The sequence below is a fragment of the Burkholderia mycopellens genome (assembly GCF_964265025.1).
Classification (GTDB): Bacteria; Pseudomonadota; Gammaproteobacteria; order Burkholderiales; family Burkholderiaceae; genus Burkholderia.
Genome location: NZ_OZ183802.1, coordinates 1,020,352 through 1,129,924 on the forward strand (window position 1 = coordinate 1,020,352; position 109,573 = coordinate 1,129,924).

A 109,573-nucleotide genomic window follows, 5' to 3' on the forward strand; every position below is an offset into this window, starting at 1 on the left:
CAAGAACATCAGCCTCGCGCCGAACGGCGGCGCGCTCGCCGGTGTGCTCGGCGACAGCGTCACGCAGTCGGCGGTGCGCGCGCTCGTCGCGCGCTTCCAGCAGCAGGCCGGCACGCTCGTCGACGGCCTCTTTCCCGAATACCGCGGCAAGCTGCGCGTCGCGCCGACGAGCCTGCGGCTGATGCAGGTCGAGACGCGCCAGACGTCGTGGCGCAAGGACGACAGCCGGCTGCACGTCGACGCGTTCCCGTCGCGGCCGAACTACGGCGAGCGCATCCTGCGCGTGTTCACGAACGTGAACCCGGCCGGCGTGCCGCGCGTGTGGCGCGTCGGCGAGCCGTTCGAGGATGTCGCGAAGCGCTTCCTGCCGCACATCAAGCCGCAGTTGCCGGGCGCTGCGTGGCTGCTGAACCTGCTGCACGTGACGAAGTCGCCGCGCAGCGCGTACGACCACCTGATGCTGAACCTGCATGACAGCATGAAGGCCGATCTCGACTACCAGAAAACCTGCCCGCAGCAGACGATGCCGTTCCCGCCGGGCAGCGTGTGGATATGTTTCTCCGATCAGACTTCGCACGCTGTGATGTCCGGCCAGTTCATGCTCGAACAGACCTTCTTCCTGCCGGTCGACGCGATGGTCCGCCGCGAATGCGCGCCGCTCGGCATTCTCGAACGCCTGAAGGGCAGGGCGCTGGTTTGAGCGCGCATCTTCTCCGAAGCAAGACAAGGGCTGTTACATGCTGAGGGCGATCTATCGCGCGTTGTGGTGGCTCGTCGCACCGATCGCCGTCATCCGGCTTTGCGTGCGCTCGCGCAAGGAGCGCGGCTATCGCGAGCACATCGGCGAACGGTTCGGTTACGTGGCGGGCCGCTCGCGCGACGACCGTGCGCCGCTGATCTGGGTGCATGCGGTATCGGTCGGCGAGACGCGCGCGGCGCAGCCGCTGATCGACGCGCTGATGCACGCACGCCCCGATGCGCGCATCCTGCTCACGCACATGACGCCGAGCGGCCGCGCGACCGGCGAACAGATCTTCGGCGATCGCGTGCTGCGCTGCTACCTGCCGTACGACATGCCCGGCGCGGTACGGCGCTTCCTGCGCGCGTGGCGGCCGACGCTCGGCCTCGTGATGGAAACCGAGGTGTGGCCCACGCTGATCGACGAGTGCCGCCGAGCGGACGTGCCGCTGGTGCTGACCAATGCGCGCATGTCCGCGCGTTCTTTCCGGCGGGCATCGAAGTTCGGCGCGGCGACGCACGACGTGTTCGGCGGCTTCTCGCGCGTGCTCGCGCAGAGCCCGGCCGACGCGGAGCGGCTGACGTCGCTCGGCGCGCGCAACGTGACCGTGCTCGGCAACCTCAAGTTCGACATGGCGACGCCGCCCGAACTCGCGGCGCGCGGCCATGCGTGGCGCGACGCGATTGGCGCGCGGCCCGTGTGGGTTGCCGCGAGCACGCGCGAGAACGAAGAAGCACTGGTGCTCGACGCATTCGCGGCGATGCGCACGCCCGGTGCGCTGCTGGTGCTCGTGCCGCGTCATCCGCAGCGCTTCGCGGAGGTCGAGGCGCTCGTCGAGCGCAGCGGGCTCAAGTGCGTGCGGCGCTCCGTCTGGGCGGCCGACAAGGTGGCGCTCGCGTCCGGCAGGCCGGCTGCCGAGCCGCTGTCGGACGACGTGACGGTGCTGCTCGGCGATTCGATGGGCGAGCTCGGCGCGTATTACGCGGCGGCCGACATCGCGTTCATCGGCGGCAGCCTGCTGCCGCTCGGCGGTCAGAACCTGATCGAAGCGTGCGCGGTCGGCGTGCCGGTGCTGATCGGGAAGCACGTGTTCAACTTCACGCAGGCGACCGCCGACGCGGTCGCCGCCGGTGCGGCGCTGCAGGTCGAGGATCCGCTCGATCTCGCGCACGTGCTCGATGCGCTGTTCGCCGACAAGGCGCGGCGCATCGCGATGGGCGCGGCCGGCGCGGCGTTCGCGTCGCGCCACCGCGGCGCGACCGCACGCACGGTCGACGTGCTCGCGGCACTGCTGCCGCCCGCCGAGCGTGGCGGGCGCGCGCTGCAGGACGCGCAGGACACGTCCGACGAATAGGCGAAGGCGGCGCAATGCCGCCGGGGGCACGCGTGGCGGCACCGTATGGCGCCGCCGCGCTGCTCAGACCGTCAGCAGACCTTTCTTCTCGATGAACGCGATGACGTCCGCGACGCCTTCGAGCGCTTTCAGGTTCGTCATCACGTAAGGCCGCTCGCCGCGCATCTTCTTCGTGTCGGACGCCATCACGTCGAGGTTCGCGCCGACCAGCGGCGCGAGATCCGTCTTGTTGATCACGAGAAGGTCGGACTTCGTGATGCCGGGGCCGCCCTTGCGCGGAATCTTCTCGCCGCCCGCGACATCGATCACGTAGATCGTCAGGTCCGACAGCTCGGGGCTGAAGGTCGCCGCGAGATTGTCGCCGCCCGATTCGATGAACACGATGTCGGCATCGGGAAAGCGCGACAGCATTCGGTCGACGGCCTCGAGATTGATCGACGCATCCTCGCGGATCGCCGTGTGCGGGCAGCCGCCCGTCTCGACGCCCATGATGCGTTCCTCGGGCAGCGCGCCCGCGACCGTCAGCAGCCGCTGGTCTTCCTTCGTATAGATGTCGTTGGTGATCGCGACGAGGTCGTACTGGTCTCGCATTGCCTTGCACAGCATTTCGAGCAGCGTGGTCTTGCCGGAGCCGACGGGGCCGCCGATGCCGACGCGCAGCGGCGGCAGTTTCTTCGTGCGGCGGGCGGGGGAGGGGGCAGGTACGTTCATGGCGTGGGGCGTCGTGGTTCAGGAGCGGAACAACCGCGAATACTGGGTTTCGTGCCGCGCGGACAGGATGCCGAGCTGCGGCGCGAAGGTGTTGACGGCGTCGGGCGGCGTCGCGAGCGCGCGGCGCACGGCCGCGTCGATCGCGCCGCGCAGCGCGACGATGATGCGTTGCCCGGCGAGCTGGCCGAGCGGTACGGCCTTCAGCGCGGCGGACGTCTGGTTCTCGACCCAGCCGAATGCGTACGCGGCGAGCACCGCTTCGGCGCTCGCGTCGTGCGCGGCGGCTGCGTATGCGAATGCAGTGGGCAGTGCGATTGGCGTCATCGCGGCGAGCGTCACGCGGCGCGCGGCATCGCCCCATTCGAGCGACGCGCAGAGCTGCGCGAGCGACCAGCCCATCTGTTCGGTCTCGCGGCGCAGTTCGGACGATTCGCGGCTCGCGATGAACCACGCATTCTCGGCGACGAGCGCCGCCGCGTCGTGCGCGTGCCAGCGCGCGAGCTGGTGCGCGAGGAACGGCAGCTCGCCGTGCGCGAGCACGTCGGTCAGGCCGCTCGCGATCCAGTCGCGCGCGGTATCCGCGTCGTGGATCAGGTTTGCGTCGAGCGCCGCTTCGAGCCCCTGCGAATAGCTGAACGCGCCGATCGGCAGCGCCGGCGACGCAAGGTGCAGCAGCGCGACGAGTTCAGTGGTGGTCATGGCCGTGGCCGTGCGCGCAACCGGGACCATGTTGATGGTCGTGGTCGTGGTCGTGGTCGTGGTCGTGCGAGTGCGAGTGCGAGTGCGAGTGCGAGTGCGAATGGCCGTGGTGCTCGCCGAACACTTGCTGCGCGAGCGCGTAATCCTCGGCGAACGTCGCATCGTGCCCGTGCTTGTGGCCGCCGCCGTACGCGCCGGCTTCCGGCTGGAACGGTGCGAGGGTCTCCTCGACCTGCGAGCCGAGCCGGCGCAGCATGTCCGCGAGCACCGGGTCGGCTTCGAGTTTCAGGTAACCGTCGCCGATCTCGACCGGCGTGTGACGGTTGCCGAGGTGGTACGCGGCGCGCATCAGCGTGAGCGGATCGGCCGCGCGCACGCGCAGCACGGCTTCGGGCGCCGCGGCAATGCGCACGAGCGCGCCATCGTCGGCGACGAGCACGTCGCCGTCGCGCAGGATCGTGCCGCGCGGCAGCAGGACCGCAACGTCCTCGCCGGTGTCGAGCGTCGCCGCGAGGCGGCTCTTGCAGCGGGCGTCGTAAGCGAGCGTGAGCGTCGGCGCGCGCGCGACGAGCGACGCGGCGAGTTTCACGTTCGGGGCAATGCGTTTGTCGAGGGTGCGCATGAAACGAAAAACCGGATATCAGAACAGGAAATAACGCTGCGCCATCGGCAGTACCGTGGCCGGCTCGCAGGTGAGCAACTGGCCGTCGGCGATCACGTCGTAGGTTTCGGGGTCGACGCTGATCGTCGGGCGCCACGCGTTGTGGATCATGTCGGCCTTCGTCACGTTGCGGCAGTTGCGCACCGGCACGATCCGCTTCGCGAGGCCGTAGCGTTCCGCGATGCCCGCATCGGCGGCCATCTGCGACACGAAGGTCAGCGACGTGCGCGCGAGCGCACCGCCGCGGGTGGCGAACATCTCGCGATAGTGGACCGGCTGCGGCGTGGGAATCGACGCGTTCGGGTCGCCCATCTGCGCCATCGCGATCATCCCGCCCTTCAGGATCATCGACGGCTTGATCCCGAAGAACGCTGGTTCCCACAGCACGAGGTCGGCCCACTTGCCGGGCTCGATCGAGCCGACTTCGTGCGCGATGCCGTGCGTGAGCGCCGGGTTGATCGTGTACTTCGCGACGTAGCGCTTCGCGCGGAAGTTGTCGTTGCGTGCGTTGTCTTCCGGCAGCGCGCCGCGCTGCACCTTCATCTTGTGCGCGGTCTGCCAGGTGCGGATGATCACCTCGCCGACGCGGCCCATTGCCTGCGAATCGGACGACAGCATCGACAGCGCGCCGAGATCGTGCAGGATGTCCTCGGCCGCGATCGTCTCGCGGCGGATCCGCGATTCGGCGAACGCGAGATCCTCGGCGATCGACGGATCGAGGTGATGGCACACCATCAGCATGTCGAGATGCTCGTCGAGCGTGTTGATCGTGTACGGGCGCGTCGGGTTGGTCGACGACGGCAGCACGTTCGCCTCGCCGCACACCTTCAGGATGTCGGGCGCATGGCCGCCGCCCGCGCCTTCGGTGTGGTACGTGTGGATCGTGCGGCCCTTGAACGCGGCGACCGTCGATTCGACGAAGCCGCCTTCGTTGAGCGTGTCGGTGTGGATCGCGACCTGCGTGTCGGTGTCGTCGGCGACGGAAAGACAGTTGTCGATCGCGGCGGGTGTCGTGCCCCAGTCCTCGTGCAGCTTCAGCCCGATCGCGCCGGCCGCGATCTGTTCGACGAGCGGTTGCGGCAGGCTCGCGTTGCCCTTGCCGAGAAAGCCGAGGTTGATCGGCCAGCCGTCGGCGGCCTGCAGCATCCGCTCCATGTGCCACGGGCCCGGCGTGCAGGTCGTCGCGTTGGTGCCGGTGGCGGGCCCGGTGCCGCCGCCGAGCATCGTCGTGACACCCGATGCGAGCGCCTCGTCGATCTGCTGCGGGCTGATGAAGTGGATGTGCGTGTCGATGCCGCCGGCCGTCACGATCAGCCCTTCGCCGGCGATCACTTCGGTCGCGGCGCCGATCGCGATCGTCACGCCCGGTTGAATGTCCGGATTGCCGGCCTTGCCGATCGCGGCGATGCGGCCGTGCTTGATCGCGATGTCGGCCTTCACGATGCCCCAGTGATCGAGGATCACCGCGTTCGTGATGATCGTGTCGGGCACGTCGGCGGCCACACGCTGCGACTGGCCCATCCCGTCGCGGATCACTTTCCCGCCGCCGAATTTCACTTCCTCGCCGTAGGTCGTGAAGTCGCGTTCGATCTCGATCAGCAGTTCGGTATCGGCGAGCCGGACGCGGTCGCCCGTCGTCGGCCCGAACATTTCCGCGTACGCGCGGCGGCTCAAGCGTAGTGTCATGTCGTGCTGTTCCTGAAGAGAAGCGCGGGAGCGGCTCAGAGCGGCCCCATCACCTTGCCCTGAAAACCGTAGACGGCGCGATCGCCCGCGAGCGCAACCAGCTCGACGGTGCGCGTCTGGCCCGGCTCGAAGCGCACCGCGGTGCCGGCCGCGATGTTCAGGCGAAAGCCGCGCGCGGCCGTGCGATCGAACGACAGCGCGTCGTTGACTTCGAAGAAGTGGTAGTGCGAGCCGACCTGCACCGGGCGGTCGCCGGTGTTCGCGACGACGAGCGTCAGCGTTTCGCGGCCCGCGTTCAGTTCGTGCTCGCCGTCGTCGGTGAGGATTTCGCCGGGGATCATGCGGGGTGCCTCACGGAATCGGATGGTGGACGGTCACGAGCTTCGTGCCGTCGGGGAAGGTCGCCTCGACCTGGATGTCGGGAATCATCTCCGGCACGCCGTCCATCACGTCGTCGCGCGTGAGTAGCGTTGTGCCGTAATGCATGACCTCGGCGACTGTCTTGCCGTCGCGCGCGGCTTCCATCAGCGCGGCGGTGATGAAGGCGACCGCCTCCGGATAGTTGAGCTTCAGGCCGCGTGCGCGACGGCGCTCCGCCAGCAGCGCCGCCGTGAAGATCAGCAGCTTGTCCTTCTCTCGGGGAGTCAGTTTCATGAAGGCAAACGTTCAGGAAAACGTAATTGTTATCGGAGCGTGCGCAACGGGGCGAACGCGCGGGTCATCGTAGCACCGCGCTGTTTTGCGTGCGTCGTGTATCGGTTATGTAAGGAGCAAGGCGCGTGCCATGTGCATGGAACGCAGTGCGATGCGCGTTCGTGGTGCGCGATGCATGAACAACGTGCGGTGCTCGCCGCGACGCTGCGCCGAAATGGTGCGTGGCGCGATCGCGCTCAGGTTTGCCAGAGGCGCAGCGGTCGTGCGTCGACGCCGTGTACGACAGGGCGCAGATGCAGCCAGCAGTCGGTGAAGTAGCGTTGCAGCGCTTCCATCGACGTCGACAGCGCGCGCACCAGCACGACGCCCGGCGTCACGCAGGTCGCGCCTGCGCGCAGCGTGGCGTCGAACGGCATCCGCGCGGCGAGCGATTCGGCGAGCGCGGCGTCGCACGCGGCGCCGGCGGCCCACAGCGTGCCGTATGCCGGAAAGCCGGCGAGACCCTGCAGCGCGCCCCGCAGCGGGTCGTGTGCATCGAGCAGTGCGCGTTCGGTCCATAGCGGCCGGCCGCCGGCATCGACGAGTGCCGAAGTCGACGCGATGCGACCCGCCGACCAGGTTTCGCCGGCCGCCTGCCGGCCGAGCTGCGACGCGTCCCAGCCGATCGCACTGGCGCCCGCGCCGAGCTTGACCGTGAAGTCGAGCGACGCGTGCGCCGCGTCGAAGAACAGGTTGTTCTGCGGCAGCCAGTCGAGTTTTGCGTGTTCGCCGACCGTGATGCCGATGCGCTGTGTCGCGTCCAGCCCGTTCGACTTGTACCACTTGGTCGCGCCGGGCGTCGTCAGCACCGCGTGCGCGCCGTCGCCGAGCGCGATGTCGATGTCGAGCCGGTCGCCGCCCGCGACGCCGCCCGGCGGGTGGACGATCACCGCATGGCAGATCGCGTCGCCTTCCGGGTACAGCGGTCGCTGCACGCGCAGCGGGCCGTCGTGCAGCCGGTGCGCGAGTGTCGTGCGCGCGCTGTGCCGCTCGAAGCCGAGTTCGAGGCGGCCGCGCCACGACTTGGCGACGGCAGGGCGGGACAGCGAGGCGTGGGAATCGGAGGCGGACATCGGCGGCGAGCGGGGAAACGACGGAAACGGGCGCGAATAACGTGGATGCTACCGGAACAATAATGCAGATGCCGCGTTCGTTGAAAGCGCCGCGTGCGGTCGCACCGCAAAGCGGCCGCCCGTGCCCGCTGCCGTGCCGTGCGTCACACTGCGACCAGTTCGCGCACGCCGTTCGTTTCCATGTCGCGCCCGTCGCCGCCCGCGACGATCTCGCCGCGGCTCATCACCCAGTAGCGGTCCGCGATCGAGCGCGCGAAATCGTAATACTGCTCGACGAGCAGCACCGTCAGGTTCGATTCGTCGACGAGCTGGCGCAGCGTGCGGCCGATGTCCTGGATGATCGACGGCTGGATGCCCTCGGTCGGCTCGTCGAGGATCAGCAGCTGCGGCTCGCTCATCAGCGCACGGCCGATCGCGAGCTGCTGCTGCTGGCCGCCCGACAGGTCGCCGCCGCGCCGTGCGCGCATGTCCTTGAGTACCGGGAACAGGTCGTAGATGCGGTCGGGCACCTTCGACGGCGCCTTGCGGCTCGCCGCGCCGACGAGCAGGTTTTCCTCGACGGTCAGCCGCGGAAAGATGTCGCGGCCCTGCGGCACGTACGCGAGCCCGGCCGCGACGCGCGCATACGGCGGCAACGCGCCGAGCGCCGTGCCGCGCCACGACACGCTGCCGTTCTTCGCGGCGACGACGCCCATCACGCAGCGCAGCAGCGTGCTCTTGCCGACGCCGTTGCGGCCGAGCAGCACGGTGAGCTTGCCGTCGTCGGCGGCGAGGTTCACGTTGCGCAGGATATGGCTGCCGCCGTAGTACTGGTTCAGTGCTTCGATCTTCAGCATCGCATCATCGTCCGAGATAAGACTCGATCACCGCGTCGTCGCGCTTGACCTGGTCGAGCGTGCCCTGTGCGAGCACCGCGCCTTCGGCCATCACCGTCACGCGGCCCGTGTCGCCCGCGAGCGCCGCGACGAATTCCATGTCGTGCTCGACGACCATCATCGAGCAGGTGCCGCGCAGCGTGTTCAGCAGCTCGGCGAGCTCCATCGTCTCGTGGTCGGTCATCCCGGCCGCCGGCTCGTCGAGCAGCAGCAGCGCGGGGCGCTGCATCAGCAGCATGCCGATCTCGAGCCGCTGCTTCTGCCCGTGCGACAGTTCGCCGGCCGCGCGGAATGCGTGGCTTTCGAGGCCGATCAGTGCGAGCGTCTCCTCGATCTTCGCCTGCGCGGATCGGTCGAGCCGGGCCCGCAGCGACGCGAGCCAGCCCTTGTCGGTCTGCATCGCGAGCTCGAGGTTCTCCCACACCGGATGCTGCTCGAACACGGTCGGCTTCTGGAACTTGCGGCCGATGCCCGCGCGCGCGATCTCGGGCTCGTTCATCCGCGCGAGGTCGAGCGTCTGGCCGAGAAACACCTTGCCCGCGTCGGGGCGCGTCTTGCCGGTGATGACGTCCATCATCGTCGTCTTGCCGGCGCCGTTCGGGCCGATCACGCAGCGCAGCTCGCCTGCGTCGATCGCGAGCGACAGCTTCTTCAGCGCACGGAAGCCGTCGAAGCTCACCTCGATGTCCTCGAGGTAGAGGATCGTGCCGTGCGACGTGTCGATGCCGGGCGGCACCACGCGCCCCATCGATGCGGTGCCGCTGACGGCCAGCAGTTCGTCCTCGGGCGGCGGCGTGAATTGGTAGAGGGCCGTTCCGTTCATGCGCGTTTCCCCTTCGCGAGCACGGTTTCGACGAGGCCCATGATCCCGCGCGGCAGCAGCAGAGGCACGAGCACGAAGATCAGGCCGAGGAAGAACAGCCAGTATTCGGCGAAGTACGCGGTAAACAGGCTCTTCGCGCCGTTCACCGCGAACGCGCCGACGATCGGCCCGATCAGCGTGCCGCGCCCGCCCACCGCGACCCAGATCGCCATCTCGATCGAGTTGCCCGGCGACATCTCGCCGGGGTTGATGATGCCGACCTGCGGCACATACAGCGCGCCCGCGATGCCGCACAGCACGGCCGACACGGTCCACACGAACAGCTTGTACGCGAGCGGGCTGTAGCCGAGGAACATCAGCCGCGTCTCGCCGTCGCGCACCGCGGTGACGACGCGCCCGAGCTTGCTCGTGACGATCGCACGCGCGGCGACGAACGCGAGCACCAGCGTCGCGAACGTCAGCAGCAACAGCACCGTGCGCGTGCCGGGCGACGTGATCGCGAAGCCCGCGATGCGCTTGAAGTCGGTAAAGCCGTTGTTGCCGCCGAAGCCCGTCTCGTTGCGATAGAACAGCAGCATCGCGGCGAACGTCATGGCCTGCGTGATGATCGACAGGTACACGCCCTTCACGCGCGAGCGGAACGTGAAGAAGCCGAACACCCAGGCGAGCACGGCCGGCACGAGCACGACCAGCAGCAGCGCCCATGCGAGATGCTGCGTGCCGTCCCAGTACCACGGCAACTGGTGCCAGTCGAGGAACACCATGAAGTCGGGCAGGTCGCTGCCGTACTTGCCGTCGCGGCCGATCTCGCGCATCAGGTACATGCCGATCGCATAGCCGCCGAGCGCGAAGAACAGCCCGTGGCCGAGGCTCAGGATCCCGCAGTAGCCCCACACGAGATCGAGTGCGAGCGCGGCGATCGCGTAGCACATCAGCTTGCCGGTGAGCGTCATCGCGTACGCGGACAGATGGAACGCGCTCGACTCCGGCGCGACGAGCGCGGCGAGCGGCACGCCGATGCCGATTGCGATGCACAGCGCGATCAGCGCGAGCCACGCGCGCCGCGACAGCAGCGCGGGGCGGGGCGGCAAGCCGAGCGCGAAACCGTCGGCCGCGCGTGCGGCGGCAGCCGGCGTCGACGGATCAGCGGCCGGGTTCGACAGCGAGTGGGTGAATGAAGTCACGTCAAGCCTCCGCGCTGCGGCCCTTCAGGGCGAACATGCCCTGAGGACGTTTCTGGATGAACAGCACGATCATCACGAGCACCGCGATCTTCGCGAGCACGGCGCCCCAGAACGGCTCGATCGCCTTGCTCGCGAGGCCGAGCCCGAAGCCGCCGAGCACGGTGCCGGCGATCTGCCCGACACCGCCGAGCACGACCGCCATGAACGAATCGATGATGTAGTTCTGGCCGAGGTCGGGGCCCACATTGCCGATCTGCGACAGCGCGCAGCCGCCGAGGCCCGCGATGCCCGCGCCGAACGCGAACGCGTACATGTCGACGCGCGCGGTCTTCACGCCGACGCACGCGGCCATCCGGCGGTTCTGCGTGACGGCACGCACGAACAGGCCGAGCCGCGTCTTCGTCAGCACGGCCCACGCGACGAACACCACCGCGAGTGCGAACGCGAGGATCGCGAGCCGGTTGTACGGCAGGATCAGGTTCTGCATCACGGTCACGCCGCCGCTCATCCACGACGGGTTCACGACCTGCACGTTCTGCGCGCCGAACAGCATCCGCGTCGCCTGGATCAGGATCAGGCTCACGCCGAAGGTTGCGAGCAGTGTCTCGAGCGGGCGGCCGTACAGGTGCCGCAGCACGAGCCGTTCGAGCACGATGCCGACGAGCGCGGCCGCCGCGAACGACGCCGGCACCGCGACGAGCGGATACCAGTCGAACGCGCCGGGCGCGTAGCGCTGGATCAGCGTCTGCACGACATAGGTTGCGTACGCACCGATCATCAGGAATTCGCCGTGCGCCATGTTGATCACGCCGATCAGCCCGTACGTGATCGCGAGGCCGAGCGCGGCGAGCAGCAACACGCTGCCGAGCGACAGGCCGGCGAACAGGGTGCCGACGATCTCGCCGCGGCGCTGCAGCGTGTGCAGTGCATCGAGCCCTTGCTGCGCGGCGTCGCGCACGCGCGCGTCGGGCTCCGCATAGCTGCCGTCCGCGTTCTTCGCGACGAGCGGGCGGAGTTGTTCGATCATGTCGAGGTCGCGGCGCGCGGCCACCACCTGCACGGCTTCGAGGCGTTTCGCCGGATCGGCGTCGTGCAGCGCGGCGATCGCCCACAGGGCGTCGAGGCGGCGCTTCAGCGCGGGATCGGTTTCCTTTGCGCGCGCGCGATCGATCATCGGCTTGAGCGCCGGGTCGGGCGACTTCAGCAGCGCGTCGATCGCGTCGCGCCGCGCGGCGACGTCGGGCGACGCGAGCGCGAGGCCCGACAATGCGCCCGCGATCTTCGTGCGCAGCAGGTTGTTCAGCATCACGGGCTGCGCGTCTGCTGCCGGCGTCGCGGCTTGCGTGAGCGCATCGTGCGCGGTGTCGCCGGCCTGGATCAGCAGGCGGCCGTCGCCGGTCGCGAGCGCGTCGCCGGTCGACAGCGCGTTGAGCAGCGCGACGGCGCGCGGATCGGAGTCGGCGGCGAGCCGTTCGATCGCGGCCGTCTTCGCGTCGAAATCGTCGCCGGCGAGCGCGGCGGTATCGGTAGCCGTCAGCGCGAACGCGGCGCGTGGCAGCCCGCCCGCGAGGGCGGCGCACGCGACGATTGCGACGGCGGCTCGGCGAAAGCGTGTAGGCATCGGGAAGTCCTGTCGGGCGTGGGGAAGCGGATGCCGGCGGCGATGCGCGGGCGCGGGCCGTTCATCATGGCAAGCGCGACCGGTGCTTCGATATCGGCATCGGTGTGCGAGCGGCACGTCGCGCGTGAAGCGCGACGCGCCATGCTGCATCAGGCCAGCGCCGCGCGCTGCCGGCGCAGGAACGCCGGGATCGAGCTGACGACGTCAGGCTTGCCCTGGTTGCCCGCGATGAACGGGCTCCACGGCTGCGCGCGCACCGCGGTCTTGGTTTTCCACACGACGTTGAACTGCCCGTCGCCGCGGATCTCGCCGATCATCACCGGCTTGTGCAGGTGATGATTGCCGTCCATCGTGAGCGTGAAGCCCGACGGCGCGGCGACGGTCTGGCCGATCATCGCGACGCGCACCTTGTCGACGTCGGTGCTCTTCGCCTTCTCGACGGCCTGCTTCCACATGTGGATACCGACGTAGGTCGCTTCCATCGGGTCATTGGTTACGCGCTTCGCGCCGCCCGGCAGGTTGTTCGCCTTCACCCACGCGGCGAACTGGTCCTTGAACTTCGTGTTGGTCGGGTTCTTCACCGACATGAAGTAATTCCACGCGGCGAGGTGGCCGACGAGCGGCTTCGTGTCGATCCCGCGCAGCTCTTCCTCGCCCACCGAGAACGCGACGACCGGCACGTCGGTCGCCTTGATCCCCTGGTTGCCGAGCTCCTTGTAGAACGGTACGTTCGAGTCGCCGTTGATCGTCGAGATCACGGTCGTCTTGCCGCCTTGCGAGAAGGTCTTGATGTTCGCGACGATGGTCTGGTAGTCGCTGTGGCCGAACGGCGTGTAGACCTCCTGAATATCGGCGTCCTTCACGCCCTTCGATTTCAGGAACGCGCGCAGGATCTTGTTGGTCGTGCGCGGATACACGTAGTCCGTGCCGAGCAGGAAGAAGCGCTTCGCGCCGCCGCCTTCCGCGCTCATCAGGTACTCGACGGCCGGGATCGCCTGCTGGTTGGGCGCCGCGCCCGTGTAGAACACGTTGCGCGACATTTCCTCGCCTTCGTACTGCACCGGGTAGTAGAGGAGGCCGTTCAGCTCCTCGAACACCGGCAGCACCGACTTGCGCGACACCGACGTCCAGCAACCGAACACGCACGCGACCTTGTCCTGCGTGAGCAGCTGGCGCGCCTTCTCGGCGAACAGCGGCCAGTTCGACGCGGGATCGACCACCACGGGCTCGAGCTTGCGGCCCATCACGCCGCCGCTCTTGTTGATGTCGGCGATCGTCATCAGCGCGGTGTCCTTCAGCGACGTCTCCGAGATCGCCATCGTGCCCGACAGCGAATGCAGGATGCCGACCTTGATCGGGCCGGTGCCGGCATCGGCCGCGTGTACGAACGGGCTCTTGCCCGCGAGCGCGAGTGCGCCGGCCATCGAACCGAACTTCAACAGACTGCGACGTTTCATCGGGTTCCCCTTGACGTGTTGGATATGCGTGCGCCGTGAAGGCGTCGGCCAAGGAGTAACGCAAGGCATGTGCCAGTCGTGCGGATGCACGTCCGGCGTGCCTGCGCGGGGCGTTGCGTGGCGTCGGGACGGTGCGCATGACGCGTCGTGCAGCATGCCCGGTCCGTCGCGGTGCAGGTTCACGGGCGCAAATGGTGCACGGTCGGGGTTCCCCGTTCCGATGCCTGCGCCTGCACGTCGTGCGGGAACGGCCGTGCACCATGACTTCGCGCCACGAGCGACGATGCCGAAGCAAACCGGAGCGGGAAAGAGAAACGGGCGCGCCATGCGCGCCCGTTCGGCGGATCAGTGTGACCGTCGGCAGGGCGCCGGCCGGTGCGGCGGCGCGTGATGCGCCGCCGGCGGGATCAGTAACGCGGCACGGACGGATCGACGTCGCGCGACCACGCGTCGATCCCGCCTTGCAGGTTGTACAGCTTCGTGAAGCCGCGCGATTCGAGGAACATGGCGACCTGCGCGCTGCGCATCCCGTGATGGCACACGCAGACGATTTCCGCCTCGTCGTCGAGCTCTTCGCTGCGCGCGGGAATCTGCTGCATCGGGATCGACACGCTGCCGGCGATGTGCGCGGTCGCGATTTCCCACGGTTCGCGCACGTCGAGCACGACCGGCGCGGGGCGCGCCTTGTCGCCGAGCCATTCCGCGAGCATCGCGGCCGTCAGGATCTGCATGGTGGCTCCGTCGCTCAGAACTTGAAGCGCGACGGCTCGATCGCGTTGACGAGGTGGTCGATGTACGTTTCGAACACGTCCGCGACGCGGTACTGCTTGTCGTCGATGCGCGTGATGATCTGCGCCTTCATCACCGGACGGCCGCCGACGAAGGCCGCGAGGCGGCCGCCGACCTTCAGTTGTTCGAGCATTTCCTGCGGCACGGCGGGCAGGCCGCCCGCGACGCAGATCACGTCATACGGCGCCTTGCCGGCCCAGCCGCGCGAACCGTCGCCGAGCACGACTTCCGCGTTGGTCACGCCGTCGTTGCGCAGGTTGTCTTCCGCGAACTTCGCGTTGGTCGGATCGATCTCGACGGCCGTCACGTGCTGCGCGCGATGCGCGAACAGCGCAGCCAGGTAGCCCGAGCCGGCGCCGATGATGAGCACGTTCTCGTGCTTCTTGACCGTCAGCTCCTGCAGCACGCGCGCTTCGACGCGCGGGAACAGCATCTTGCTGCCGCCCGGCAGCGGGAGTTCGAGGTCGGCGAACGCGAGATCGCGGTATTCGGCCGGCACATAGTTTTCACGCTTGACGATCGACAGCAGGCCCAGGACGTCGAGATCCAGCACGTCCCACGGCCGGATCTGTTGTTCGATCATGTTGAAACGCGCGTTTTCGATATTCATGGTGTGGTCACGCAGCCAGGTCGGCCATCAGCGGGGATAGAGAAACTTCGTGATTGTACCAAACGGGGCGGCCGGGGAGCCTTCAGGCGGCCTGCAACAGACCTTTACCCCTTGCTCTTCTTGATCTGCGCTTCGAACGCGAGGTCGAGCTTGCTCGCCTTGCGCGGCTTTTGGGGGCCGAATTGGTCGACGAACTTGACGAACTCGTCGAGCGGCAGCGGCTCGCAGCGCTTCTCGGAGGTGCCGCCGGAGCGGTCGACGAGATAGAACAGGCCGCCCGCCGTCGCGACGGCCGCGAATTGCGGGTTGCCGGAGCGGGTCTTCAGGCGTTCGACCGCGTGGGTCGCTTTGGTGGTGCGCATCGTGCGGATTCTGGCGGGGCGTAAGCCCCACACTGTATCAAACCGGCCGCCCGCGTGCGGCCGGCCGGGGCCGTCGAATTCAGACCGTGCGCGAATAGCGCTGCTGCGTCTGCGCCTGGCCGAGATACGCGTCGAATGCCATCGCGATGTTGCGTACGACCATCCGGCCGGCCGGATGGATCGTCAGGCGGTCGGCCGCGATCGTCAGCAGCCCGTCGCGCTCGAACGGGCGCAATGCGTCGAGTTCGCGCGCGAAATGATCGGCGAAGCGGATGCCGTGCGCGGCCTCGACGTGCGAGAACGGCAGGTCGAGGTTGCACATCAGTTGCGTGATCACGTCGCGGCGCAGCCGGTCGTCGGGCGTGAGCCGTACGCCGCGCGCGATCGGCAGCCGGCCCGCGTCGAGCGCGGCGCCGTACGCGGGCAGGTCTTTCGCGTTCTGCGCGTAGACGTCGCCGACCTTGCCGATCGACGACACGCCGAACCCGACGAGGTCGGTATCCGCACGCGTGCTGTAGCCCTGGAAATTGCGCTGCAGCGTGCCGTTGCGCTGCGCGCGCACGAGCTCGTCGGACGGCCGCGCGAAGTGGTCCATCCCGATGTACACGTAGCCGGCCGACGTCAGCATGTCGATCGCGAGGCCGAGCAGCGCGATGCGCGTTTCCGGCGGTGGCAGCGTCGCGTCGTCGATCTGACGCTGCATCTTGAACAGGTGCGGCATGTGCGCGTAGCCGAACACCGACAGGCGGTCGGGCGCGAGTTCGATGATCGTTTCCAGCGTGCGTGCGAACACGGAGACGGTCTGGTGCGGTAGCCCGTAGATCAGGTCGACGCTCACCGAATGAAAGCCCGTCGTGCGCGCGGTGGAGAGCAGGTCGGCCGTCATCGCCAGCGGCTGGATGCGGTTGATCGCCTGCTGCACGACCGGATCGAAATCCTGCACCCCAAGGCTCAGCCGGTTGAAGCCGATGTTGCGCAGGTGGACGAGCGTCGCGGGCGTGACCGTGCGCGGGTCGATCTCGATCGAGAATTCGGCGTCGGCGTCCGGCGCGAGCGCGAAGTGCTCACGGGTGGCCGCCATCAGCTCGGCCGTTTCGTCGTCCGACAGGAAGGTCGGCGTGCCTCCTCCCCAGTGCAGCTGCGTGACCGGGCGCGCGGGATCGAACAGCGCGGCCTGCAGCGCCATCTCGCGCTTGAGCTGGTCGAGATACGGGCGCGCGCGGCGGCGGTTGTTGGTCGCGATCTTGTTGCAGCCGCAGTAGAAGCACGCGGTGTTGCAGAACGGGATGTGGAAGTACAGCGACAACTCGCTCGACGACGCGCCGGGGTCGCTGGCCGCGCGGACATAGTCGGCCGGGTCGAAATCGTCGCGGAACTGCAGCGCGGTGGGGTACGACGTATAGCGCGGCCCGTTCGCGCCGTACTTCGCGAGCAAATCGGGACGGAACATTGTGTCGGCAGAACCGGAACGCATGGTGGTCTCGCGCTTTTTAGATGCTTTCGAGTATATAAACGCGCGATTGGACTGCATTGTGTAATAACGTCGCAGCCGGCGATGGCACAATGCGGGGTGGGGCTGCCGGCACCGCGTCCGGTTGCCGCACCGTTTTTTGTTGTTCGTTCGAGAGAGCCGAGTGTCCGTCGAAATGCCTGTCCGCCCGGCGCCTGCCGATGTCCCGCCGCCGCATGCGTGCCGCGAGGGTTGCGGCGCGTGCTGCATCGCGCCGTCGATTTCCAGCCCGATACCGGGCATGCCCGACGGCAAGCCGGCCGGCGTGCGCTGCGTGCAGCTCGGCGACGACCTGCGCTGCCGGATCTTCGGCCGCCCCGAGCGGCCCGCGTGCTGTTCCGGGTTGCAGCCGGCCGCGGACATGTGCGGCGCGTCGCGCGACGACGCGCTCGCGTGGCTTACGCGTCTCGAGGCCGCGACGCGGCCGTCGCCACCAGGAGAGTGTTCAGCATGACCGCACCTTGCGCGCCCGGCCGGCGCCGTTTTCTCGCCGCAACCGTCGGCGCCATCGGCGTGACGCTCTCGCTCGCCGCGTGCGCGTCGACGTTCCCGTTCATCCCCGATCACTACACGTTCTCGCGCGGCGACGTGCAGAAAGCCGTCGCGCGCAAGTTCCCTTACCAGAAGACGGTCGCGCAGGTCGTCGACGTGTCGCTCGCGAACCCGGCCGTCAACCTGCTGCCCGACCAGAACCGCGTGGCCGTGCAACTCGACGCGCATTTCGCGAGCCCGTTCCTGCGTGCGCCCGTCAGCGGCAAGTTTACGGTGTCGGGCCAGCTGGCTTACGACGCGCCGAGCCGCTCGGTCGTGCTGAAGTCGCCGGCCGTCGACAGCCTCGCGCTCGACGGCGACGCGCAGATGTACGCGCAACAGGTCGGCGCGGCCGCCGGCCTGCTTGCGACGCAGTTGCTGACCAACTATCCGATCTACACGTTCAAGCCCGAACAACTGCAATTTGCCGGGGTGAACTACGAACCCGGTACAATTACGATTCTTACAAACGGCATACGCGTGGCGATCGTCGAAAAATGACGACGAACCGCGCTCGGCCGTAGGGGGTCGCGCGCGAGTGAGTGGCCCATTCATTCGACCATTTCGGAGTTGGGCCACGGATGGACTGGATCCTGATCTGCAAGGCTTTGATCCTCGGCGTCGTCGAGGGGCTGACAGAATTCCTGCCGGTGTCGAGCACCGGCCACCTGATCGTCGCGGGCAGCTTCCTGAATTTCAACGATTCACACGCGAAGACGTTCGACGTCGTGATCCAGTTCGGTGCGATCCTCGCGGTCTGCTGGGAATACCGGCAGCGGATCGCGTCCATCGTGTCCGGGCTGCCGAGCCGGCCCGACGCGCGGCGCTTCACGCTGAACGTCGTGATCGCGACGATTCCCGCGATCGCGCTCGGCCTCCTGTTCGAGAAGAAGATCAAGGCCGTGCTGTTCTCGCCGGTGCCTGTCGCGTTCGCGCTCGTCGTGGGCGGCGCGATCATCCTGTGGGCCGAGGCGCGGCAGCGCGAGCGCAGCGAACCGCCGCGCGTGGTGTCGGTCGATGCGCTGACGCCGCTCGATGCGCTGAAGGTCGGCATCGCGCAGTGTTTTGCGCTGATTCCCGGCATGTCGCGCTCGGGTTCGACGATCATCGGCGGGATGCTGTTCGGCCTCGACCGGCGCGTGGCCACCGAATTCTCGTTCTTCCTCGCGATCCCGATCATCTTCGGCGCGACGCTCTATGAAACCGTCAAGGACTGGCAGGCGTTCACCGTCGATTCGCTCGGCCTGTTCGCGCTTGGCCTCGTCGCGGCGTTCGTCAGCGCGTTCGTGTGCGTGCGCTGGTTGCTGCGCTATGTCGCGACGCACGATTTCACGGTGTTCGCGTGGTACCGGATCGGGTTCGGGCTGTTCGTGCTGCTGGTCGGGTACAGCGGCTGGCTGAACTGGGCGTGACGCGGGCGCCGGTGTCCGGCGCGCTTTCATAAGCAAACGGCCCGATCGGCAGATGCCGGTCGGGCCGTTTTGTCGTCCGGGGCGGTGCGACGTGCGCCGCCTCGGCGGAAGGGTTCAGCCTGCGCGCTTGCGGAACACCAGGTCCCACACGCCGTGGCCGAGCCGCAGCCCGCGCCGTTCGAACTTCGTCACCGGGCGGTAGTCGGGGCGCGGCGCATAGTCGGCAGCCGTGTTTTCGAGCGTCGGCTCCGCGCCGAGCACGTCGAGCATCTGTTCCGCGTAGTTCTGCCAGTCGGTCGCGCAGTGAATGTACGCGCCGGGTTTCAGGCGCGACGCGAGATGCGCGATGAGCGGCGGCTGGATCAGCCGGCGCTTGTGGTGGCGCGCCTTGTGCCACGGATCGGGGAAGAAGATGTGCACGCCGTCGAGGCTTTCCGGTGCGAGCATGTGCTCGAGCACCTCCACCGCGTCGTGCTGGATGATGCGGATGTTCGTCAGATTCTGCTCGCCGATCAGCTTCAGCAGCGCGCCGACGCCCGGCTCGTGCACCTCGACGCCGAGGAAGTCGTCGCCCGGGCGGTTCGCGGCGATTTCCGCGGTCGATGCGCCCATCCCGAAGCCGATCTCGAGGATGCGCGGCGCGCTGCGGCCGAACACCGCGTTCCAGTCGGGCAACGCCGGCGCGTACGGCACCACGAAGCGCGGGCCGAGTTCGTCGAGCGCACGGCGCTGGCCGGTCGACACGCGGCCGGCGCGCGTCACGAAGCTGCGGATGCGGCGGTGGTGCAGCGGATTGACTGCGTCGGTGCCTTCGGCGGCTTCGTCGGGAATGGCGTCGTCGTGCGGCGGCAGGCCGGCTTCGTTCGGATCGTCGTGCATCATCGGTGACAGAGAAAAGCTTTGTTGCGGGCGAGGGCCCGTTGCGCGCGGCAGTGCGCCGGGGGAACCGGCATATGGTACAAAAAAGCCGCCTTCGACGAGGCGGCTCATGCGCAGGCTGCGATGCAGCCGGAAAGTGGAGCGGGCGATGGGAATCGAACCCACGTCATCAGCTTGGGAAGCTGAGGTAATGGCCATTATACGACGCCCGCAGAACGCGCAATTCTACAGGGGTTGGGGTGGGGATGGCAAGGGGGAGGTTTCGGGCGGTGGCAGCGAGACTGGCATGGTTTGATGATGGGGCGCTGACCATTGATCAGATTCGCGATCTGGCTACGGCAGTTCGCGAAGATTTCGGCGGCAGGGGGATGCGGATAAAAACGCGGTCCGTCAACGCAATTTTCCCGATTGGTTGAATCCGCAAACCAGGGGCCATTCCACCCGAGCCAGAGGCAAGCGCGCTTGCAGACGAGTCAGTGTCGAAAATAGACGAGTCGGCGTCGGAAGCATACAAGCCCCAGCAACGCTTCCGAACTAACGTGACGGATCACTTACCCGATCGTTTGGAGCTGACATGTCCGATTTCATCACCGTTTTGCGCGAAACCTGCCCGACGCCGGTCCTGGATGCGACCAAGTGGAAGCGCATCGGCGGCGATCCGCACACCGTGAACCTCAACGCCTACGTCTCGAAGGACGGCAGCAAGATCATGGGCACCTGGATCTGCACACCGGGCAAGTTCGAGGTGAACTACGAGAAATGGGAGTACTGCCATTTCCTCGATGGCTACTGCATCATCACGCCGGAAGGCGAGGATGCGGTGCACCTGAAGGCCGGCGACGTATTCGTGATCGAGCCCGGCATGAAAGGGACGTGGGAAGTGGTGGAAACGGTGCGCAAGTACTTCGTTTTTGCCTGAGCGGGTTGATCGGTTCGGCCTGCGCAACAGGCGCCGGTCGTTCCGGCGCATTGAACCGCACCTTCGGCCGATACCAACGAATAGGGATTGCTGCCGGGATGACCCGCGAGGAATTTCGGCTCAATGGCACTCGTTCCGGTTCGGAAGCAACGCGTCGAGCGCGGTCGCATGCTCGGCCGGGTCGGCCATCCCGCCGATCGCGCCCTCGATCGACAGCATCGTGACGCGGCGTTGCTTGGGGCCTGCCGTCAGGCCCGTCTCGCGACCATTCATGCTCCAGTGCCGGGCGTGCTGTTCGACGAACCGCGCGTCGCAGGCAGTGATCGCATCCGTACGCCGATGCGAGGCGGCGCGATTCGGACGCTGCCGGTCGGATGGCAGGACGGTCGCGAGCCTGCGTGACTTCGCGCATGCGCCTATGATGCAGCGATCCGGCAGTCGCACCGGCCGCCATGCGAGCATGACCCGCGCACACCGAACGTTTCCCGGAACCCCGCCCATGCGTATCACCGCGATCCACGAACAAGCGATTCCCGTGTCCCGCTATGCCGATCCGGCGATCCCGTCCGGCGGGCTGACGACGAGTGTCGTCGCGGTCGTCACCGACGTCGTGCGCGATGGCCGCCCGGTGACGGGCTATGGCTACGCGTCGATCGGCCGTTTCGCGCAGGGCGGCCTGATCCGCGAACGGTTCGCGCCGCGCCTGCTGGCCGCCGCCGACACGCTCGCCGACGAAGCCGGCACGAACCTCGATCCGTTCCGCGCATGGCGCGCGATGATGGCCGGCGAGAAGCCCGGCGGACATGGCGAACGATGCGTCGCGGTTGGCACGCTCGACATGGCGATCTGGGATGCCGCCGCGAAAATCGCCGGCCTGCCGCTCCATCGCTTTCTCGCCGACCGGCTTGAACGCACGGCCGCACCACGCGTGCGCGTGTACGCGGGCGGCGGCTACCGCTATCCGCATGACGACCTCGCGCGTCTGTCGGACGAGATACGCCGCATCGCCGATCTTGGCTACACGCACGCGAAGATCAAGATCGGAGGCGCGGATCCTGATCAGGACCGCAGGCGCATCGAAGCGGCTGCCGCGCAACTGGCGGACAGTTCGCATCTCGCGGTCGACGCGATGAACACCTACGATGCGACGACCGTCGAAGTTGCCGCCGCGATGCTCGCGCCGTTCGATCTCTGGTGGTTCGAGGACATTTGCGATCCGCTCGACCTGCCGCTCCAGGCAGATCTCGCCACGCGCTACGCAGCGCCGATCGCGGCCGGCGAAGCGCTGTTCTCGCTCGCGGAAGCCAAGCTGCTCGACCGCTACGGCGGCCTGCGTCCCGAGCGCGACGTGCTCGTGTTCGATCCGGTACATTGCTATGGACTGCCGGGCTATCTGCAGATCGTGGATCACTTCGCATCGCGCGGCTGGCGGCGCGACGCATTCTGGCCGCACGGCGGCCACCTGTTCTCGCTGCACGTCGTCGCGGCGCTCGGGCTCGGCGGCGCGGAAGTCAGTCCGTTCGCGTTTCATCCATTCAGCGGACTGGCCGATGGCGCAAGCGTCGACGCCGGATACACACGGGTACCGCAAGCACCGGGCATCGGCTTCGAACTGCATGCCGGCGCGCACGACCTGTTTCGCACGTTATCGAGCCGCTGATGCCTGAAGCGCGTCGATCGTGAAACGCACCGCGAAGCCGAGCATCATCGCCGCGACGAAGAAATCGAGCACGCGCCATGCGAGCGTCCGGGTGAACCATGCACGGCACGCACGTGCGCCATAGGCGAGCATCAGGAACCACACGAGCGAAGCCGCCATCGCACCGAACGCAAACGGTGCCCGTGCGGCCGGCACGTGACTCACGATCATCGTGCCGAGCAGCAGCACGGTGTCGATCCACACATACGGGTTGAGCAATGAGACGGCGGCGGTCGCGAGCACCGTGCGCGAGAGCGTGGGCTCATTGCCCGTGTGTGGGCCATCGACGTGCTCGGGTCGCCGCCGCCAGATCGCCGAGCGCAGCGCGACCAGGCCATAGCCGGCGAGATATGCGATGCCGGCCCACAGCGCGGCCGACACCACGCCGGGATGTCGCGACAGCAGCGATGACAACCCATGCGCGCCGAGCGCGATCAGTAACGCGTCGCTGCCTGCGCAGACGAGGGTAATGGAAAGCAGGTGGGGGCTCGAGATCGAGCGTTTGATGACGAACGCGTCCTTGGGGCCGACCGACGTGAACAGTGCGGCGCCAAGCAGCAGGCCTTCGACGAAGGCAGAGGTGTCGAGCACGAGCGGGCCGACAACCTCTTAAGCTGAACCGGTGATGGTTACGATGCGAGCAACGTTAAGGGGCGCCGGGGGAGGTTGTCAATGCCCCCGGTGCCCGCGTGCCGGCAACCGGCGGTGATCACGGTCAGTGCGTCGCCGCCTCGCCGAGGTTGAGCGCGACGAGCGCACAAACGGTCAGCGCGATGCCGGCGAGCTTCAGCGACGACACCGATTCATCGAAGCAGACGATCCCGATCACGGCTGTGGCCGCGGTGCTGGCGGCGGCCCAACTCGCGTACGCGAGTCCCATTTCGAGCCGCTTCGTCGCGAGTGCCATCAGCCAGACCGCGCATGCGTAACAGACGACAGTGAGCGCGGAGGGGAGCGGGCGGGAAAAGCCGGCCGAATATTTCAGGCCGACGGAGCCAAGTACTTCGGCGAGGACACTGACGCCCAGCAGAAGCCAGGCAGACTGGAACGGGGACACGAACGGCCTCCTTCCCCCGTCGCTTATACCGAGCGGCGAGGAGGAGCGGAGGTGTCAGCGGTACCCAGGATGAACGGAGCTTAGTACGCGCGGCTTCGCAGCACAAGGCACAACGCACGCGGCGCTCCGGTCACGCGCGGCCGGCCTGCCCGGCCGCCCACTCCGGCCGCTGCCCGAGCGTGTCGAACAGCCGGACGATCTCCGCCTTCACCTTCTGCACCGCGTTGCTGACGAGCGCCGTATCGTGCCAGCACAGCGACAGGTCGCGCGCGAACAGCCGGTGCGCGACCGTCGACAGCTTGAGCTTGCGCTCCTCGATCTCGATGTGCGCGGCCGTCCACGGCAGGATCGTCACGCCGAGCTGCGCCATCACGGCCGCGAACAGCAGCCCGGTCGAGCTTGCCTCGAAGCTGATTTCGTACGACAGCCCGGCCTCGCGCATCGCCCAGTCGACGCGGTTGCGGATCGTATTCGGCGCGCTCGGCAGCACGAGCGGCATCTGCGCGATCGCGTCGAGCGGCACGGGATCGTCCGGCACCTGGAACCCGGGCCACGTGATCAGGTACAGCGTTTCCGTCAGCAGCCGGTGGATCGCGATGCCGCGCGTGTCGACTGCATCGACGACGATCGCGAGATCGAGCCGCGCGCGTTCGAGCAGCGTGTCGAGATCGGCGCTCGGCGCCTCGATCAGTTCTAGCATGATGCCCGGGTAGCGGTCGCGCACCGCGCGGGCGAGCGGAATGGCCAGCACGCGCGCGGTGCTCGACGGCATGCCGACCGTCACGCGGCCCTGCGGCGTGTCGGCATCGCGGCGCAGCAGCTCGCGCGTGCCGTCGGCCTGGCGCAGCAGTTCGAGTGCGTGCTGGTACAGCGTGCGGCCGGCGGCGGTCGGCGCGACGCCGCGCACGCTGCGTTCGAGCAGCTGCATCCCGAGATCCTGTTCGAGATTGCGCATCTGCTGGCTGACCGCCGGCTGCGCGACATGCAGCGCCTCGCTCGCATGCGTGACGTTGCCGCATTCGACGACCTTCACGAAATAGCGCAACTGCCTCAAGTCCATCGCCGCCCCTCCCGATTCGAGTCATAAGCGAATCCGATCGAGCAAGATGAATATCATATTTTTCCGCGATCGATGGTGTTTCTATACTCGTCTCACACAAGAGCCAGCGTGCCGGCCATTCCGGACCGGACGCGGCAAAAGCGCCGGCCCCGCCGGCAAGGAGACGAAGATGTTCAAGGCGATCGACGCGCCGGCGGCCGGCGCGAAGCCGCGGCGCACGCCGCTCACGCGCGAGCAGGTCAAGGGCTTCTGGGCCGTGTATGCGGGCTGGGTGCTCGACGGCGTGGATTCGGTGATCTACGCGCTGGTGCTGATTCCCGCGTTGACCGAGCTGCTGCCGGCGTCCGGCATCGCGGCGACGCCCGCGAATCTCGGGATGTACGGCTCGATCCTGTTCGCGCTGTTCCTGATCGGCTGGGGGCTGTCGTTCATCTGGGGGCCGCTCGCCGACCGCTTCGGCCGCGTCCGCACGCTCGCCGCGAGCATCCTGATCTACTCGGTGTTCACCGGCGCGGCCGCGTTCGTGCACGACGTGTGGGCGCTGGCCGCGTGCCGGCTGATCGCCGGGATCGGCGTCGGCGGCGAATGGGCGCTCGCGGGCACCTACGTCGCCGAGAGCTGGCCGGAGGACCGCCGCAAAATGGGCGCCGGCTACCTGCAGACGGGCTACTACTTCGGCTTCTTCATCGCGGCGTGCCTGAACTACACGATCGGCGCGACCTACGGCTGGCGCGCGATGTTCCTGTGCGGCCTCGCGCCGGCGCTGCTCGCGGTGTTCACCGTGATGCGCGTGAAGGAGCCCGGCCAGTGGCGCCGGCATGACGCACGCGACGGCGACGTGGCCGACGCACGGCGCGCACATCCGCTGCGCGAGATCTTCGCGCCGGCCTTCCTGCGCCGCACGCTGACGAGCGCGAGCCTCGTCGGCGTCGCGATCGTCGGGCTGTGGGCCGGCTCCGTCTACGAGGCGAGCGCGGTCAGCACGCTGGCGGCGCGCGCGGGCATCGACCACATCGGCGCGATGCGGCTCGCATCGATCGGTGCGGCGATCCTGTCGTGCGCGACGATCGCCGGCTGCCTGGTGGCGCCGTGGCTGTCCGAACGGCTCGGCCGGCGCACTGCGCTCGGCGTGTATTTCGCGGGCATGGCCGCATCGATCGTGTTCGCGTTCGGCTGGGCGTTCTACCAGCCGAACGGGCTTGCGGCATTCATGGTGTCGCTCGTGTTCCTCGGCTTCTTCGGCGGCAATTTCGCGATCTTCTCGCTATGGCTGCCCGAGCAGTACCCGACGCGCGTGCGTGCCACCGCGTTCGCGTTCAACGCGTCGGTCGGCCGCTTCATCGGCGCGGGCGTGAACTTCCTGCTCGGCGCCGCGATTCACGGTTACGAATCGCTCGGCGTGCCGGTCGCATGGACCGCGGCCGTGTTCGGGCTCGGCATCCTGATCCTGCCGTTCGCGGTCGAAACGCGCCACCAGACGCTGCCCGAATGAGCGGCACGCCGCGAACGCCCGGCAACCAGCCACACCCAGTCATCAATATCAGGAGTCCGGAATGCAGGCATTACAAGGAATCAGGGTCGTCGATCTGAGCCGCGCGCTGTCGGGGCCGTTCTGCTCGATGGTGCTCGCCGATCTCGGCGCCGACGTGATCAAGGTCGAATCGGGGCCGCACGGCGACATGAGCCGCGCATGGGGGCCGTTCGATCGCGGCGTGAGCACGTACTACCTGTCCTGCAACCGCAACAAGCGCGGCATCTGCGTGGATTTCCGGCAGCCGGCAGGACTCGACGTCGTGCGGCGGCTGATCGCGCAGGCCGACGTCGTGATCGAGAATTTCAAGGCCGGCACGATGGACGCGATGGGGCTCGGCTATTCGGCGCTGAGTGCGCGCGACCCGCGGCTCGTGATGGGCAGCGTCACCGCGTTCGGCCCGCGCGGCCCGTTGCGCGACTGGCCGGGTTTCGACCAGATCGCGCAGGGCTATGCGGGGTTGATGAGCCTCACCGGTTTTCCCGACGGCGAGCCGACCCGCACGGGCACCGCGATCGGCGATCTCAGCTCGGGGATGTGGGTCGCGACCGGCGTGATGGCCGCGCTGTACGAGCGCGAGCGCACGGGGCGCGGCCAGCATGTCGGCACGTCGCTGCTCGAAAGCCTGGTTTCGCTGCTGAGCGTGCACGGGCAACGCTACCTGAGCCTTGGCGATGTGCCGCGCCGCACCGGCAATGCGCACGCGGTGATCGCGCCGTACGGCGTATTCGAGACGGCAGACGGGCCGCTCAATCTCGCGCCGATCACGACCGACATGTGGCTGCGGCTGTGCCAGTTGCTGGATCTGCCCGAGCTGCCGAACGATCCGCGCTTCGCGACCAACGACGCGCGCGTCGCGCACCGCGACGAACTGAAAGCGTTGCTCGAAAGCCGGTTGCGCACGCGTGGCAAGCGCGAATGGACGCGGCGTTTCGTCGACGCCGGGCTGCCGGCCGGGCCGATCAACACGCTCGATGAAGTATTCGACGATCCGCAGCTCGCGCATTGCGGGCTGGTCGAGCCGGTTGCGCATCCGACGCTCGGCACGCTGCGCCAGGTCGTCACGCCGCTCGGCGGGATGGGGGACGCCGTGCCGGCGCCGCGCACGCGCCATGCGCCGCCGCTGCTGGGTGAGCATACGATCGACGTGCTGCGCGAAGCGGGCTATGGCGACGACGCGATCGACGCGCTGCTGGCCGAGCGCGCGATCTTCCAGGCGGAAGCAGTGACGGAGGCCGTGCAATGAGCGACACGACGAAACACGACAGCGCGTCGCGCGTGACGGTCGACATGGCTGGCGAGCGGATCGCGCGGGTGCGGTTCGCGAATCCGGCGCGACGGCATGCGCTCGACGCGCCATTGCTCGATGCGCTCGTCGCGCGCCTCGACGCGCTGGCCGGACACCGTCCGCCACCCGTCGTGATCCTGTCGAACGACGGCAGCGGCGACGTGTGGAGCGCGGGGCACGACCTGCGCGAACTGGCCGACGATCGCGATCCGCTCGCGTACGGCAAGCCGCTCGAACGGGCGCTGCGGCGCGTGCGAACCTATCCGGGCGCGGTGATCGCGGCGGTGTCGGGCTCGGCGTGGGGCGGGGCGGTCGATCTCGTGATGAGCTGCGACCTGGTGGTCGCGGCGCGCGACGCGCGTTTCGCGATGACGCCCGCCAACATCGGTCTGCCGTATTCGACGAGCGGCCTGCTGCGCTTCTACGACAATCTGCCGATCCACGTGCTGAAGGAGATGTTCTTCTGCGCGCAGCCGCTCGATGCGGAGCGCGCCGCGCATCACGGGCTCGTGAACCGGCTGGTTGACGCGGGCGGGGTCGACGATGCGGCGCTCGACGTCGCACGTACGATTGCCGCGAAGGCGCCGCTCGCGGTGCACGCGGTGAAGGAGCAGTTGCGCGTGCTGCAGGACGCGCGGCCATTGCCGACCGACGCGTTCGAACGGATTGCCGAGCTGCGCCGGCAAGCGTGCGAAGGCGCGGATTTCGACGAAGGGCTGCGCGCGTTCGAGGAGCGGCGCGCGCCGGTGTTTCGCGGCGTCTAGGCGATGGGTTGCACGAGCCGGGCGAACCGGCGGCGAGAAGTGCGCGGACGTGCTCGCGTCGCCGCGCGGGTATCGGAAGCTTGGTTCGCCGTCGCCGTCGCCGTCGCCTTCGCCTTCGCGAGCGCGTCGCCGCGTCTCACATGCCGAGCGCGTGCACGCCGACGAGCAGCAGTGCGCCGACAGCGATCAGCAGCAGCGCGTGAACGCGCGTATACATCACGCACAGCGTCGACGCGACCGCGATCGCGCGCGCGGCCCAGCCGCCGTCGAGCGCCTGCAGCAGCACCCACACCGACGCGAGGATCATGCCGGCCGCGACCGGGCGCAGGCCGGCCTCGAGCGCGATCTGCCAGCGCGCGCCCTGGTGCCGCCGCCACAGATGCGCGACGCCGTAGATCAGGAACGCGGTCGGGCCGAACAGCGCGAGCGTCGCGATCACCGCCCCCCAGAAGCCGGCCACCTGCCAGCCGATCAGCGTCGCCAGCAGCGAGCCGGGGCCCGGCGCCATCCGCGCGATCGCGAAATCGTTCACGAATTGCGTGGCGGTCATCCAGTGATGCACGTCGACGACCTGCCGCTGGACGTCGGCGATGATTGCCTGCCCGCCGCCGATCGTCGCGATCGACAGCGGCGCGAACACACCGAGCAGCGCGGCGTAGCGTTGCGAGTCGCTCATGGCGAGTCGCTCTCGGCCGGCGTCGCGGCCGCGCGGCGATATTCGAGTGCGACGCTCAGCGTGCCGCCGGCCAGCACGGTCCACACGAGCGGCCAGTGCAGTACCGCAACCGACACGAAGGTGAGCGCCATCACCGCGAACGGCAGCGCGCGGCGCGGCAACCGGCGCACGGCGGTGATCGCCATCGAGATCGACAGCCCGATCGCCGCGGCCGCTGCGCCGGCGAGTGCGACATGCGTGAGCGCAAAGCGCGTGAGGGTCGAGAACGCGATGCCGAACAGCACGATCAGCACGGCCGGCGGCGCGATGATGCCGGTGAAGCCGGCCACCGCGCCGCGCCATCCGGCGAGCCGGTAGCCGATCCAGATCGCGAGGTTCTTCACGTTGACGCCCGGCAGCGCCTGCGACAGCGCGAGGCCGTTGAGGAACGCTTCCTCGTCGAGCCAGCGCCGCTCGTACACGAAGTCGCGCATCATCCGCCCGCTGAGCCCGCCGCCGAAGCTGGTCAGGCCGATCTGCGAGAACGCGATGAACAGCGCGAGGACGCCGGGCGGCGGTGCGTCTGCTGGCGGTGCAGGTGAGGTGGCGGCGGAGGGCGGGGGCATCGGGTGGGCGGCGCGTGGCGGTTGGGCGGTCGCCCATGTTAGCAAGCGGCCCCTGTCAGCACGCTGACAGGGGCGCGGCGGCGACGCGATGAAAGGGCGTGGCCGAGTCGACGGGCGCGTTCCGGCACATCCGGCACATCCGCAAATCCCTCATGGGCGCACCCCGTCACCGCTACGCGCGCACGACCGTCACCCCTGCCGCCTCGATCGGCTTCGTCAACGCGGCGTCGGTTTCCTTTTCCACCACCACGGTATGCGCCAGCGTGATTTCGCCGATCACGAACTGCGACGCCGCGCGCAGCTTCGACTGCGACGCGAGCACGACCGTCTCGGCCGCGCGTTCGGCCAGCGCGCGCTTGATCGCCGCTTCCTCGAAATCGCCGGTGCTGAGCCCTGCGACCGGATGCACGCCCGTGACGCCCATGAAGTACAGGTCCGCATGGATGCGCGCAATGCCTTCCATCGCCGCCGCGCCGACGGCGACGATCGAATGCTTGTAAAGCCGCCCGCCGATCAGGATCACGTCGATCGACGGATGCGCGGCGAGCGCCACCGCGACACTCGGGCTGTGCGTGACGATGGTCGCGCGCAGGTCGGTCGGCAACTGGCTGACGAGCAGTGCGGAGGTCGTGCCGCCGTCGACGATCGCCACCTGCCCGGGCGCGATCATTTCCGCGGCCCGCCGTGCGATGCGCCGCTTTTCGGCCGGCTCGAGCGCCTCGCGCTGCGCGAACGGCGCAACGGCCGGCGACGCCGGCAGCGCGCCGCCATGCACGCGCTGCAGCAGGCCTTCGGCCGCGAGCTCGCGCAGGTCGCGGCGGACCGTGTCTTCGGACACGCCGAATTGCGCGCTCAGCTCGACCGCCAGCACCTGGCCGTCGCGCGCGAGTGCGTCGAGGATCGCTTTCTTGCGTTGTGTCGTCAGCATCGTGATTGCACGAATTTTCTTGAAATTGCATGAATATGCACGTTACCATGGGCGCCGTCTTTTGTCGAACGGGAGGCTGGGATGGCTGCAACGCGGGACCGTGTCCGCATCGTCGATACGACGGTACTGTCCGATGACTGGTATGTGCTGAAGAAGGTGACGTTCGATTTCCTGCGCCGCGACGGAACGTGGCAGCGCCTGAGCCGCGAGACCTACGATCGCGGCAATGGCGCGACGATCCTGCTGCGCAAGGCCGGGACGGGAGATGTGCTGCTGACGCGGCAGTTCCGGATGCCGGCGTTCGTCAGCGGGCACGACGGCATGCTGATCGAGGCCGCTGCCGGCCTGCTCGACGACGCGACGCCCGAAGCGCACATCCGCGCCGAGGCCGAGGAGGAAACCGGCTTTCGCGTGCGCGGCGTGCGCAAGGTGTTCGAGGCGTTCATGAGCCCGGGCTCGGTGACGGAGAAGCTGCATTTCTTCGTCGGCGAATACGATGCGTCGCTGCGCACCGGCGACGGCGGCGGCGTCGCGGAAGAGGGCGAGGATCTCGAAGTCGTCGAGATGCCGCTGCAGGCGGCGCTGGACGCGGTCGAGCGCGGCGAGATCGTCGATGCGAAGACGATCATGCTGCTCCAGTACGTCGCGCTGCGGGAAACCGCCGGCGTGCGCCCGGCATGACGCCGCTGCTCGTGCTGGTCGCCGGCCCCTATCGCAGCGGCACGGACGGCGACCCCGCGCGCATCGCCGCGAACCTGCGCCGGCTGGAGGAGGCGGCGCTCGCCGTGTATCGCCGCGGGCACGTGCCGATGATCGGCGAGTGGGTGTCGCTGCCGCTCGCCGTCGCGGCCGGGTCGCGACAGGTCGGCGACGCGATCAGCGAGGCGTTCCTGTACCCGGCCGCGCACCGGCTGCTGTGCCGCTGCGACGCGGTGCTGCGTATCGACGGCGCGTCGCGCGGGGCGGACGCGGATGTCGCCCTCGCGCGGCAGCTTGGCAAGGCTGTCTATTTCGCGGTCGACGACATTCCGGTCGCACCGGACGATTCGGATAGCTGAGCAGGCGGGGGGGCGCCCGGTCGCGGCACCTCAGGCTGCATCCTGCATCGCCCGGCCGCCTGTATCGCCCACGGCCGGGCGAGCATCGCGTCGTGCCGTTGCATCGTGCACGCCGCGCTGCACGCGATCCGGCGTATGATCGCGACGCCACCCGCGCACCGCTCGACACTACCGCCGCCGCATCATGCCGTTTTCCGATTCCGCTGACTCCACTGCTGCTGCCGCTGCCGCGCAACTGCCCGACGATCTCGTCGCCTCCGCCGTTGCCGCGCTCGCGCGCGCCGACGCGTTGCTCGTGACGGCCGGCGCCGGTATCGGCGTCGATTCCGGGCTACCCGATTTTCGCGGCACGGACGGGTTCTGGCGCGCGTATCCGGCGCTGCGCCACGAGCGTTTCGAATTCCACGAGATCGCATCGCCGCACGCGTTCCGTGCGCGCGCGCCGCTCGCGTGGGGCTTCTACGGGCACCGTCTCGCGCTCTACCGCGCGACGGTGCCGCATGAGGGCTTCGCGATCCTGCGCCGCTGGATCGACGCGATGCCGAACGGCGGCTTCGTCCTGACGAGCAACGTCGACGGCCAGTTCCAGAAAGCCGGCTTCGATCCGGCGCGGATCGTCGAGATCCACGGCTCGATCCACGCGATGCAGTGCCTGCGCCCCTGTTCGGACGACACGTGGGGCGCGGCGCCGTTCGTGCCGGACGTCGACGAAGCCACCTGCCGCCTCGTCGGCGACATGCCGCGCTGTCCGCACTGCGGCGGTCTCGCGCGGCCGAACATCCTGATGTTCGGCGACACCGGCTGGCTCGGTGCGCGCTACGACGCGCAGGAGCGCGCGCTGGAAGACTGGATCGCGCAAGCCGGGCGGGTCGCGGTGGTCGAGATCGGCGCGGGCACCGCGATTCCGACCGTCCGCCTGTTGAGCGAACGGCTCGGCGCCGACGTGATCCGCATCAACGCGCGCGAAGCGCATGCGCGCCGTGCGGACGTGATCGGCTTGAAGGGCGGCGCGCGGGCGACGCTGAGCGCACTCGACGCAGCCTGGCAACGCGCGTGAGCCTGCGGACGGGCGAGGCGACCTGAGCGAGCGGGCATCCCGCCAGCGGTCGCCGTTGCGGGGTCGCGGCGAATCCGCATACAGTTCAGCGTATGCCGCCCGCGCCCGCGCCCGCGCAGTAAGCGTCCGGGATCGGACATCGCCCGGGCAACCGGGGGCCGGCGGCTGACTCCAGCCGCCTCATCGACCGGGAGCGCCCTTGTTCTATTCGATCGTCGCGATCTTCGTCGGCGCCGGGCTCGGCGCGTTGCTGCGCTGGTTCCTGAGCCTCGCGCTCAACGCATTCTTTCCCGCCGTGCCGCTCGGCACGCTTGCCGCGAACCTGATCGGCGGCTACGTGATCGGCATCGCCGCCGTCGTGTTCACGACCCGCGTCGGGCTGCCGCCCGAGTGGCGGCTGTTCGTGATCACGGGCTTTCTCGGCGGCCTCACGACGTTCTCGACCTATTCGGTCGAAGTGATGACGCATGCGGTGCAGGGCGAATTCGGATGGGCGTTTGCGGTGGCTGCCCTACACTTGACTGGATCGTTCGCGCTGACGGCGCTCGGCATGTGGACCGCGCGCGTATGGCTCGCGGCGGCCTGAGCGTGCCGCCATCGGAGGGTGCGATGGACAAGATCTTCCTGCGCTTCTATGTGCACGAGAAGGATCGGCTGCACTGGAATCCGCTGTGGGAATGGCTGCTGGAGGAGGCGAACCGGATGGGCGTCGCGGGCGGTTCCGCGTTTCGCGCGATGGCCGGGTTCGGCCAGCATCGCGTGCTGCACGAGGATCGCTTCTTCGAACTGCAGGGATCGCTCGCGATCGAGATCGAATTCATCGTCACCGAGGACGAGGCGCAGCGCTTGCTCGACCGCCTGTCGCACGAGAAAGTGCGCGTGTGCTACGCGATGATGCCGGCGCGCTTCGGCGTGATCGACACGCTCGGCGCACCGCCGGCGCAAGAGCCGGCGGCGTAGGGGGGCGGCGTCAGATGCCGAATATCGTCAGCGACACGGCGGCGCGCGTGACGATCATCAGCAGCACCTGCACGATCACGAACAGCAGGATCGGCGACAGGTCGATGCCGCCGAGGTTCGGGATGATGCGGCGCAGCGGGTTCAGGAACGGCGCGGTGAGCTGGAAGAGGATCGGCATCGCCGGCGAGCGCGGGTTGAGCCACGACAGCAGCGCCATCAGGATCGTCATCCAGATCACGAGATTGAGCGCCCATTTCACGACGGTGAGCAGCGCGACCACGACGAGCGTCGCGATCACCGACGCCGGGTCGAAGCCGGCCATCACGACCATCAGCACGACATAGACGAGCGCGGTGAGCAGCGCGGCGACGACGCTGGCCCAGTCGATGCCGCGTACGCCCGCGATCACGCGGCGCAGCGGCAGCACGAGCCAGTTGGTCGCCTGCAGCACGGCTTGCGTGACGGGGTTGTACGGTGGCACGCGGACGGCCTGCATCCAGACGCGCAGGATCAGCGCGGCGCCGAACAGCGTGAAGACGGTATTGAGCAGAAAACGGGCGATCTCGCCGAACATCGTTGGCATCCTTTTTATACAGTCAGTAGCGTGCGGCCGCCAACGCCGGATGGCGGCGCATCGGCCGACACCTTATCACGCCTCGTCTCGCGACGGGGAGGGGGGCGCGGCGGTGCGCGCGAGCGACGTTTCGACGGCTTCGGCGAGCGCCGCCAGCGACGCCGGCGGCGTGGCCCGCTGCGCCGCGAGCGTGACCGCGCGGCGCGTCAGCAGCGCGTACAGCGTCGCGTGATCGCCGCCGCGCGCTTCAAGCAGTGCCAACTGGCGTTCGACGATACCCGTATCGCCGCGCGACACCGGGCCGGAGAGCGCGTTCGCGAGCCCCTTGTCGCGTGCGGTCTCGATCGTGCCGGCCAGCATCGGCAGCAGCGCGCGCAGCGCGGCGTCCTCGTCGAAACCGAGGCCGCGCCACAGCTCGACCGCTTCCGCCAGCCCGCACAGCGCGAAGCTCGCCGCGTAGTGCGCGGCCGCGTGATAGAGCATCCGGCCGCCGGCCGGAATCGACAGCGGATGGCAGCCGAGTGCGGCAGCAAGTCGCATCAGCGTCGCGTGCAACGCGCCGTCGGCTTCGATCGTGACCGAGCAGCCGTCGATGCGGGCGAGGTCGGCGTCGGCGCCGCCGAACAGATAGAGCGGATGGAAGCCGCCGGTAGCCGCGCCTTGCTGCTTCGCCGGATCGAGCAGTGCGACCGCCGATGCGCCGCTGCAGTGAACGACGGCCTGCCGCACCGCGCGCGAAGCATCGAAGTGCAGCGCCGCGGCCGTCGACGCGAGATGGTCGTCGGGCACCGTCAGGAAGATCAGGTCCGCGGCGTCGGCGACCTGCTGCGGCGTGTCGACCGCCTGGCAGCCGTCGATGCGCGCGGCGAGCGCCGCGGCGGACGCGGGCGTGCGGCTCGCGATCGCGACGACCGGAAAGCCGGCCTGCGCGAAGCGCTGCGCGACGCAGCGCGCGAGACGGCCGGCGCCGATGAAGCCGAGGCGGGGTGTGTCGGGGAGGGACATGGCAGCGGGCGTAAGCGAAAACGAAGCAACCGCCAGTATCGCAGGAATGACGGCGGGGCCGCGCAACGGCTGGTTCCGTGCCAGCAAGTGCCTGGCTGACCGGTACGCGGCGCGATATCGAGCGTGTATCGGCGCCGGGCGTCGCGGTCGATTCACGATCCTGGAATCCGACCCCGGAATATGTCGCACCCGTTTCCGGCTTGAAATGTCGGCATCTTGTCTCGAATTTGTAATCGTTCATTACGGTTGCGCGCCTGCCGCGTGCGCCGTATCCGGTAAGACTGACCGGCCATGATGTTGCGACCCGACTCGTCGGACGGAATCGCGCGGCCCGCAAGGATCGCCGCTTGCGCTGCAAGCCACGCCGCGCGGCGGCGCCGGCCGCGCGCAATTGCAATTTGCAACAAATGCACGACACGTGAGGGGCGGGTTTTCGCTACATTGCTTCCATGCGACGTGCATGCCCGCCGTTGCCGACAGGGGCGCATAAAATACCGCTCCAGCAGGAGAATCGAAGTGAAAAAGCTCATTCCGTTCATCGCCGCCGCCGCGCTGGGCCTGGGTGCCGCAAGCGCTGCGCAAGCTCACGTGTCGATCGGGGTCGGCATCGGTATCCCGGTCGCGCCCGCGTACCCCGTCTATGCACCGCCGCCGCCCGTGTACTACGCGCCGCCGCCTCCGCCGGTCTATTACGCACCGGCGCCGGCCTACTACGCGCCGCCGCCCGCCGTGGTCGTCGGTGGCTACTATGGCCGTCCGTACTGGCGTCATGGTTACGGCGGCTGGGGCCATCACGGCTACTGGCGTCGCTGATTCGTGCCGCGCGGCCAGGCCGCGCGTGGCAAAACGGCGCAACGTCCCGAGTGGGGCGCTGCGCCGTTTTTCTTTTGGGGCCGCCGCCTGACATCGTCGCGCGGCCCATGCAGGTCGGTCTCGATTACACCGCGTGCACGATCAGGTCGCGGTAGCCGCCGACGATCACGCTGTACGAGAAATACGCGAACAGCAGCGCCGATGCGATGTGACACGCGCGCATCAGCCCGGCGCCCGCGCGCTTGCGGCCCTGGCTCGCGAGCGTACACATGAAGAGCGTCCATGCGAGGCCGCCGAGAAAAAAGCCCGACAGGAACACCGACGCGGTGGCAGGCGTGGTCGCGCCGGCTTTCGCGATCAGCGCGCCGCCGACCGCCGCGAACCACAGGATCGCGCTCGGCGACGACATCGCGAGCAACATTCCGCGCAGGAAACTGCGCCGTGCGCTGGCGCGCGGCTGCGGCGTGTCGTCGGCATCGTCGCCGGTCGCCTTGGCCGGCGTGAGCGCTTTGCGTGCCATCTTCCACGTGAGGAACAGCAGTACCGCACCGCCGCCGATCCACACGATCCAGCGCACCGGTTCGAACTGCAGCAGCACGGCCATCCCCGCGAGTGCGAGCGCCGCGTAGACGAGATCGCCGACGCACGAGCCGAGGCCGAGCCAGAAGCCCGGCCGGAAGCCGTGCGACAGCGTCAGCGACAGCATCGCGACGTTCACGAGGCCGATGTCGAGACACAGCGACAGCGACAGAAAGAAACCGTCGGACAGCATGGAGGCGGGCGGAAAGGTCATCTGCGTTGTTCTTGTGGCGATTTGTGGCAGTGGCACGCCATGGGCCGGCAGGCGCCGGCCGCATGGCCTCAGAGACCGATCTCCTGCCAGAGCCGGTCGACGCGCGCCTTCACGGCCGCATCCATCTCGATCGGGCGGCCCCATTCGCGGCTGGTCTCGCCGGGCCACTTGTTGGTCGCGTCGAGCCCCATCTTCGAACCGAGGCCGGCAACTGGCGACGCGAAGTCGAGATAGTCGATCGGCGTGCTGTCGACCATCACGGTGTCGCGCACGGGGTCGACGCGCGTCGTGATCGCCCAGATCACTTCCTTCCAGTCGCGGATGTTCACGTCCTCGTCGACGACCACGATGAACTTCGTATACATGAACTGCCGCAGGAAGCTCCACACGCCGAACATCACGCGCTTCGCGTGGCCCGCGTAGCTCTTCTTCATCTGGACGATGGCCATCCGGTAGCTGCAGCCTTCGGGCGGCAGGTAGAAGTCGGTGATCTCGGTGAACTGCTTCTGCAGCAGCGGCACGAACACCTCGTTGAGCGCGACGCCGAGCACCGCGGGTTCGTCGGGCGGCTTGCCCGTGTAGGTCGAGTGGTAGATCGCGTCGCGCCGCATCGTGATGCGCTCGACGGTGAACACCGGGAACCACTCCTGCTCGTTGTAATAGCCGGTGTGGTCGCCGTACGGGCCTTCGAGCGCATGCTCGTACGCGGCCGCAGCATTGCCGGCCGGGCGCGGCGGTGCGCCGGCCGGAGCGGGGGCGGGCGCGCCTTCCTGCGGATAAATGAAGCCTTCGAGCACGATCTCCGCGCGCGCCGGCACCTGCAGCGTGTCGACGCCGGGCGTCAGGCACTTCGCGAGCTCCGTGCGGCTGCCCCGCAGCAGGCCGGCGAACTGGTACTCGGACAGCGAATCGGGCACCGGCGTCACCGCGCCGAGCGTCGTGGCCGGATCGGCGCCGAGCACGACCGCGACCGGATAAGGCTTGCCGGGGTTTTGCAGCGCGAATTCGCGGAAGTCGAGTGCGCCGCCGCGATGCGCGAGCCAGCGCATGATCAGCTTGTTGCGGCCGATCAGCTGCTGGCGGTAGATCCCGAGGTTCTGCCGCGACTTGTTCGGCCCGCGCGTGACCGTCAGGCCCCACGTGACGAGCGGCCCCGCGTCGCCGGGCCAGCAGGTCTGGATCGGCAGCCTGTTAAGGTCGACGTCGGCGCCTTCCCAGACGATCTCCTGGCACGGCGGCGACGACACCGACTTTGGCGCCATGTCCCACACGGCCTTCGCGAGCGACAGCAGCTTGCCGGCGTCCTTCAGGCTCTTCGGCGGATCGGGTTCCTTCAATGCGGACAGCAGGCGCCCGAGATCGCGCAGCGAATCGAGCGCGGCGTCGTCGCCCGCATCGACGCCCATCCCGAGCGCGACGCGGCGCGGCGTGCCGAACAGGTTGCCGAGCACCGGGAAGTCGTAGCCGGTCGGCGCGTTGAACAGCAGCGCAGGGCCGCCGGCGCGCAGCACGCGGTCGCACAGCTCGGTCATTTCGAGCACGGGCGACACGGGCTGCGTGACGCGCCGCAGTTCGCCGAGCGCCTCGAGGCGCTGGATGAAATCGCGTAAGTCTTTGTATTTCATGAAGAAGGTCCGGGCCACCCGCAAGGCGGGCAGCGATGGGCGGGCGCAGCGGCCGGCTGCGACCCCGAATCGACCGACGATTTTACCCGCGCGGCCGCCTGCCCGCCCGACGGAGAAAAAAGTCGACCGCGCGCAAACCCCCTACGGCACGGGGATTGCGATCTTGAGAGTGCTGGTAAATTACTTTTTGTTATGATTTCAATGTTTTATAGTGTTGACGATCTATAAAACCCTGCTAGAATCCGCTCACATTGGCTGCAGGGTAAAAGGCTTCGAGCCGCCAATCACCGATCTTTGACGCAGCGCGTCACCGTCCGCCGAATCCTGCACGGCGTATCCGACGGCTTTAGTCGTAGTCTCAGCCAGCGCCACCAGACGCTGGTTTTTTGCGTGGGTGCCACCGCGTATGCCCGCCTCGCCCAGTGTGCGAAGGTGCCGGCCCTCTTACACCGTGGCCTCGAACGGTACTTATACCGTTTCCCCGATGCCTGCACGCCCCAACCAAAGCGTGCAGCGTCGTGATTCCGCGGCGCGTTACCTGTCTCGCCTTCGAGCTGAGCGAGCCGCACGAGTCATGTTCATGGGAGATGATCTGAATGAACGCTTGGTTATCGTGGCGTCCTAGTGAGCAGCATGCGCAATTCGTGCGCAGCATGCTGCGTCGCGGGACGCGTGTCAGTCACCATCTATTCAGCGTTGTCGGCTGTCTCGCTGTCGCAGTTGCGCTCGCACTGTGGCTGCTGCCAACCGTCCGCGGCACGCTCGCCGCGAAGCTGATGCCGGTCGTATCCGCGGCCGTGCAAGCCGGTCCGGCCCGCCTGCTGACCGGCCATCCGCTGCCGAACTTCGCGCCCGCCGGCGCGCAGCCGCAGCAGGAAGACAGCCCCGAAACGGACGCGCTTGCGGTCGGCCTCGACGTCGCACCGGAGGCCACCGCGCAGCAGGGCGATGCGTCCGATCCGGCCCGCAACGGCCCGTCGCCCGTCGCGCTCGCCAAACTGATTCCGACCCAGCGCGTGGCGGCCGATGCGCGTGACGACCGTGCGCTCGCATCGAATCGCGAGCAGGCGCTCGTCGCGACCTACCTGTCGCGCCGCTACCGCGTCGCACAGGAGCCGCTCGGCCAACTCGTCAAGGCTGCGTTCCAGACCGGCCGTGACGTCGGCCTCGATCCGCTGCTGCTGCTGTCCGTGATGGCGATCGAGTCGGGCTTCAACCCGTACGCCGAAAGCGGCGTCGGCGCGAAGGGCCTGATGCAGGTCATGTCGAAGGTCCATTCCGACAAGTTCGAGTATTTCGGCGGCACCGATACCGCACTGCAGCCGCTCGCGAACCTCCAGGTCGGCGCTCTCGTCCTGAAGGACTGCATCGCACGTGGCGGCTCGCTTGCGAACGGCCTGCGCTTGTACAACGGCTCGACGAACCCCGACGACACCGCTTACGGCGCGAAGGTGATGGCCGAGCGCGGCCGCCTGCGCGACGTGGCGCACGGCCGCAGCGTGCCGGTCAACGCGCCGCAGGCGCCGGCGAAGCCGATCGTCACGGCTGCTGCGATGACGGCAGCCGCGGGCGGCGCAAAGCGCGTGCATGCGACGCTCGAAACGTCGCCGAAATCGACGGCATCGAAGGACGCCACGTCGCAGGACGATGCGAGCGTCGATACCGCGAAGCAGTCGCACGGCGACCATTCGGAGCTTGGCGCGTAACGTGCGGCGGTAACGTACCGCACGGCTGCAGCCGGCAGGCAATGAAAAAGGCACCCGATCCGGGTGCCTTTTCGTTTTTGCCGTGCGCGGAATGGCCGCCGCACCGGCCGCGTGTCAGTGCTGCCCGAACAGTGTCGCGAGTCGGCCGACCGCCTCCTCGAGCCGGGAGTAGGCCGTCGCATAGGACAGGCGGATATAGTCACGCGGTGCATGGACGCCGAAGTCCATGCCGGGCACCAGCACGACCCCCGCGTCGTGCAGCATCGCCGACGTAAGCGCGGCGCTGTCGCCGGCCGCCGGGTGGGCGACGCCGCCGCAGCGCGCATACACGTAGAACGCGCCGTCCGGCATCACGGGCACCGTGAAGCCGAGCCGTTCGAGCGCCGGTGCGATGAAGTCGCGGCGGCGCTTGAATTCGAGCCGGCGCGCTTCGTAGATGTCGAGCGCGGCCGGCTCGAAGCACGCGAGCGCCGCGTGCTGCGCGAGCGCGGACGGGCAGATGAACAGGTTCTGCGCCAGCTTTTCGAACGTGCCGACCAGTGCGGGCGGCACGACCAGCCAGCCGAGCCGCCAGCCCGTCATGCTGAAATACTTGGAGAAGCTGTTCACGGTGACGACGTCGTCGCCGAACGACAGCGCCGACACGGGCGCCGCGTCGTAGCTGAGCCCCTGGTAGATCTCGTCGACGATCGTGAAGCCGCCGCGTGCGCGCACGGCCTCGACGATCCGCTTCAGCTCGTCGGGTTCGAGCGACGTGCCGGTCGGGTTCGACGGCGACGCGAGCAGCACGCCGCGGGTGCGATCGCCCCAGCGCGTGCGGACGTCGTCCTCGGTGAGCTGGAAGCGCGCGTCGGGGCCGCTCGGCACGAGCACCGCGCGGCCTTCGGCCGCCGCGACGAAGTGCCGGTTGCACGGATACGACGGGTCGGGCATCAGCACCTCGTCGTCACGCCCGACGAGCGCGAGGCACGCGAGCAGCAGCGCCGCCGATGCGCCGGCTGTCACGACGATCCGTTCCGGACTGATCGTGAGGCCGTAGGCGCGCGCGTAGTGCGCGGCGATCGCCTCGCGCAGCGGTGCAATGCCGAGCGCGCTCGTATATTGCGTGACGCCGCGGCGCAGCGCGGCCGCGGCCGCTTCGACGACCGGCTCCGGCGCAGTGAAATCCGGCTCGCCGATGCCCATGTGGATAACGTCGCGCCCGGACGACTCGAGACGCTGTGCCTCCTTCATCAGTTCCATCACGTAGAAGGGCTGGATCGCATCGACGCGTGCGGCGAGTCTGACGAGCGAATCGGTGGCGGTATTCATCGGGCGGGCAGGGCGAGGGGGCGAGGCAAAAGAAAAAACGGGCGCATGCGCGCCCGTTCCGGATCGACGGTATCAGCCGTTGCGGCGCGCCTGCGTTTCGGCGGGACGCAGCTTCGCGGCGAGCTTGTCGAGCACGCCGTTCACGTACTTGTAGCCGTCGGAGCCGCCGAACGTCTTCGCGAGTTCGACAGCTTCGTTGATGATCACGCGGTACGGCGTTTCGACGTGGTGCGTGAGCTCGAACGTCGCGATCAGCAGCACGGCGCGTTCGACCGGCGACAACTGGTCGATCGGACGGTCGAGCGACGGCGTCAGTGCTTCGACGAGCGTGGCGTGCTCGCGGATCACGCCGTGCAGGATCGCGTCGAGCAGCTCCTTGTCAGCCTTGTCGTAACCGAGCGCGCCGCGCAGTTGCGCGTCGATCTCGCCGGAGGACGCGTTCGACAGTAGCCACTGGTACAGCCCCTGCGTCGCCAGCTCGCGCGATTGTCGGCGGGCGCTCTTCTTCATGCGCGCTCCTCTTCGTCGTCTTCGTCTTCCTCTTCGTCCTCGTCGTCATCGCCGAGCTGGTCGAGGGCCATCGTCAGGTTGGCCATCTCGACGGCGACGCGTGCGGCGTCACGACCCTTTTCGGTCATGCGCGCGACGGCCTGCTCGTCGTTTTCGGTCGTCAGGACCGCGTTCGCGATCGGCAGGTTGAAGTCGAGGCCGATGCGGGTGATGCCCGCGCCGCTTTCGTTCGACACGAGTTCGAAGTGGTAGGTCTCGCCGCGGATCACCGCGCCGAGTGCGATCAGCGCGTCGAACTGGCCGCTTTCCGCGAGCTTCTGCAGCGCAAGCGGGATTTCCAGCGCGCCGGGCACCGACACGAGCAGCACGTCTTCACCGGTGACGCCGAGGCGTTCCAGTTCCTCGACGCACGCGTCGGCGAGGCCGTTGCACACCGGCTCGTTGAAGCGCGATTGCACGATGCCGATACGCAGGCCGTCGCCTTCGAGATTCGGTTGGTATTGTCCGATTTCCATGATCTTGTCCGTGGTGTGGATGAACGGTTATAGGGCGAAAGCGCCGTGGCGGGTTACGCGTGGGACGCCGGGCAGGACTTGGCTTCGGCGCCGGGCATCGGGATGAAGCCCGTGACTTCCAGGCCGTAGCCGGACATGCTGCCCAGCTTGCGCGGATTCGACAGCACCTGCATCTTGCCGACGCCGACATCGCGCAGGATCTGCGCGCCGATGCCGAACGTCTTGAAATCAACTGGCCGGCGCTTGAGCGCAGCGGCCTTTTCTTCCTCGTCGAACGCCTTGAAGACGTCGATCAGGTGTTCCTTCGTGTCGCCGCAGTTGAGCAGCACCATCACGCCGAGGTCGCGCTCCGCGATCTCGCGCATCGCGGCGTCGAGCGTCCACGAGTGCGTCGACACGCCCGTTTCGAGCAGGTCGAGCACCGACAGCGGCTCGTGCACGCGCACCGGCGTATCGACGTCGGGCGACGGCGCACCGCGCACCAGCGCGATGTGCGGCGAGCCGCTCGGCTGGTCGCGGTACAGCACCGCGCGGAACGTGCCGTGCGCGGTCTGCATCGTGCGCTCGGCGATCCGCTCGATGATCGATTCGGTGCGGCTGCGGTACTGGATCAGGTCGGCGATCGTGCCGATCTTCAGGTTGTGTTCCTGCGCGAACTCGATCAGGTCGGGCAGGCGCGCCATCGTGCCGTCGTCCTTGATGATCTCGCAGATCACCGCGGCCGGCGTGAGGCCCGCGAGCGCGGTGAAGTCGCAACCGGCCTCGGTGTGGCCGGCACGCACGAGCACGCCGCCCGGCTGCGCCATGATCGGGAACACGTGACCCGGCTGCACGATGTGCTCGGGGCGTACGTCGTGCGCGACGGCCGTGGCGATCGTGTGCGCACGGTCGGCAGCCGAGATGCCGGTCGTCACGCCTTCTGCCGCTTCGATGCTGACCGTGAAGGCGGTGCCGTACTGCGTGCCGTTGCGGTAGGTCATCAGCGGCAGGTGCAACTGCTTGCAGCGTTCCTGCGTCAACGTCAGGCAAACCAGGCCGCGGCCGTACTTGGCCATGAAGTTGATCGCTTCCGGCGTGACGAATTCGGCGGCGATCACGAGGTCGCCCTCGTTTTCGCGGTCTTCTTCGTCGACCAGGATCACCATCCGGCCGGCTTTCAGCTCGGCGATGATGTCGAGCGTGGAGGCGAGCGTCATAAGGGGGCGAGAAAGAGGAAAGTGCGTATTTTACGCCAGCCGGACGGCGTTTCGGCTGGCATGGGTCGCGCGCCGCCGGCAAGCGCTCCGGAAAGCGCTTCGGCTGGCTTGCGCGGCAGGCCTGGTGCCGCCACCGTGCGTTGCCTGCACGCGGGTGCCGGCGGCGGCGGGCCGGGCATTGCCCGGCCGCGCGTCAGGCGTGCTGGTCGCGCCCGCCCAGGTAGTCGAGCTTGCCGAGCTCGACGCCGCTGTGGCGCAGGATGTCGTACGCGGTCGTCACATGGAAGAAGAAATTGGGCAGCACGAAATTCAGCAGGTACGACTGGCCGCTGAACTCGATCGGGCCGACACGCATCTTCAGCACGATTTGGCGCGCCTCGCTGCCATCGATCTGCGCGGCGTCGAAGCTTTTCAGGTAGTCGATCGTCTTCTGGATGCGTGCGTGCAGTTCGTCGAAAGTCTGCTCGACGTCCGGGAAGCTCGGGATCTCGACATCGGCGAGGCGCGCGGCGCAGCCCTTGGCCGTGTCCGTCGCGATGTAGACCTGGCGGACGAGCGGCAGCATGTCCGGGTACAGGCGGGCGCCGACGAACACCGACGGATCGATCTGCTTTTCGGCCGCGTGCGCCTGAGCCTTGCCGAGGATGTGCTGCAGGTTGGTCAGGCCACGGATCAGCACGGGCAGGGAAGCCTGATACATCGAGATGGACATGGGGACAACTCCTTGAAGAAGAGGGTGGCCGGTTCGCGGCGCGCGTGCGTTGCGGCGTTGAATCCGCTGTCGACGCATCTTAGCGCGGCGGCGTGACCCGTGCGCGTCGTTGGCCATTCGGTCAGGTGTTGGCTGAGCGAATGGCCGGTGGATCTGACACAGTCGTCCCGATTGCACCGGAATACCGCCCCTCGCGGGCATCGCGCATCGGTCCGCAAAAAGTCGTATCATGAAACACGAAACACGAAATATGAAGCAACGGAGACCCCATGATCGAACTCGACCGCGCCGCATCGGCCGTCCTTGCCCGGCTGGCGTCCTTCGGCCAGGAAAACGATGCGCGGATGGACGACCGCAGCCGCAAGATGCTTAACCTCGAGCTGGCCACGGCCGAACTGCTGTACCTGCTCGTCACCGGCGCACGGCGCAGGCGCGTGCTCGAGATCGGCACGTCCAACGGCTACAGCGCGATCTGGCTCGCCCATGCGCTGCGCGAAACGGACGGGCAGCCGCTCGTCACCGTCGAGTACTCGGCCGACAAGGCCGAGCAGGCGAGGGCCAACCTGCGCGCGGCAGCGCTGCAGGATTGGGCGCAGGTGATCGAAGGCGATGCGACGCAAGTCTGCGCGGCCGTGGCGGGCCCGTTCGACTGCGTGTTCTTCGACGCCGACCGCGTGAGCGCGCCGCGGCAGCTCGCGCACCTGTTGCCGAAGCTGACGGCCGACGCGCTGCTCGTCGCGGACAACGCGCTGTCCCATCCGGACGAAATCGCCGGCTATCTCGCCGCGGTCGATGCATCTCGGCAGTTCGACACGACGATCGTGCCGGTCGGCAAGGGGCTCCACATCGCACGTCGCCGGCGGTTCGCGTGACGCGCGCCATACTCGAGCGCACGACGCTGGGGCGCGACGCGTACGGGGCGATCCGCGAGATGCTGGTCGACGACGGGCGCTTCGCGGCGGGCGAGAAGATCAGCATCGAGGCGCTGTCGCGTGATCTCGGCATCAGCCGGTCGCCCGTGTGGGCAGCGGTCTCGCGCCTGGAAGCGGAGGGGCTGCTGCAGGTCGTGCCGCGGCAGGGCGTGTTCGTCATCGCATTCGACCGCGCGCGGATCGTGGCCATCTTCGAGGCGCGGGAAGCGCTCGAAGGGATGGCCGCGCGCCTGGCGGCGCAGCGTATGACGCCTGACGATCATGCGGCGCTGAATGAAGCGTTGACTCGGCAGGCGAATGCGGTCGACACGCGCGACGGCCACGCATACCGGATCGCCAATCTCGATTTCCACCACGGGCTGCTCGCTGCTGCGCGCAACACGACGATCGAGACGTCGCTCAGGGCGCTGTATGCGCAGGTGCAGACGATGTGTTCGGGCGGCGCGAGTCCGATGGACGACTGGGCGCGACTGGGCGGGAATGTCGCCGAACACCGGCGGGTGTTCGACATGATCGCGAAGCGCGATGTGGAAGGTGCCGAGCGCGCGGCACGCGAGCATGTGCGGCAGTTGCTCGGGACGATTCTGGCGCGCGCGGGAGGGGACGAGGCAGACGCGTGATCGCTTGCGGGCGACGGCGCGAAGGATGGAGAAAAGCGGCGGCCGTCAGCATGCCGGCCGCCGCTTCGGAGACCGCCCGCGCGATCAGTCCTGGTGCACGCTCCGCGACGTCGACAGCATTCGCTCGACGTAGCGCGCAATTATGTCGACTTCGAGATTGACCTTGTCGACTCGATGCAGCCGACGGCCGCGACAATGCCGGTAAACGTCGTGACGATCCCGCTCAGTGAGTGCCGTCGGGCGGCATGAAGCGCGCGAGGATCCGCAGATCGTCGCCGACCCGCTCGAACCCGTGGAACGACAGCCGCGTACGCGCCTCGAGGTTCGCCGGCGCGGCGAGGTCGAACATGCCGGCCGCATCGGCGCCCAGCAGGCTCGGCGCGAGGTAGACGAGCAATTCGTCGACGCACTGCTCGCGCAGCAGCGAGCCGTTCAGCTTGTGGCCGGCCTCGACGTGCAGCTCGTTGACACCGCGCGCGCCGAGCGCCGCCAGCATCGCGGGCAGGTCGACCTTGCCTTGCGCATTCGCGATCGGCACGATTTCCGCGCCACGCGCCTTCAGCACGTTCGCGCGCATTTCGCCGGCGGCGTCGAGCCGGCCGCAGAAGATCAGCAGCGGCGCGCCTTCGAGCAGCCGTGCGTCGAGCGGCAGGTCGAGGCGGCTGTCCACCAGGATGCGCTGCGGCTGGCGCGGCGTGTCGATGCCGCGCACGGTCAGCAGCGGATTGTCTTCGCGTACGGTGCCGATGCCGGTCAGTATCGCGCAGGCGCGTGCACGCCACGCGTGCCCGTCGAGGCGCGCGGCCTCGCCGGTGATCCACTGGCTTTCGCCGGACGGCAGCGCGGTGCGGCCGTCGAGCGACGCGGCGGTCTTCATTCGCACCCACGGGCGGCCGCGCGTCATCCGCGACACGAAGCCGATGTTCAGTTCGCCCGCTTCATGCGCGAGCAGCCCGCAGCGCACGTCGATGCCCGCATCGCGCAGCATGCCGAGGCCGCGCCCCGACACCTGCGGGTTCGGGTCTTCCATCGCGGCGACGACCTTCGCGACGCGCGCGTCGATCAGCGCATTCGCGCACGGCGGCGTGCGGCCGAAATGGCTGCACGGTTCGAGCGTCACGTAGACGGTCGAGCCCGCGACGTCATAGCCGCGCGAGCGCGCGTCCTTCAGCGCCTGCACTTCCGCGTGATCCTGGCCGGCCGGCTGCGTGAAGCCTTCGCCGATCACGTCGCCGTCCTTGACGATCACGCAACCGACACGCGGGTTCGGTGCCGTCGTATACATGCCGCGCGCGGCGAGCGCGAGCGCACGCTGCATGTGGGCGAAATCGATATCGGAAAACATGCGCGCGGACCCGGGTCAGGCGGCGAGTGCCGCGAATGCGCGGCGCGCGGCCGCGAGCGTCGCGTCGATCACCGCGTCGTCGTGCGTGCTCGACACGAAGCCGGCCTCGTACGCGGACGGCGCGAAGTACACGCCTTCGTCGAGCATCAGGTGGAAGAAGCGGTTGAAGCGCTCGGTGTCGCTCTTCGTGACTTCCGCGAAGCTGGTCGGCACTCGCTCCGCGAAGTAGAGGCCGAACATCGCGCCGATCGAGTCGGCCGCGAACGGCACGCCGGCCGCGCGCGCTTCGGCCGCGAGGCCGTCGGCGAGGCGCTTGGTCTGCGCGGTGAGCGCGTCGTAGAAGCCGGGCGCCTGGATCAGTTGCAGCGTCTTCAGACCCGCGGCGACCGCGATCGGGTTGCCCGACAGCGTGCCGGCCTGGTAGACGCCGCCGAGCGGCGCGAGGTGGGCCATGATGTCGCGGCGGCCGCCGAACGCGGCAGCCGGCATCCCGCCGCCGATCACCTTGCCGAGGCAGGTGAGGTCGGCCGTGATCCCGTAGTAAGCCTGCGCGCCGCCGAGCGCGACGCGGAACCCGCACATCACTTCGTCGAAGATCAGCACGGCGCCGTGCTTCGTGCACAGCGCGCGCAGCGCGTTCAGGAATTCGGGCGTGCCGCGCACGAGGTTCATGTTGCCCGCGACCGGCTCGACGATCACGGCGGCGATCTCGTCGCCGAACGCGCCGAACGCTTCTTCGAGCGCGGCGACGTTGTTGTATTCGAGGACGGTCGTGTGCTTCGCGATGTCGGCGGGCACGCCGGCCGACGTCGGGTTGCCGAACGTCAGCAGGCCCGAGCCGGCCTTCACGAGCAGGCTGTCCGCGTGGCCGTGGTAGCAGCCCTCGAACTTGACGATGCGGCTGCGGCCCGTGAAGCCGCGCGCGAGACGCAGCGCGCTCATCGTGGCCTCGGTGCCGCTCGACACCATCCGCACCTGCTCGATCGACGGCACGAGCTTGCAGATTTCCTCGGCGATCTCGATCTCGGCCTCGGTCGGCGCACCGAACGAGAAGCCGTCGGCGAGCACGTTCTGCACGGCCGACAGAACTTCCGGATGGACGTGGCCGACGATCATCGGGCCCCACGAGCCGATGTAGTCGATGTACTGCTTGCCGTCGGCGTCCCAGAAATACGGGCCTTGCGCGCGCGCGACGAAACGCGGCGTGCCGCCGACCGAACGGAATGCGCGCACCGGCGAGTTGACGCCGCCGGGAATGGTCTTCTGGGCGCGTTCGAAGAGGATCTGATTATTGGACATGGGCGAAACCTGCGAGAGAAGGGCGCGGGGGCCTGTGCACGGGCCGCGGCGCCTGGGCGGAACGATCGTCTGATTGTACCGGAGACGCGTGCGGCGGGCCCGTTGGGCGGTCTGCGGCCTTTCGGCGCGTGAAGGATCGCGCAGTCCGGGACGGAACACGGCGTGATTTGGCCCCGTTATCGACCCGGCAACGGTGGCGGCTTGCGCTTGCCGGTCAGCTCGGCCCAGCGCTTCTCGAGCGGGCCTTCGACCATCGGCTTGATCACCGTGCCGGAGCTCTGCGCATCCCAGGTCTGCACCGAGTACGGATGGACGCGCAGCGCGTCGCGCGCGATCACCACGTCCTGGTGCGCATCGACCAGCCAGTCGTACACGAAGTCGATGCACAGCCGGTAGCCGCGCTTCGTCGACGGATCGGGCACCTCGTACGGCGCGCGCGTCACGTAGCCGGAGCCGAACACGCCCTTGGGCGTCTTCGCGACGCGATGCAGGAACACGCGGTCGCCCGGCAGGATGCCGCGCGCGAAGCCGCAGCCCCACACGTCATGTACGGCCTCGCCGGCTTTCACGCGCGCGGCGACGTCGGGCAGCTCGGGCCATGGCCATTTCTTGGGGCTCCAGATCAACAGGAAAGCGGTCATCAGGTCGGTCGTGCGTCGAATTGGTCAGACAAGAGAAGCGGGCAGCAGCAAGCTTAATCGAATCCGCGCGCGATCCCGCGATCCCCGCGACGGGCACCGCGCCGGTGTTTCCGGGCCCGTTACCGCACGCGGCCGCCAGCGCGCAAAAAAGTTGCGCGTACAATCATGGGCCTGGGCGCGCCGTTCGCGGTGCGGCTTGCCGTCTTCACCGCCACGCGCGCCCCGATGCGCGCGGGCTCCAATCCGGATACCCATGTCTCACGTCATCCGACGCCGGCCCGATGCCCGGCTGATCCTGTTGCTCGGCGCGCTTGCCGCCTGCGGGCCGATCGCTACCGACATGTACCTGCCGAGCCTGCCGTCGATCGCCGACGGCTTCTCCGCCAGCCCTGGCGCCGCGCAGCGCACGCTGACGAGCTTCATGGCCGGTTTCTCGGTCGGCATGCTGCTGTACGGCCCGCTGTCCGACACGTGGGGCCGGCGCCCCGTGCTGCTCGGCGGCATCGCGCTGTTCACGCTTGCGAGCATCGGCTGCTTCGTGTCGACTTCGATCGACATGCTGATCCTCGTGCGCTTCCTGCAGGCGCTCGGCGCCGGCGCGGCGTCGGTGCTGTCGCGTGCGATCGCGCGTGATGCGCACGAGCCGACCGACGCGGCGAAGGTGCTGTCGATGGTCGCGATCGTCACCGCGGTCGGGCCGTTGCTCGCGCCGCTGATCGGCGGGCAGATCCTGCGCTTCTCCGGTTGGCGCGGCGTGTTCGTCGTGCTGGCGGTGTTCGGCGCGGTGTGCGCGGCGACCGCGTACCTGCGCGTGCCCGAAACCTGGCCGAAGGAGCGGCGCAAGAGCGCGGCCGTGCTCGCGTCGTTTGCGTCGTACGGGCGCATCCTGTCCGATCCCGTCGCCTGGGGGCACATGCTGTGCGGCGGGATGGCGTTCGCGTCGATGTTCTCGTACATCACCGCCACACCATTCGTGTACATCGAGTATTTCCACGTGTCGCCGCAGCACTACGGGCTGCTGTTCGGCCTGAACGTCGTCGGGATCATGATCGGCAACTTCGCGAACACGCGGCTCGTCGGCCGCATCGGTTCGCTGCGCATCATCGCGGCCGCGTCGCTCGTGAGCTGCATCGCGTCGCTCGCGGTCGCGCTCGTCGCGCTGACCGGGTGGGGCGGGCTGTGGTCGATCGTCGTGTGCCTGTTCTTCGTGGTCGGCGTGGTCGGGATCCTGTCCGCGAACTGCACGACCGACCTCATGCATCGCTATCCGCACAACGCGGGCGCGTCGGCGGCCGTGTTCGGTGCGATGCAGCTCGCGCTCGGCGCGCTTGCGAGCGTCGCGATCGGCGCACTCGCGGACGGCACGCCGTTCGCGATGGGCGTGACGATCGGCGTCACGGGCGTGCTGTGTTTCGCCGGCCGATACCTCGTGTTGCGCTGGCACGGGCGGCCCGTCAAAGCGGGCGCGTGAACCGCGGCCTGACGGCAGAATGAAAAACGCCACCGCGCGCTGCGCCGGTGGCGTTTTTGTTTCGAGCGGCGGAAAGCGGCTGCCGCCGAGCCGTGTCAGTCGCGCGCGACGTCCTTCGCAGCCGGCGATGCGCCGTGGCTCAGCCAGTCGAGCACGTCGGCGGTATCGTCGTCGCTCGCGCGTGCTTTCGCCTGCGCGACGGCCTCGGGCAGTTCGCCGTTCGTCGACGCACGGCGGATCGCGACGCCGACCGCGAGGATGTCGATCATCAGCAGGTGCAGGATCCGCGAGATCATCGACAGCTGCGATTCGCGCATCTCGATGTGGTCGGTTTCGAGCGCGACGGTCGCGCGCTTCGCGAGCGGGGTGTTGCTCGACGTGATCGCGATCACCTTCGCGCCGGCCTGCATCGCGACGTCGAGCACGCGGAGCAGCTCGGGCGCGCGCCCCGACTTCGACACCGCGACGATCACGTCGCCCTTGCCGAGCAGCGCGGCCGACGCGGCCTGCATGTACAGGTCGCCGTACGCGATCGTCGGGATCCCGAAGCGGAAGAACTTGTAATGCGCGTCCTGCGCGACGATGTTCGAGTTGCCGAGCCCGTAGAACTCGATGCGCCGTGCGCCGTTCAGGATCTCGATCGCGTTCTCGACGTGCTCGAAGTTCAGGTGCTCGCGCAACTGCAGGATCGCGGACACCGTGTTGTCGAGCACCTTCGCGCCGAAGTCGGTGGCCGTGTCGCCGAGATGCACCTGGCTGTGGCTCATCGGGATCGTGCCGGTGAGGCCGGTGGCGAGTTTCAGCTTGAAGTCGGACAGCCCCTGGCAGCCGAGCGAGCGGCAGAAGCGGATCACCGTCGGCTGGCTCACGTCGGCCTTGCGCGCGATGTCGACGATCGGATCGTTGATGATCGAGCGCGGATGGTTCAGCGCGAGATCGGCGACGCGCCGCTCGGCCGGCGTCAGCGCATCGCGCATCTGGCGGATTCGCTCGAACACGGCCGACGACGCGCCGCCCGAGCGGTTCGACAACTGCTCGGCGAGGATCGCCGACACGCCGAGGAACGCCGGGTATTCGGCGGTGATCAGGTAGGTCGGGATGTTCTCGAGATAGTGCGTGAAACGGCCCTTCGCCTCGAAGCGTGCGCGGAACGACGAGCGCGTGAACAGTTCGCCGAGCTTCAGCGCGACACCGCCGCCGATGTACACGCCGCCGAGCGCGCCGAGCGTCAGCGCGACGCTGCCCGCGAACGCGCCGAGAATCCCGCAGAAGCATTCGACCGTCTCGAGCGCGAGTGCGTCGCCCGCATGCGCGCGTTCGACGATCTCGACCGTGTCGACGGTCGCGGCGACGCGCTTCTTGTCGCGCGCGGCGAGCGCGCGATAGATGATCTCCATGCCGGGGCCCGCGCACACGCGTTCGAACGACACGTGCGGAAACTTCTTGCGCGCGTACTGCAGCACCAGGTCCTCGCGCTCGTCCTGCGGCGCGAACGACGCGTGGCCGCCCTCGCTGCCGAGTGCGATCCAGCGGTCGTCGGCCGGAATCAGCCCCGACACGCCGAGCCCGGTGCCGGGCCCGAGCAGCCCGATCACGCTGTTCTGGCGGCGCGTGCCGCCGCCGACCTGCACGCGCTGCGCGTCGGTCAGGCCCGGCAGCGCCATGGCCAGCGCGGTGAAATCGTTGACGACGAGCAGGGTGTCGAAGCCGAGCGCACGGCGCGTCGCCTCGATCGAGAAGCTCCAGTCGTGGTTGGTCATCGTGACCTGGTCGCCGTCGACCGGATTGGCGATCGCGATCGCCGCGTGGTTCACGCGGCTGATCTTCACGTCCTTCAGGTACTTGCGGATCGCGTCGGTGATCGTCGGATAGTCGGCGCCGGGATACACGCGGATCTGCGTGATCTCGCCCGGGCCGGTTTCCAGCGCGAAGCGCGCGTTGGTGCCGCCGACGTCCGCGAGCAGGCGCGGGCCGTCGGCATGCTGACCTGCGACGACCGCCTTACTTTGCGCACCAGTAGACATCGAGCTGGGTCCCCTTGTCGTTGGCCAGTTGGGAAATCGCGTTCTTCTGCAGCGACGCGGCCGCGGCGTCGAGCACCGCGCGCTTGCGTTCGCCCGCGATCAGCAGGAACAGCCGGTCGACGCGCTTGAGCGCATCGAGCGAAAAGCTCACGCGCGCGTGCGGCGCGGCGCCCGGATGCACGGCGACGAAACGCTCGGGCGTCGTGATCGCGTGATCCCATTCGGGCGCATCGGCGAAGATCGACGCGGTATGGCCGTCCTCGCCCATGCCGAGTACCGCGACGCTCGGCACGCGGTAGTCGGCGTTCGCGTTCAGCGCGGCGACGTGCGCGTCGAGCGCGGCGCGCGTGTCGACGAGCGGCAGGAAGCGGGCGGGGGCGGCTGCATGCTGCAGCAGCGTGTCGCGCACGAGGTGCGCGTTGCTGGCTGCGTCGTCCTCCGGCACCCAGCGGTCGTCGACCAGCGTCACGTCGACGCCGGCCCAGTCGAGCGCCGCGTGCGACAGCGTTTGCAGGAACGGGCGCGGGCTCGTGCCGCCGGACACCGCGAGCGTCGGGCGCGCGGGGCCGGCGAGCGCGGCGCGCAGCGCATCGCCGACGGCGCGCGCGAGCGCTTCGCTTTGCGCTTCCTGGGTGTCGAAAGCGTGGATCTCGATCACATCTCCTCCGGACTGCTTTGTCTGTTCAAATCGTACGAATCGTGGGGCGCGTTGCCGCGTACGGTGGCGTGCGCGGCAACGGCTTGCATCAGTTTTCTTCTTCGAGCCAGCAGGTGTCGTGCTGCGCGAGCATCGCGCTCGCGGCGGCCGGCCCCCAGGTGCCCGCCGCGTACGGCTTCGGCGGCTTCAGCGAGCGCGCCCATTCGTTCAGGATCGGCTCGACCCAGCGCCATGCGGCTTCCTGTTCGTCGCGCCGCACGAACAGCGCGAGCCGGCCGTTGATCACGTCGAGCAGCAGGCGTTGGTACGCCTCCATCTGCCCTTCCTTGAAGAACCGGTCGAACGCGAGGTCGAGGTGCACGCTCGCGAGGTTCATCCCTTCGCCGGGCTGCTTCGCGAGGCAGTACAGGCGGATCGTCTCGTTCGGCTGCAGCCGGATCACGAGGCGGTTCGAGCCGGGACGCAGCGCGGTGGGGCCGAGTGCCGAATGCGGCACCGGGCGGAAATTGACGACGATCTCCGCGACGCGGTCGGCAAGCCGCTTGCCGGTGCGCAGGAAGAACGGCACGCCGGCCCAGCGCCAGTTCTCGATCTCGACCTTCAGCGCGACGAAGGTTTCGGTCTGGCTGTCGGGCTTCACGCCCGGCTCGGTCGCATAGGCCGGCACCTGCGCGCCCTTGATCACGCCCGCATGATACTGGCCGCGCACGGCAACCTTGCCGATGTCGCGCGGATCGACCGGCTTCAGCGCGCGCAGTACGCGCAGCTTCTCGTCGCGCACCGAATCCGAATCCATCGAATGCGGCGGCTCCATCGCGACGATCGACAGCAACTGCAGCAGGTGGTTCTGCACCATGTCGCGCAGCGCGCCGGTATTGTCGTAGAAATCGCCGCGCGCCTCGACGCCGAGCTCCTCGGCGATCGTGATCTGGATGCTCTCGACCCATTCGCGGCGCCACAGCGGCTCGAACAGCGCATTGCCGAAGCGCAGCGCGAGCAGGTTCTGCACGGGTTCCTTGCCGAGGTAGTGGTCGATCCGGTAGATCTGGCCTTCCGCGAAGATCTCGCCGACCGCGTCGTTGATCGCGTTCGACGACTTCAGGTCGTAGCCGAGCGGCTTCTCGAGCACGATGCGCGAGCCTTCGCTCAGGCCGACCGACGCGAGCGCGTTGCAGATCGGCACGAACAGCGACGGGCCCGTCGCCAGATAGAACACGCGGATGCCGGGCAGCGATGCGATCGCGTCGCGCAGCACGGCGTAGTCTTCCGCGCGGCCGAGGTCGAGCTTGACGTACTCGATGCGCTGGAGAAAGGACTTCCACGCGGCTTCGTCGAAGGCCTTGCCGGCCGCCTTGACCGCATGCGGTTTCACATGCGTGTCGACCCACTCGAGATAACCCGCCTGATCCGATTCGTGCCGCGCCACGGCGACGATCCGGCCGCTCTCCGCCAGCATGTTCGCACGATGCGCCTCGAACAGCGCGGGCAGGATCTTGCGCATCGACAGATCGCCGGTGCCGCCGAAAAGTACGAAGGTAAAGCTGGAATCGGTATGCATGTGTCTCCGCCGGTTTTGGGGTGCTGGGAAGCGATCCGTAGTGCGATAAAAATATTTTTGACACTGAATTGTAGTTTAACTACAATCCGCCGCAAGGGGTAGCACCTGGGTGAAGAAAAAAAGAAGTGCGGTCGACGAACTGCGCGAGCTTCGCCTTCGGGAACGCCATGTGCCGAATGTTATCGGACATTGACGGCGCGCATCGTCAGCGCGACGTCTACCCCGGGCTCGCGCCGCATCATCGCGGCGGGCCAGAAACACAAAGAGGAGACACGCCGTTGAATCTCGATTCACGCTTTCTGTAAGAGCCCGGCCGGTCATCGGCCCCGTACGCTGCATGCGTCCCGCGGCTCGATTTCCCCGTCGTTATCAAGAAGCCGGTTCCCCGTCAGGGAACCTCACGAGTTGATTCAGTCTGGAGGAGATAAGTAATGAAAGTTCGCTCGATCATGGGCGCGCTCTGCGCCGCAGGCCTGATGGCTGGCGCCGTGGCGGCGCAGGCAGCCGAGAATGTGACGGTGCTGCACTGGTGGACCTCGGGCGGCGAGTCGAAGGCCGTCGGCGTGCTGAAGGACGACTTGCAGAAGCAGGGCTATGTGTGGAAGGACTTCGCGGTCGCGGGCGGCGCCGGCGCCGCGGCAATGACCGCACTGAAGACCAAGGTGATCAGCGGCGACGCACCGTCGGCCGCGCAGATCAAGGGTCCGCTGATCCAGGACTGGGCCGACCAGGGCGTGCTCGTCAACATCGATTCCGCTGCCGGCGACTGGAAGCAGAACCTGCCGCCGGAAATCGACAAGATCATCAAGTACAAGGGCCATACCGTCGCGGCGCCGTTCTCGGTGCACCGCGTGAACTGGCTGTACATCAACAAGGCCGCGCTCGACAAGGTCGGCGCGAAGGTGCCGACCACCTGGCCTGAATTCTTCGCGGTGGCCGACAAGCTGAAGGCCGCGGGCATCCAGCCGGTCGCGATGGGCGGCCAGCCGTGGCAGGACCTGACGCTGTGGGAAGACGTCGTGCTGTCGCAGGGCCCGGCGTTCTACAAGAAGGCGCTGGTCGACCTCGACCAGGCGACGCTGACGTCGCCGCAGATGCTGTCCGTGTTCGACACGGTGCGCAAGATCCAGGGTTACTTCGATACCGGCCGTAACGGCCGCGACTGGAACCTCGCGACCGCGATGGTGATCAACGGCAAGGCCGGCATGCAGTTCATGGGCGACTGGGCGAAGGGCGAGTTCGAGAACGCCGGCAAGAAGGCGGGCAAGGACTACATCTGCGCGGCGGTGCCGGGCACGGCGAATTCGTACACGTTCAACGTCGATTCGTTTGTGTTCTTCCAGCAGAAGGGTGAGAAGGCGGCGACGCCGGGCCAGCTCGCGCTCGCGAAGACGATCATGACGCCGGACTTCCAGGAGCAGTTCAGCCTGCTGAAGGGGTCGGTGCCGGTACGTCTCGGCGTGAAGATGGACAAGTTCGACGACTGCGCGAAGAAGTCGTATGCCGACGAGCAGACCGCGATCAAGTCGGGCGGGTTCGTGCCGTCGCTCGCGCACGGGATGGCGCAGAGCGATGCGACCGCCGGCGCGATCACGGACGTCGTGACGAAGTTCATGAACTCGCAGCAGGATTCGAAGAGCGCGGTCGCCGCGCTCGCGAAGGCCGCGAAGGTCAAGTAACGCGCGGCAGGCGCCCGGCCGGACACGCTTCATCGGCCGGGCGTTTTCGCATGTGCAGCAAACGGGCTCGCCCGCGGGCTCGTGCCGTACCCGGCGCCGGCCCGGCCTGCGTCGCCCTCGTTCCAGGAGTCGAATCAAGTGGCTGCCCCTCTTAGCGGAAACGGATCCGGCGCTGCCGCCGCACGGCGTACGTCGCCGATGTCGGCGTTCGCCGATCGCTGGATCCCGAAGCTCGTGCTTGCGCCGAGCGTCGCGATCGCCGTGGTGTTCATCTACGGCTTCATCCTGATTACCGGCTATCTGTCGCTGACCAATTCGCGACTGTTGCCGAACTACGAATTCGACGGCTTCGGCCGTTACACGGACCTGTTCCAGAACGACGTGTGGTGGACCTCCGCCGCGAACCTCGGCTGGTTCGGGATTCCGTTCATCGCGATCTGCGTCGCGCTCGGGCTGTTCCTCGCGATCCTGCTCGACCAGCGGATCCGCAACGAAGGCGCACTGCGCGCGGTCTTCCTGTATCCGATGGCGCTGTCGTTCATCGTGACCGGCACCGCGTGGCAGTGGATCCTGAACCCGGGCCTCGGCCTCGAGAAGGTGATGCACGACTGGGGCTGGACGAGCTTCTCGTTCGGCTGGCTCGACGATCCGGACAAGGCGATCTTCTGCGTGGTGATCGCGGCCGTGTGGCAGTCGACCGGCTTCGTGATGGCGCTGTTCCTGGCAGGGCTGCGCGGCGTCGACGCGGAGATCTTCAAGGCCGCGCAGGTCGACGGCGCGACGCTGCCGACCATCTACCGCAAGATCGTGATCCCGAGCATGCGCCCGGTGTTCTTCTCGGTGCTGCTGATCCTCTGCCACATCACGATCAAGACCTTCGACCTCGTCGTCGCGCTGACGGCAGGCGGCCCGGGCACGTCGTCGTCGCTGCCGGCCATGTTCATGTACACGTTTTCGTTCAACCGCGGCCAGCTCGGGCTCGGCGCGGCGTCGTCGGTGATGATGCTCGCGACCGTGGTCGCGGTGCTGGTGCCGCTGATGTATATGGAATCGAGGAGCACCCGCAATGCAGCCTAAGATGACGATCAGCCGGGCAGTGATCTACGCGGCGCTGATCCTGTTCGCGCTGTATTTCCTGTTCCCGATCTACGTGATGCTGTCGACGTCGTTCAAGGATCTCGACCAGCTGCGCACCGGCAACCTGCTGACGCCGCCCACCACGTGGACCGTCGACCCGTGGGTGAAGGCCTGGAGCGGGGCGTGCACCGGCGTGCGCTGCGACGGCATGAAGCCGTTCTTCCTGAACTCGCTGCAGATGGTGATCCCGGCCGTGCTGATCTCGTCGCTGATCGGTGCGTTCAACGGCTACGTGCTCACGCACTGGCGCTTTCGCGGCGCGGACGCGCTGTTCACGATGATGCTGGTCGGCTGCTTTATCCCGTTCCAGGTGATCCTGCTGCCGATGGCGCGCCTGCAGGGGATGCTCGGCCTCGCCAATACGATTCCGGGCCTCGTGTTCGTGCACGTCGTGTACGGCATCGCGTTCACGACGATGTTCTTCCGCAACTTCTACGTGAGCGTGCCGGCCGAACTGGTGAAGGCCGCGCGCATCGACGGCGCGGGCTTCTTCACGATCTTCACGAAGATCCTGCTGCCGGTGTCGCTGCCGATCTTCATGGTGTGCCTGATCTGGCAGTTCACGCAGATCTGGAACGACTTCCTGTTCGGGATCGTGTTCTCCGGCGTCGATTCGATGCCGATCACGGTTGCGCTGAACAACCTCGTCAACACGTCGACGGGCGTGAAGGAATACAACGTCGACATGGCCGGCGCGATCATCGCCGCGCTGCCGACGCTGCTCGTCTACATCGTCGCCGGCCGCTACTTCGTGCGCGGGCTGACGGCGGGCGCGGTGAAGGGGTAAGCGCGGCTTCATCCGATACGACGAACCGGCCGCGCTTCGCGCGCGGCGCATCGAAACGAACCCGACGCGGCGCCGGAGTGCGCCGCGCGAGACGAGACAGAGGATTCACAGCATGGCAAGCCTTTCCATCCGTGACGTGTACAAGACCTACCCGAACGGGGTGCCGGTCCTGAAGGGTGTCGACATCGAGATCGAGGACGGACAGTTCCTGATCCTGGTCGGCGGGTCGGGCTGCGGGAAGTCGACGCTGCTCAACATGATTGCCGGGCTCGAAACCGTGACGAGCGGCGAGATCTGCATCGACGGCAAGGTCGTCAACGACCTGTCGCCGAAGGATCGCGACATCGCGATGGTGTTCCAGTCGTACGCGCTGTATCCGTCGATGACGGTGCGCGAGAACATCTCGTTCGGCCTGAACATCCGCAAGGTGCCGAAGAGCGAACAGCAGCAGATCGTCGACCGCGTGTCGCAGATGCTGCAGATCCAGCACCTGCTCGACCGCAAGCCGGGCCAGCTGTCGGGCGGCCAGCGCCAGCGTGTCGCGATGGGCCGTGCGCTCGCGCGCGATCCGTCGCTGTTCCTGTTCGACGAGCCGCTGTCGAACCTCGACGCGAAGCTGCGCATCGAGATGCGCGCGGAAATCAAGCTGCTGCACCAGCGCCTCGGCACGACGATCGTCTACGTGACGCACGACCAGATCGAGGCAATGACGCTCGGCGACCGGATCGCGGTGATGAAGGACGGTGTCGTCCAGCAGTTCGGCGCGCCGCAGGACATCTACGATTCGCCGTCGAACCTGTTCGTCGCGGGCTTCATCGGCGCGCCGCCGATGAACTTCATCAACGGCAAGCTGGTCGAGCAGGGCAGCGGGATCGCGCTCGAAGTCGACACGGGCGTCAAGCGCGGTGCGCTGAACCTGCCGTTCGATGCGGCGAAGCTGAAGTCGCACGTCGGCCGCGAGGTGATCCTCGGCCTGCGTCCGGAGCGCATCACCGACGTGCGCCACGCGCACAACGGCGACGCGTCGCACCTGCAGCCGTTCGACGTGCGCGTCGACGTGACCGAGCCGACCGGGCCGGACACGCACGTGTTCGCGCAGGTGAACGGCAAGCGCATCGTGAGCCGCGTGCATCCGGCCGCGAACCCGCAGCCCGAACAGACGCTGTCGCTGCTGTTCGACGTGTCGAAGGCGGTGCTGTTCGATCCGGCGTCGGAAGAGCGGATCGCGTGACGGTGCGCGCGCGCTGAATGAAGCAAGGAGGGGCCGTCTTCGGACGGCCCCTTTGTTTTTGGTTCAACGCGGAATTCCGGGGAACGCGGCGCGGATCTTGAGGAAGAAATACTCCTCGTCGCGATAGCCGTAGGCCCTGCGCTTGATGACCTTGATGGTGTTGTTGATGCCTTCGACAACGCTGGTATTGAGCGGATGGCGGCAGCGGGTCACGATTCCGTGCCAGTAGCCCTGCAAGCGCTCGGCGAACTTTTGCAGGGCGGCAATCCCGCTTTGCTGGGCCTGTTCGAACCATTGCCCCCAAGCCTTGTCCGCCCAGGCTGGCTTTCGGTAGAACCAGAGCCGTTTGAGCTCGTCGCGTAGCACGTAGACGCATAACAGCGACTGATTGGCGGCCAGCAACTCCCTCAACTGCACTGCCTGTTCTGGCTTCAGATTGTGCCGGTTGCGCAGTAACAGCCAGCGGCTGGACTTCAGAACCTTCCGGGCCGGCTTGTCATGTCGAAGTTGATTGGCCTGATCCACACGTACCCGGTCGATCACTTCGCGGCCGTACTTGGCCACGACGTGGTACAGGTCAAAGACGATTTCCGCTTGCGGGCAGTGCTCCTTGATCTCCAGCTCATAGGCCGTGGTCATGTCGATGGCGACCGCTTCGATGCGCTCGGCAACGCCTTCGGGCAACTGTTCGAAGAAGGCTCGAGCCGTTTCGCGCGAGCGTCCAGGTCCCACCCAGAGCACTTGTCGGCCGATCGGATCGACTACCACCGTGGCGTAGCGGTGGCCTTTATGCAGCGCAAACTCGTCCATCGCCAGATAGCGGATCGTCGACCAGTCCGGCTCGGCCACGCGCGCCCGTAGGCACATCTTGTCGATCGCTTTGACCGTGTGCCAGCCCAGATCGTAGAAGGCCGCCACCGCCTGCACGCTGGCAGCCTGTAGCAGCTTCTCGCACGCCTTGGCGAAGCGCTCCGTCACTCGTTGGTAGCGGCCCAGCCATGCAAGCTTCTCCAGTCGCGGGCCACCGCAGCGTTCACACCAGACCCGGCGACGAGGCACATACAACACCACCCGGTATTCGAACAGCGGCAGATCACGCACTCGGCGAACCGTCGTCTCGTGGATCTGCTGGCAGCGTGCACCGCATTGCTCGCAGTACATGACCTTGCTGACCGGCTTCAGATACAGCGATAGCGTGCGGCCTTCGCCTTCCGGCCATTCCACACGCTCCAACCGATAACCCGTCCAGCAACCCAGTGCCTGAAGCGCCTTGCGATCGAGCAATTCTTCCTCCTGACCTCCTTAAAGTCAGGCGTCAGGTTACGCAATCGCTCTCAAACCCTCCACGATTTTCCGCGATGAATCTTGTTTTTGCGCTGCGCTGTCGCTGGGTTGGCCGTCAGTGCGGCAGCCGCACGTCGAACTTGAATGTCGCGAGCCGTGCGACGAGGATGAAGCCGGTCGCGAGCAGCACGCTGTACACCGAGTCGAACTGCAGCCACGCGAGCAGCAGGTAGAACCAGCAGCCGACGAACGCGCAGGTCGCGTACGGCCGCGAATCGCGCAGGATCAGCGGGATGTCGTTGCACAGCACGTCGCGGACGATCCCGCCGACCACGCCCGTGATCACGCCCATCATCACCGCGATGAAGCGCGGCATCTCGGCATCGAGCGCGATCGCCGTACCCGAAATGCTGAAGATCCCGAGCCCGATCGCATCGGCGACGAGCAGCAACCGTTCGGCCGACAGCCGCGACAACATTCGCAGCACGAACGGCGCGAACAGCGCGAGCACGAAGATCGCGATCACGTAGTCGTCGTGCACGACCCAGTAGAACGGCCGGCGCTCGAGCAGGATGTCGCGCAGCGTGCCGCCGCCGAACGCGGTGGCGAGCGCGACGACGAACGTGCCGACCGAGTCGAGGCGGTTCTTGCGCGCCTCGATGAAGCCCGAGATCGCGAAGGCCAGCGTGGCGATCGCCTCCAGTATCGCGATCGCGAGCGTCAGCCTAGGATGCGGCACGCGGCCCCCGGTCGCCAGGCGCCGCGAACGGCTGCAGCAGCACCAGCACCGCGCCCGCGCCGCCGTCGTGGCCGCGCGCCTCGCAGAATGCGATCACTTCTTCCTTCTGCACGAGCCACGCGCGCACCTTGCCTTTCAGCACGGGTTCCTTGCCGATCGAGCCGAGCCCCTTGCCGTGGATCACGCGCAGGCAGCGCAGCCCTTTCTTGCCGGCTTCGCGGATGAATTCGGCGAGCGCATCGCGCGCCTCGTCGCGCCGCATCCCGTGCAGGTCGATCTGGGCCTGCACGATCCAGGCGCCGCTGCGCAGCTTGCGCACGACGTCGCGGCTGATGCCGGGACGGTGGTAGTACAGCGAATCGTCGCTGTCGAGCAGCGTCTCGGGATCGAATTCGTCGGACAGCGTCGCGTTCAGCACGGCTTCCTCGTCGCGCTGCGTCTGCTTCGGCACCGGGTCGGGCGGCGTGCGGCCGGCCGCCGCGCGCGGCGGCGCCTTCAGCGGCTGGATCGCGCCGATCTCGTTGCGGAACAGGTTCGCGTCGGCTTCCGCCTTGCGCTCGGCCTTGGCCGTTTCGATGCGCTCGCGGTCGCGGCGATCGGCTGCGCCTTGCAGCGACTTGCGCAGCGCGCCGAGGCCGGCGAGCCCCTGGCCGCGCAACGCGGCGGGATCGGGCGCGGGCACCGGTGCAGCGGGCGCGGGGTTTGCGGGACGGGCGGCGATCTGCCGCTTCGCGGGATCGCTCGGATGGGGCTGGTTCTTCGCCATGATTCGGTACGCAGGGCAGGCGCGTTCGGGCGCGCGGGCAAAAAAAAGCCGCTGCACGGCGGCAGCGGCTTGTCCGGCCAGACCCGCTTCGCGGCAGCGGACGCCATTGTAGCGCCCGGCGCGACAGGTCTCGCGGCTTACTTCTTGTCGTGCAGGCTTTCGAGGTAGCGCTGCGCGTCGAGCGCGGCCATGCAGCCCGTGCCGGCGCTGGTGATCGCCTGGCGATACACGTTGTCCTGCACGTCGCCCGCGGCGAACACGCCCGCGACGCTCGTCGACGTCGCGTTGCCGTGCAGGCCGCTCTTCGTCAGGATGTAGCCGTCCTTCATCTCGAGCTGGCCCTGGAACAGGTCGGTGTTCGGCTTGTGGCCGATCGCGACGAACACGCCCTGCACGTTGAGGTCTTCCGTCGCGCCGGTCTTCACGTTCTTGATGCGCAGGCCGGTGACGCCCGAATCCTCGCCGGTCACTTCGTCGAGCACGTGATCCCACTTGATCACGACGGCGCCTTCCTTTTCCTTCTCCAGCAGGCGGTCGATCAGGATCGGTTCCGCGCGGAACTTGTCGCGGCGGTGGATCACCGTGACCTTCTTCGCGATCCCCGTCAGGTAGAGCGCTTCCTCGACGGCCGTGTTGCCGCCGCCGATCACCGCGACTTCCTGGCCGCGATAGAAGAAGCCGTCGCAGGTCGCGCAGGCCGAGACGCCCTTGCCCATGAACGCTTCCTCGGACGGCAGGCCGAGATACTGCGCGGACGCGCCGGTCGCGATGATCAGCGAATCGCACGTGTATTCGCCCGAGTCGCCGATCAGGCGGATCGGCTTTTCGTGCAGCTTCGCGGTGTGGATGTGGTCGAACACGATTTCGGTGTTGAAGCGCTCGGCGTGCTCGAGGAAGCGCGCCATCAGCTCCGGACCCTGCACGCCTTTCGCGTCTGCCGGCCAGTTTTCGACGTCGGTCGTGGTCATCAGCTGGCCGCCCTGCGCGATGCCGGTGATCAGTACCGGGGACAGGTTGGCGCGTGCCGCGTAGACGGCAGCCGTGTAGCCGGCGGGGCCGGAACCGAGAATCAGGACTTTGGCGTGTTTGGGCGTGGACATGTGCGAATCCGTAAAAGGCGGCCGCGGCGGGCGGGGTAGGGCTCGCCGTACGATCCGGGTTGACCGGGATGCCGTCATAGATGGGTATCAGACGCGCATTATAAAGGCCCCGTTGCTGCGTTGCCGAACGAGAGTTTCAATCGACGCGATAGTGTCGCGCGGCGCAACGGCCGCGCACGCGGGGCGGGCGGGGCGCGCGGCGGCGCGTTGTCGCACGGGGGCTGCGGGGCGGGACGCCGGCTCGACGCGGCGCGGCAGCGGTGCCCGGCGGGGAGCCGGATCGGCGCAAAAGGGCCGCTGCGGCGCACTTGCGCCGGGCCGGCCGTACCCCGGCCCCGTTATGTAACCGTCATTTACACTTGGCGGCCCGGTGCAGCGTTTACAATAAGCGGGATCGAACGACAGGCGGGCGCACGGCCCGTCCTCTTTATACGGATTCATGGCAAAAGCTCCTTATTCCGCCCAGGCACAGGCGTTGCCGCACCGGATGTCGAAGCTCCTCACGGAGATCCGCTGGATTCTCCAGGTCGCGCTCTGCGCATTTCTGGTGATGGCCCTGCTGAGCTACAGCCGGCGCGATCCGAGCTGGACGCACGCGGCCCAGGTGGACCACATCACGAACTGGGCCGGCCGCGTCGGCGCCTGGACGGCCGACATCATCCTGCTGCTGTTCGGCCTGTCGGCCTACTGGCTGATCGTGCCGCTCGCGCGACGCATTGCCGTCAACTATCGCCGCATCACGCGCCACGAGGCGGTCTCGGAGGAATCCGAGCGGCCGATCGGCTGGCTCACCGAAATCCTTGCGTTCATGCTCGTCGTGCTGGCGTGCGACGGCATCGAGGCGCTGCGCATGTGGTCGCTGAAGGTGCAGTTGCCGCGTGCGCCCGGCGGCGTCGTCGGCGAGGCCGTGGCGGGCGCGATGTCGCATGCGTTCGGCTTCACGGGCGGCACGCTGCTGCTGCTGATCGCGCTGGCGATCGGCCTGTCGCTGTATTTCCGCTTCTCGTGGCTGTCGGTGGCCGAGCGTGTCGGCGGCGCGATCCTGTCCGCCGTCAACGTCGCGAAGCTGCGCCGCGAGGCCGAGCGCGACCGCAAGCTCGGCGAGGCCGCGGCGGTGCGCCGCGAAGGCAAGGTCGAAGAGGAGCGCGTGCGCATCGAGGATCACGAGCCGGTGACCATCGTGCCGCCGGTCGTGACGCCCGTGAAGTCCGAGCGCGTCGAGCGCGAGCGCCAGGTGCCGCTCTTCACCGACCTGCCGGGCGATTCGACGCTGCCGGCGGTGTCGCTGCTCGATCCCGCGCCGAAGGCCCAGGAGGCGATCTCCGCGGACACGCTGGAATTCACGTCGCGCCTGATCGAGAAGAAGCTGAAGGACTTCGGCGTCGAGGCGAGCGTCGTCGCCGCGTATCCGGGCCCGGTCGTCACGCGCTACGAGATCGAGCCGGCCACCGGCGTGAAGGGCAGCCAGATCGTCAACCTCGCGAAGGATCTCGCGCGCTCGCTGTCGCTCGTGTCGATCCGCGTCGTCGAGACGATTCCCGGCAAGAACTACATGGCGCTCGAGCTGCCGAACCAGCGCCGCCAGACGGTGCACCTGTCCGAGATCATCGGTTCCGAGGTGTACGCGGCCGCATCGTCGGCGCTGACGCTGAGCCTCGGCAAGGACATCGGCGGCAAGCCGGTGTGCGCGGATCTCGCGAAGATGCCGCACCTGCTGGTCGCCGGCACGACTGGTTCCGGCAAGTCGGTCGGGATCAACGCGATGATCCTGTCGCTGCTGTACAAGGCGACGGCTGACCAGGTGCGCCTGATCCTGATCGATCCGAAGATGCTCGAAATGAGCGTCTACGAAGGCATTCCGCACCTGCTGTGCCCGGTCGTCACCGACATGCGCCAGGCCGGTCACGCGCTGAACTGGACGGTCGCGGAAATGGAGCGCCGCTACAAGCTGATGAGCAAGCTCGGCGTGCGCAACCTCGCGGGCTACAACAACAAGATCGACGAGGCCGCGAAGCGCGAGGAGAAGCTGCCGAATCCGTTCAGCCTGACGCCGGAGGATCCGGAGCCGCTCGGCCGCCTGCCGAACATCGTCGTGGTGATCGACGAATTGGCCGACCTGATGATGGTCGTCGGCAAGAAGGTCGAGGAACTGATTGCACGGATCGCGCAGAAGGCGCGCGCGGCCGGCATCCACCTGATCCTCGCGACGCAGCGTCCGTCGGTCGACGTGATCACGGGCCTCATCAAGGCCAACGTGCCGACCCGGATCGCGTTCCAGGTGTCGTCGAAGATCGACTCGCGCACGATCCTCGACCAGATGGGCGCCGAATCGCTGCTCGGGATGGGCGACATGCTGTACCTGCCGCCGGGCTCCGGGCTGCCGGTGCGCGTGCACGGCGCGTTCGTCGGCGACGATGAAGTCCATCGCGTCGTCGAGAAGCTCAAGGAGCACGGCGAGCCGAACTACGTCGAGGGCCTGCTCGAAGGCGGCACCGCCGACGGCGACGAGGGCTCGGCCGGCGCGGGAACCGGCGAAGGCGGCGGCGAGTCTGATCCGCTGTACGACCAGGCGGTCGAGATCGTCATCAAGAACCGCCGCGCGTCGATCTCGCTCGTGCAGCGCCATCTGCGCATCGGCTACAACCGCGCGGCGCGCCTGCTCGAGCAGATGGAGCAGTCGGGGCTCGTGTCGGCGATGTCGTCGAGCGGCAACCGCGAAATTCTTGTGCCGGCGCGCGACGCGGAATGAGTCCGCGGCGTTCGCAGCGCCGGCCACCCAGGGAGAAAACCGCAATATGCAGCAACATTCGTTCGCAATGTCCCTTCGTTCGACGCGGCGCTGGCTCGGCGCGGCGCTTGCCGGCGCATCGCTGATGCTCGCGGCGACGCACGCGTTCGCGGGCGGCACCGAGCAACTGAAGGCGTTCGTGTCGCAGGTGCGTTCGGCGAAGGGCGACTTCACGCAGCAGATCGTCAAGGCCCCGGCCAAGGGGGCCAGCGCCGCGCAAGCCGTGCCGAAGCCCACCGACAATTCCAGCGGCACGTTCGTGTTCGCGCGCCCGGGCAAGTTCATCTGGACGTACCAGAAGCCTTACCAGCAGGTGCTGCAGGCCGACGGCGAGAAGCTCTACGTGTACGACCGCGACCTGAACCAGGTCACCGAGCGCAAGCTGAACGGCGCGCTGGGCGCGAGCCCGGCCGCGATCCTGTTCGGCAGCAACGATCTCGACAAGAACTACACGCTGCGCGATGCCGGCGAGAAGGGCGGCATCGAGTGGCTCGAGATGCTGCCGAAGGCGCAGGACACGCAGTTCCAGCGGATCGGCATCGGCTTCAAGAACGGCACGCTCGCCGCGATGGAACTGCACGACGTGTTCGGCAACGTCACGCTGCTGACGTTTACGAACATTCAGACGAATCCGCCGCTGAAGGGCGATACGTTCAAGTTCGTCGTGCCGAAGGGCGCCGACGTGATTACCGGCTGACCGGCGCCGCGCGCTGCTGTTTCCCCGACGGGCCTGCCGGTGACGGCAGGCCCGTGTTGTTTCCGGGGTTTGCGGGCACGGGCGCCCGGTGCGGCGGTGCTTTCGCGCGGCTGTCATAATGGCGGGTCCGGCGGCCGGTTCGGCCGCCATTGTTAGATGTGGAGCGAGGGTTCATGTCCGACCTGTTTCAAGTCGAGCCGCGCCGCCCGCTCGCCGAGGCGCTGCGGCCGAAGACGCTCGCCGAGGTGATCGGCCAGACGCATTTGCTGGGCGAAGGCAAGCCGTTGCGGCTCGCGTTCGAATCGGGCAAGCCGCATTCGATGATCCTGTGGGGGCCGCCCGGCGTCGGCAAGACGACGCTCGCGCGGCTTACCGCGCTCGCGTTCGACTGCGAGTTCATCGCGCTGTCCGCGGTGCTCGGCGGCGTGAAGGACATCCGCGAGTCGATGGAGCAGGCCAAGGACACGCTGAACCGCACCGGCCGCCACACGATCCTGTTCGTCGACGAGATCCACCGCTTCAACAAGGGGCAGCAGGACGCGTTGCTGCCGTTCGTCGAGTCGGGGCTCGTGACCTTCATTGGCGCGACGACCGAGAATCCGAGCTTCGAGGTCAACTCGGCCTTGCTGTCGCGTGCGCAGGTGTACGTGCTGAAGTCGCTGGACGACGACGAGATGCGCCAGTTGCTGAAGCGCGCGCAGGAAATCGCGCTCGACGGCCTTTCGTTCGACGACAAGGCGATCGACACGCTGGTCGGCTATGCGGACGGCGACGCGCGGCGCTTCCTGAACCTGCTCGAGCAGGCGCAGACGGCGGCCACGTCGGCCGGCACCGCGACGATCGACGCCGAGTTCGTCAGCAGTGCGATGACGCTGAACGCGCGGCGCTTCGACAAGGGCGGCGACAACTTCTACGACCAGATCTCGGCGCTGCACAAGTCGGTGCGCGGTTCGAGCCCGGACGGCGCGCTGTACTGGTTCTGCCGGATGATCGATGGCGGCGCGGATCCGAAGTATCTCGCGCGGCGGATCGTGCGGATGGCGTGGGAAGACATCGGCCTCGCCGATCCGCGCGCGCTGCAGATGGCGAACGACGCGGCCGAAACCTACGAGCGGCTCGGCTCGCCTGAAGGCGAGCTTGCGCTTGGGCAGGCGGTGATCTATCTCGCGTGCGCGGCGAAGAGCAATGCGGGCTACAACGCATTCAACCAGGCGATGGCGTTCGTGAAGCAGGACAAGTCGCGCGAGGTGCCCGTGCATCTGCGCAACGCGCCGACCAAGCTGATGAAGGAACTCGGCTACGGTCACGCTTACCGTTACGCTCACGACGAGCCGAATGCGTATGCGGCCGGCGAGACGTACCTGCCGGACGGGATGCGCGAACCGCGCTGGTACAAGCCGGTGCCGCGCGGGCTCGAATCGAAGATCGCCGACAAGCTCGCGTGGCTGCGCGAACTCGACCGCGAGGCCGGCAAGAAGGACTGACGGGCAGGCGCGCGGTGCGGTCCGGCCGGCGCCGTCGCGAACGCGTCAGCGCTTGCGGCCCGGCTGCTTCTTCCAGTAGTCGAACGGCTCCTCGTGGCATTCGATGTCGAGCTCGGCGACCCGCGCATGCAGGCGCTCCTGCGCATCGGCGATCGCGAGGTTGTAGATCGCGGGTGCGATCTCCTCGACGAAGAAGTGCAGCAGCGCGCCGGCCTGGATATTGCCGATCGGCTCGTCCATGTTTTCTGTGAAATAGCGTTGCAGCGACGCGATCGCGCGGTCGCGTACGTCCTTGTCCAGTTCGATGGCCATCGGGGTCCTTGAGTAGCGGTGACGTGTGGCGGGTGTCTCGTTCGATGCGCTGCCGCGGGCGCGCACGGGTGTTTCGCGATCCGCGGCGCGCCGATGCCGCGCGATTTCGCGGGGGCTGGCGGGCGGACCGGCAATGCGATACTGCCATGGCCGTTGCGCCACGGTCATCGCCCGTTTGCAGCATTGTCCGTTCGGCCAGTGCCGTGGCGGCCCCGCGGTGCGTTAGAATTCCCGTCTTACACAACGATTCTCCAAGTCCTCCCATGCTCGACATCCAGTTGCTGCGCAAAGACCTCGACGGCGTCGCCCAGCGCCTCGCCGATCGCGGCTACACCCTCGACATCGCCGCGTTCTCCGCCCTTGAAGCGGAACGCCGCGCGATCCAGACCCGTACCGAAGAGCTCCAGGCGCGCCGCAACAGCCTGTCGAAGCAGATCGGCGCGATGAAGGGGAAGGGCGAGGACACGTCGGCCGTGATGGCCGAGGTCGGCGGGATCGGCGACGAAATGAAGGCATCGGAAGCCAAGCTCGGCGAGATCCAGGCGCGCCTGTCCGACCTGATGCTGGGCATGCCGAACATCGCGCATGAAAGCGTGCCGGTCGGCAAGGACGAAGCCGACAACGTCGAGGTGCGCCGCTGGGGCACGCCGCGCCAGTTCGATTTCGAGGTGAAGGATCACGTCGACGTCGGCACGCCGCTCGGCCTCGATTTCGAGACCGGCGCGAAGCTCGCCGGCGCACGCTTCACGATGCTGCGCGGCTCGATCGCGCGCCTGCACCGCGCGCTCGCGCAGTTCATGATCGACACGCACACGCAGCAGCACGGCTACACCGAGACGTATACGCCGTACATCGTGAACCCCGAGATCCTGTACGGCACGGGCCAGCTGCCGAAGTTCGCGGACGACATGTTCCGCGTCGAGAAGGGCGGCGAGGAGAACAAGGTCACGCAATATCTGATCTCCACGTCGGAAATTTCGCTGACGAACACCGTGCGCGAGTCGATCGTCGACGCGTCCGCACTGCCGATCAAGCTGACCGCGCATTCCCCGTGCTTCCGCTCGGAAGCCGGTTCGTACGGCCGCGACACGCGCGGGATGATCCGCCAGCACCAGTTCGACAAGGTCGAGATGGTGCAGGTCGTCGCGCCGGAAGCGTCGTACGCGGCGCTCGACGAGATGGTCGGTCATGCGGAAGCGATCCTGCAGAAGCTCGGCCTGCCGTACCGCGTGATCACGCTGTGCACGGGCGACATGGGCTTCTCGGCCGCGAAGACGTTCGACCTCGAGGTGTGGCTGCCTGCACAGAATACCTATCGCGAGATCTCGAGCTGCTCGAACACCGAAGCGTTCCAGGCGCGCCGGATGCAGGCGCGTTTCCGCAACGCGCAGGGCAAGCCCGAGCTCGTGCATACGCTGAACGGTTCGGGTCTCGCAGTCGGCCGCACGCTCGTCGCGGTGCTGGAGAACTACCAGAACGCGGACGGCTCGGTCACCGTGCCGGAAGTGCTGCGTCCGTACATGGGCGGCATCGAGCGCATCGACGCGCCGGCACAGGCGTCGTAAGCGCGCGCTTCGGCAAGCGCTTGGAGTCCTCGCAAGAAATTTTGCAAAAAGGGCTTGTGCGTTTCGAAGAGATCGTTCTATAATCTTTTCTTTCGCGGAAACGACCAACCGCGAAATGCAGTAAAGCAGCAAGGAAGGAGAGGTGGCAGAGTGGTCGAATGTACCTGACTCGAAATCAGGCGTACGGTTTCCCCGTACCGTGGGTTCGAATCCCACCCTCTCCGCCAAAATACGAAGCCCCTTGATCTGGAAGGATCAAGGGGCTTTTCGTTTGGGGCTTGCGGTGCGTGTGTCGTGTCGCAAGCCATTGCAGCGGCAACGGCTCGACCATCGACACATCGGATCGTGCTGATACGATGCGCCTCACTGCGTGCATGATCGTGCCGCGTCCTCGATACAGTTGCGCTGAACGGCAACCACCCCAATCCGATGACGAACCGAGTGTCGAAAGTCCTGACGGGCATAACGCTGCTGACTGCCGTCATTGCCGTCGTGGACATCCTCGGCGCGCACGGCATCGGCATGGCGCTGGCGCTCGGTAACGCGGCGTATTTCGCGGGGCTGGCAGGATGCGTGGCCATCGCAGTTGCGGCGGCATTGATCGTGCTGTCGCACACGTCGCGCTACCGCGAGCGAGCGCTGGCCTGGCGATGGCGTGAGTTGGCGCTCGCGTTGCTTTGCATCGTGACGATCGCGGCCTTCAGCCAGGCGATCGTGGTACTCGACTACTTGTGCGTGGCGCTCGCCCCGTCGTCGATCGAAGCCGATCTCGTCCGGTTCGATGCGTTGCTCGGGTTTCGCTGGCCCGACCTGTATCGCTGGGTGAGGGCCCATGCCGAGTGGCAGAGTGTGCTTGCGTTCGCGTATCACGGCAGCATCGTGCAGCTGATCGCCGTCCCGTTCATTCTCTCGACCGCACGGCGACATGACGACCTTGCCGAATTCATGGCGCTGTTCGCATTTGCGTTGGTCGTCGTTGTCGTCGTCTCGACGCCGTTTCCCGCGCAAAGCGCATTCGTCCATTTCGGTATCGCGGATGCCAACACCGCGTCGACCGTTTCTCACTACGACCTGCTGCGCAGCGGGCAGCTTCGGCAGTTCAGCCTGTCCGAATCGCAGGGGCTCGTGTCGTTGCCGTCGTTCCACGTGATGCTGGCGCTGCTGTTCGCGTATGCACTCCGACACGTCCGTTACGTGTTTCCCGCATCGATCGTGCTGAATGCCGCGATGATCGTGTCGACGCCGACGCAGGGCGGCCACTACCTGGCCGACGTGATCGCCGGGATCGCATTCGGCGTGCTGTCGATCGTTGTCGTGCGCCGCTGGATGGCGGGCCCGCGCAGGGCCGCGACCACCGGGCCGCGCGCGACGCATCCGACCTGATGACCGGATGTGCGGCCGGCCTTTTCGCGCGCGTCCGGTCTTTACCGTTTTCTTCAGCTTTAAGCGTGCGCTTTCGGCGCCGTTAACACGGTGTGGCGGCCGGCGCTCGTGCCGAGCCGCATCGCTCCCCGTCGATTCAAGGTCCCATGAAGCTGAGCTACAAGATTCCCCTTGCATTCGCCGTCGCACTGCTGCTGATGTTCTGTGGCGCGCTGTACGGTATCCATATTCTCAATCGGTCGATCGATACGTTCGCCGAAGACGTGCAGACGAACGTCGGCGACGAACGGCTCGTGTCGGCCACGCTTGTGCAGTTCAAGCTGCAAGTGCAGGAGTGGAAGGACACGTTGTTGCGCGGCAAGCAGCCCGACAAGCTCGACCAGTATTGGCAGGCGTTCCAGACGCGCGAGCGGACGGTCGATACGCTCGCCGCGCAACTCGTTCACCAGTTGCCGCCCGGCGAGAGCCGCTCGCTCGTCGAGCAGTTCATGCGCGCGCACACGGCGATGGGTGAAGGTTACCGGCGCGGCTTCGACGCGTTCAAGGCCGCAGGCTTCGAGCCGTCGGCCGGCGATGCCGCGGTGGCGGGCGTGGACCGCGAACCGGCGGCGCTGCTGGAGCGGGCCGCGAAGTCGATCGCCGACGAGAGCGCCGCCGTGTCGGCGCAGGCGAGCCGCGACGCGCAGCACGCCACCACCGCGAGCCTCGTGCTGATGCTGGTCGTGCTCGGCGTCGCGATGGTCGGTGCGTTCCTGTTCAGCCGCGCGATCCTGCGTCCGCTCGACCGTGCGGTGGCGTGCGCGCAGGCCGTCGCCGAAGGCGACCTGACCCGTGACGTCCAAGCGGCCGGCCGCGATGAGATCGCCGATCTGCTGCGCGCGTTGCAGACGATGCAGGCGAGCCTGTCGGGCGTCGTACTCGAAGTGCGTACGCACGCCGAAGCCGTCGCGACGGCGAGCGCACAGATCGCATCGGGCAATCATGACCTGTCGGCGCGTACCGAGGCGCAGGCTGCGTCGCTCGAGGAGACGGCCGCCAGCATGACCGAACTCACGGGCATCGTCCGCCAGTCGGCCGAGCACGCGCAGCACGCGGCGCAGCTTGCGCGCGACGCGTCGAATATCGCGTCCGCGGGCGGCGGCGTGATGACGGATGCCGTCCACACGATGAACGGCATCGCCGACAGCGCGGCAAAGGTCGGCGAAATCATCGCGGTGATCGACGGCATCGCGTTCCAGACCAACATCCTCGCGCTGAACGCGGCGGTCGAGGCGGCGCGCGCGGGCGAACAGGGGCGTGGTTTCGCGGTCGTCGCGGCGGAAGTGCGTACGCTCGCGCAGCGGAGCGCCGCCGCCGCCAAGGAGATCAAGGGGCTCATCGAGCAGTCGACGCAGCGGGTCGACGAGGGCGCCGTGCTGATCGGCCGCGCGGGCGAATCGATTCACGAGATCGTCGGCGCGGTGCAGCGCGTCACGACGATCGTCGGTGAGATCTCGTCCGCGTCGCAGGAGCAGAGCGGCGGCATCCAGCAGGTGAACGTCGCAGTCACGCAGATGGACGAAGCGACGCAGCGCAACGCGGCACTCGTCGAGCAGGCCACGGCCGCGACGCAGGCGCTGGCCGAGCAGGCGAGCGCGCTGCGGCATGCGGTGGCGGTGTTCAGGCTGCCGGAAATGGCGTGACGGCTGCGCCGCCGCGCCGGACTTCGACGGAGCCGGGGTGCGCCGCGCCGCCGGCTTTCAGCGGCGCGTCGGCGCCAGTCTCCACCGGCCCGTCCCCCGCGATCACGCCGCGGCCGGATATTGCGCGAGCACCCGCGCGCGGATCGACGGCTTGATGTTCGATTGCGCCATGTTGCCGCCGTAGTGCGCGACGACGCGCGGATTCATCACGCGATACCAGAGCGGCGGCACATAGGCGAACAGGATCATCGTCGCGTAGCCGGCCGGCAGTTGCGGCGCATCGTCGAAGTGGCGCAGCGCTTGATACGAGCGCGTCGGATTCGCGTGATGGTCGGCGTGCCGCTGCAACTGGTACAGGAACAGGTTGGTGACGACGTGATTGCTGTTCCACGAATGCTGCGGCGTGCAGCGTTCGTAGCGGCCGCTCGGCAGCTTGCGGCGGCCGAGCCCGTAATGTTCGACGTAGTTCACGACTTCGAGCAGCGACGCGCCGTAGACGGCCTGGATCACGAGGAACGGAATCACGACCTTGCCGGCCATCGCGATCGCGATGCCCCATACGACGACGGTCATCGCCCACGCGTGCAGCACCTCGTTGCGCCAGGTCCACGGCGAATGCCCGAGCCGTTCGAGGCGGGCCTTCTCCAGCCGCCACGCCGAGCGGATGCTGCCGGTCACGGTGCGCGGCAGGAATGCCCAGAACGATTCGCCGTAGCGCGCGCTCGCCGGATCCTCGGCCGTCGCGACGCGCACGTGGTGCCCGCGGTTGTGTTCGACGTAGAAGTGGCCGTATGCGACCGGCGCGAGCGTGATCTTCGCGAGCCAGCGCTCGAAGCGGTTGGTCTTGTGCCCGAGTTCGTGCGCGGTATTGATCGAGATGCCCGTCGCGGCGCCGAGCGACAGCGCGAAGCCGACGTAGTCGTACCATGCGAGCGCGTGCGTGCCGACGATCCACACGCACACGAAGAACGCGACGTATTCGACGAGGGTCGCGAGATAGACGATCAACCGGTAGTAGCGCTCCCGTTCGAGGTGCGGCACGACGTCCTCGGGCGGGTTGTCGCGATCGTCGCCGATCAGCGTGTCGAGGACCGGGATCACGCCGAACGCGAACAGCGGGCCGAACCACCAGAACACGTGCAGGCCCGTCGACAGCGCGAGTTGGGCGGCGAGGATCGGCAGCGTGATCGTCAGCGCGCCAAGCAGCCACAGGTAACGCTTGCCATCCGACCAGCCCGAAGCCGATCCGTCGGTGATTGCCATTGTCTCCCTCCTGTCGGCCGGCCCGCGGGCGGCCGCCTGTATGGTTGTTCGAATTCTCGTCGGTCCGCGACGCACGCGCGGTAGTGCCGGATCGTTGCCCGCTTCTGCCTGTTATACGACCCATGTGCACGCTTGCCAAACTCCTGCACTAGGCGCGCGGCTCCAAACGGAGGGGCGCGTGCGGCGCAGGCAGGGAAGGGCCCGCGCAAGCTGATTGAAACATGCCGGAATCGCCGGATCGACCCGCACGGGCGGCCGGTTCGTCAGACGGATGGCGCGCCGTGACGCGTGCGGGTGTCGATGCCGCCGGTTCGCAACAAATGGTGCGACGCAATATGAGGAAGGCGGCAGGTTCCCGTGAGACATGTTTTCGGGTTGCCGATCTTACGGATCATGACGACTTCCGCGCTGAATTCCGGAGCGCCCGACGGGCAACTGCCTCATGTCGCAAGGCGACAGGCGCCATGCGTCGAATGAAGCCGCCGCAACCGCCTTTCGGCGGCAGGCATCGACATGGCGATGCTGCACCTGCACACCAGCTGGGCGCATGGCCGCGGGCGGTGCATGCTGCCTTTCGATTCGCGCCGCCATTTGAAAATAACGATTTGACTCATGCCCCGCTTTCGGTTGAAGCTAGTAGCTTGCTGTCCGAAGGGGGCTGTGCCTGCATGAGTTCGACCTTGACCGTTCGTCGTATCGTTGCCGACCAGGGCGGCGTGTATCGCGAACTCCGCGCCGCATCGCTGCGCGAGCCCTACGCGCCCGGCGAAGCGCCGGAAGCCGAATTGCTGAACGTCGAAACGGACGCAGCGTCGGCGATTGCCGCGCAGCGCGCCGTATCCGACGAGTCGACGACTTTCCTGCTGTATACCGAAGGCCATCCGGCCGGCATGATCGGCGCGTATTTCGACAATACGCCCGATCGGCGTGCGTTCGTCAGCGAGCTGTGGGTGGCGCACGCGGTGCGTCATCTGCGCGGCGGCGTGCTGCTGCTGGAGACGGCCACTGCGTGGCTCGCCGAGCGCGGCGCCCAGGACGTCTACGCCTGGATTGCCGATGCGAACCGCAACGCGATCCGCTTCTACGAGCGTGCGGGTTTCGGCAACACCGGCGAACACGCGCCGATCGCGCGGATGCCCGGCGCGATGAAATCGCTGTACGTGTCGCAGATGAAGCGCTAACGTGACGTCAGAGCGCGGGTTGCGTGGCGCGTAAAGATCCGGTCGCCGCTTGTCTGCCCGCCTGCCGGTTGCGCGCCCGCCCGGGCCGCCGCTACCCGGTTTCCCAAAAATAATGGCCGCGCGCGTGGACGCCTGTAAAATACGCAAAAAATTTTTGCAGAGTGTCCATGTCGCTTAAAAAATCGCCATTCTTCGAGCTGCGCAGCGGATCGGTCGATACGTTGCTGTTCACCGTGAAGACGACCGATCTCGATGCGTTGCGTACCGAACTGGTCAAGCGCTTCGAAGCGACTCCCGAGTTTTTCGCCGACGATGTCGTCGTGATCGACGTCCGCCGCCTGGCTGACGGCGAACGCGTCGCGCTGGCGGACATCCGCCAGATGCTGAACGACGTGCGGATGCGCCCGGTGGGCGTGGTCGCGCTGGCAACGCAGGGCTGGGCGGGGGAAGCCGGCCTGCCGCTGCTCGAGGCGCGCGATCGCCGCGCGCCGGCCGCGAAGCATGCCGACGAAGCGGAACCGGCGCCGGCGCCCGTCGCCGAAGCTGCCGCCGCTCCGGCAGCCGAAGCGGCGCAGGAGCCCGCACCGACGCTGTTGCACTCGGGTGGCCAGACGCTCGTGATCGACCGGCCGTTGCGCTCGGGGCAGCAGATTTACGCGAAAGGAGACCTCGTGGTGCTCGCGCCGGTCAGTCACGGCGCGGAAATCATCGCGGAAGGCAATATCCACATCTACGCGCCGTTGCGCGGCCGCGCACTCGCGGGCGTGCACGGCAATCACGACGCGCGCATTTTCTGCACGTGTCTCGAGCCGGAACTGATTTCGATCGCGGGTATCTATCGAACAACCGAGAACCCGTTGCCCGCCGAAGTACTGGGCAAATCGGTGCAGATCCGGCTCGAAGAGGAAAAACTGATGATCGAACCGCTGCGGCTGACGTAATACACGCGGTGCGCTCCGGATCGATCGGCTCTCATTGACGAACACAGGGTATTGGGTAAATGGCAAAAATCATCGTGGTGACCTCGGGCAAGGGCGGCGTGGGCAAGACGACGACGAGCGCGAGCTTTGCGTCCGGTCTCGCGCTGCGCGGCCACAAGACGGCCGTCATCGACTTCGACGTCGGCCTGCGCAACCTCGATCTCATCATGGGCTGCGAGCGCCGCGTGGTGTACGACCTCGTGAACGTGATCCAGGGCGAAGCGAACCTGAACCAGGCGCTGATCAAGGACAAGAAGTGCGAGAACCTGTTCATCCTGCCGGCATCGCAGACGCGCGACAAGGATGCACTGACGCGCGAAGGCGTCGAGAAGGTGCTGAACGACCTCGCCGCGATGGATTTCGAATACATCGTCTGCGATTCGCCGGCCGGTATCGAGGCAGGTGCGCTGCACGCGATGTACTTCGCGGATGAAGCGCTGATCGTCACGAACCCGGAAGTGTCGTCGGTGCGTGACTCGGATCGCATTCTCGGCATCCTGTCGTCGAAGACGAAGCGCGCGACCGAAGGCAAGGATCCGATCAAGGAACACCTGCTGATCACGCGCTACAGCCCGAAGCGCGTCAGCGAAGGCGAGATGCTGTCGCTCGAGGACATCAGCGAGATCCTGCGCATCAAGCTGATCGGCGTGGTGCCCGAGTCGGAAGCCGTGCTGCATGCATCGAACCAGGGTCTGCCGGCCGTGCATATCGACGGCACCGACGTTGCGGAAGCGTACAAGGACGTCGTCGCGCGTTTCCTCGGCGAAGACAAGCCGCTGCGCTTCACCGATTACCAGAAGCCGGGCCTGCTGCAGCGCCTCTTCGGCAGCAAGTAACGGAGGCCGCCCATGTCCATCCTTTCGTTTCTCCTCGGCGAGAAGAAGAAGTCCGCATCGGTCGCGAAGGAGCGCCTGCAGCTCATCATCGCGCACGAGCGCGTCGGCGGCCGGCCGCCGGCCGATTACCTGCCGGCGCTGCAGAAGGAGCTGGTCGCGGTCATCTCGAAGTACGTTCAAATTTCGAACGATGACATCCGCGTGAGCCTCGAGCGCCAGGACGATCTCGAAGTCCTCGAAGTGAAGATCGAGATCCCGCAAGCCTGACCATTGCCGGTATCCCACCGCACGGCGGCACGCGCCGCCGTGCGCGTCTTACGCCCTGTTGCACTTTCGGGCATGCCGTAACACGGTGTCTGTCGGCCGTTACCGCGTCTCCCGCATTGAACGAATACGCTCGCGTAACTTGTTCAACCAGGAGGTTGTGATGGCTGTCTCTACTGCTCAACGTCGTATCGTTTCGCTCGCACTGATTGCTGCGAGCCTGTCAGCCGTCGTCGCGCCGCTTGCCGCGCATGCAGACGAGATTCTCGTCGGCGCGCCCATGATCGTGCCGCAGGGCCGCGTGGTCGTCGCCGAGCCGGTCGCCGTGCGCACCGGGGAAATCGTCGTCGTCGCGCCGAATGCGCCGCCGCCGGTGCGCTACGAGGTCGTGCCGGCCTCGCGCGTGGGCTACGTGTGGGATCGTGGGCACTGGCACTGGGATCATGGCCGCTACGTGTGGATCGGCGGCCACTGGGAAGCCGAGCGCGTCGGCATGCAATGGATGCCGGGCCATTGGGACCAGCGCGGTCCGAACTGGTTCTGGACCCGTGGCCACTGGGCCTGATGGAGGCGGGCGATGAAAAGAACCGCAATCGCCATCGCGCTCGTCGCGATCACGCTGGCCGGGTGCATCGTCGTGCCGGCGCGGCCCGTGTACTACCGGCCGGCACCCGTCGTGATCTACTGAGCGTCGCGCGGGCCGGGCTGTGCCGGGCCGTTCGTCCCGGCCGCGGCCGGCTCGTCGTCGTGCGGTGCCGGTGCATGTGCTGCGCCTTCGACCGGTGCGGCGGCGGCCGGCGCTTCGCTGCTTTCGTCGCGCAGCGTGTCGAGCGGATCGGCGGGCGCTGCGGCCGCATCCTGCGGCTCGGTGACGCCGGTTGCCACCGTCGCGCTCGCCGCGGTTGCAGCGGCCGGTTCCGCGGCCGCGACGGGCGGCGCGAGATAGCGCAGGGCGAGTGTTTCGTAGAGCGGCGGCGCGAAAAAGCGCGAAACGCGGCTCGACACCAACGCGGTGGCCATCAGCGAAATCACGAGCGCGTGACCGTTGATCATCTCCATCACGATCACGAACGACGTGATCGGCGACTGCGTGACGGCCGCCATGTAGCCGACCATCGCGAGCGCGATCAGCATAGGCAGGCTCATGTTGCTGAACACGACGTGCAACAGGTTGCCGAACCCGGCGCCGATCGACAGCGACGGCGCGAAGATCCCGCCCGGGATGCCCGGCAGGTACGACGCGACCATCGAGATCATCTTCAGGAACGGATAGAACACCGACAGATGCTGGCTGCCGTCGAGCAGGCCGCGCGCCTCGGCATAGCCGCTGCCGAAGGTCGTGCCGCCCGATACGAGGCCGACGACGGCGATCGCGAAGCCGCACAGCGCGGCGAACGTGATCGGCCGCTCACGGTACAGGCCGAGCAGTTGCGCGGGCAGCCAGCGTCCCGTGTTGAGCAGCAGCCAGCAGAACAGGCCGCCTGCGATCCCCGTCACGATCGCGGTGACCAGCACGGCGAGCGCGAGCAGTTTCGGGAAATGGGGGCCGGCATCGATCGTGCCGAAATACGTGTAGTTGCCGTTCAAGCCGAGTGCGACGACGCCGGCGAGGATGATCGCGGTGATCAGCACGCCGCTGGCGCGCGCGGAGAAGCTGCGCGTCAGCTCCTCGATCGCGAACACGATCCCGGCGAGCGGCGTATTGAACGCGGCCGACAGCCCGGCCGCCGCGCCGGCGAGCACCAGTTGGCGTTCGATCTGCGCGTTCGAGCGCGGGTAGAAGCGTCGCAGGTTGAACATCAGCGCCGCGCCGACCTGCACGGTCGGCCCTTCTCGGCCGATCGTGAAGCCGCCCAGGATACCGAGGAACGAAACCAGCACCTTGCCGAACAGGATGCGCAGCGTCAGCAGCCGGGAGCCGAATGCGCTCGGGCGCGCATGCAGTGTCGCGATGACCTGCGGGATGCCGCTGCCCTCGGCGCCGCGGAAGAAGCGGCGCGTGATCCATACCGATACCGCGGCGATGGCCGGCGTCAGCAGCAGCGGCAGCCACGCGGCGTGATCGCGCATCGTGCGGAAGGTTTCGTAGCCCCAGTCGATCAGTCGCGCGTAGAGTACGGCCGTGAGGCCGACGACGATCGCGCCGAGCCAGAAAACGCCATACTGGCGCCAGATCCTCATCGAACGACGGGTGAGGGCGGGAAACAGGGCGGGAAGGGCGGGGCGTGGCATCGACGCGGGCCGGTAGGCAAAGACCGGATTATAAAAAGAACCGGATGCGGACGGGGTGCGAGAATATTCCCGAAAGGAGATGCATTTTGTTGCAAAAGTAATTTTCACGTAATGTTTGCGCATGTAACCATCGTTAGCATGCCAAATTGGCCGGTCTATTCCCACACATCGTGAAACGTATCCTCATCGTGAAAGTGACGTCGCTCGGCGACGTCGTCCAGACGCTGCCCGTCGTCGCGGATCTGCATCGCGCCTTCCCCGGCGTAACGGTCGACTGGGCGGTGGACGAATCGTGCGCGGAGGTCGTGCGCTGGCATCCGGGCGTCAGCCGTGTCCTTTGCGCGCCGCTGCGCCGCTTCAAGAAACTGCGCAATCGCGGCGACCTGAAGGCGATCACGGCGTCGATCAGCGCGCTGCGGGCGCACCGCTACGATGCGGTGATCGACCTGCACGGCGTCTACAAGAGCGCGATCATTTCGGCGCTCGCACGCGGCGCGCGCCGCGTCGGCTACCAGACGCAGGATCTCGGCGAAACGGGGGCACGCTTCGCGTATTCGCATCGCTTCGGCCCGCGGCCGGACTGCGACGCCTGGCACGGGATGCGCGTGAGCGCCGGCGAGGCACTCGGCTATGTGCCCGAGGGCATCGCCACGTACGGCATCGTCCCGCCGCAGGACGTGAACCTGCCGGCGGCCGTGATCGATGGCGCACCGTTCATGCTGCTGTTCCATGCAACGTCCAACCCCGACAAGAAATGGCCGGCCGACCGCTGGGCCGCGCTCGCCAACCAGATGATGGCGCGCGGCGTACGCGTGCTGTTGCCGTGGGGATCGCCTGCCGAGCACGACGATGCGCAGGACATCACCGCGCGCGCGCCGGGGGCGGTCGTGCTGCCCGCGATGACGGTGCGCGAGCTTGGCGCGGCGCTCGGCCGGGCTGCGCTCGTGGTGGGGGTCGATACGGGGTTCGTGCACATGGCGCACGCGCTGCAGCGACCGACCGTGATGATTTTCGTCGCGACGTCGCGGCACCATTGCGGCATCGGTGGCGCGCCGAATGCACTGTCGATCGGCGAGCCGGGCGCGATGCCGTCCGTCGACGAAGCGCTGGATGCGATCGATGCGGTCGGTCCGGCCTACGGCGCGCTGCGCGCGCGGCTGACCGCCTGACGAAGCGAGGCGCGCCGGTTCAGGCGAGCAACGCCTCGACCGTGACGACGGCGGCAATCGCCGCCAGGTTCGCCAGCAGCGCCTCGAATACGAGGCCGCGCCACGTCTTCGGCCGGAAGCGCAGTGCGAGCAGTAGCGCACCACCCAGCGCGAGCGCGAGGATTAGGACGAGATCGGCGTTGCCGAGGCGGATGTTCATGGCGGCGGCTCCTTCGGGGCGGAATCCCGGGGGCGCGCCGCGGCGCGCCCAGGATCGAGTATAGGCAGCGCCGGCCACCGCACAACCCGGGGCGCCCCGGAGTCTCAGACGAGCGATGCGTCGCGCGTTTCACGCATCAGCAGCACACCGATCAGGCTGATTGCCGCCGCAACCGATACATAACCGCCGACCCACGACAGCCCGCCGCGCGCTGCCAGCAGTTGCGCGATATACGGCGCGATCGACGCACCGAGGATCCCGCCGAGGTTGTACGCGACGCCCGCGCCCGTATAGCGGACGTTGGTCGGGAACAGTTCCGGCAGCAGCGCGCCCATCGGCGCGAACGTCACGCCCATCAGGAACAGCTCGATCGTCAGGAACAGCGCGACGAGCGGCATCGAGCCGCTACCGAGCAGCGGCTCCATCGCAAAACCCGACAGCAGCGCGGCGATCGCGCCCACGACCAGCACCGGTTTGCGGCCGAAGCGGTCGGATGCCCACGCGGACAGCGGCGTCGCGAGTCCCATGAACACGACCGCGAAACACAGCAGGCCGAGGAAACTCTGGCGCGGAATATGCAGCGTCGACACGCCATACGACAGCGAGAACACCGTCGAGATGTAGAACAGCGTGTAGCAGACGACCATTGCAAGCGCACCGAGCAGCGTCGGCTGCCAGTGTTGCGTGATCAGTGTCGCGACCGGCACGCGCACGCGCTCGTTGCGATCGAGTGCGGCCTGGAACGCGGGCGTTTCGGTGATCTTGAGCCGCACGTACAGGCCGAGCGCGACGAGCACCGCACTGACCAGGAACGGGATGCGCCAGCCCCAACTGCGGAACTGCTCGTCCGACAGCGACAGCGCGAGCGCGAAGAACAGGCCGTTTGACATCAGGAAGCCGACCGACGGTCCGAGCTGCGGGAACATCCCGAACCAGCCGCGCTTGCCCTGCGGCGCGTGCTCGGTCGCGAGCAGCGCGGCGCCGCCCCATTCGCCGCCGAGGCCGATCCCCTGGCCGAAGCGCAACACGCACAGCAGCACCGGCGCGAGCGTGCCGATCGCGTCGTAGCCGGGCACGAAGCCGATCGCGGTGGTGGACACGCCCATTACGAGCAGGGACGCGACGAGCGTCGATTTGCGGCCGATGCGGTCGCCGAAGTGTCCGAACAGGAACGACCCGATCGGGCGTGCGATGAACGCGATGCCGAACGTCACGAACGCGGACAGCGCCTGTGCGGTCGCGGAGCCGTGCGGGAAGAACACGGGGCCGATGACGAGCGCGGCGGCCGTTGCGTACACGTAGAAATCGTAGAACTCGATCGCGGTGCCGATGAAGCTCGCGAACACGATGCGCCGGTGGCTGACGGCGCCGGCCGAACCGGTTGCATGTGCAACGGCCGGGGGGGATGCGGACATGGATGTCTCCGTTTTGTCGTTGGGGCGGTCGAGCAGGCGGACGCCTGCCGGGGGCAGCCGAGCGGATGATGCGGTGGCGGCGTGGACGCGCGCCGTGGCGCGGACGTCACCCGCCGGTCGACGATGGAGACGGGTACGTCGCCGCCGCCCGGTGCCGGCGTGGTCGGCTCGCATGCCGGGTGGGGCGCGCGAACGCGCGCGCGGCGTGGTGGTCGCGCGATTGCGGAAAATTATAGCCAGCGCCCCCGCGCACCGGCAATCGCGGTGCGGCGACCGGTCAGTCGATCGATTGCGCCTGCGCCGACGCGGTGCTTTGCAACTGGAAGTGACCGTCGTCGTTGAAGAGCCAGCCTTCCATCAACTCGAGCCGGCCGTTGCCGTCGAGCAGTCGCGACGGTGGTGGCGGCAGCGGTGCCGAGCGGCGCAGCGACGCGAGCGCGAGTGCTTCCGCTTCGCTGTCGCCATTGCTGCGATAGACGGACGCGTTGACGAGCCGGCCGCTGCCATCGACGGTGAAGGCCACGACGACGAGCGAGCGCAGCATGGCTTGTGGTGTGCCGTGCAGCATGCCGGAGGGATTACGTTCGGCGACACGCTGCGCGACTTCGACGCGGTACTGGTCGAGGCTGCCGCTGCGGGTGATCGACGGAATCGTCAGGACCGAGCGCAGCGACGGAGGCGGCGTGATCGTGCACGCCGCGAGCATGGCGACGACGGCCAGCGCAACTGCTCGCAGCCGGTCGACGCGCGGACGGGGAAGGGGGCGCATGGGAGGCTAGCCAGAAGTGACTATAAAAAAATGATAGGCGCACGGACGCGAGCCGATATCGGGAGAAACGCATAATGCGCGATGCCGGACGATGCGATCGCTGATGACGAGATGGCGTGCGCTCGCGCATCGCGATGTGACGCGACATGTGACAGCGCGCTCGCGTGGCCGCCGTACGCGTGCGGCCCCGCGTGCGTGTTGCAAGGTTGAAAGAAAGGCGAGGAACGCGAGTGGCACGCAGGCACGTGACGACCGTCCGGCCGCCGGCGCACGCTTCAGCGATGCGTGCCGCCCGGTTCAGAAGCCGTGCGTGACGAGCGACAGGATCGACAGGTCGGGATGCGTGCCGTCGATGATGCTCTTGCCGGTGTGCACGGCTTCGTGGACGGCTTCATCGAGGCTCGTGAAGCTTTCCTCGCCGTCCGCGTGGAACGGCACCGCGTGACCGGGCAACGCGGGATTCGCGCCCGGATGGCACACGTAGCCGGTGTAGGTGTAGCGCGTGTCGCTACCGGGCACGACGGCCGGCATGACATGGACCTCGAAGCCTTCGTAATCGACGTGTTCCGCCGGTGTCGACAGTTCGGTCATGGCGATCTCCGTGTGCCGCACGCAGGGGTGGCGCGCGCGGCGTCGAGTACGCGGCGGCGGTCGTGTCGCCGTGTTGATCGAATTCTAGGTGATCGAACGGCCGGCCGGGAGGCTTCCAGCGCGGCGTGGCGCGACGACGGGCCGCTGCCCGTGGCTCAGGTGCCGCTCGGGACCCGGCACGAACGCACGTGCCGTTTCGACGGACGGGTTCGCGCGCGGCGCTGCATCATTGCTTGCAGCGCGCGTCCTTGCGCTGCACGACGATGATCACCGGGTATTTCTGGCCGTGGTCGAGCTCCACACGCGCGACGACGCTCAGCGTCGCCGGGTCGGAATCGTCGTACACGCTGACCTGTTCGTGCCGGAGGTAGGTCACACCCGTGCAGTTCGACGTGCGTCCGTCGTCTCCGACCTTGCACTGGAGGTCGTTGTCCTTCAGGTAGTTGTAGGGCGACGGACTTGCAAGGTATTCGCTCAGGCCGCGCGGCGAGCCGCCGACGCCGGTCACGTAGGCGATCGCGCACGACGCTTGCGTATCGCTGCCGGAGGCGGTGTCGGCTATCGCCTGCGTGCTGACGGCAACCAGCAGCGCAGCGAGCGACGAGACGATGAAGGGCTTCATGACGTGGTTTTCCCGTTTCGCGAATCGGAGCGCCGGATTGTAACGGCATCCGGCGCGACGCGTCGGAACGTTAGGGAAGGATGCGCGGGCCAACAAAAAACCCCGTCATTCGGTGAATGGACGGGGTTTGGCGAATTTCCTGGCGGAAGCGGTGAGATTCGAACTCACGGACAGTTTCCCGTCGCCGGTTTTCAAGACCGGTGCCTTAAACCGCTCGGCCACGCTTCCACACGAGGCGGCATTGTAACCGAAATGCCGCGAGGTTCATTCCTTCAATCGTCGCGCAGGAACAATTCCTGCAGGTCGTTGAGGAAACGCTGGCCGAGCGGTGTCGGTGCGATCTGCGCGAAATCGCGCGCGATCAGGCCGCGTCGTTCCGCTTCCTGCAGCGCCGGTTCGATCGTGCTCATCGGCAGGCCCGTGCGTTCGGCGAAGCTGTGCACGGGGAAACCCTCGACGAGCCGCAGCGTGTTCAGCATGAACTCGAACGGCAGGTCGCGCGCGCCGACTTCACGCTCTTCCTGTACGGCCGTGCCGGCCATCGCCTGCTCGATGAAGGTTGCCGGGTGCTTGTAGCGTGCCTGCCGCAGGATCCGGTTCGGGAACGACAGCTTCGTGTGTGCGCCCGCACCGATCCCGAGATAGTCGCCGAAGCGCCAGTAGTTCAGGTTGTGCTTGCACTGATGATTCGGCCTGGCATACGCGGAAACTTCGTAGCGTCCGTAACCGGCCTCGGCCGTGCGCGCGTGAATCCATTCCTGCATGTCGGCCGACGCGTCGTCGTCGGGCACGACCGGCGGGAACTTCGCGAACAGCGTATTCGGCTCGAGCGTCAGGTGATACAGCGACAGATGCGGCGGCGCGTACGACAGCGCGGTCTCGATGTCGGTACGACATTCGTCGAGCGTCTGGTTCGGCAACGCGAACATCAGGTCGAGGTTGAAGTTGTCGAAGTTCTTCGCGGCGATCTCGACGGCCGCGCGAGCCTGCGTGGTGTCGTGAATCCGGCCGAGCGCCTTCAGGTGCGTTTCGTTGAAGCTCTGGATGCCGACCGACAGGCGATTCACGCCGCTCGCGCGGAACTGCGCGAACTTCGCGGCCTCGAACGTGCCCGGATTCGCCTCGAGCGTGATCTCGGCATCGGCGTCGAGCGGCAGCAGTGCCCGCACGTCGGACAGCATCCGGTCGAGGCCGGCCGCCGACAGCAGGCTCGGCGTGCCGCCGCCGATGAATACCGTATGCACCTGCCGGCCCCACACGAGCGGCAGCGCCTGCTCGAGATCGGCGCGCAGCGCGTCGAGATATTCGGTTTCCGGAAACCGCTCGCCCTTCCACTCGTGCGAATTGAAATCGCAGTACGGGCACTTGCGCACGCACCACGGGAAATGCACATACAGCGCGAGCGGCGGCAGCGACGTGAGCCGCACCTGGCCGGGCGACGTGAAGGTCGCGACGACGCGCGCGCCGGTTTCCGCGGCCTGGCTCATGCAACCTCCGTTGGCGAACGGGTATCGAGCGCGCTCATGCTTCCTCCGCGAGCCGCGCCAGCAGCGCCTTCAGCGCCAGCGCGCGATGGCTGTGCGTGTTCTTCACGGCCGGCTCGAGTTCGGCGGCCGTCGCGCCGAGCGACGGCAGGTAGAAATACGGGTCGTAGCCGAATCCGTGCTCGCCGCGCGGCGTATCGACGATCTCGCCCGCCCAGCGCCCTTCGGCGAACAGCGGTTCGGGGTCGTCCGCATGGCGTACGAGCGCGAGTACGCAGCAATAGTATGCGCGCCGGTCGTCGACGCCGCGCAGCTGCTCGACGAGATACGCGTTGTTCGCCGCGTCGCCCTTGTCGCGGCCCGCGAGTTGCGCGTAGCGCGCCGAATAGACGCCCGGGGCGCCGCGCAGCACGCGCACGCACAGCCCCGAATCGTCGGCGATGGCCGGCAGCCCGGTGAGCCGCGACGCGTGGCGCGCCTTCGTCAGCGCGTTCTCGATGAAGGTGCCGAACGGCTCTTCCGCTTCCGGCACGGCAAGGTCGCCCTGCGGGACGATCTCGATGCCGACCGTCGAGAACAGCGCGGTGAATTCGCGCAGCTTGCCGGCGTTGTTCGACGCGAGAACGATGCGCGACAGCGGCGCGATGGTGTGGTCGTCCGGCATGTCAGGCGCCCAGCACGTCTTTCTGGAGCTGCACGAGTTCGGCGATCCCGCCTTGCGCGAGATCGAGCAGCGCGTTCATCTCGGCGCGCGAGAACGGCACGCCTTCGGCCGTGCCCTGAACTTCGACGAAACCGCCGGCGCCCGTCATCACGACGTTCATGTCGGTGTCGCACTGCGAATCTTCCGCGTAATCGAGGTCGAGCACGGGTGCGCCTTCGTACACGCCGACCGAGATCGCGGCGACGTGGTCGGTGATCGGCGAGCGCGTGAGCTTGCCGGCCGCGATCAGCGTCGACACGGCGTCGTGTGCGGCGACGAACGCGCCGGTGATGCTCGCCGTGCGCGTGCCGCCGTCGGCCTGGATCACGTCGCAGTCGATGTGGATCGTGCGCGGGCCGAGCGCCTCGAGGTCGAACACCGCGCGCAGCGCGCGGCCGATCAGGCGCTGAATTTCCTGCGTGCGGCCGGTCTGCTTGCCGCGGGCGGCTTCGCGGTCGCTGCGCGTGTGCGTCGCGCGCGGCAGCATCCCGTATTCGGCGGTCAGCCAGCCTTGCCCTCGGTCGCGCAGGAAGTCTGGGACGCGTTCGGAGACGCTCGCGGTGCAGAGCACCTTGGTGTCGCCGAATTCGACCAGCACCGAGCCTTCGGCATGTTTCGTGTAGTGGCGCGTAAGGGCGACCTTGCGCAGTGCGTCGGCGCGGCGGCCGCTCGGGCGGGAAACGGAGGACGTCATGTGGGAATCGCGGAACGAGAGGAAACCCCGATTTTAGCGCCGAACGGCGGGCGTGCCCGGCGGGGTGGTCCGCAAAAATGGGATAATGCGCGCTTCCCGCCCCGCGCTTTCCGATGCGCCGGGCGCCTCGACATATCCCGCCCGCGAGGGCACCCAGACGGCGAGACGAACCATGATCTACAGCATGACGGGCTACGCGAGCGCGACGCGCGAACTCGCGACGGCCACCGGCAACGGCGGCACCAGCGTGTCGGTCGAACTGCGCACCGTGAACTCGCGCTTCCTCGACCTGAATTTCCGGATGCCGGACGACGTGCGCGCGTGCGAACCCGCGCTGCGCGAAATGCTGATGAACAAGCTGTCGCGCGGCAAGGTCGACATCCGCATCAACCTGCAGCGCGGTGAGCAGAGCATCGGCGCCGGCGCGCTGAACCAGTCCGCGCTCGGCCAGCTCGCCGAGCTCGAGCGCTCGGTGCTCGACACGTTCCCGGGCGTCGGCCGCCTGCGCGCGGGCGAGATCCTGCGCTGGCCCGGCGTGATCGCCGAGAGCGGCGTGTCGGCGGAAGCGATCCGCGACGCGGTGCTCGCGTGCGGCAAGGAAGCGATCGGCGAGCTCGTCGTCGTGCGCTCGCGCGAAGGCGCACAGCTGGCGACGATGCTGCTGACGAACGTCACCGAGATGGAAGCGATCGTCGCACGCATCACGCCGCTCGTGCCGGAGCTGATCGCGAAGCACCAGCAGAAGATCGTCGAACGGCTGCAGGAGGCGCTCGGCATCGCGGCGCCCGAAGGCAGCTCGACGATCGTCACGCGCGAGGAAGCCGCGGAGCGCATTCGTCAGGAAGTGACGATGTACGGGATCCGGATCGACATCGCGGAAGAGCTGTCGCGGCTCACCGCGCACCTGAACGAAACGCGCCATGTGATCGAGAAGGGCGGCCGCGTCGGCAAGCGTCTCGACTTCATGATGCAGGAACTGAATCGCGAGGCGAACACGCTCGGCTCGAAGGCGGCGGCGAAGGAACTCGCCGACGCGTCGATGGCGCTCAAGCTGTTGATCGAGCAGATGCGCGAGCAAGTGCAAAACCTGGAGTAAAGCAACATGACGGAATCTACTCGCGACGCGCACGCGTCGCATTCGCTGCACGGCGGCGTCTATCCCGGCAACCTGTTCATGGTCGTCGCGCCGTCGGGTGCCGGCAAGTCGACGCTCGTGAATGCGCTGCTGTCGAAGGACAGCGACATCTGCCTGTCGATCTCGTACACGACGCGCAAGCCGCGCCCGGGCGAGCAGGACGGCCAGCATTATCACTTCACGACGGTCGAGGATTTCCGCGCGCGTCACGCGGCGCACGAATTCCTCGAGAGCGCGGAAGTGCACGGCAACTACTACGGCACGTCGCGCGTCTGGATCGAAGAGCAGATGAAGAACGGCCATGACGTGCTGCTCGAGATCGACTGGCAGGGCGCGCTGCAGGTGAAGAAGCAGTTCCGCAACGCGGTCGGCATCTTCATCCTGCCGCCGTCGCTCGACGCGCTCGAGGAGCGCCTGAAGAAGCGCGGCCAGGACGAACCGAACGTGATCACGCGCCGCCTGCTTGCCGCCGGCAGCGAGATCGCACACGCGTCCGAAGCGGAATACGTGGTGATCAACGAGAATTTCGAGCGTGCGCTCGCGGAACTCGAATGCATCGTCGCGGCCACGCGCCTGCGCTTTGCTTCGCAGTACGCGCGACACACGGAGCTGTTCATCGAGCTCGGCATCCATCTGCCCCACGCGGAATGACGCGGGGGACGAGGGACATAAGGTAGAATAAGCACTATATTCAGAAGGAATTACCAACATGGCTCGCATTACCGTCGAAGACTGCCTGAAGCAAATCCCGAACCGCTTCGAACTGGCGCTCGCCGCCACCTATCGCGCGCGGCAGCTCGCGCAAGGCCATACGCCGAAGATCGAAAGCCGCGACAAGCCGACCGTCGTCGCGCTGCGCGAAATCGCTGCCGGTCAGGTCGGTGTCGAGATGCTGAAGAAGGTGCCGGTGTAACGCGCATCCGGCCCGTTCCAGCCATGTAATCCACGCGCGCAACGACTCGACCTGGAGGCGAATATGAGCACCACCCCATCGTCCGCCTCCGCGGATTCGACCACCGAAGCCACGGCCCAGTCGCCTGCGCGCCAGTACATCGACGCGGTCCTCGAACAGTCCTTCCGGCATCTGTTCGGGCCGACCGCCACACCGGAGCAGCCTCGCAAGCACGGCGTCGTTTCGATCGCGAAACTGACCGCCGCGCTTGCCGAGTATCTTCCTCCGGAGGAAATCAAAGAGGTCAAGGCGGCGTTCCACTTCAGTGACGAAGCCCACCTCGGTCAATATCGCCAGAGCGGCGAACCCTATATCACCCATCCCGTCGCCGTCGCGGAAATCTGCGCCGGCTGGAAGCTCGACGCGCAGGCCGTCATGGCGGCGCTCCTGCACGACGTGATGGAAGACCAGGGCGTGACCAAGAACGAGCTGGCCGAACGGTTCGGTCCGAAGGTCGCAGAGCTGGTCGACGGCCTGTCGAAGCTCGACAAGATGGAGTTCCGCAGCCGCGAGGAAGCGCAGGCGGAAAATTTCCGCAAGATGCTGCTCGCGATGGCGCGCGACGTGCGCGTCATTCTCGTCAAGCTCGCCGACCGGCTGCACAACATGCGCACGCTCGGCGCGGTGCCGATGGAAAAGCGCCGCCGCGTCGCGCGGGAAACGCTCGACATCTACGCGCCGATCGCGCACCGCCTCGGGTTGAACAACACGTATCGCGAGCTGCAGGACATGAGCTTCGCGAACTTCAACCCGCATCGCTACGCGACGCTCGAGAAGGCCGTGAAGGCCGCGCGCGGCAACCGCCGCGAAGTGATCAGCAAGATCCTCGAGGCCGCGCAGCGTGCGATGGCCGATGCGAAGATCGACGCCGAGATCACCGGCCGTGAAAAGACCATCTACAGCGTCTACCGCAAGATGCGCGACAAGCAGCTGTCGTTCTCGCAGGTGCTCGACGTGTACGGCTTTCGCGTCGTCGTCGACAGCCCGCTCGACTGCTACACGTGCATCGGTGCGCTGCACGCGCTGTACAAGCCCGTGCCCGGCAAGTTCAAGGACTACATCGCGATCCCGAAGATCAACGGCTATCAGTCGCTGCACACGACGCTCGTCGGCCCGTTCGGCGCGCCGATCGAGTTCCAGGTGCGCACGCGCAAGATGCATGAGATCGCCGAGGCGGGGGTCGCCGCGCACTGGCTGTACAAGAACGGCAGCGCGGATCTCAGCGACGTGCAGAAGCGCGCGCACCAGTGGCTGAAGTCGCTGCTCGACATCCAGAGCGAAGCCGGCGATTCGAGCGAATTCCTCGAGCACGTGAAGATCGACCTGTTCCCCGACGCGGTCTACGTGTTCACGCCGAAGTCGAAGATCATGGCGCTGCCGCGCGGTGCGACGGCGCTCGATTTCGCGTATTCGATCCACAGCGATCTCGGCAACCAGTGCGTTGCCGTGAAGATCAACAACGAACTGCTGCCGTTGCGCACCGAGCTGAAGAGCGGCGACATCGTCGAGGTGATCACGGCGCCGTATTCGAAGCCGAACCCCGCATGGCTTGGCTTCGTGCGTACCGGCAAGGCGCGCTCGGCGATCCGTCACTACCTGAAGACGATGCGCCTGAACGAATCGGTGCAGCTTGGCGAGCGGCTGGTCGACCAGAGCCTGAAGGGCTACGGTCTCGCGCTGGCCGATGTCGAGCCGGAAGTGTGGGAGAAGCTCGTGCAGTGGACGGGTAACAAGAGCCGTCAGGAAATCTTCGCGGACATCGGCCTCGGCCGCCGCGTGGCTGCGGTGATGGCCAAGCGCATCGAGGTGCTGATGAGCGGCCGCGACGCGGACGACGATCTGCCGAAGTCCGAGCGGCATCCGGCGCACCATGCGCCGCCGGTCGTGATTACCGGCACCGAAGGGATGTCCGTGCAACTGTCGGCATGCTGCCGGCCGATTCCGGGCGACGCGATCATGGGTTATATCGGCATCGGTTTGGGGATGGCGATTCATACGACCGATTGCCGCGTGGCCCAGCGTATCCATCGCCGCGATCCGGGCCGCTGGATCGACGTCGAATGGGCGCCGCAGCCGGGCCGCCTGTTCGATGTCGCGGTGAAGGCGCTCGTGAAGAACACGAAGGGTATCTTTGCGCGCGTGGCGGCGGATATCACGTCGGCCGATGCGAATATCGTGCATATCGCGATGGATGAGGATCTGACGCACGAATCGACGGTGCTGCGCTTCGTGATCCAGGTCAGCGACCGTGTGCATCTCGCGAACGTGATGCGGCGCGTGCGAACCAATCCGGACGTGATGCGGATCATGCGCGAGCGTTCGACCGACGACGGTGCGCATGCGCGCCACGACGGTGGCATGCGCATCGAGCGCGAGCGGCAGGATTATTGACGCTTGGCCCGCGTGGGCGATCGATCGACGGCGGCCAGTGGCCGCCGTTTTCATTTGGGCTGCCGGAGAGGCGAGCGTGCGGTGTGGTCGACGTCCTTCCGAAAAGGGGCGCCACGCAACCGTGCGTTGCCGGGCCGTGAGCAAGGGAAGGGCAGGCGGAAAAGAAAAAGGGCTTTCCCGGAGGAAAGCCCTTTTAAGGTGGCGCGGCTGGCAGGATTCGAACCCACGACCCCTTGGTTCGTAGCCAAGTACTCTATCCAACTGAGCTACAGCCGCACGCAAAACGGTACTGCTTGACTGTCGGAACCTTCTGCGATGGGAAGGCCCCCAAAAAAGTGGCGCGGCTGGCAGGATTCGAACCCACGACCCCTTGGTTCGTAGCCAAGTACTCTATCCAACTGAGCTACAGCCGCACGCAAAACAAAACTTCTACTGCTTCGAACTGAAAGGGCCTTCGGTTCCGAAGGCCCTCGAAAAAGTGGCGCGGCTGGCAGGATTCGAACCCACGACCCCTTGGTTCGTAGCCAAGTACTCTATCCAACTGAGCTACAGCCGCACGCAGAAGCGAAATTATAGCAGGGTTGTATAAAAAGGGAAGCCTTATTCGCGAATTGTTCAGCACGGCCTTGCCGGGGCGCCCTTCGTGTACCCTTGGAGCATCAGTCATCCATGTTGAATCCGCATCATGAACAAGGCGTTTGTCAAAGAGTCGGACGGCGACGACGACGAGCTCGACCAGGCCCAGCCAGCGATCCCGGCGGGTGCGAAGAACTACATCACGCCGGCTGGCCACAAGCGGCTGCGGGACGAGCTGCTGAACCTGATCGACGTCGAGCGTCCCGAGGTCGTGCGGCTCGTGTCCTGGGCTGCGTCGAACGGCGATCGGTCGGAGAACGGCGACTATATCTACGGCAAGCGGCGGCTTCGCGAGATCGATCGCCGCATCCGCTTCCTGACGAAGCGGCTCGATCTGGCCGAAGTGGTCGATGCAAGCCGGCAGGAGAACGTCGACCAGGTGTTTTTCGGCGCAACGGTCGATTACGAGACGCCGGACGGCGAGGATCACACGATCACGATCGTCGGGATCGACGAGGTCGATCTCGATCGCGGCTGCGTCAGCTGGATTTCGCCGGTCGCGCGCGCACTGATCAAGGCGAAGATCGGCGATACCGTGATGCTGATGACGCCGGCCGGCCCGCAACCGATCGAAGTGCTCGACGTCCGTTACCCGGCGCCGGGTAACGCCTGAGCGGCGCACGGCGCAGCGCGACAAAGAAAAAGCGCCCCGATGGGGCGCTTCGTCATCCGGCGTGTGGCCGATGTGCCGACCGCTTAGAAGCGGTGGCGCAAGCCGGCCGTGACCGCGATCTGCTTGTTGGTCGATGACGCGGCGCCCAGCCCGTTGATATTGGCGCCGAGGTCGAGGCCGTCGTTGTTGACCTTCTGGAACTCGCCCTGCAGGTAGACATCGGTGCGCTTCGACAGTGCATAGTCGGCTTGCAGGTTGAACTGGTGCCAGGTCGGCTTGTCGCCGGCCAGGCGGCCCTGCGTATACGTGTAGGAGCCGGCGAGCGACAGCGCCGGTGTCAGCGCGTAGCGTCCGTTGAGTTCGTAGTTGCTGAAGCGCGCGGTTCCGCCGAGGCCCGTGATGCCGCCGGACACGCCGGACTGCCCCGCGCTGATTGCCCGGATGCCGGTCAGGCGCGTTTGCGTGAACACGAAGCCGACCGTGGCCGGGCCGAACCCGTAATTCAGGCCGGCGCCCCAAGTGCGCTGCACGCGCGATGCGAAGGTCCATTCGCCGGTCACTGCGCCCGGATCGGACACCGCCTGCGCGAGCGCATTCACGTCGCTGTTCAGCTGCAAATAGGCCGCGGCGAAGTTGAAGCCCAGGTAGCTGTACGACACGCCGCCGCTATAGGCGCGGTTGTTCGCGAAAGCGGTCGAGTTCGAGAACCCGTACAACGCACCGAACTTGAGGCCGCCGTAGTTCGCGCTCTGATACTTGACCGAGTTGTTGATCCGGAACGAGTTGTTCAGGTTGTCGTTGTCGAACGGGTGGGCGAACTGCGTGCCGCCGTACTGGGTACCGGTCAGCGATAGCGGCCCGAGATAGTCGACGACGCTGTCGTACTGCCGGCCCAGCGTCAGCGAACCGTAGCTGTCGTTGGCGAGGCCGACAAATGCTTGCCGGCCGAATTCCCGGCCGCTCTGTTTCAGCGCGCCGTTATTGATGCCGAAACCATTTTCCAGCGTGAAGATCGCTTTCAGGCCGCCGCCGAGATCTTCGGTGCCGCGCAAGCCCCAGCGGCTGCCGTTGACCGAACCGCTTGTTTCCTGCCAGGCGCTATGGCCGCCCTGATTGTTCGTGTAGGTGATGCCTGCGTCGATCAGGCCATAGAGCGTCACGCTGCTTTGGGCATGAGCTGCCGTAGCGAATACCCCCGACAACGCGATGACGATCAGGGTTTTTTTCATGGATCTGTCTCCAAACAGGATGATGTCGATCGAACCTGCTGCGGACTGGCATGTTTTGCTTGACGTTGCGGCCGGTCCGGCAGAGCGGCGCTGCGCTTATCAAAAAGCCATCTGCAGTGTACGGAGTGCTTGGAGTGGGGGAAGGATCCGCTTTAAGCAATAATATATTTTGTAATCCGCAAAGATCGATAAGGCAGCGCAAACGATTGTCCATCAAGGGTTTGCGGCGGTGCAGCGAAGGAAAAGGGCAATCAGGAGTGCGCAATGGGCGTTGCGCGATCGCGACAGGCAGTCAGTAGCAGACGGGGATGGTCGTAGTCCGATTATTGACACATCGGCAATAGAGGTTTGTGTGGAGCATGACTAATGAAAGGTTGTTCTCTCGCTATACTGCGATCTCTGCTTTCCGAAGCAGACTTTTTCGTTGACGGAAAAGATCTCCAAACCTTTGTCGGCGCGACTTCCCAGTCGCGCTTTTTTTTTGCCCCGTCTGCCCGCGCGCTATTGCGCGAACGAGCGCCGCTTGCGCTTGGCCGCAGGCGCGGCCTCCTTGGCTTCGTTGGGGGGCGGCGTGTATGTCCAGTCTTCCATCACGTAGTGACGGGCATCGAGCGGCGATGAGAGCAGGTTCTGCCAGTGATCGCCGTGCCAGGTCGTATCGAATTCGGTGTCGCACGGCGCTTCGTGCGAGGACGCGGACTCGACCAGCGCGCGGGACTTGCGGCGTACGCGCCCGAGCCGGCTCGCGAAGCGCTTGATTCCGTCCAGCCACATGACCTTCTCCTTCCTTCCGACGTTAAGTGAGCATCGCAAGGTCCCAGGATTTCCGCAACCCGGAAAAAACCCGAGGATTTTACCGATCAGATTTGTCCCCGGTAGGAATTTCACGGTTGAAAATATCGGAACTATGATCCCGGTAATATTGACAGGTTTTTGATGCGAATCAATTAATAAAAAGCGATGGTGTACCGATTCCAATGGCATTAGCGATTTTTTGATAAAACGATAGTCAAAAATTTCCTTGACGCACCCGGATTGTCCAATTTATAAAGTCAGCACACCGTCCTCGGGCGGCGTGCTGGTGCGGGTGCTGGCGCAATGTTTCGGGATTTCGGGAAACGGCTATAAAAATAGCTTTTTTGATCTAATCGAGTGGGGAACGAAGACATGGATACCGGTATCGTGAAATGGTTTAACGATGCTAAAGGTTTCGGCTTTATTACGTCGGACAATGGTGGTGAAGATTTGTTTGCACACTTTTCCGAAATCAAGATGGACGGCTTCAAGACGCTGAAGGAAAACCAGCGTGTTTCGTTCGACGTGAAAGTCGGGCCGAAAGGCAAGCAGGCAGCGAATATCCAGGCGGTCTGACGCGCCACGCATTGCCGATCACGTCCGGCCCCCGCATTGCGGGGGCTTTTTGTTTTCCGGGGACGGAACATTCCGGTTCGGGCTGGCCGCGAACGGGGATGCCGGTGCATACTCACGGAAGCATCGTTTCCCCGTCTTTTCATGTCCGATTCTCCCCGTCCGTCCGATCCCGCCAGCGAACAGCCGCTCGTTTTCGTCGACCTTGAAACCACTGGCGGCTCGCCCGCCGAACACCGCATCACCGAAGTCGGCGTGGTCGAAATCGGCCCGTTCGGCGTGTCGACATGGACGACGCTCGTCAATCCGGGGCAGCCGATTCCGCCGTTCATCCAGCAATTGACGGGTATTTCGGACGAGATGGTGCGCGACGCACCGTCATTTGCGTCGCTGGCGCCGGCGTTGTTCGAGCGGCTCGACGGCAAGCTTTTCGTCGCGCACAACGCGAGCTTTGATCGCGGCTTCCTGCGGGCCGAATTCGAGCGCGCCGGCTTCGCGTTCAATCCCGATGTGCTGTGTACGGTGCGGCTGTCTCGAGCGCTGTTCCCGCGTGAATCGCGGCACGGGCTCGACGCGTTGATCGAACGTCACGGCCTCGTGCCGGCTGCCCGTCACCGGGCGCTGGCGGATGCCGACCTGCTGTGGCAGTTCTGGCGCCTGTTGCACGACATCGTGCCGCTCGAGCGGCTGCGCGACCAGATCGCGCGCACGACGCGCCACTTCCGCCTGGGCGGCGACCTGACCGAAGCCTGGCTCGATACTGCGCCGGCCGGATGCGGTGCGTACGCACTGTTCGGGGCGGAGGACGTGCCGCTGTATGTTGGCCGCAGCGTGCGTGTGCGGCAACGGCTGCGTGCGTTGCTGACCGGCGAGCGCCGTTCGTCGAAGGAAATGCGGCTTGCGCAGCAGGTGCGGCGCATCGAATGGCGCGAGACCGGCAACGAACTGGGGGCGATGCTCGCCGAAGCGCAATGGATCGCCCGGCTGCGGCCGTCGTACAACCGGCGCACCGCGGCCGACGCCCGTGCCGGCGTTGCGCCCTGGCCGTTCGAAGGCGCCGTCGCGTTCGAGGCGAGCGGCGAGCGCCGCCTGTTTCATGTGATCGATGGCTGGCGCTATCTCGGCGCCGCGGAATCGCTCGACGCGGCCGCGCAGCTCGCAGCCGACGGGACGGACGGTGCGTTCGAACCCTTCACCCACCGCCTGCTGCAGACGCATCTCGCGCGCGGCCTGCAACTGATTCCGCTCGCCGCGCTTACGCCTGCGGGGCAGGCGGGTTGATCAGGCGCGGTCGTGCGACCCGCGCCCGCTGTCGTCAGCCGATTGCGCTTGCGCCGCCGGCCGTGCAGACGTGTGACAGCGCGGTGTCGAGTGCCTGCGTTTGCGTGGAGTCGTAGCGCGTGAGCGTCTTCCAGTTGGCGATACTGCGCGCGAGCCGCGCCTGGCAATCAGGCGCATCGCGCAGCGGTGCAACCTGCGCGAGCCCCGCGAGCATTTTCTGCGTCAGCCGGTCGAGCGCCGGGCGCGTGCTGGTCGCGAGGTCGGGCGGCGTGCCTTCCGGCGGCCGCGTCGCGCGCCAGGTCGCGAACAGCGCGTTCTGCACGTCCTTGCTCGCGGCGATCTGATCCTCGAAGAACGTTCGTGCGAACGCGGGATCGACGCCGGCCTGTGCCGCGCGCCTCTCGACCGATACGAGCAGTTCCGCCTCGCGCGGCCGGTCCTCGATTGCCTTGTGATTTGCCCATTTCCATCGAGCGACCGGTTCGGCGAGCGCGAGGCGCTGCGACGCGAGCGCGACGATGTTGGTGAGGGCGGTGTCGTCACCGTCCGCATTGGCGACGCGCGGGGACGAAATGAGGGCGACGCCGAGCGCGGCGACAGCGAGGCTGGCACGAATGGCTTGCTTCATCGGAACGATCGGGAGACCCGGAGCGGGCTGACGGTGGAAAACCAGAAGGATAGACGAAGACAGTCGCGCGGCGTAGCGCAGCGACCGGAGAATCAGCAGGCGAGCTGATCAGGCACCGTCAGGCTGTTGCGGCCCGGGTGCGAGGCGAATTGCGCGCGATGCGCAGCGATGAACCGCACGATAGCGATGATCGACACGTAGCGGTTACAGAACCGAACAGGCGTTCACTTCGGCGAGTACAGCCTGTGCTGCTCGTCGAAGAATGCCCGCACGTGGTCAGGCAATTCGGCGAGGAATTCCACGCCGACGGGTTCCGGATCCGGGCTCATCACTTGCTCCGGCGGTGGCATGCGGGTTGGTCTTTCGTCCATGGTCATTTCTCCAGCAGGTTCGATGATTATCAACCTCGCGCTTGAATTTATGCCAGTGGCGAATCGTTAGATTTTGTCTCTGTTGTATTAACGGTACATGCGCTCCGACGCGCGCTGTGATGCCGACTATTGCATCGTGCGGAATCGGCAACAATCGGCCCGCTTGTTATACTTGCGCGCACTTTTTCTGGACCGCGATGAAACGAACGACGCGATGGATCGGCCTCGTATGGCTGGCGCTGGTACTGAACGTACTGTCGCCCGTCATCGGCTATGCGCGTCTTGCATCGAGCGGCGCCGGCGAGCTCACGCTCGAGTTGTGCAGTGCAGCGGGCGCCCGCCAGGTCGTGCTCGCACAGGCGGGCGGCGATCACGATGCGTCGTCGTTCGACCATGCCGGCGTGCCGCACTGCGTGTACTGTCCGGGCTTCGCGGCGAACGTGGCGCTCGGGTCGAGCCTGCCCGTGTTGCCGGGCTTCGTGCGGACGTTCGCCTATCGCGCGGCCGCGCCGGCCATTCCCGAATTTCCCCGCAAGGGCATCCGTTTCGCGCAGCCTCGCGCCCCGCCTGAAAACGCTCCGATCTGATTGATGTCGTCCGCGCGCCCCGGTGGCGCGCGTGCCGTCCGCGGCCGGGCCGCGTGCCGCGCCGTCCGTGCGCGGTGCGCGCTCGCGTCCGGCGGCGTCCGATCACGTTTTCAGGAATTCATTCATGTCCTCTCCCTTCGCCGCGCGGCCGTCGCGCGGCCGGCTCGCGCTCGCATGCGCGGCCGCATTCGCGTGGTCTGCCGCTCATGCGGCCTCAACCGACGATGCGCGCGGTGGCGCCGAGCGTGCTACCGATGCCGCCGCTCCCGCTTCGGCTGTCGCACCCGTGCCGCCGGCGCCGGCGGCCGGCGATACGCTGACCGCCGTCAGCGTGACCGCGCAGCGGCAACCGGTCGATCCGGATACGCCGGCCGTCGTCACGTCGATCACGCGCGAGCAGATCGAATCGCACACCAACGTCACCACCGAGGACGCGCTGAAGTACGCGCCGAACCTGATGGTCCGCAAGCGCTATATCGGCGACCGCAACAGCGTGTTCGCGGGCCGCGACTTCAACGAACTGCAGAGCGCGCGCGGACTCGTCTATGCCGACGGCGTGCTGCTGTCGAACCTGCTCGGCTCGAGCTACGCGTACCCGCCGCGCTGGTCGCTGATTCCGCCCGACGATATCGCGCGCGTCGACGTGCTCTATGGCCCGTTTTCCGCGCTGTATCCGGGCAACTCGATCGGCTCGACCGTGCTGCTCACGACGCGTCGCCCGGAAAAGCTCGAGGCGTCGCTGTCGACGCAGTTCTTCACGCAGCGCTACCACGACGGCTACGGATTCGCGGACAGCTTCGGCGGCAATCACCAGACCGCGCGGATCGCGAACCGCGTTGGCCGGTTCTGGTTCGCGCTGTCGCTCGACCGGCTCGAGAACAACAGTCAGCCGATGCAGTATGCGAGCCCCAATTCGGCGTACAACCCGAAGCTCGGCATTGCCGTGCCCGTGACGGGCGCCGCGACCGACATCGGGCCCAACGGCCGGCTGCGGACCATCGTCGGCGCGCAGACGATCGAGCGGACCGAGCAGCTCAACGAGACGGTCCGGATGGGCTATGCGTTTACCGACCACGTCGATGCAACGCTCACGCTCGGGCATTGGGAGAACCATTACCGGCAGCACGGCGAGACCTTTCTGCGCGATGCGGCCGGCAATCCGGTCTACGGCGGCAATGTGTCGATCGGCGGCCAGAACATGACCGTCGCGCCGAACGCGTTCGCGCCGCAGCGTGGCGACCAGGAGAACTGGCTGTACGCGCTCGGACTGAACGGCCGGCTCGATTCCGGCTGGCGCCTGTCGGGCGTCGTATCCGCGTACGACGTGTCGCGCGACGTGCAGCGCTCGGCGTCGACCGTGCAGGGCGGCGCAGGCACGCTGTTCCAGGGCGACGGCACCGGCTGGCGCACGCTTGACCTGAAGGCCGAGGCGCCGGAAGTGAAGGGCCATACGTTCACGTTCGGCTATCACTACGACAACTACTTCCTGCGCAACATCACGTACAACACGGCCGACTGGCTGGCCGGGCCGACCACGTCGCTGTCGAGCGTCTATCGTGGCGACACGCGCACGCAGGCGCTGTTCGGACAGGACGCGTGGCGCTTCGCGCCGGGCTGGCTCGCGACGCTGGGGCTGCGCTACGAGCGCTGGGATGCGTACGGGGGCGCGCTCGGCAATGCAACGGGCACGCTCGGCTACGCGGACCGGAGCGCGAACGCGCTGTCGCCGAAAGTCGCGCTGCAATGGGATGCGACCGACGTCTGGCGCTTCCGGCTGTCGTTCGCGACCGGCACGCGTTTCCCGACGGTCGGCGAACTGTTCCAGGGCACGATCTCGAACAACGCGATCGTCAACAACAACCCGAACCTGCGGCCGGAAAAGGCGATCGACTGGGACTTCACGGCCGAACGCGACGTGGGTGTCGGCGTCGTGCGTGCCAGCGTGTTCCAGAGCGACCTGCGCGATTCGATCTACAGCCAGACGACGGTCTCGGGCGCGACGACGGTGACCAATATCTCGAACGTCGATCGTGTGCGTGTGCGCGGCGTCGAACTCGCGTTCAGCGGCGAGAACGTCGGGCTGCGCGGGCTCAATCTCGACGCGAACGTGTCGGCGAGCAACGCACAGATCCTTGCCGATGCCGCGAATCCCGCGTATGTCGGCTCGCGCTTTCCGCGAATTCCGCGCATGCGTGCGAACCTGCTCGCGTCGTATCGCTTCGACGAACACTGGCTTGCGAGCGTTGGCGTGCGCTACTCGGGCCGCCAGTTCAACACGCTCGACAACAGCGACGTGAACCCGGATGTCTACGGGGGCACGAGTTCGTTCACGGTCGTCGACTTGAAGGCGCGCTACCGTTTCGACCGTCACTGGACCGCGTCGCTCGGCATCGACAACCTGACGGATCGACGCTACTACGTGTTCCATCCGTATCCGGGTCGTACTTTCTATGGAGAACTGAAATGGTCGCTGTGAGATCGCTCGCGGCAGGCGGCGCGCTGTGGTTCGCGTTGCCGGGCATCGTGCTCGCGAGCGTGTCCGCGTAGGCCGGCGGCGAACTGTGGCCGCTGCGGGCGGCCGACGTCGCGCGCCTGTATGCGGCCGCGCACGAGCGGCCGCTGGCGGTCGGGATCTGGTCGCTCGATTGCGGATACTGTCGCGAGAACGCCGCGCATCCGGTTGCGTGGCAGCGTCGTCATCCGGACGTACAACTCGCGATGGTCGCGACGGACGCGTACGACGACAACGGCGCGGCCATCTCGCATGCGCTCGCGCAGATGAAATTGCCGCCGCAGGTCGCGCAGTACGCGAACGCGGAGCCGATGCCCGAGCGTCTGCGCGCGGCGCTCGATGCGGGATGGAGAGGGGAAATGCCACGCACCGTGTGGATCGGGTGCGATGGCGCACGCGAAGCGCGCAGCGGATTGCTGACGGCAGACGTGCTCGAGAACTGGTTGCGGCGCGCGGAGCGCTGAACGGGCCGACGGCGCGCGGCGAACGGGCCGCGCGCCGCCCTGATGCGAAAACGCGCCCGAAGGCGCGTGGAGAGAAGTGTCAGGCCGCTCGCTTGAATAGCCGGATCACGAACAGCAGGATCACCGCGCCGACGACCGCGACGATCACCGAACCGATGAAGCCGCTGCCGATGCTGATGCCGAGCAGCCCGGCGAGCCAGCCGCCAATCACCGCGCCAACGATCCCGACGATGATGTCGACGATCAGCCCGAAGCCGCCGCCCTTGACGAGCAAGCCGGCAAGCCAGCCGGCGATCGCGCCGATGATGAGCCACATAATCAAGCCATGAGCCATGGTTGTCCTCTCCTTGAGTTGTATCGAATGACCGGACGTCGGCTGTGTCGCCGCAAGCTGAATGAATGCGGCATCGCGACCCGCCGTGCCGCCCACGCAATGTACCGCGATAGACGGGTCGGAATCGTTAAGTAATGTTATGCACCCTTAACGGGATTTTCCAGAGAATTCGTCTGCGTACGGCGACGCTCGCGTACGGGCAATGCGTGACGAAATGGATCTGTAAGAACGGGGCGCCGGTGAAGGCGGTCGGCCATGAGCGTCATCGTTCGCGCGTCGATGCCTGCATGCCCGCGTCGGGCAATCCGTCGCTTGCGTCTGCGATCGGCCGTGCGACGGTCGTGGCATCGCCGATCGTCTCGATCGACAGCAGGGCGAAGCGGGTGAGAAAGCGCGACCCATCGGCTTCAGCGATCCGCGTCATCGTGCGGCCGGGGTCGGTGTCGAGCGTGTTGCGTTCGGTATCCGTCATCATGCGGTTTCTTGAGGGGCGGTTGATGCGTCCGAACTCGTACGCGAAGATCGTGCATTGCACGACCGACAGCGCGTCGTCGAACAGCTTCAGCACTCCGGCTGCGAATGCGTTCAATCCGCTGTCGCCGATCACGGCGTCGAGGCGCGCCGCACGCGATACGTCCAGTTGCCCGGTGAGTTCGGTCGCTCGAGACGCCAGGTGAGCATGATGTTCGGAGAGGGCTGATCGGTCTGTCGATTGTGATCGGCGTGGTGCGGCGCGGGAGTCGGGTGACGCCCGCAAGCGGAGCGGACGCGGGCAGAAGGAGGGTGGCGCACGATTTGGCGCCCGGAATGAGAAAAGGGCTGACAAGCAATGCTTGTCAGCCCTTTATAACTTGGTGCCGGAGATAGGAGTCGAACCTACGACCTTCGCATTACGAATGCGCTGCTCTACCAACTGAGCTACACCGGCATCAGAGAAACGAAATTATAAGGTGAAATTTGAAATCTTGGCAATAGGTTTTGCGAATTTTTTTCAGCTTGCTGCTGCTGTTTCGCGAAACTCATCGACTTGGCAAACTTCCCGCTTCGTTTCACTGCGATGCGACCCGTTGGGGTCACATCGAGAGGCGCGATTGTACGTACGTCGCGCGACCCTGTCTAGTGCTGCAGCGCAAATTTATTGCTTTTCCTGATGGTAACCCGTCACACGCTCGACTTCGTTCTTCGAACCGAGGAACACGGGCACGCGCTGGTGCAGGCCCGTCGGCTGCACTTCCATGATGCGCTGCGTGCCAGTCGTCGCGGCACCGCCTGCCTGTTCGACGATGAACGACATCGGGTTCGCTTCGTACATCAGGCGCAGCTTGCCCGGACGATCGGGCGTGCGCTTGTCGGCCGGGTACATGAAGATGCCGCCGCGGTTCAGGATCCGGTGCACGTCGGCAACCATCGATGCGATCCAGCGCATGTTGAAGTTGTCGCCGCGCGGGCCGTCCTTGCCGGCGTTCAGTTCGTCGACGTAGCGCTTGACCGGGTCGTACCAGTGGCGCGCGTTCGATGCGTTGATCGCGTATTCACGCGTGTCGGCCGGAATCTGCATGTTGCTCTGCGTGAGCACCCATGAGCCGACTTCGCGGTCGAGCGTGAAGCAGTTCACGCCGTTGCCGGTCGTCAGTACGAACACCGTCTGCGGGCCGTACACGGCGTAGCCGGCCGCGACCTGCTGGGTGCCGGGCTGCAGGAACGATTCCTCGGTTGCCTGCTTGCCGTCCGGGCAGCGCAGCACCGAGAAGATCGTGCCGATCGACACGTTCACGTCGATGTTCGACGAGCCGTCGAGCGGATCGAACACGAGCAGGTATTCGCCGCGCGGGTAGTTCGCGGGGATCGGGAAGAACGTTTCCATTTCTTCCGATGCCATCGCGGCGAGGTTGCCGCCCCATTCGTTCGCGTCGAGCAGGATCTCGTTCGACAGGATGTCGAGCTTCTTCTGCACTTCGCCCTGGACGTTCTCGCTGCCGGCGGTGCCGAGCGCTTCGCCGAGCGCGCCCTTCGACACGTTGTAGCTGATCGCCTTGCACGCGCGTGCGACGACTTCGATCAGCAGGCGCAGGTCGGCGGGGAGGTTGTTGGTCTCACGTTGCTGTTCGATCAGGAACTTCGACAGCGTGGTGCGGCGGGCAATGGACATGACAGACTCCAGAAGGCCAAAGAATCCTTGAATGGCCGCAATTTTACCCGTCGCGCCTCGCGTACCGCCGGGTTTTTTCGTCCGGTTACATGACCGGGCGGCCGCCCCGGCCCGGTTTCCGGAGGGGGAGACGGGCGGGACGCGCGTTGTCGCGGCGGCAGGCGGCGCGGTCAGACCCCGCGATTGCGCGCGGGTCCGGCAGTAGTCACACGTAAAAAAAGCCGGTGCCGCGACGGGCGGCACCGGCTGTATCGCGCAGGCGCGATGCGGGCGAGGGCGTTACGCGAGCGCCTTCTCGACGATCTCGCGCACGTCGCGCGATTTCGCACCGGCGGCGACCTGCTCGAGCGCTTCGCGCATCCGGTCGCGCAGTGCCGGCGTGAAGCGGCGCCACAGTTCGAGCGAGCGGGCGAGGCGCGCCGCGACCTGCGGGTTGATCGCGTCAAGCGCGAGCACCTGTTCGGCCCAGAACGCGTAACCCGAGCCGTCCGCCGCGTGGAATTGCGCGGGGTTGGCCGCGCAGAAGCTGAAGATCAGCGAGCGTGCGCGGTTCGGATTCTTCAGGTTGAACGCGGGGTGCGCGAGCAGCTTGCGGACCTTCGCGAGCGTCGGCTGCGCGGGCGTACCGCGTTGCGCGGCCTGCATCGCGAACCACTTGTCGATCACGAGCGCTTCCTTCTCGAAGCGGCGATAGAAATCGTCGAGCGCGTGCTCGGCCGGTTCGTTCGTGCCGGCGGCCGCGGCGGACAGCAGCGCGCCGAGCGCCGCCGCGCGATCGGTCATGTTGTTCGCCGCATCGTATTGCGCAGTCGCGAGGCGCACGGCATCGGCCGGATCCTCGAGTTCGGCGAGATACGCGAGCGCGAGGTTCTTCAGCGCGCGGCGGCCGGAGGCCTCCGGCGTCGGTTCGTAGGCGCCGGGCGTCTGGTGCTGCTCGATTGCGGCGAGCCAGTCGGCGCGCAGCGCGTTGGCGAGCTGGCGGCGCACGAACTGGCGCGCTCGATGCACGGCAGCCGGATCGGCTTCCGCCATCTGGTCGGCGAGGTAGGTTTCCGACGGCAGCGTCAGCGCGAGTTCGCGGAACGCCGGCGACAGCGTCGCGTCGGTCAGCACGCGGCGGAATGCGGCGACGAAGTTCTCGCCGAGCGTGAGCGGCTCGTTCGCGGCCGCACGCGCGGCGAGCGTCAGCAGCGCGCGCGTCGCGAGGCGCTGGCCGGCTTCCCAGCGGTTGAACGGATCGCTGTCGTGCGCGAGCAGGAAGGCGAGGTCGTCGTCGCTGTAGTCGTACTCGACGATCACCGGCGACGAGAAATTGCGCAGCAGCGACGGCAGCGGTTGCTCCGGTACGTCGACGAACGTGAAGGTCTGCTCGGTGTCGGTGAAGTCGAGCACGCGCGTCGTGCCTGCAGCGGCGGCTTCGCCGTCGAGACGCAGCGGCAGGTCGCGGCCGTCGCGACCGATCAGGCCGATCGCGAACGGAATCAAGAGCGGCCCTTGCTGCGTTTCGCGCGCGGCCGGCGAAGCGTCGCCGTAACCCTGCGCGAGCGTGACCGTATAGCGGCGCGCGGCCGCGTCGTACGCGGTGCGCACCGACACGCGCGGCGTGCCGGCTTGGCTGTACCAGCGCTCGAACTGCGCGAGATCGCGCCCGTTCGCGTCGGCCATCGCGTGACGGAAGTCGTCGCAGGTCACTGCATGGCCGTCGTGGCGCTTGAAGTACAGGTCCATCCCCTTGCGGAAGCCGTCGCGGCCGAACAGCGTCTGGTACATCCGCACGACTTCCGAGCCTTTCTCGTAGACGGTCATCGTGTAGAAGTTGTTGATCTCGACGAAGCTCTCCGGGCGCACCGGGTGGGCCATCGGGCCCGCATCCTCGGCGAACTGCAACTGGCGCAGCACGCGCACGTCCTCGATGCGCTTGACCGCGCGGGCCGCCGATTCGATGTCGTCGCCCGCGGCCATGTCGGCCGAGAATTCCTGGTCGCGGAACACCGTCAGGCCTTCCTTCAGGCTCAGCTGGAACCAGTCGCGGCAGGTCACGCGGTTGCCGGTCCAGTTGTGGAAGTACTCGTGGCCGACCACCGATTCGATGTTCGCGAAGTCGGTGTCGGTCGCGGTCTCGGGGTTCGCCAGCACGTACTTCGTGTTGAAGATGTTGAGCCCCTTGTTCTCCATCGCGCCCATGTTGAAATCGCCGACCGCGACGATCATGAAGCGGTCGAGATCGAGCTCGAGGCCGAAGCGCTTCTCGTCCCAGCGGATCGAGTGGATCAGCGAGTCCATCGCATGACGTGTCTTGTCGAGGTCGGCCGGTTCGACCCACACCTGCAGCAGCTTTTCCTTGCCCGAGCCGGTCGTGATTTTCTCCTCGATCGCGACGAGCTTGCCCGCGACCAGCGCGAACAGGTAGCTCGGCTTGCGGAACGGGTCTTCCCACTTCGCGAAGTGTCGGCCGTCGGGCAGGTCGCCCGAATCGACGAGGTTGCCGTTCGACAGCAGCACCGGGTACGCGGCCTTGTCGGCGCGCAGCGTGACCGTGTACGACGCCATCACGTCCGGGCGGTCGAGGAAGTAGGTGATGCGGCGGAAACCCTCGGCTTCGCACTGCGTGAAGAAGTTGCCGCTCGATACATAGAGGCCGGACAGCGTCGTATTCTGGTCGGGCGCGCATGCGCTTTCGAGCGTCAGCTCGAAAGATTCGGGGACGTTCTCGACGGTCAGCCCGTGTTCGTGCGCGCGCACGGCGCCATGCGGCGCGCCGTCCACGTGTGCGCCGAGGAATTCAAGCGCTTCGCCCATCAGCTCCAGGTGCGGCGTGGGTGCGGCGTCCGGATTGCGGCGCACGCGCATCGTATTCCTGACGATCGTACGGGCCGGCGCGAGATCGAATTCGAGTGCGACGGAATCGATGAGGAAGGCCGGCGGCGTGTAGTCGGCGCGGCGGATCACGGTGGAAGAGGCGTTGTCGGACATGGTCGTCGAGATCGGTGGTGTGGGGGACGGGCCCGTGGCACGGGCCGGGCGAACCGGGCCATTGTACAAAGGCTGGCGGCCGCGTGCCGGGCGAACTTTTTACCGGTTCCGGGAGTCCGCGTATTATCGGCATCCCGTTACGGTTCGCGCGGTGCGACGAACGGGTGACGGATCGAAGAGGATCAACATGAAACGCCAATGGATTCAACGCGGTGCGGGCTGGGCGGCGGTGCTGTGCGTGGCGCTGCTGACCGGCTGTACCAGCTACGTGACGACCCAGGTCACGGCCTTCTCCGACTGGAGCGGCAGCGACGCGACACGCACCTATGCATTCACGCGCACCGATGCGCAGAAGAACAGCATCGAGCAGTCGACCTACGAGCCGATCGTCGCGAACGAACTGTCCACGTATGCGTTCCGGCAGGTGCCGCAGGCGCAGGCGCGGTACCTCGTCGGGCTGACCTATGCGGTCGGCAGCGATCTCGTGACGGTGCCGCAGCCGGTCTATTACGATCCGTGGTTTGCGCCCGGGCCGTACTGGCGGCGCGGGCCGTGGGGCCCGTGGGGGCCCTGGGGGCCGATGCCGGCCGGCTACGTCGCGCAGACGTACCAGGTGTTCGACTACACGCTCGGGATTCGCATCACCGAGCGCGCGACGGGCAAGGAGGTGTATAACGTGTCCGCGCGTACGACCGGCGACAACGGCACGCTGCTGTACGCGATGCCGTTCCTCGCGCGCAGCGCGCTCGCCGATTTCCCGCTGTCGAACGGCGCGGTCCGTTCGGTCCGGCTGCCGGTCGACAAGCGCGGCGGCCCGGCGGCGCCGGCCGCCAACGAGCGCGCGGTGCCGGTGGCGCCTGCCTCGGGCGCAGCCGCCGCGAAGTAACGCGGCTTCAGTCTCGGCGCGGCCGACCGGCCGCGCCTGCCATCTTCCTCCCCGTCAGGCCCCGATGCCCAGCAGCGCCAGCGCGCCGAGCACGACGAACAGCACGGCCGCGATCCCGTGGACGAGCTTCGTCGGCAGACGGTGCGCGAAGCGGTCGCCCAGCAGGATCGCGGGCACGTTCGCGAGCATCATCCCGAACGTCGTGCCGGCCACGACACCGATGTAGTCCTGGAAGCGCGCGGCCAGCGCGACGGTCGCGATCTGCGTCTTGTCGCCCATTTCCGCGAGGAAGAATGCGACGAGGGTCGCACCGAACACGCCGAGCCGCGAACGGTTGGCATTGGCTTCGTCGGCATCGAGCTTGTCCGGCACGAGGATCCACAACCCCATCGCGATGAACGAGAACGCGAGCGCCCAGCGCATGATCGACGGCGTGACGAGCACGCCGAGCCATTCGCCGAGCGCGCCGGCGAAACCGTGGTTCACGAGCGTCGCGACGAGCACGCCAAGAATGATGGGTATCGGCTTGCGATAGCGCGCGGCCAGCACGAGGGAAAGCAGTTGGGTCTTGTCGCCGATTTCAGCGAGCGCGACGGCGCCGGTGGAGATCAGGAAGGCTTGGGACACGTATGGGGTTCCACGGGCCGATGTTGTGCGTGCGAGCGACGATCCACGGCGCGCCGGGCCCTGATGCGGCGCACTGTGAACCATCGGTCTCGCCAGGCCTAGGTGGCTGCGCCCGCCATGGCCGTACGGCCAAGTCTGTTGACGGACGCCTCCGTCACGATGCGCGCCGGGGGCGCGGGACATCGAGCGGAGCGGCTACTCCCCAATGAGGGGCGAATTCTAGCATGGCGCGTTGCGCGCGGGAAAGCGGTTGGCGGGCGCTGCGCCCGGGGTCGGGGCGGGATCGGCGTACGGCGATCCCCAGCGGTACGGCAGGCCCGGCGGGCGCGGTGGCGGATGCCCGCGCGTGCCGGGGCGAACCCCGGCAGGTCGTTACGCGGCGGGGCGGCGTGCCGCGCCGCGCTCGTGGACGAGGTTGCCGGCCGCATAGGTGCGGTATACCGCGCGGTCGTCACCGAGCAGCGCGAATGCGAACAGCAGCTCCTCGAGCGAATCCGCACGCTTCGTGCGGCGCGCGAGCAGCGGCGTGGCCCGCGGATCGAGCACGACGAAGTCGGCTTCGGTGCGCGGTGCGAGCGTGCCTACCGTCTCGGTGAGGTCGAGCGCCTGCGCGGCGCCGGCCGTCGCGAGCCAGAACATCCGCGTCGCGCTCAGGTGGTGGCCCGACAGCCGCGCGACCTTGTGCGCTTCGTTCATCGTCTGCAGCATCGAGAACGACGTGCCGCCGCCGACGTCGGTCGCGAGCGTGACGGGCACGTCGTATTCACCGGCCTTGTCGAAATCGAACAGCCCGCTGCCGAGGAAGAAATTCGACGTCGGACA

General features: G+C 67.1%; 112 protein-coding genes, 7 tRNA genes, 1 pseudogene and 1 riboswitch (2 of these 121 running past the window's edge). Of the genes and pseudogenes, 48 read left to right on the forward strand and 72 right to left on the reverse strand.

Annotation, left to right across the window (positions count from 1 at the left end; all coding sequences use genetic code 11):
• A protein-coding gene (locus ACPTTC_RS04705; protein WP_089483544.1) for a Kdo hydroxylase family protein crosses the window boundary here: on the forward strand, positions 1-700 show its 3' portion. 185 nt of this gene lie to the left of the window's left edge; the window shows 700 of its 885 coding nt (coding positions 186-885); its start codon lies off the left edge, out of view; it ends in the stop codon at positions 698-700.
• Positions 701-737: 37 nt separating this feature from the next.
• Positions 738-2,093 (forward strand): lipid IV(A) 3-deoxy-D-manno-octulosonic acid transferase, encoded by a 1,356-nt coding sequence (gene waaA, locus ACPTTC_RS04710; protein WP_423391713.1) that lies wholly within the window; start codon positions 738-740, stop codon positions 2,091-2,093.
• Between the two features lie 63 nt (positions 2,094-2,156).
• On the opposite strand, the gene ureG is transcribed toward waaA, so the two are convergent.
• The 16 genes from ureG to hemN form a co-directional block, all read right to left on the reverse strand.
• Positions 2,157-2,804 carry an urease accessory protein UreG gene (gene ureG, locus ACPTTC_RS04715; RefSeq protein ID WP_423391714.1) on the reverse strand — a complete coding sequence of 216 codons (648 nt, stop codon included), beginning with the start codon at positions 2,802-2,804 and terminating at the stop codon, positions 2,157-2,159.
• 18 nt (positions 2,805-2,822) lie between these two features.
• Positions 2,823-3,503, reverse strand: a complete 681-nt coding sequence (locus tag ACPTTC_RS04720) for an urease accessory protein UreF (RefSeq protein ID WP_423391715.1) — start codon at positions 3,501-3,503, stop codon at positions 2,823-2,825.
• A complete protein-coding gene (ureE, locus tag ACPTTC_RS04725; protein WP_423391716.1) occupies positions 3,490-4,125 on the reverse strand; it encodes an urease accessory protein UreE in 636 nt (211 codons plus the stop codon). The genes ACPTTC_RS04720 and ureE overlap by 14 nt, the downstream gene beginning before the upstream one ends.
• A gap of 18 nt (positions 4,126-4,143) precedes the next feature.
• A complete protein-coding gene (gene ureC, locus ACPTTC_RS04730; protein WP_175966901.1) occupies positions 4,144-5,850 on the reverse strand; it encodes an urease subunit alpha in 1,707 nt (568 codons plus the stop codon).
• A gap of 35 nt (positions 5,851-5,885) precedes the next feature.
• The gene (locus ACPTTC_RS04735; RefSeq protein WP_105393047.1) at positions 5,886-6,191 is read right to left on the reverse strand and encodes an urease subunit beta; all 306 of its coding nucleotides are present in this window, start codon (positions 6,189-6,191) and stop codon (positions 5,886-5,888) included.
• 10 nt (positions 6,192-6,201) lie between these two features.
• Positions 6,202-6,504, reverse strand: coding sequence for an urease subunit gamma (gene ureA / locus ACPTTC_RS04740; RefSeq protein ID WP_006406310.1), 303 nt, complete (start codon positions 6,502-6,504; stop codon positions 6,202-6,204).
• Between the two features lie 236 nt (positions 6,505-6,740).
• On the reverse strand, positions 6,741-7,616 hold the full coding sequence (locus ACPTTC_RS04745; protein WP_423391717.1) for an urease accessory protein UreD: 876 nt from the start codon (positions 7,614-7,616) through the stop codon (positions 6,741-6,743).
• Positions 7,617-7,759: 143 nt separating this feature from the next.
• Positions 7,760-8,452 carry an urea ABC transporter ATP-binding subunit UrtE gene (urtE, locus tag ACPTTC_RS04750; RefSeq protein ID WP_423391718.1) on the reverse strand — a complete coding sequence of 231 codons (693 nt, stop codon included), beginning with the start codon at positions 8,450-8,452 and terminating at the stop codon, positions 7,760-7,762.
• A gap of 4 nt (positions 8,453-8,456) precedes the next feature.
• The gene (urtD, locus tag ACPTTC_RS04755) at positions 8,457-9,314 is read right to left on the reverse strand and encodes an urea ABC transporter ATP-binding protein UrtD (RefSeq protein WP_175951560.1); all 858 of its coding nucleotides are present in this window, start codon (positions 9,312-9,314) and stop codon (positions 8,457-8,459) included.
• Positions 9,311-10,498, reverse strand: coding sequence for an urea ABC transporter permease subunit UrtC (gene urtC / locus ACPTTC_RS04760; RefSeq protein WP_423391719.1), 1,188 nt, complete (start codon positions 10,496-10,498; stop codon positions 9,311-9,313). Before urtC ends, urtD begins: the two co-directional genes overlap by 4 nt.
• A 1-nt stretch (position 10,499) precedes the next feature.
• Complete coding sequence (urtB, locus tag ACPTTC_RS04765; RefSeq protein ID WP_423391720.1) at positions 10,500-12,119, reverse strand: urea ABC transporter permease subunit UrtB; 1,620 nt, start codon at positions 12,117-12,119, stop codon at positions 10,500-10,502.
• 149 nt (positions 12,120-12,268) lie between these two features.
• Positions 12,269-13,576 (reverse strand): urea ABC transporter substrate-binding protein, encoded by a 1,308-nt coding sequence (urtA, locus tag ACPTTC_RS04770; RefSeq protein WP_175966923.1) that lies wholly within the window; start codon positions 13,574-13,576, stop codon positions 12,269-12,271.
• 407 nt (positions 13,577-13,983) lie between these two features.
• On the reverse strand, positions 13,984-14,307 hold the full coding sequence (locus ACPTTC_RS04775; RefSeq protein ID WP_011351193.1) for a rhodanese-like domain-containing protein: 324 nt from the start codon (positions 14,305-14,307) through the stop codon (positions 13,984-13,986).
• Positions 14,308-14,321: 14 nt separating this feature from the next.
• The gene (locus ACPTTC_RS04780; RefSeq protein ID WP_226195549.1) at positions 14,322-14,975 is read right to left on the reverse strand and encodes a protein-L-isoaspartate O-methyltransferase family protein; all 654 of its coding nucleotides are present in this window, start codon (positions 14,973-14,975) and stop codon (positions 14,322-14,324) included.
• Between the two features lie 104 nt (positions 14,976-15,079).
• Positions 15,080-15,337 (reverse strand): hypothetical protein, encoded by a 258-nt coding sequence (locus ACPTTC_RS04785; protein WP_423391721.1) that lies wholly within the window; start codon positions 15,335-15,337, stop codon positions 15,080-15,082.
• A gap of 79 nt (positions 15,338-15,416) precedes the next feature.
• On the reverse strand, positions 15,417-16,811 hold the full coding sequence (hemN, locus tag ACPTTC_RS04790) for an oxygen-independent coproporphyrinogen III oxidase (protein ID WP_226195550.1): 1,395 nt from the start codon (positions 16,809-16,811) through the stop codon (positions 15,417-15,419).
• A 172-nt stretch (positions 16,812-16,983) separates the two neighbouring features.
• Here hemN and ACPTTC_RS04795 point away from each other — a divergent pair, with 172 nt between their 5' ends.
• From ACPTTC_RS04795 to ACPTTC_RS04805, 3 genes are all read left to right on the forward strand, one after another.
• Positions 16,984-17,301, forward strand: a complete 318-nt coding sequence (locus tag ACPTTC_RS04795; RefSeq protein ID WP_205783196.1) for a YkgJ family cysteine cluster protein — start codon at positions 16,984-16,986, stop codon at positions 17,299-17,301.
• Positions 17,298-17,879: a DUF1439 domain-containing protein gene (locus tag ACPTTC_RS04800; RefSeq protein WP_021157056.1), complete on the forward strand. Its 582-nt coding sequence runs from the start codon at positions 17,298-17,300 to the stop codon at positions 17,877-17,879. The genes ACPTTC_RS04795 and ACPTTC_RS04800 overlap by 4 nt, the downstream gene beginning before the upstream one ends.
• Positions 17,880-17,959: 80 nt before the next feature.
• A complete protein-coding gene (locus ACPTTC_RS04805; RefSeq protein ID WP_175951568.1) occupies positions 17,960-18,790 on the forward strand; it encodes an undecaprenyl-diphosphate phosphatase in 831 nt (276 codons plus the stop codon).
• Between the two features lie 114 nt (positions 18,791-18,904).
• Here the strand turns inward: ACPTTC_RS04805 and trmB are convergent, their stop codons facing one another.
• Positions 18,905-19,672 (reverse strand): tRNA (guanosine(46)-N7)-methyltransferase TrmB, encoded by a 768-nt coding sequence (gene trmB / locus ACPTTC_RS04810; RefSeq protein ID WP_423391722.1) that lies wholly within the window; start codon positions 19,670-19,672, stop codon positions 18,905-18,907.
• Positions 19,673-19,806: 134 nt separating this feature from the next.
• Positions 19,807-19,881: transfer RNA gene (locus ACPTTC_RS04815), tRNA-Gly, on the reverse strand.
• 362 nt (positions 19,882-20,243) lie between these two features.
• On the opposite strand from ACPTTC_RS04815, the gene ACPTTC_RS04820 reads away from it, so the two are divergent.
• The gene (locus ACPTTC_RS04820; protein WP_226195553.1) at positions 20,244-20,588 is read left to right on the forward strand and encodes a cupin domain-containing protein; all 345 of its coding nucleotides are present in this window, start codon (positions 20,244-20,246) and stop codon (positions 20,586-20,588) included.
• Between the two features lie 120 nt (positions 20,589-20,708).
• On the opposite strand, the gene ACPTTC_RS04825 is transcribed toward ACPTTC_RS04820, so the two are convergent.
• Positions 20,709-20,861 (reverse strand): hypothetical protein, encoded by a 153-nt coding sequence (locus ACPTTC_RS04825; RefSeq protein WP_423391723.1) that lies wholly within the window; start codon positions 20,859-20,861, stop codon positions 20,709-20,711.
• Positions 20,862-21,087: 226 nt separating this feature from the next.
• On the opposite strand from ACPTTC_RS04825, the gene ACPTTC_RS04830 reads away from it, so the two are divergent.
• Positions 21,088-22,248, forward strand: coding sequence for a mandelate racemase/muconate lactonizing enzyme family protein (locus ACPTTC_RS04830; protein ID WP_423391724.1), 1,161 nt, complete (start codon positions 21,088-21,090; stop codon positions 22,246-22,248).
• Here the strand turns inward: ACPTTC_RS04830 and ACPTTC_RS04835 are convergent.
• From ACPTTC_RS04835 to ACPTTC_RS04845, 3 genes are all read right to left on the reverse strand, one after another.
• Positions 22,234-22,878 (reverse strand): LysE/ArgO family amino acid transporter, encoded by a 645-nt coding sequence (locus ACPTTC_RS04835; protein WP_423391725.1) that lies wholly within the window; start codon positions 22,876-22,878, stop codon positions 22,234-22,236. The two genes, ACPTTC_RS04830 and ACPTTC_RS04835, sit on opposite strands and share 15 nt — an antisense overlap.
• 124 nt (positions 22,879-23,002) lie before the next feature.
• The gene (locus ACPTTC_RS04840) at positions 23,003-23,344 is read right to left on the reverse strand and encodes a DMT family transporter (protein WP_423391726.1); all 342 of its coding nucleotides are present in this window, start codon (positions 23,342-23,344) and stop codon (positions 23,003-23,005) included.
• Positions 23,345-23,474: 130 nt separating this feature from the next.
• Positions 23,475-24,404, reverse strand: coding sequence for a LysR substrate-binding domain-containing protein (locus ACPTTC_RS04845; RefSeq protein WP_226195557.1), 930 nt, complete (start codon positions 24,402-24,404; stop codon positions 23,475-23,477).
• Between the two features lie 169 nt (positions 24,405-24,573).
• Here ACPTTC_RS04845 and ACPTTC_RS04850 point away from each other — a divergent pair, with 169 nt between their 5' ends.
• The 3 genes from ACPTTC_RS04850 (at position 24,574) to scpB (ending at position 27,987) form a co-directional block, all read left to right on the forward strand.
• A complete protein-coding gene (locus ACPTTC_RS04850) occupies positions 24,574-25,896 on the forward strand; it encodes an MFS transporter (RefSeq protein WP_423391727.1) in 1,323 nt (440 codons plus the stop codon).
• 61 nt (positions 25,897-25,957) lie between these two features.
• Entirely contained in the window at positions 25,958-27,181 is a 1,224-nt protein-coding gene (locus ACPTTC_RS04855; protein ID WP_226195559.1) for a CaiB/BaiF CoA transferase family protein, read from the forward strand.
• Positions 27,178-27,987, forward strand: a complete 810-nt coding sequence (gene scpB / locus ACPTTC_RS04860; RefSeq protein ID WP_423391728.1) for a methylmalonyl-CoA decarboxylase — start codon at positions 27,178-27,180, stop codon at positions 27,985-27,987. Before ACPTTC_RS04855 ends, scpB begins: the two co-directional genes overlap by 4 nt.
• A 136-nt stretch (positions 27,988-28,123) precedes the next feature.
• Here the strand turns inward: scpB and ACPTTC_RS04865 are convergent, their stop codons facing one another.
• The 3 genes from ACPTTC_RS04865 to ACPTTC_RS04875 form a co-directional block, all read right to left on the reverse strand.
• Positions 28,124-28,663, reverse strand: a complete 540-nt coding sequence (locus ACPTTC_RS04865; RefSeq protein WP_423391729.1) for a chromate transporter — start codon at positions 28,661-28,663, stop codon at positions 28,124-28,126.
• Positions 28,660-29,268, reverse strand: a complete 609-nt coding sequence (locus tag ACPTTC_RS04870; protein WP_423391730.1) for a chromate transporter — start codon at positions 29,266-29,268, stop codon at positions 28,660-28,662. Before ACPTTC_RS04870 ends, ACPTTC_RS04865 begins: the two co-directional genes overlap by 4 nt.
• A gap of 172 nt (positions 29,269-29,440) precedes the next feature.
• Complete coding sequence (locus tag ACPTTC_RS04875; protein WP_423391731.1) at positions 29,441-30,196, reverse strand: DeoR/GlpR family DNA-binding transcription regulator; 756 nt, start codon at positions 30,194-30,196, stop codon at positions 29,441-29,443.
• An 81-nt stretch (positions 30,197-30,277) separates the two neighbouring features.
• Between ACPTTC_RS04875 and ACPTTC_RS04880 the strand changes: the two genes are divergently transcribed.
• The 5 genes from ACPTTC_RS04880 (at position 30,278) to ACPTTC_RS04900 (ending at position 33,271) form a co-directional block, all read left to right on the forward strand.
• Complete coding sequence (locus tag ACPTTC_RS04880) at positions 30,278-30,877, forward strand: NUDIX domain-containing protein (protein ID WP_423391732.1); 600 nt, start codon at positions 30,278-30,280, stop codon at positions 30,875-30,877.
• On the forward strand, positions 30,874-31,254 hold the full coding sequence (locus ACPTTC_RS04885) for a DUF4406 domain-containing protein (protein WP_423391733.1): 381 nt from the start codon (positions 30,874-30,876) through the stop codon (positions 31,252-31,254). Before ACPTTC_RS04880 ends, ACPTTC_RS04885 begins: the two co-directional genes overlap by 4 nt.
• A 184-nt stretch (positions 31,255-31,438) precedes the next feature.
• Complete coding sequence (locus ACPTTC_RS04890) at positions 31,439-32,311, forward strand: SIR2 family NAD-dependent protein deacylase (RefSeq protein WP_423391734.1); 873 nt, start codon at positions 31,439-31,441, stop codon at positions 32,309-32,311.
• A gap of 199 nt (positions 32,312-32,510) precedes the next feature.
• On the forward strand, positions 32,511-32,897 hold the full coding sequence (crcB, locus tag ACPTTC_RS04895) for a fluoride efflux transporter CrcB (RefSeq protein WP_175966961.1): 387 nt from the start codon (positions 32,511-32,513) through the stop codon (positions 32,895-32,897).
• A gap of 23 nt (positions 32,898-32,920) precedes the next feature.
• Positions 32,921-33,271: a DUF190 domain-containing protein gene (locus tag ACPTTC_RS04900; protein WP_423391735.1), complete on the forward strand. Its 351-nt coding sequence runs from the start codon at positions 32,921-32,923 to the stop codon at positions 33,269-33,271.
• A 10-nt stretch (positions 33,272-33,281) separates the two neighbouring features.
• Here ACPTTC_RS04900 and ACPTTC_RS04905 read toward each other — a convergent pair whose 3' ends face one another.
• From ACPTTC_RS04905 to ACPTTC_RS04915, 3 genes are all read right to left on the reverse strand, one after another.
• Complete coding sequence (locus ACPTTC_RS04905; RefSeq protein ID WP_175966965.1) at positions 33,282-33,845, reverse strand: YggT family protein; 564 nt, start codon at positions 33,843-33,845, stop codon at positions 33,282-33,284.
• A gap of 75 nt (positions 33,846-33,920) precedes the next feature.
• Positions 33,921-34,850: a Rossmann-like and DUF2520 domain-containing protein gene (locus tag ACPTTC_RS04910; RefSeq protein ID WP_423391736.1), complete on the reverse strand. Its 930-nt coding sequence runs from the start codon at positions 34,848-34,850 to the stop codon at positions 33,921-33,923.
• Between the two features lie 152 nt (positions 34,851-35,002).
• Entirely contained in the window at positions 35,003-35,380 is a 378-nt protein-coding gene (locus ACPTTC_RS04915; RefSeq protein ID WP_423391737.1) for a hypothetical protein, read from the reverse strand.
• Here ACPTTC_RS04915 and ACPTTC_RS04920 point away from each other — a divergent pair.
• Entirely contained in the window at positions 35,367-35,663 is a 297-nt protein-coding gene (locus ACPTTC_RS04920) for a hypothetical protein (protein WP_006488565.1), read from the forward strand. The two genes, ACPTTC_RS04915 and ACPTTC_RS04920, sit on opposite strands and share 14 nt — an antisense overlap.
• A 124-nt stretch (positions 35,664-35,787) precedes the next feature.
• Here the strand turns inward: ACPTTC_RS04920 and ACPTTC_RS04925 are convergent, their stop codons facing one another.
• Both ACPTTC_RS04925 and ACPTTC_RS04930 read right to left on the reverse strand, forming a co-directional pair.
• Positions 35,788-36,456 (reverse strand): LysE family translocator, encoded by a 669-nt coding sequence (locus ACPTTC_RS04925; RefSeq protein WP_423391738.1) that lies wholly within the window; start codon positions 36,454-36,456, stop codon positions 35,788-35,790.
• A gap of 68 nt (positions 36,457-36,524) precedes the next feature.
• The gene (locus ACPTTC_RS04930; protein ID WP_423391739.1) at positions 36,525-38,081 is read right to left on the reverse strand and encodes a UbiD family decarboxylase; all 1,557 of its coding nucleotides are present in this window, start codon (positions 38,079-38,081) and stop codon (positions 36,525-36,527) included.
• A gap of 596 nt (positions 38,082-38,677) precedes the next feature.
• Between ACPTTC_RS04930 and ACPTTC_RS04935 the strand changes: the two genes are divergently transcribed.
• On the forward strand, positions 38,678-39,787 hold the full coding sequence (locus tag ACPTTC_RS04935) for a transglycosylase SLT domain-containing protein (RefSeq protein WP_423391740.1): 1,110 nt from the start codon (positions 38,678-38,680) through the stop codon (positions 39,785-39,787).
• 114 nt (positions 39,788-39,901) lie between these two features.
• Here the strand turns inward: ACPTTC_RS04935 and ACPTTC_RS04940 are convergent, their stop codons facing one another.
• The 5 genes from ACPTTC_RS04940 to ACPTTC_RS04960 form a co-directional block, all read right to left on the reverse strand.
• Positions 39,902-41,098 carry a pyridoxal phosphate-dependent aminotransferase gene (locus ACPTTC_RS04940; RefSeq protein WP_423391741.1) on the reverse strand — a complete coding sequence of 399 codons (1,197 nt, stop codon included), beginning with the start codon at positions 41,096-41,098 and terminating at the stop codon, positions 39,902-39,904.
• Positions 41,099-41,170: 72 nt separating this feature from the next.
• Positions 41,171-41,608 (reverse strand): transcription antitermination factor NusB, encoded by a 438-nt coding sequence (gene nusB, locus ACPTTC_RS04945; RefSeq protein ID WP_021157083.1) that lies wholly within the window; start codon positions 41,606-41,608, stop codon positions 41,171-41,173.
• Complete coding sequence (ribH, locus tag ACPTTC_RS04950) at positions 41,605-42,123, reverse strand: 6,7-dimethyl-8-ribityllumazine synthase (protein ID WP_011351235.1); 519 nt, start codon at positions 42,121-42,123, stop codon at positions 41,605-41,607. The genes nusB and ribH overlap by 4 nt, the downstream gene beginning before the upstream one ends.
• A 53-nt stretch (positions 42,124-42,176) precedes the next feature.
• Entirely contained in the window at positions 42,177-43,319 is a 1,143-nt protein-coding gene (ribBA, locus tag ACPTTC_RS04955; protein WP_423391742.1) for a bifunctional 3,4-dihydroxy-2-butanone-4-phosphate synthase/GTP cyclohydrolase II, read from the reverse strand.
• Positions 43,320-43,512: 193 nt separating this feature from the next.
• Positions 43,513-44,031, reverse strand: a complete 519-nt coding sequence (locus tag ACPTTC_RS04960) for a DUF1993 domain-containing protein (RefSeq protein ID WP_423391743.1) — start codon at positions 44,029-44,031, stop codon at positions 43,513-43,515.
• Between the two features lie 269 nt (positions 44,032-44,300).
• Here ACPTTC_RS04960 and ACPTTC_RS04965 point away from each other — a divergent pair, with 269 nt between their 5' ends.
• Positions 44,301-44,903, forward strand: a complete 603-nt coding sequence (locus tag ACPTTC_RS04965) for an O-methyltransferase (protein WP_423391744.1) — start codon at positions 44,301-44,303, stop codon at positions 44,901-44,903.
• Entirely contained in the window at positions 44,900-45,583 is a 684-nt protein-coding gene (locus ACPTTC_RS04970; protein ID WP_423391745.1) for a GntR family transcriptional regulator, read from the forward strand. Before ACPTTC_RS04965 ends, ACPTTC_RS04970 begins: the two co-directional genes overlap by 4 nt.
• Before the next feature lie 84 nt (positions 45,584-45,667).
• Here ACPTTC_RS04970 and ACPTTC_RS04975 read toward each other — a convergent pair.
• From ACPTTC_RS04975 to ACPTTC_RS04990, 4 genes and pseudogenes are all read right to left on the reverse strand, one after another.
• Positions 45,668-45,754, reverse strand: a pseudogene (locus ACPTTC_RS04975) (riboflavin synthase); the annotation flags it as partial.
• Between the two features lie 52 nt (positions 45,755-45,806).
• Entirely contained in the window at positions 45,807-46,928 is a 1,122-nt protein-coding gene (gene ribD, locus ACPTTC_RS04980; RefSeq protein WP_423391746.1) for a bifunctional diaminohydroxyphosphoribosylaminopyrimidine deaminase/5-amino-6-(5-phosphoribosylamino)uracil reductase RibD, read from the reverse strand.
• 15 nt (positions 46,929-46,943) lie between these two features.
• Positions 46,944-48,227 (reverse strand): glutamate-1-semialdehyde 2,1-aminomutase, encoded by a 1,284-nt coding sequence (gene hemL / locus ACPTTC_RS04985; RefSeq protein ID WP_014897811.1) that lies wholly within the window; start codon positions 48,225-48,227, stop codon positions 46,944-46,946.
• Between the two features lie 176 nt (positions 48,228-48,403).
• Positions 48,404-48,868: a hypothetical protein gene (locus ACPTTC_RS04990; RefSeq protein ID WP_423391747.1), complete on the reverse strand. Its 465-nt coding sequence runs from the start codon at positions 48,866-48,868 to the stop codon at positions 48,404-48,406.
• Positions 48,869-49,121: 253 nt separating this feature from the next.
• Between ACPTTC_RS04990 and ACPTTC_RS04995 the strand changes: the two genes are divergently transcribed.
• On the forward strand, positions 49,122-50,339 hold the full coding sequence (locus tag ACPTTC_RS04995; RefSeq protein WP_423391748.1) for a Bcr/CflA family multidrug efflux MFS transporter: 1,218 nt from the start codon (positions 49,122-49,124) through the stop codon (positions 50,337-50,339).
• A 95-nt stretch (positions 50,340-50,434) separates the two neighbouring features.
• On the opposite strand, the gene ACPTTC_RS05000 is transcribed toward ACPTTC_RS04995, so the two are convergent.
• The 3 genes from ACPTTC_RS05000 to zwf form a co-directional block, all read right to left on the reverse strand.
• A complete protein-coding gene (locus tag ACPTTC_RS05000) occupies positions 50,435-52,363 on the reverse strand; it encodes a bifunctional transcriptional regulator/glucokinase (protein ID WP_226195584.1) in 1,929 nt (642 codons plus the stop codon).
• On the reverse strand, positions 52,341-53,021 hold the full coding sequence (gene pgl, locus ACPTTC_RS05005) for a 6-phosphogluconolactonase (protein ID WP_174948318.1): 681 nt from the start codon (positions 53,019-53,021) through the stop codon (positions 52,341-52,343). The genes ACPTTC_RS05000 and pgl overlap by 23 nt, the downstream gene beginning before the upstream one ends.
• Before the next feature lie 88 nt (positions 53,022-53,109).
• Entirely contained in the window at positions 53,110-54,579 is a 1,470-nt protein-coding gene (zwf, locus tag ACPTTC_RS05010) for a glucose-6-phosphate dehydrogenase (RefSeq protein WP_175967003.1), read from the reverse strand.
• Positions 54,580-55,010: 431 nt separating this feature from the next.
• Between zwf and ACPTTC_RS05015 the strand changes: the two genes are divergently transcribed.
• The 4 genes from ACPTTC_RS05015 to ACPTTC_RS05030 all read left to right on the forward strand — a co-directional run bounded on the left by ACPTTC_RS05015 (position 55,011) and on the right by ACPTTC_RS05030 (position 59,413).
• Complete coding sequence (locus ACPTTC_RS05015; protein ID WP_175967005.1) at positions 55,011-56,258, forward strand: ABC transporter substrate-binding protein; 1,248 nt, start codon at positions 55,011-55,013, stop codon at positions 56,256-56,258.
• Positions 56,259-56,396: 138 nt separating this feature from the next.
• Positions 56,397-57,335, forward strand: a complete 939-nt coding sequence (locus ACPTTC_RS05020; RefSeq protein ID WP_175951608.1) for a carbohydrate ABC transporter permease — start codon at positions 56,397-56,399, stop codon at positions 57,333-57,335.
• Positions 57,325-58,182, forward strand: a complete 858-nt coding sequence (locus tag ACPTTC_RS05025; protein ID WP_011544828.1) for a carbohydrate ABC transporter permease — start codon at positions 57,325-57,327, stop codon at positions 58,180-58,182. The genes ACPTTC_RS05020 and ACPTTC_RS05025 overlap by 11 nt, the downstream gene beginning before the upstream one ends.
• 112 nt (positions 58,183-58,294) lie before the next feature.
• Positions 58,295-59,413, forward strand: coding sequence for an ABC transporter ATP-binding protein (locus ACPTTC_RS05030; RefSeq protein ID WP_175951609.1), 1,119 nt, complete (start codon positions 58,295-58,297; stop codon positions 59,411-59,413).
• Positions 59,414-59,476: 63 nt separating this feature from the next.
• Here ACPTTC_RS05030 and ACPTTC_RS05035 read toward each other — a convergent pair whose 3' ends face one another.
• From ACPTTC_RS05035 to trxB, 4 genes are all read right to left on the reverse strand, one after another.
• Positions 59,477-60,697, reverse strand: a complete 1,221-nt coding sequence (locus ACPTTC_RS05035; RefSeq protein WP_423391749.1) for an ISL3 family transposase — start codon at positions 60,695-60,697, stop codon at positions 59,477-59,479.
• 115 nt (positions 60,698-60,812) lie between these two features.
• A complete protein-coding gene (locus tag ACPTTC_RS05040; protein WP_124613300.1) occupies positions 60,813-61,436 on the reverse strand; it encodes a trimeric intracellular cation channel family protein in 624 nt (207 codons plus the stop codon).
• Complete coding sequence (locus ACPTTC_RS05045; protein ID WP_226195586.1) at positions 61,423-62,202, reverse strand: Smr/MutS family protein; 780 nt, start codon at positions 62,200-62,202, stop codon at positions 61,423-61,425. The genes ACPTTC_RS05040 and ACPTTC_RS05045 overlap by 14 nt, the downstream gene beginning before the upstream one ends.
• A gap of 137 nt (positions 62,203-62,339) precedes the next feature.
• Complete coding sequence (gene trxB, locus ACPTTC_RS05050; protein WP_175951611.1) at positions 62,340-63,302, reverse strand: thioredoxin-disulfide reductase; 963 nt, start codon at positions 63,300-63,302, stop codon at positions 62,340-62,342.
• Between the two features lie 439 nt (positions 63,303-63,741).
• On the opposite strand from trxB, the gene ACPTTC_RS05055 reads away from it, so the two are divergent.
• The 3 genes from ACPTTC_RS05055 to ACPTTC_RS05065 all read left to right on the forward strand — a co-directional run bounded on the left by ACPTTC_RS05055 (position 63,742) and on the right by ACPTTC_RS05065 (position 68,271).
• Positions 63,742-66,051, forward strand: a complete 2,310-nt coding sequence (locus ACPTTC_RS05055; protein ID WP_175967013.1) for a DNA translocase FtsK — start codon at positions 63,742-63,744, stop codon at positions 66,049-66,051.
• A 46-nt stretch (positions 66,052-66,097) separates the two neighbouring features.
• Entirely contained in the window at positions 66,098-66,787 is a 690-nt protein-coding gene (gene lolA, locus ACPTTC_RS05060) for an outer membrane lipoprotein chaperone LolA (protein WP_105817564.1), read from the forward strand.
• A 173-nt stretch (positions 66,788-66,960) separates the two neighbouring features.
• The gene (locus ACPTTC_RS05065; protein WP_089445121.1) at positions 66,961-68,271 is read left to right on the forward strand and encodes a replication-associated recombination protein A; all 1,311 of its coding nucleotides are present in this window, start codon (positions 66,961-66,963) and stop codon (positions 68,269-68,271) included.
• Between the two features lie 45 nt (positions 68,272-68,316).
• Here ACPTTC_RS05065 and ACPTTC_RS05070 read toward each other — a convergent pair whose 3' ends face one another.
• Positions 68,317-68,583, reverse strand: coding sequence for a DUF2164 domain-containing protein (locus ACPTTC_RS05070; protein ID WP_114176381.1), 267 nt, complete (start codon positions 68,581-68,583; stop codon positions 68,317-68,319).
• A gap of 263 nt (positions 68,584-68,846) precedes the next feature.
• Here ACPTTC_RS05070 and serS point away from each other — a divergent pair, with 263 nt between their 5' ends.
• The 4 genes from serS to ACPTTC_RS05090 all read left to right on the forward strand — a co-directional run bounded on the left by serS (position 68,847) and on the right by ACPTTC_RS05090 (position 73,213).
• Positions 68,847-70,148, forward strand: coding sequence for a serine--tRNA ligase (gene serS / locus ACPTTC_RS05075; protein WP_226195588.1), 1,302 nt, complete (start codon positions 68,847-68,849; stop codon positions 70,146-70,148).
• A gap of 136 nt (positions 70,149-70,284) precedes the next feature.
• A tRNA-Ser gene (locus ACPTTC_RS05080) sits at positions 70,285-70,375 on the forward strand.
• A 202-nt stretch (positions 70,376-70,577) separates the two neighbouring features.
• Positions 70,578-71,531 carry a phosphatase PAP2 family protein gene (locus ACPTTC_RS05085; RefSeq protein ID WP_423391750.1) on the forward strand — a complete coding sequence of 318 codons (954 nt, stop codon included), beginning with the start codon at positions 70,578-70,580 and terminating at the stop codon, positions 71,529-71,531.
• A gap of 146 nt (positions 71,532-71,677) precedes the next feature.
• The gene (locus ACPTTC_RS05090) at positions 71,678-73,213 is read left to right on the forward strand and encodes a methyl-accepting chemotaxis protein (RefSeq protein ID WP_423391751.1); all 1,536 of its coding nucleotides are present in this window, start codon (positions 71,678-71,680) and stop codon (positions 73,211-73,213) included.
• Between the two features lie 102 nt (positions 73,214-73,315).
• Here the strand turns inward: ACPTTC_RS05090 and ACPTTC_RS05095 are convergent, their stop codons facing one another.
• On the reverse strand, positions 73,316-74,476 hold the full coding sequence (locus ACPTTC_RS05095) for an alkane 1-monooxygenase (RefSeq protein ID WP_423391752.1): 1,161 nt from the start codon (positions 74,474-74,476) through the stop codon (positions 73,316-73,318).
• Between the two features lie 464 nt (positions 74,477-74,940).
• Between ACPTTC_RS05095 and ACPTTC_RS05100 the strand changes: the two genes are divergently transcribed.
• From ACPTTC_RS05100 to ACPTTC_RS05120, 5 genes are all read left to right on the forward strand, one after another.
• A complete protein-coding gene (locus ACPTTC_RS05100; RefSeq protein ID WP_423391753.1) occupies positions 74,941-75,657 on the forward strand; it encodes a GNAT family N-acetyltransferase in 717 nt (238 codons plus the stop codon).
• Between the two features lie 167 nt (positions 75,658-75,824).
• A complete protein-coding gene (gene minC, locus ACPTTC_RS05105) occupies positions 75,825-76,598 on the forward strand; it encodes a septum site-determining protein MinC (protein ID WP_226195593.1) in 774 nt (257 codons plus the stop codon).
• Positions 76,599-76,657: 59 nt separating this feature from the next.
• Positions 76,658-77,473, forward strand: coding sequence for a septum site-determining protein MinD (gene minD, locus ACPTTC_RS05110; RefSeq protein WP_042978309.1), 816 nt, complete (start codon positions 76,658-76,660; stop codon positions 77,471-77,473).
• 12 nt (positions 77,474-77,485) lie between these two features.
• The gene (gene minE / locus ACPTTC_RS05115; protein WP_006400798.1) at positions 77,486-77,740 is read left to right on the forward strand and encodes a cell division topological specificity factor MinE; all 255 of its coding nucleotides are present in this window, start codon (positions 77,486-77,488) and stop codon (positions 77,738-77,740) included.
• A gap of 160 nt (positions 77,741-77,900) precedes the next feature.
• Complete coding sequence (locus tag ACPTTC_RS05120; RefSeq protein ID WP_423391754.1) at positions 77,901-78,302, forward strand: YXWGXW repeat-containing protein; 402 nt, start codon at positions 77,901-77,903, stop codon at positions 78,300-78,302.
• Positions 78,303-78,418: 116 nt separating this feature from the next.
• Here the strand turns inward: ACPTTC_RS05120 and ACPTTC_RS05125 are convergent, their stop codons facing one another.
• Complete coding sequence (locus ACPTTC_RS05125) at positions 78,419-79,969, reverse strand: chloride channel protein (RefSeq protein ID WP_423391755.1); 1,551 nt, start codon at positions 79,967-79,969, stop codon at positions 78,419-78,421.
• 170 nt (positions 79,970-80,139) lie between these two features.
• On the opposite strand from ACPTTC_RS05125, the gene waaC reads away from it, so the two are divergent.
• Entirely contained in the window at positions 80,140-81,138 is a 999-nt protein-coding gene (waaC, locus tag ACPTTC_RS05130; protein WP_423391756.1) for a lipopolysaccharide heptosyltransferase I, read from the forward strand.
• A 19-nt stretch (positions 81,139-81,157) separates the two neighbouring features.
• Here waaC and ACPTTC_RS05135 read toward each other — a convergent pair whose 3' ends face one another.
• From ACPTTC_RS05135 to rph, 9 genes are all read right to left on the reverse strand, one after another.
• Positions 81,158-81,337 carry a hypothetical protein gene (locus ACPTTC_RS05135; protein ID WP_021164136.1) on the reverse strand — a complete coding sequence of 60 codons (180 nt, stop codon included), beginning with the start codon at positions 81,335-81,337 and terminating at the stop codon, positions 81,158-81,160.
• A 104-nt stretch (positions 81,338-81,441) separates the two neighbouring features.
• On the reverse strand, positions 81,442-82,752 hold the full coding sequence (locus ACPTTC_RS05140; RefSeq protein WP_423391757.1) for an MFS transporter: 1,311 nt from the start codon (positions 82,750-82,752) through the stop codon (positions 81,442-81,444).
• Positions 82,753-83,029: 277 nt separating this feature from the next.
• Positions 83,030-83,521 carry an energy transducer TonB family protein gene (locus ACPTTC_RS05145; protein WP_423391758.1) on the reverse strand — a complete coding sequence of 164 codons (492 nt, stop codon included), beginning with the start codon at positions 83,519-83,521 and terminating at the stop codon, positions 83,030-83,032.
• A gap of 297 nt (positions 83,522-83,818) precedes the next feature.
• Positions 83,819-84,112 carry a hypothetical protein gene (locus tag ACPTTC_RS05150; protein WP_423391759.1) on the reverse strand — a complete coding sequence of 98 codons (294 nt, stop codon included), beginning with the start codon at positions 84,110-84,112 and terminating at the stop codon, positions 83,819-83,821.
• Positions 84,113-84,338: 226 nt separating this feature from the next.
• Positions 84,339-84,734 (reverse strand): hypothetical protein, encoded by a 396-nt coding sequence (locus ACPTTC_RS05155; RefSeq protein ID WP_423391760.1) that lies wholly within the window; start codon positions 84,732-84,734, stop codon positions 84,339-84,341.
• 140 nt (positions 84,735-84,874) lie between these two features.
• Positions 84,875-84,962, reverse strand: a tRNA-Ser gene (locus ACPTTC_RS05160).
• A 44-nt stretch (positions 84,963-85,006) separates the two neighbouring features.
• On the reverse strand, positions 85,007-86,221 hold the full coding sequence (gene hemW / locus ACPTTC_RS05165) for a radical SAM family heme chaperone HemW (protein ID WP_423391761.1): 1,215 nt from the start codon (positions 86,219-86,221) through the stop codon (positions 85,007-85,009).
• Positions 86,222-86,255: 34 nt separating this feature from the next.
• Complete coding sequence (gene rdgB / locus ACPTTC_RS05170) at positions 86,256-86,882, reverse strand: RdgB/HAM1 family non-canonical purine NTP pyrophosphatase (RefSeq protein ID WP_423391762.1); 627 nt, start codon at positions 86,880-86,882, stop codon at positions 86,256-86,258.
• Position 86,883: 1 nt separating this feature from the next.
• Positions 86,884-87,615 (reverse strand): ribonuclease PH, encoded by a 732-nt coding sequence (rph, locus tag ACPTTC_RS05175; RefSeq protein WP_175951625.1) that lies wholly within the window; start codon positions 87,613-87,615, stop codon positions 86,884-86,886.
• Positions 87,616-87,787: 172 nt separating this feature from the next.
• On the opposite strand from rph, the gene ACPTTC_RS05180 reads away from it, so the two are divergent.
• From ACPTTC_RS05180 to ACPTTC_RS05195, 4 genes are all read left to right on the forward strand, one after another.
• Positions 87,788-88,711, forward strand: a complete 924-nt coding sequence (locus tag ACPTTC_RS05180) for a YicC/YloC family endoribonuclease (RefSeq protein ID WP_175951626.1) — start codon at positions 87,788-87,790, stop codon at positions 88,709-88,711.
• 6 nt (positions 88,712-88,717) lie between these two features.
• Complete coding sequence (gene gmk, locus ACPTTC_RS05185) at positions 88,718-89,401, forward strand: guanylate kinase (RefSeq protein WP_089439459.1); 684 nt, start codon at positions 88,718-88,720, stop codon at positions 89,399-89,401.
• 58 nt (positions 89,402-89,459) lie between these two features.
• On the forward strand, positions 89,460-89,663 hold the full coding sequence (gene rpoZ / locus ACPTTC_RS05190; protein ID WP_006025620.1) for a DNA-directed RNA polymerase subunit omega: 204 nt from the start codon (positions 89,460-89,462) through the stop codon (positions 89,661-89,663).
• 63 nt (positions 89,664-89,726) lie between these two features.
• Positions 89,727-92,093, forward strand: coding sequence for a RelA/SpoT family protein (locus ACPTTC_RS05195; RefSeq protein ID WP_175951627.1), 2,367 nt, complete (start codon positions 89,727-89,729; stop codon positions 92,091-92,093).
• Between the two features lie 199 nt (positions 92,094-92,292).
• On the opposite strand, the gene ACPTTC_RS05200 is transcribed toward ACPTTC_RS05195, so the two are convergent.
• The 3 genes from ACPTTC_RS05200 to ACPTTC_RS05210 form a co-directional block, all read right to left on the reverse strand.
• Positions 92,293-92,369, reverse strand: a tRNA-Arg gene (locus tag ACPTTC_RS05200).
• A 60-nt stretch (positions 92,370-92,429) separates the two neighbouring features.
• Positions 92,430-92,506 (reverse strand) — tRNA-Arg (locus tag ACPTTC_RS05205).
• Positions 92,507-92,572: 66 nt separating this feature from the next.
• Positions 92,573-92,649: transfer RNA gene (locus ACPTTC_RS05210), tRNA-Arg, on the reverse strand.
• 129 nt (positions 92,650-92,778) lie between these two features.
• Between ACPTTC_RS05210 and greB the strand changes: the two genes are divergently transcribed.
• On the forward strand, positions 92,779-93,342 hold the full coding sequence (gene greB / locus ACPTTC_RS05215) for a transcription elongation factor GreB (protein ID WP_423391763.1): 564 nt from the start codon (positions 92,779-92,781) through the stop codon (positions 93,340-93,342).
• Between the two features lie 83 nt (positions 93,343-93,425).
• On the opposite strand, the gene ACPTTC_RS05220 is transcribed toward greB, so the two are convergent.
• Together ACPTTC_RS05220 and ACPTTC_RS05225 are read right to left on the reverse strand one after the other, a co-directional pair.
• Positions 93,426-94,571: a porin gene (locus ACPTTC_RS05220; RefSeq protein WP_423391764.1), complete on the reverse strand. Its 1,146-nt coding sequence runs from the start codon at positions 94,569-94,571 to the stop codon at positions 93,426-93,428.
• A gap of 501 nt (positions 94,572-95,072) precedes the next feature.
• Complete coding sequence (locus tag ACPTTC_RS05225; protein ID WP_423391765.1) at positions 95,073-95,345, reverse strand: hypothetical protein; 273 nt, start codon at positions 95,343-95,345, stop codon at positions 95,073-95,075.
• Between the two features lie 393 nt (positions 95,346-95,738).
• Between ACPTTC_RS05225 and ACPTTC_RS05230 the strand changes: the two genes are divergently transcribed.
• Together ACPTTC_RS05230 and ACPTTC_RS05235 are read left to right on the forward strand one after the other, a co-directional pair.
• Positions 95,739-95,942, forward strand: a complete 204-nt coding sequence (locus ACPTTC_RS05230) for a cold-shock protein (protein ID WP_011351289.1) — start codon at positions 95,739-95,741, stop codon at positions 95,940-95,942.
• Between the two features lie 141 nt (positions 95,943-96,083).
• Complete coding sequence (locus tag ACPTTC_RS05235; protein ID WP_423391766.1) at positions 96,084-97,220, forward strand: exonuclease domain-containing protein; 1,137 nt, start codon at positions 96,084-96,086, stop codon at positions 97,218-97,220.
• Between the two features lie 34 nt (positions 97,221-97,254).
• Here ACPTTC_RS05235 and ACPTTC_RS05240 read toward each other — a convergent pair whose 3' ends face one another.
• Both ACPTTC_RS05240 and ACPTTC_RS05245 read right to left on the reverse strand, forming a co-directional pair.
• Positions 97,255-97,848 (reverse strand): chorismate mutase, encoded by a 594-nt coding sequence (locus ACPTTC_RS05240; protein ID WP_423391767.1) that lies wholly within the window; start codon positions 97,846-97,848, stop codon positions 97,255-97,257.
• Positions 97,849-98,072: 224 nt separating this feature from the next.
• The gene (locus tag ACPTTC_RS05245) at positions 98,073-98,219 is read right to left on the reverse strand and encodes a hypothetical protein (protein WP_165765576.1); all 147 of its coding nucleotides are present in this window, start codon (positions 98,217-98,219) and stop codon (positions 98,073-98,075) included.
• A 197-nt stretch (positions 98,220-98,416) separates the two neighbouring features.
• On the opposite strand from ACPTTC_RS05245, the gene ACPTTC_RS05250 reads away from it, so the two are divergent.
• The 3 genes from ACPTTC_RS05250 to ACPTTC_RS05260 all read left to right on the forward strand — a co-directional run bounded on the left by ACPTTC_RS05250 (position 98,417) and on the right by ACPTTC_RS05260 (position 101,782).
• Positions 98,417-98,806, forward strand: coding sequence for a DUF2946 domain-containing protein (locus ACPTTC_RS05250; RefSeq protein ID WP_226195609.1), 390 nt, complete (start codon positions 98,417-98,419; stop codon positions 98,804-98,806).
• 124 nt (positions 98,807-98,930) lie between these two features.
• The gene (locus ACPTTC_RS05255) at positions 98,931-101,282 is read left to right on the forward strand and encodes a TonB-dependent receptor (RefSeq protein WP_423391768.1); all 2,352 of its coding nucleotides are present in this window, start codon (positions 98,931-98,933) and stop codon (positions 101,280-101,282) included.
• A gap of 83 nt (positions 101,283-101,365) precedes the next feature.
• A complete protein-coding gene (locus ACPTTC_RS05260) occupies positions 101,366-101,782 on the forward strand; it encodes a TlpA family protein disulfide reductase (protein WP_244136345.1) in 417 nt (138 codons plus the stop codon).
• Positions 101,783-101,861: 79 nt separating this feature from the next.
• Here ACPTTC_RS05260 and ACPTTC_RS05265 read toward each other — a convergent pair whose 3' ends face one another.
• The 5 genes from ACPTTC_RS05265 to pepN all read right to left on the reverse strand — a co-directional run bounded on the left by ACPTTC_RS05265 (position 101,862) and on the right by pepN (position 107,238).
• A complete protein-coding gene (locus tag ACPTTC_RS05265) occupies positions 101,862-102,116 on the reverse strand; it encodes a GlsB/YeaQ/YmgE family stress response membrane protein (RefSeq protein ID WP_114176412.1) in 255 nt (84 codons plus the stop codon).
• Positions 102,117-102,378: 262 nt separating this feature from the next.
• Entirely contained in the window at positions 102,379-102,591 is a 213-nt protein-coding gene (locus tag ACPTTC_RS05270) for a hypothetical protein (protein WP_423393315.1), read from the reverse strand.
• 377 nt (positions 102,592-102,968) lie between these two features.
• Positions 102,969-103,044: transfer RNA gene (locus ACPTTC_RS05275), tRNA-Thr, on the reverse strand.
• A gap of 207 nt (positions 103,045-103,251) precedes the next feature.
• Positions 103,252-104,265, reverse strand: a complete 1,014-nt coding sequence (locus tag ACPTTC_RS05280; protein ID WP_089439471.1) for a class 1 fructose-bisphosphatase — start codon at positions 104,263-104,265, stop codon at positions 103,252-103,254.
• Between the two features lie 279 nt (positions 104,266-104,544).
• A complete protein-coding gene (gene pepN, locus ACPTTC_RS05285) occupies positions 104,545-107,238 on the reverse strand; it encodes an aminopeptidase N (RefSeq protein ID WP_423391769.1) in 2,694 nt (897 codons plus the stop codon).
• Between the two features lie 187 nt (positions 107,239-107,425).
• On the opposite strand from pepN, the gene ACPTTC_RS05290 reads away from it, so the two are divergent.
• On the forward strand, positions 107,426-108,124 hold the full coding sequence (locus ACPTTC_RS05290; protein WP_175967072.1) for a DUF4136 domain-containing protein: 699 nt from the start codon (positions 107,426-107,428) through the stop codon (positions 108,122-108,124).
• A gap of 54 nt (positions 108,125-108,178) precedes the next feature.
• Here ACPTTC_RS05290 and ACPTTC_RS05295 read toward each other — a convergent pair whose 3' ends face one another.
• Positions 108,179-108,751: a TMEM165/GDT1 family protein gene (locus ACPTTC_RS05295; protein WP_423391770.1), complete on the reverse strand. Its 573-nt coding sequence runs from the start codon at positions 108,749-108,751 to the stop codon at positions 108,179-108,181.
• Between the two features lie 78 nt (positions 108,752-108,829).
• Positions 108,830-108,967: riboswitch (yybP-ykoY riboswitch) on the reverse strand.
• 156 nt (positions 108,968-109,123) lie between these two features.
• Positions 109,124-109,573, reverse strand: the final stretch of a protein-coding gene (gene guaD, locus ACPTTC_RS05300) for a guanine deaminase (RefSeq protein ID WP_423391771.1). It continues 867 nt past the right edge of the window; 450 of the gene's 1,317 nt are visible here — the last part of the coding sequence; its start codon lies off the right edge, out of view; it ends in the stop codon at positions 109,124-109,126.

Excerpts from the sequence above, each read along its gene's own strand:
- waaA (WP_423391713.1), top strand. The coding sequence starts at position 738 with ATGCTGAGGGCGATCTATCGCGCGTTGTGGTGGCTCGTCGCACCGATC.
- nusB (WP_021157083.1), bottom strand. The coding sequence starts at position 41,608 with ATGAAGAAGAGCGCCCGCCGACAATCGCGCGAGCTGGCGACGCAGGGG.
- serS (WP_226195588.1), top strand. The coding sequence starts at position 68,847 with ATGCTCGACATCCAGTTGCTGCGCAAAGACCTCGACGGCGTCGCCCAG.
- ACPTTC_RS05280 (WP_089439471.1), bottom strand. The coding sequence starts at position 104,265 with ATGTCCATTGCCCGCCGCACCACGCTGTCGAAGTTCCTGATCGAACAG.
- ACPTTC_RS05240 (WP_423391767.1), bottom strand. The coding sequence starts at position 97,848 with ATGAAGCAAGCCATTCGTGCCAGCCTCGCTGTCGCCGCGCTCGGCGTC.
- zwf (WP_175967003.1), bottom strand. The coding sequence starts at position 54,579 with ATGCATACCGATTCCAGCTTTACCTTCGTACTTTTCGGCGGCACCGGC.
- ACPTTC_RS05195 (WP_175951627.1), top strand. The coding sequence starts at position 89,727 with ATGAGCACCACCCCATCGTCCGCCTCCGCGGATTCGACCACCGAAGCC.
- ACPTTC_RS04885 (WP_423391733.1), top strand. The coding sequence starts at position 30,874 with ATGACGCCGCTGCTCGTGCTGGTCGCCGGCCCCTATCGCAGCGGCACG.
- ribH (WP_011351235.1), bottom strand. The coding sequence starts at position 42,123 with ATGGAAATCGGACAATACCAACCGAATCTCGAAGGCGACGGCCTGCGT.
- lolA (WP_105817564.1), top strand. The coding sequence starts at position 66,098 with ATGCAGCAACATTCGTTCGCAATGTCCCTTCGTTCGACGCGGCGCTGG.
- ACPTTC_RS04925 (WP_423391738.1), bottom strand. The coding sequence starts at position 36,456 with ATGACCTTTCCGCCCGCCTCCATGCTGTCCGACGGTTTCTTTCTGTCG.
- minC (WP_226195593.1), top strand. The coding sequence starts at position 75,825 with ATGTCGCTTAAAAAATCGCCATTCTTCGAGCTGCGCAGCGGATCGGTC.
- ACPTTC_RS04910 (WP_423391736.1), bottom strand. The coding sequence starts at position 34,850 with ATGTCCCTCCCCGACACACCCCGCCTCGGCTTCATCGGCGCCGGCCGT.
- rdgB (WP_423391762.1), bottom strand. The coding sequence starts at position 86,882 with ATGCCGGACGACCACACCATCGCGCCGCTGTCGCGCATCGTTCTCGCG.
- ACPTTC_RS04940 (WP_423391741.1), bottom strand. The coding sequence starts at position 41,098 with ATGAATACCGCCACCGATTCGCTCGTCAGACTCGCCGCACGCGTCGAT.
- ACPTTC_RS05145 (WP_423391758.1), bottom strand. The coding sequence starts at position 83,521 with ATGCGCCCCCTTCCCCGTCCGCGCGTCGACCGGCTGCGAGCAGTTGCG.
- ACPTTC_RS04775 (WP_011351193.1), bottom strand. The coding sequence starts at position 14,307 with ATGCAGATCCTGACGGCCGCGATGCTCGCGGAATGGCTCGGCGACAAG.
- ACPTTC_RS05255 (WP_423391768.1), top strand. The coding sequence starts at position 98,931 with ATGTCCTCTCCCTTCGCCGCGCGGCCGTCGCGCGGCCGGCTCGCGCTC.
- trxB (WP_175951611.1), bottom strand. The coding sequence starts at position 63,302 with ATGTCCACGCCCAAACACGCCAAAGTCCTGATTCTCGGTTCCGGCCCC.
- ACPTTC_RS04850 (WP_423391727.1), top strand. The coding sequence starts at position 24,574 with ATGTTCAAGGCGATCGACGCGCCGGCGGCCGGCGCGAAGCCGCGGCGC.
- ACPTTC_RS04900 (WP_423391735.1), top strand. The coding sequence starts at position 32,921 with ATGGACAAGATCTTCCTGCGCTTCTATGTGCACGAGAAGGATCGGCTG.
- rpoZ (WP_006025620.1), top strand. The coding sequence starts at position 89,460 with ATGGCTCGCATTACCGTCGAAGACTGCCTGAAGCAAATCCCGAACCGC.
- trmB (WP_423391722.1), bottom strand. The coding sequence starts at position 19,672 with ATGATGCACGACGATCCGAACGAAGCCGGCCTGCCGCCGCACGACGAC.
- ACPTTC_RS04785 (WP_423391721.1), bottom strand. The coding sequence starts at position 15,337 with ATGCGCACCACCAAAGCGACCCACGCGGTCGAACGCCTGAAGACCCGC.
- ACPTTC_RS04735 (WP_105393047.1), bottom strand. The coding sequence starts at position 6,191 with ATGATCCCCGGCGAAATCCTCACCGACGACGGCGAGCACGAACTGAAC.
- pepN (WP_423391769.1), bottom strand. The coding sequence starts at position 107,238 with ATGTCCGACAACGCCTCTTCCACCGTGATCCGCCGCGCCGACTACACG.
- ACPTTC_RS04780 (WP_226195549.1), bottom strand. The coding sequence starts at position 14,975 with ATGAATATCGAAAACGCGCGTTTCAACATGATCGAACAACAGATCCGG.
- ACPTTC_RS04745 (WP_423391717.1), bottom strand. The coding sequence starts at position 7,616 with ATGTCCGCCTCCGATTCCCACGCCTCGCTGTCCCGCCCTGCCGTCGCC.
- ureA (WP_006406310.1), bottom strand. The coding sequence starts at position 6,504 with ATGAAACTGACTCCCCGAGAGAAGGACAAGCTGCTGATCTTCACGGCG.
- ACPTTC_RS04820 (WP_226195553.1), top strand. The coding sequence starts at position 20,244 with ATGTCCGATTTCATCACCGTTTTGCGCGAAACCTGCCCGACGCCGGTC.
- ACPTTC_RS05265 (WP_114176412.1), bottom strand. The coding sequence starts at position 102,116 with ATGGCTCATGGCTTGATTATGTGGCTCATCATCGGCGCGATCGCCGGC.
- ACPTTC_RS05135 (WP_021164136.1), bottom strand. The coding sequence starts at position 81,337 with ATGAACATCCGCCTCGGCAACGCCGATCTCGTCCTAATCCTCGCGCTC.
- ACPTTC_RS04880 (WP_423391732.1), top strand. The coding sequence starts at position 30,278 with ATGGCTGCAACGCGGGACCGTGTCCGCATCGTCGATACGACGGTACTG.
- ACPTTC_RS04890 (WP_423391734.1), top strand. The coding sequence starts at position 31,439 with ATGCCGTTTTCCGATTCCGCTGACTCCACTGCTGCTGCCGCTGCCGCG.
- minE (WP_006400798.1), top strand. The coding sequence starts at position 77,486 with ATGTCCATCCTTTCGTTTCTCCTCGGCGAGAAGAAGAAGTCCGCATCG.
- ACPTTC_RS05220 (WP_423391764.1), bottom strand. The coding sequence starts at position 94,571 with ATGAAAAAAACCCTGATCGTCATCGCGTTGTCGGGGGTATTCGCTACG.
- ACPTTC_RS05125 (WP_423391755.1), bottom strand. The coding sequence starts at position 79,969 with ATGCCACGCCCCGCCCTTCCCGCCCTGTTTCCCGCCCTCACCCGTCGT.
- hemL (WP_014897811.1), bottom strand. The coding sequence starts at position 48,227 with ATGTCCAATAATCAGATCCTCTTCGAACGCGCCCAGAAGACCATTCCC.
- ribBA (WP_423391742.1), bottom strand. The coding sequence starts at position 43,319 with ATGACGCTCGCCTCCACGCTCGACATCATCGCCGAGCTGAAAGCCGGC.
- ACPTTC_RS05015 (WP_175967005.1), top strand. The coding sequence starts at position 55,011 with ATGAAAGTTCGCTCGATCATGGGCGCGCTCTGCGCCGCAGGCCTGATG.
- ACPTTC_RS05025 (WP_011544828.1), top strand. The coding sequence starts at position 57,325 with ATGCAGCCTAAGATGACGATCAGCCGGGCAGTGATCTACGCGGCGCTG.
- greB (WP_423391763.1), top strand. The coding sequence starts at position 92,779 with ATGAACAAGGCGTTTGTCAAAGAGTCGGACGGCGACGACGACGAGCTC.
- ACPTTC_RS05180 (WP_175951626.1), top strand. The coding sequence starts at position 87,788 with ATGATCTACAGCATGACGGGCTACGCGAGCGCGACGCGCGAACTCGCG.
- ACPTTC_RS05095 (WP_423391752.1), bottom strand. The coding sequence starts at position 74,476 with ATGGCAATCACCGACGGATCGGCTTCGGGCTGGTCGGATGGCAAGCGT.
- hemW (WP_423391761.1), bottom strand. The coding sequence starts at position 86,221 with ATGAGCCAGGCCGCGGAAACCGGCGCGCGCGTCGTCGCGACCTTCACG.
- ACPTTC_RS04865 (WP_423391729.1), bottom strand. The coding sequence starts at position 28,663 with ATGAGCGACTCGCAACGCTACGCCGCGCTGCTCGGTGTGTTCGCGCCG.
- ACPTTC_RS05230 (WP_011351289.1), top strand. The coding sequence starts at position 95,739 with ATGGATACCGGTATCGTGAAATGGTTTAACGATGCTAAAGGTTTCGGC.
- ACPTTC_RS04905 (WP_175966965.1), bottom strand. The coding sequence starts at position 33,845 with ATGTTCGGCGAGATCGCCCGTTTTCTGCTCAATACCGTCTTCACGCTG.
- ACPTTC_RS04800 (WP_021157056.1), top strand. The coding sequence starts at position 17,298 with ATGACCGCACCTTGCGCGCCCGGCCGGCGCCGTTTTCTCGCCGCAACC.
- rph (WP_175951625.1), bottom strand. The coding sequence starts at position 87,615 with ATGACGTCCTCCGTTTCCCGCCCGAGCGGCCGCCGCGCCGACGCACTG.
- ACPTTC_RS05055 (WP_175967013.1), top strand. The coding sequence starts at position 63,742 with ATGGCAAAAGCTCCTTATTCCGCCCAGGCACAGGCGTTGCCGCACCGG.
- gmk (WP_089439459.1), top strand. The coding sequence starts at position 88,718 with ATGACGGAATCTACTCGCGACGCGCACGCGTCGCATTCGCTGCACGGC.
- ACPTTC_RS04965 (WP_423391744.1), top strand. The coding sequence starts at position 44,301 with ATGATCGAACTCGACCGCGCCGCATCGGCCGTCCTTGCCCGGCTGGCG.
- ACPTTC_RS04830 (WP_423391724.1), top strand. The coding sequence starts at position 21,088 with ATGCGTATCACCGCGATCCACGAACAAGCGATTCCCGTGTCCCGCTAT.
- ACPTTC_RS05030 (WP_175951609.1), top strand. The coding sequence starts at position 58,295 with ATGGCAAGCCTTTCCATCCGTGACGTGTACAAGACCTACCCGAACGGG.
- urtD (WP_175951560.1), bottom strand. The coding sequence starts at position 9,314 with ATGAACGGAACGGCCCTCTACCAATTCACGCCGCCGCCCGAGGACGAA.
- ACPTTC_RS04935 (WP_423391740.1), top strand. The coding sequence starts at position 38,678 with ATGAACGCTTGGTTATCGTGGCGTCCTAGTGAGCAGCATGCGCAATTC.
- ACPTTC_RS05065 (WP_089445121.1), top strand. The coding sequence starts at position 66,961 with ATGTCCGACCTGTTTCAAGTCGAGCCGCGCCGCCCGCTCGCCGAGGCG.
- ACPTTC_RS04795 (WP_205783196.1), top strand. The coding sequence starts at position 16,984 with ATGCCTGTCCGCCCGGCGCCTGCCGATGTCCCGCCGCCGCATGCGTGC.
- hemN (WP_226195550.1), bottom strand. The coding sequence starts at position 16,811 with ATGCGTTCCGGTTCTGCCGACACAATGTTCCGTCCCGATTTGCTCGCG.
- ACPTTC_RS04855 (WP_226195559.1), top strand. The coding sequence starts at position 25,958 with ATGCAGGCATTACAAGGAATCAGGGTCGTCGATCTGAGCCGCGCGCTG.
- ACPTTC_RS05245 (WP_165765576.1), bottom strand. The coding sequence starts at position 98,219 with ATGGACGAAAGACCAACCCGCATGCCACCGCCGGAGCAAGTGATGAGC.
- ACPTTC_RS05120 (WP_423391754.1), top strand. The coding sequence starts at position 77,901 with ATGGCTGTCTCTACTGCTCAACGTCGTATCGTTTCGCTCGCACTGATT.
- ACPTTC_RS05140 (WP_423391757.1), bottom strand. The coding sequence starts at position 82,752 with ATGTCCGCATCCCCCCCGGCCGTTGCACATGCAACCGGTTCGGCCGGC.
- ACPTTC_RS05225 (WP_423391765.1), bottom strand. The coding sequence starts at position 95,345 with ATGTGGCTGGACGGAATCAAGCGCTTCGCGAGCCGGCTCGGGCGCGTA.
- ACPTTC_RS04805 (WP_175951568.1), top strand. The coding sequence starts at position 17,960 with ATGGACTGGATCCTGATCTGCAAGGCTTTGATCCTCGGCGTCGTCGAG.
- ACPTTC_RS05270 (WP_423393315.1), bottom strand. The coding sequence starts at position 102,591 with ATGATGACGGATACCGAACGCAACACGCTCGACACCGACCCCGGCCGC.
- ACPTTC_RS05085 (WP_423391750.1), top strand. The coding sequence starts at position 70,578 with ATGACGAACCGAGTGTCGAAAGTCCTGACGGGCATAACGCTGCTGACT.
- ACPTTC_RS05235 (WP_423391766.1), top strand. The coding sequence starts at position 96,084 with ATGTCCGATTCTCCCCGTCCGTCCGATCCCGCCAGCGAACAGCCGCTC.
- ACPTTC_RS04990 (WP_423391747.1), bottom strand. The coding sequence starts at position 48,868 with ATGACCGCTTTCCTGTTGATCTGGAGCCCCAAGAAATGGCCATGGCCC.
- urtE (WP_423391718.1), bottom strand. The coding sequence starts at position 8,452 with ATGCTGAAGATCGAAGCACTGAACCAGTACTACGGCGGCAGCCATATC.
- ACPTTC_RS04870 (WP_423391730.1), bottom strand. The coding sequence starts at position 29,268 with ATGCCCCCGCCCTCCGCCGCCACCTCACCTGCACCGCCAGCAGACGCA.
- ACPTTC_RS04825 (WP_423391723.1), bottom strand. The coding sequence starts at position 20,861 with ATGAATGGTCGCGAGACGGGCCTGACGGCAGGCCCCAAGCAACGCCGC.
- ACPTTC_RS04915 (WP_423391737.1), bottom strand. The coding sequence starts at position 35,380 with ATGAGCTTTTTCACTTCGATTCTCCTGCTGGAGCGGTATTTTATGCGC.
- ACPTTC_RS04845 (WP_226195557.1), bottom strand. The coding sequence starts at position 24,404 with ATGGACTTGAGGCAGTTGCGCTATTTCGTGAAGGTCGTCGAATGCGGC.
- ACPTTC_RS05290 (WP_175967072.1), top strand. The coding sequence starts at position 107,426 with ATGAAACGCCAATGGATTCAACGCGGTGCGGGCTGGGCGGCGGTGCTG.
- ACPTTC_RS05100 (WP_423391753.1), top strand. The coding sequence starts at position 74,941 with ATGCGTCGAATGAAGCCGCCGCAACCGCCTTTCGGCGGCAGGCATCGA.
- ACPTTC_RS05155 (WP_423391760.1), bottom strand. The coding sequence starts at position 84,734 with ATGAAGCCCTTCATCGTCTCGTCGCTCGCTGCGCTGCTGGTTGCCGTC.
- minD (WP_042978309.1), top strand. The coding sequence starts at position 76,658 with ATGGCAAAAATCATCGTGGTGACCTCGGGCAAGGGCGGCGTGGGCAAG.
- ribD (WP_423391746.1), bottom strand. The coding sequence starts at position 46,928 with ATGTTTTCCGATATCGATTTCGCCCACATGCAGCGTGCGCTCGCGCTC.
- ACPTTC_RS05090 (WP_423391751.1), top strand. The coding sequence starts at position 71,678 with ATGAAGCTGAGCTACAAGATTCCCCTTGCATTCGCCGTCGCACTGCTG.
- ACPTTC_RS04960 (WP_423391743.1), bottom strand. The coding sequence starts at position 44,031 with ATGTCCATCTCGATGTATCAGGCTTCCCTGCCCGTGCTGATCCGTGGC.
- ACPTTC_RS05150 (WP_423391759.1), bottom strand. The coding sequence starts at position 84,112 with ATGACCGAACTGTCGACACCGGCGGAACACGTCGATTACGAAGGCTTC.
- ACPTTC_RS04720 (WP_423391715.1), bottom strand. The coding sequence starts at position 3,503 with ATGACCACCACTGAACTCGTCGCGCTGCTGCACCTTGCGTCGCCGGCG.
- ACPTTC_RS04930 (WP_423391739.1), bottom strand. The coding sequence starts at position 38,081 with ATGAAATACAAAGACTTACGCGATTTCATCCAGCGCCTCGAGGCGCTC.
- scpB (WP_423391728.1), top strand. The coding sequence starts at position 27,178 with ATGAGCGACACGACGAAACACGACAGCGCGTCGCGCGTGACGGTCGAC.
- ACPTTC_RS04995 (WP_423391748.1), top strand. The coding sequence starts at position 49,122 with ATGTCTCACGTCATCCGACGCCGGCCCGATGCCCGGCTGATCCTGTTG.
- ACPTTC_RS04875 (WP_423391731.1), bottom strand. The coding sequence starts at position 30,196 with ATGCTGACGACACAACGCAAGAAAGCGATCCTCGACGCACTCGCGCGC.
- ACPTTC_RS05250 (WP_226195609.1), top strand. The coding sequence starts at position 98,417 with ATGAAACGAACGACGCGATGGATCGGCCTCGTATGGCTGGCGCTGGTA.
- ACPTTC_RS05000 (WP_226195584.1), bottom strand. The coding sequence starts at position 52,363 with ATGTCTACTGGTGCGCAAAGTAAGGCGGTCGTCGCAGGTCAGCATGCC.
- urtA (WP_175966923.1), bottom strand. The coding sequence starts at position 13,576 with ATGAAACGTCGCAGTCTGTTGAAGTTCGGTTCGATGGCCGGCGCACTC.
- ureG (WP_423391714.1), bottom strand. The coding sequence starts at position 2,804 with ATGAACGTACCTGCCCCCTCCCCCGCCCGCCGCACGAAGAAACTGCCG.
- ureE (WP_423391716.1), bottom strand. The coding sequence starts at position 4,125 with ATGCGCACCCTCGACAAACGCATTGCCCCGAACGTGAAACTCGCCGCG.
- ACPTTC_RS05045 (WP_226195586.1), bottom strand. The coding sequence starts at position 62,202 with ATGGCGAAGAACCAGCCCCATCCGAGCGATCCCGCGAAGCGGCAGATC.
- ACPTTC_RS05070 (WP_114176381.1), bottom strand. The coding sequence starts at position 68,583 with ATGGCCATCGAACTGGACAAGGACGTACGCGACCGCGCGATCGCGTCG.
- ureC (WP_175966901.1), bottom strand. The coding sequence starts at position 5,850 with ATGACACTACGCTTGAGCCGCCGCGCGTACGCGGAAATGTTCGGGCCG.
- urtB (WP_423391720.1), bottom strand. The coding sequence starts at position 12,119 with ATGCCTACACGCTTTCGCCGAGCCGCCGTCGCAATCGTCGCGTGCGCC.